This window comes from Kitasatospora sp. NPDC029312 (assembly GCF_055569215.1).
This window is the reverse complement of record NZ_JBVHXY010000013.1, coordinates 31,797-144,874: the sequence shown is the minus strand read 5'-3', so window position 1 is coordinate 144,874 and position 113,078 is coordinate 31,797. Positions and strand designations below refer to the sequence as shown.

The window sequence follows — 113,078 nt, the reverse complement described above, 5'->3', positions numbered from 1 at the left end:
GGGTGCCCTGGGCGGCGAGGTTCCCGTTGCCCTGGAGGGCGCCGATGGTCCCGCCGTTGCCGGTCACCGCGAGGCCGTTGTTCTGGTTGCTCGCACCCGAACCGGTGGCCGTCTGCTGGGTGTTGACCACGTTGCCGTGGACGGTGCCGATCACGTTGCCGGAGCCGACGTTGCTCACGACACTGCTGTTGGAGTGGTCGGCCGCGCCGGTACCGCTGTCGGCGTGCGCGGTGGCGGCGCCGACGCCGACGAGGAGGAAGGCCCCGAGGGCGGTCACGGCGGCGGCTGCGCGGATACGGGACACGATGGTCTCCCTGGAGTGGAACTGCGGAAGTGGCGCGCTTCGGAGTGGCCGCTCCGTGGCGCCGGTTGCCTGACGTCGCATGATCAGCATTCACCAGCGGCGTGGACGAACTCCACCGAACGGGTGGCTGTTCCCTCGATGGAGGGTCTGGTCGAATTCGGGGTTGACCGTGCGGTGCCGTCGGCCGGCTGTCGCGAGCCGCCCGTCGCGCGGCCTCGCGCCAAGAAAGAAATGGTCGCCGGATTGTCGCACTGGCACACTGAGGACCCATGTCTGAAGGTGCCCCGACCGAGCCCACCCCCGCCGAGGACCTGCGCACCACCGAGGTCGATCTCGGCGGCCTGGTGAACGTCCTCGCCACCCACCTGTACTCCACCCCGCTGGTCGCCCTGCGCGAGCTCGTCCAGAACGCCCACGACTCGCACACCCGCCGGCTCCTGGAGGACCCGCAGGGCGAACACCGCCCGATGATCAGGGTGCGCGCCGACGCCGTACGGCGGACCGTCGCCGTCGAGGACACCGGGGCCGGCCTCACCGAACCCGAGATCCACTCCTACCTCGCCACCGTCGGCACCGGCTACACCCGGATGCTGCGCGAACTGACCGGCAACCAGGAGCTGATCGGCGCCTTCGGCCTGGGCTTCCTGTCCGCCTTCTCGGTCGCCGACGAGGTCACCGTCACCACCACCTCGCACCGCGAGCCGGGGCTCGGACACCGCTACCGCAGCCGCGGCGGCGAGCAGTACCGGGTCGAGCGGATCGCCGCCCGGCCGAGGCCCGGCACCGTGGTCGAACTGGCCCTCAAGACCGAGCACGCCCACCTCGCCGACGAGCAGGCACTGCGCGAAGTCCTGGGCCGCTACTGCGTGCTGTTGCCCATCCCGGTCTACGTGGGCGAGGACACCGAGCCCGTCAACGCGGTCCGGGTGCCCTGGCGCCAGCCGGTCGACGGCGACCAGCACGCCGCCCGGATGCGCTTCGCCACCGCCTTCGGCCGCCGCTTCGAGCCGCTCACCGCCTTCCCCGTCCACCCCGTCGACGGCGCCGCCGACGCCGTCGGCCTGCTCTGGGTCCAGGACGGCGGCACCTACGGCAGCAGCGACAACCGCGACCTCGCCGTGTACCTGCGCGGCATGCTGCTCGCCGAGGACGCCCGCGACCTCCTGCCCAGCTGGGCCGGGTTCATCGGCGGCGTGGTCGAGTCCAACCGGCTCACCCCCACCGCCAGCCGCGAGGACCTCCAGCGCGACGAGCACTACCGCGCCCTGCAGAAGGTCCTCGCCGACGCCGTCGTCGACGGCCTGTACGAGACGGCCCGGCTGCGGCCCGCCGTCTGGCGGCGCATCCTCACCCGGCACGGCCAGGACCTGCTCGGCGCCGCGCTCTGCGACGAGCGGCTGTTCACCCTGCTCGCCGACGACGTCCCCGTGCCCACCTCGCAGGGCGACCTCACCGCGGGCGGCCTGCGCGCGGCCGGCGGAGGAGCGGTGCACGTCGCGCTCGGCAGCGGCGGCGGCTTCGAGGAGATGCTCTACCGGGCGATGCGGGTGCCGATCGCCCGCGGCGACCGCTACGCCGTCCTGCCGTTCCTGCGCCGCTACGCCCGGCTGCGCGGCTGCCGGCTGGTCGAGCTGGGCAGCGAGCAGGGCAACCGCGAGCTGTTCCGCGACCCGGAGCGCCCGCTGCCGCCGGAGGAGTCGGCCTGGCTGGCCGGCGCCCTCGCCGACCCGGGCGAGCAGCTCGTCCCGGCCCGCTTCGACCCGCCCGGCCTGCCGCTGGTCCTGGTGCCGGACCGCGAGGCCGAGCTGAAGGCCCGGATCGAGGACGACCAGGCCGACGCCCGGATCCCGTCCGCCGCGCTGCGGCTGGCCCGCGCGTTCACCGCCCGCACCGGCGGCGACGCCAAGGCGCGGCTCTACCTCAACCTGGCCTGCCCGGCCGTCCAGGACCTGCTCGCCGCCTACCGCGCCGGGCACACCGGCAGCGCCACCGCGGCCGGGCTGCTCCGCTCGCTCAAGGTGATCATGGCCTCCGCCTCGGCCGGCCCCGCCGAGGGGGACCTCGGCGCCGCGCTGGCCGGCATCGGCACCGCGGTCTCCGCGCTGACCGCCGCCGTCCCGACCGGCCTGCCGGCCGTCCCGGACAGCCCCGGGGCGCTGCCGGAGCAGGCGTGACGGCCCGGCCGACGGATTGTCAGTGGCACGCGGTAGACAACTCATGAGCACGACGCAGGGGGAGATCGCATGACGACCGACATCTGGGCCTGGGTGCACGACACCCACCGTCAGCTGGCCGAGGCCGGCCACGGGCGGCTGGCCGACGCCATCTACGAGCTCCCCGGCCACGCCAACGAGGGCCGCAACGACCAGCTCGACGCGGTCTACCCGGAGGCGGTGGCCTCCGCCCGGGCACTCGGCCTGCCCTGGGTCGAGGTGTACCTGCGGCACTGGCGGATGCAGAACCTGCTGAACAAGCGCCACCAGGGCGAGCAGGCCCTGCCCGAGGCGGTGGACCTGCTGGAGTTCGCCCACCGGGAGGAGACCGCGGGCTGCCCCCAGTCGGTGTGCGTGGTGCAGGACTTCGCGATCTGCCACGCCCGGGTCGACGGCCCCGGCTACGTGCCGCAGCGGCTGGAGGTGCTCGGCGAGACCCTGGCCAGGATCGAGCCCGCCCGCGCCTGCTTCGACTGCCTCTCCCGGGAGTACGCCGACGCGCTGGAGGACGACGGCCGCCCCGCCGAGGCGCTCAGCCACCTGGACACCGCGGCCGCCCGAATACAGGCGGCCGGCGAGCGGCTCTCGCTGCACTTCCACCACTCCCGGGCCGGCACCCTGCACCGCCTGGGCCGGCACGAGGAGGTGCTCGCCCTGATCGACACCGCCGAGCAGGCCGAGCGCGCCCGGGGCCGCGAGCTCGACGAGAGCGACCGGCTCTGGGGCGGCCTGCTGCGGGCCCGCGCGCTGGCCTCGCTCGGCCGGACGGAGGAGGCGCTCCCGCTGCTGCCCTCCCGCGACGCCGCCGAGCGCCACCCCGACCTGCGCCACGCCTGGACGGAGACGGTCGCCCTCCTGGTCGCGGCCGGCGCCTGGGAGAACGACGCCGAGCTCGGCGCCGTGCTGGCCGGCTGGGTCGGCTACCTGGACGGCACCGGCTCGCACCGCCCGTGCGTGGACCTGGCGCTCGCGGCCGGTCGGCTGGCCGTCGCCCGCGGCGCCCGTACGGTCGCCCTCACGCTCGCCGCGACCGGGGAGCGCAAGCTCACCAGCTTGCTCCGCACCGACGGCGTGGCCCAGGACGTCGCGGCCCTGCGCGCGGCCGCCGAAGCGCTCCCGGTGCCCGAGCTGCCGGTGCCGCCCGGCGAACTGACGGCGCACCTGGCCGAGACCGGGGTGCCCTACGAGACCGGCGCCGACCTGCTCTCCGTCGCCCTGGACCGGTACCGGGGCGAGCGGGCCGGCGCCACCGGGCTGGCCCTCCTGCTGGCCAACGTGCTGGGCGGCCTCGGCCACGCCCGGGCCGCCGCCGACCTGCTGTGGCGGCAACTGGACGCCGACCCGGGCCACCAGGAGCTGATCGGTACCCTCGGCCACGCCCTGATCCTGGCCACCGACGCCGAGGGGGTGCGCCGCCTCGGCGACCGGCTGGCCGCCACCAGCCCGGCCGACGCGCACTGGGTCCGCGCCCGCTGGGCCGCCGCCGAGGACCGCTGGCCCGAGGTGCTGGAGCAGTGCGAGGCGATCCTCGCGCTGGACGCGAGCCGGATCAACACCCGCCGGCTGGCCGCTGCCGCCGCCACCCGGCTGGGCGACCACGCCACCGCGCAGCGGCTCTACCAGGAGCTGCTGGAGCACGCCCTGCCGGCCGAGGAGGCCACCGAGGAGGAGCTGCACCGCACGGTCCAGGAGCCCGACCTCTGGCACCTGATCACCGCGGCCACCGCCAACCGGGACTGGGCCGTGGTCCGCGCCACCGGTGCGCGGCTCGGCATCGAGTTCGACGAGCCCGAGGGCCCGGTGGACGAGGAGTGGCAGCTCGTCACCGTCCGGGCCACCCGCACCAACGGCGCGACGGCCGACCTGCCCGCGGTCCGGACCGGCCCGGCCACCGCCCGGATCCTGCCGGTGCTGGGCGACGACGTGACCCTCAACCACGGCGACGTGGTGGTGTTCGCCCCGGCCCTTCTGGAAGAGCCGCCGGACGAGGGGGTTCCGGAGGCGGAGCGGGTGCGCTGGCGCCCGGTGTTCGAGCTGCTGACGCTGCTCGACCCGGCCGGCTACACCACCTACTGGATCGACGGGGCCTGGCCCGGCGACGAGGCCTGGGCCGCGCTGCGCGACGCCCTGCGGGAGGCCGGCCACGCGGTCTGGGCGTACAGCGGGGAGCAGTACCACGTCCACGACCCGGCGGACGAGGACGAGGAGGCGATGACGCTGCCCGGCGTCTACGCCGCGCTGGGGGTGCCGCCGACCGCTTCGGCCGCCGAGGCCGACGCCCTGATGCACCGGCTCACCGCAGGCTGGGAGCACCCGCTCGCCTGGCTCGACCTGGCCAAGGCGGCGGGCGCGGACCTCGGCCCGCACACGGAGATCATCGAGCGCTACGGGCTCTGAGCCGCTGGCCGCCCCGCTCCCCGCCCGTCAGGGCCCAGGCGCGGGTGCCTCCGCCCGCCCACCGCGCCGGGTAGGCGCTCGCGCCGCAGGCCACCGGACGTCTCGTACATGTGCGTCACGCTGTTCGATCAGGCAAGGTGTAACCCGAGATCGAAGAGGTGGCAGGCGGCCACCAGGGGCGAGGAGCGCAAGTGCCGAAGCGGGGCCGACCGGGTGCGGGCAAGCGGACGAGGGGAGGCCGGGCGGTACGTCAGACACGGCAGGCGCCGCCGCGGCCGGTGCACCCCGCGGACGCACCGCCCACCGAGGGCCTGCTCGGCCACCCCGCCCCGCCCGTCGAGCCCACCACCGTCGTCCCGCTCGTCCCGCCCGTCCCGGAGACCAAGGGCCTGCTGGCGCCGGAACCGGTCCCCGCACCTCCGGAGCCGGCCGCCGAACCGCCGGCGCCGGTGCCGGCCCCGGAGCCGGCACCTCGGTCCCCGGTCCGGGACGCCGAACCCGGGCTCGAGCCGCACCCCGAGCTCACCGTCGACCTGCGCCCCCGGGACGCCCGCCCCGGGGCGGGGCGCCCGCCCCGTCGCCGCTCCGTCGCCGAGGACACCCTCACCCCCGAGGAGTGGCGCGCGGCCGGCTACACCCCGCCCACCGGCATCCCGATCCCCGAGCTCACTCCCGGTGCCCCCGGCGAGGCGCCCTGGCCGGACCGGATGCGCACCCTGCTGCGGACCCCGATGTCCGAGCGCCCCGCCTTCGAACGGACCGCCCGCGAGCTGCACCCCTCGGCCGGCGCCGCCCGCAACGTCCCCCGCATCCTCGACCTCACCCTCCGCATCGGCGAGCTGATGCTGGCCAGCGGCGAGGCCGCCGAGGACGTCGAGGCGGCGATGCTCGGCATCGCCCACGCCTACCGGCTGGACCACTGCGAGCCGCAGGTGACCTTCACCCTGATCGGCATCTCCCACCAGCCCTCGCTGGTGGAGCCGCCGGTCACCGCCGACCGCGTGGTGCGCCGCCGCACCTCCGACTACACCCGGCTGAACGCGGTGTACGAGCTGGTCGCGGACATCACCGCGGAGAAGGTGACGGTCAACGACGCCTACCGTCGGCTGGCCCTGATCCGCCGCAACCGGCACCCGTACCCGGCCTGGCTGCTCGCCCTGACCACCGGGCTGCTGGCCGGCGCGGCGACCTTCCTGGTCGGCGGGCGGGCCGACGACAAGGCCTGGCTCGTGTTCGCCAGCGCCTTCATCGCGGCCGTCCTCGGCGACCGGCTGGCCTCCGCGCTGGCCCGGCGCCGGCTGCCGGAGTTCTACCAGTTCGTGGCGGCCGCGATGCCGGCCGCCGCCTCCGGGATCATCCTGTCCTTCAACGACTGGGGCCTGCGCGGCTCGGTCGTGATCACCGGTGGCCTGTTCGCCCTGCTGCCGGGGCGCGCCTTGGTCGCCGCCGTCCAGGACGGCCTGACCGGCTTCTACATCACCGCCGCGGCCCGTCTGCTGGAAGTGATCTACCTGGTCGCGGGCATCGTGATAGGCGTGATGGTGATCCTCTACCTGGGCGTCGGCTTCGAGGCGAAGCTGCGTCCGGACGAGAGCCTGGCGGGGGTCAGCTCCCCGCCGATCCAGATGGTCGCCGCGATGCTGCTCACGCTGGCCTTCGCGATGCTGCTGCAGACCGACCGCCGCACCCTCGCCCTGGTCACGGCGAACAGCGGCATCGGCTGGGCCAGCTACGGCGCACTGGTCTACAACGCGGGCGTCAACCCGATCGCGGCCACCGGCCTGGCGGCCGGCCTGGTCGGCCTCTTCGGCCAGTTGATGGCGCGCTACCGCAACGGTTCGGCGCTGCCGTACGTGACCGCCGCGATCGGCCCGCTGATGCCGGGTTCGGCGCTCTACCTCGGGATGCTCGCCTTCGCCCAGGGGCACTCCAGCACCGGTCTGGTGTCGGTGTTCCGGGCGGCGGCGATCGCGATGGCGCTGGCGGTCGGGGTGAACCTCGGTGGGGAGATCGCCCGGCTGTTCCTGAAGCTGCCGGTCGGCGCCGAGCTGCCGCCGCTCCCCCCGGTGGTGCCCCGCCGGGCGGCCAAGCGCACCCGGGGCTTCTGACCGCGCGTTGACCCGTGTTGGAGCGCTGTTGGGCTCCGGGCCATGTCACGGCAGGCAGGACGCAGGACCAGGAACGAAGGTAAGACCCATGACCACACTGCTGGACGGCTACCGCGAGCACATCGTCGACGCCCACAAGCAACCGCTGTTCCTGCTGCTGGTCGGTTTCATCGTCTCCTTCGTCTTCATCCGGTTCAGCGTCCGGATGATCCGCGCTCAGGTGCGCTGGTGGCCGGGCAACGTCACCCCGGGCGGGCTGCACATCCACCACATGGTGTTCGGCCTGGGCTTCCTGTTGGTCGGCGGCATCGGCGTGTTCGCCACCTACGGCGGGACTCCGTGGATCGACTGGTTCGGCCTCGTCTTCGGCATCGGCTGCGGTCTGGTGCTGGACGAGTTCGCGCTGATCCTGCACCTGAACGACGTGTACTGGAGCGAGCAGGGCCGCAAGTCGGTGGACGCGGTGATCTTCGGGATCCTGTTCACCGCCCTGCTCCTGATCGGGTACGTGCCGTTCGGCGCCCTGCCCGGGGAGGACACCAGGTGGGGCCTGATCACGGTGATCTCGGTGAACGCACTGGCCTCGGTGATCACTCTGCTGAAGGGCAAGGTGTGGACCGGTCTGCTCGGGATCATGGTCCCCGGCCTCTCCTGGATCGGCGCGATCCGGCTGGCCCGCCCGAGCAGCCCGTGGGCCCGCTGGCGGTACAAGCCGCACTCCCGGCGCCGGGCGCGCGCGCTCCGGCGTGAGCGCCTGCTGCACCGGCGTGCCGACCGGGCCCGCACCTGGCTCTTCGACCTGATCGCCGGGGCCCCCGACAAGGTGCCCGCCAACCACCCGGCCGCCCACCGGGTCGCCGAGCGGATGTCCGCCCGGGCCACCGCCCACCTCGACGCGCACGCCGCCCGCTCGCTGGCCCGCCGCCAGGCCCGCCTGGCCGACCGGCGTTCGGCCGCCGCCGGGGCGGCGCGTCCGGCCCCGGCGGCCCTGGCCCCGGCGGCCGAGGCCGTCCCCGGCAGCGGCCCGAGCCGCACCCGCGGGGCGCAGCAGCGCCGCCGTACGGTCCGGGCCGGGCGCAACCGGACGTACGCGCTCGGTACGGCGGGGCAGGAGCGGCGGCCCGAGCGCCACCCCCACCTGCGGCCGCGCACCCGCCGGATCCGGCGGTAGTCCGCGTCCCTGGTGCGCCGGTCAGCGGACGTGACGACCGATCAGATCATCCGATGGTCACCCGGCCGGCGGAGCGCGTTCGAGGCATGGAATCCGCCGGACTTGAGAACATGGTCCGCATATGACCGTTCTGTCACATGATGGGATGATCCGTCGGACCTTTCGCCGCCCGCGCCGCCGTCCGTACGCGCGCCGCTCGGCGTCCGCCGCCATCCCCTCCGGACCCGTGAGAAGGGATGTCCCGTGGCGCGCAGGCTCCTGCCGACCCTGCTGTTGTCCCTCACCGCCCTGCTCGGGCTGCTCCCCGCCGCCCAGGCCGCCCCCGCGGACCCCGAACCGCCGACCGGGCAGGCCCGGGACGCGACCGCCGGAGTGGACCCGTACCCGACCCCCGAGGAGATCGACCGGGCCCGCGCCGAGGCCGACGGCAAGGCCGCCTCGGTCGCCGCCCTGGAGGCCGCGCTCACCACCGCCCGGACCGAACTCGACCGGGCCGGGCGCGGCGCCGAACAGGCCGTCGAGGCCTACAACGGCGCGCAACTCACCCTCACCCGGGCCCGCGCCCGGGAGACCGCCGCCGCCCAGCGCGCGGCCGCCGCCGAGAACGCCCGCTCCGAGGCCGCCGAGGACGCGGCCCGGCTGGCCGCGGAGACGTACCGCCAGGGCGCGGGCGCCGAACTGTCCGCGCTCAACGCCCTGCTCGGCGCCAACGGCGCGCGCGAGGCAGGCGACCGCGCCGCCGTGGTCGGCGTGGTCAGCGCCCGTACCCGGCAGATCCTGGACGCCGCCACCTCCACGGCCGCCGCCGCCAAGGCCGCCTCCACCGCCGCCCGCACCGCCACCGTGGCCGCCGAGAAGGCCGCGACCGAGGTCGGCGCCGCCAAGGCACGGGCCGAGCAGCGGCTCGCCGCCCAGCAGGGCGAGGTGGCCGCCGCCACCCGGCGCCGCGAACACCTGCTCGCCGAACTGGCCGCCGCCCGGCACACCACCGTCGAGCTGGAACGCAGACGCCGCGACGCCCTCGACGCGATCGCCGCCCGCGAGGCGGAGGCGGCCGCCCGCGCCGCGGCCGAACAGGCCGCCCGCGAGGCCGAAGCGGCCGCCGCCGCTGCCGCCGCCACCCCGGCGGCCCCGCCGCAGACCCGCCCCTGGTCCGAGGAGGGCGCTGCCGCCGCCGTGGCCTTCGCCCGCTCCACGATCGGCCTGCCCTACGTCTGGGGCGGCGAGGGCCCGGACGGCTACGACTGCTCGGGGCTGACCATGATGGCCTGGCGCACCGGCGGCAGACAGCTCAACCACTTCGCCGCCGACCAGTACGCCCAGTCCACCCCGATCACCTACCGCGACCTGCGCCCCGGCGACCTGGTGTTCTGGACGGACACCGGCCGCGCCGCCGACATCCATCACGTCGGCCTCTACATCGGCGACGACCAGATGATCGAGGCCCCCAGGGTCGGCATGCCGGTCAAACAGGCCAGCCTCTGGATCATGGGCACCCCGGACTTCTACGCCCGCCCCTGAGCACCGTCCGGCGCCCCGGACCGGCGCCCGCCGCGGATGTCAGCGGCCGGCGCTAGCGTGGCCGTTCCGATCTCTCCTGAGGAGGCACCATGCGGCTGCGGAACGTGGAAGCGGGCGATGTCGAGGCGTACGTCCGGATGCGGTGCGACGCCGGGATGATGGCAGAGCTGGGCGGGCCGCTGCCGCGGGAGATGGTGGAGGCGCGGCTGCGCAAGGACCTCGACCTGGTGGCGGCGGGCCGTGCCTGGGCCAAGATGATCGTTCCGGACGGTGCCGCCGACGGCGAGGTGGCCGGCGCGGTCATGCTCTGGCAGGACGAGGAGGACGGCGCCGCCGTCTCCGAGATCGGCTGGATGGTGCTGCCCGAGTACCAGGGCCGCGGCTTCGCCAAGGCGGCGACGCGGGCGGTCCTGGACGCCGCCGCGGAGGACGGCCGCTGGGGCGAGGTGCAGGCCAACCCGGGGGTCACCAACGGTGCCTCCAACGGCATCTGCCGGGCTCTCGGCTTCCGGCTGCTCGGCGAGCGGGAGCTCGACTTCGCGGGTCGGATCCTGCGCACCAACCACTGGGTCGTCACACCGGGGGAGCACACCGGATCGGGCACGGAATAATTCGGATGCCGCTCCCGGGGCGCCGCCGTACGGTGGCCCAATGGGCAACAGCATCGATGACGCGGCCGTTGACACCGTGAACGGGCTCCAGGTCCGTGCCGTCTCCGTGGACGAGGTCGAGGCCTGGAACCGGGCGCTCAACTTCGGGTTCCTGCGCCCCCACGCGGGCGTCGCGCCGGATCTGCGCCGCAGGCAGTGGCAGCCCGGCCGGATGCTGGCCGGGCTCGACGGCGACCGCCAGGTCGCCACCTTCCGCAGCTTCGACGTGGAGCTGACCGTCCCGGGCGGAGCCGTCGTCCAGGCGGACGCGATCACCAACGTGACGGTCAGCTCGACGCACCGCCGCCGGGGCCTGCTCAGCGCGATGATGCGGCGGGACCTCGCCTCCGCCGCCGAGCGCGGCTGCGCGGTCGCCATCCTGATCGCCGCCGAGTACAACATCTACGGCCGGTTCGGCTTCGGCCCGGCCACCCGGGGCAGCGGCTGGCACATCGACCTGGGCCGGGCCCGCGGCCTGCGCGAGGGACTGCCGGGTGTGCCCGGCGGCCGGATCGACTTCGCGACCCTCCCGGAGCTGCGCGACCTCGGCGCCGCGCTGTACGACCGGTGGCGGCTCACCCAGCCCGGCGCGATCGCCCGGAACGACATCTGGTGGCAGCGCCACACCAACGAGATCCAGGTACCGGGCGACGACTTCAAGGAGCCGTTCACCGCCGTCCACCGGGACGCCGACGGCGAGGTCACCGGCCTGGTGGTCTACCGGGTCGACGACAAGTGGGACGGCTCCTACCCCGCCTGCACGCTCACGGTGGACGAGTTCCTCGCCCTCGACCTGCCCACGGCGGTCGAGTTGTGGCGACTGGTCCTGTCCGTCGACTGGGTGCGCAAGGTCGTGGTGGAGAACCTCTCCCCGGACGACCCGCTGCCGCTGCTCCTCCAGGACCCGCGCGCGGCCACCCCGCACGAGGAGAATTCCGACTTCATGTGGCTGCGGCTGCTGGACGTCGAGGCCGCCTTCAACGCCCGTACGTACGGTGCCCCCGGCCGGGTGGTGCTGGAGGTCGAGGACCGGCTCGGCTACGCCTCGGGCCGCTTCGCGATCGAGGTCGCCGAGGACGGCACCGGCCGCTGTACCCGGACCACCGACGACGCCGATCTCGCCCTCGCTGCCTCCGAGTTGGGGTCGCTCTACCTCGGCTCCGAGACGGCCCCGAGGCTGGCCGCGGCCGCCCTGCTCACCGAGCTGCGCCCGGGTGCGGCCGCCGCCGCGGACCTGCTGCTGCGCGCCCCGCTGCAGGCCTGGACGCCGACCGACTTCTGACCGCCCGGACGCCCCTGTGGCCGGCCCGCGCACCGCGGGCCGGCCACCGGCGTTTCCCGAGGCCCTCGGCCCCGGCGTTCCGGCCCCGACGGGCCCCGCCGCTGCAGGCCCCCCAATGCCTCCGGCTGCGGCGCTACTTGACGGCCGTCCTGCCGATCGTGGGCAGGATGAAGTCCTGGATCAGCCCCTTGGCGTCACGCACGATCGGCCGGAACACCCGGTAGCGCGAGAGGTTGATCACCCGGGCCGCCATGGGGGTGGACCGGCGGACGAACTCCCGTGTCCGCTCGGTGCCTTCCGTCCGGTCGAAGACCCAGTAGAGGACCACGACCATCAGGTTCAGCCAGAGTACGTCGGGCAGCAGCTCCACCAGTTCGGCGTCGAGCTTCGGTGCCAGGTCCGAGCCCTGGAGGACCTCGCGGAACAGCCCGACCGCCGTCGCCCGGGCCGGATGGGACTCGTCGGAGAACGGGCTCAGCGAACTGGTCGGGTCGGCCGCGGTCCGGAAGAACTGCGCGGCGAACTCGTGGTACGGGGCGGCCGTGTCCAGCCAGGACGTCAGCGCGATCTCCAACCGCTCGGCGAAGTCCCGGGTGTGGGCCATGCGGCGCCTGGCGTCGGCCGCGTGGTCGTAGGTCATCCGGTCGTAGAACCCCTGGATCAGGAATTCCTTCGCCGAGAAGTAGTAGTAGGCGTTGCCGACCGAGACGCCCGCCTCGCCGGCGATCGCGCGCATCGTGGTCTTCTCGTAGCCCCGCTCCTGGAACAGCCGCATGGCCGTCTCCAGGATCAGCGCCCGGGTCGCCTCGCTCTTGTCCGTCTTCGGCTGGGCCCGGCCGCCGGGCAGGGGCCCGGTCTCCGTGCCGGGTGCGGCCGAAGGTTCGGCCGCACCCTTCTCGCCGTCCGTTCGGTTCCTCGCTGCCAGGTCGTCCACGGGGACGAGCCTAGCGGGACACGACGTTCCACCCGGTGTCGGTGTTGTCGGTGTTCGCGGGACCGGAGGCCCCCTCCGCATCCGGTACCGCGAACACCGGCCCCGTGATTTCGAACGCGTTCAAAAACACAGGCGAAATGTATCCGGTTCGATTGAACATGTTCAACTCCATCTGTGTGGGAGGCTCGTCACATGACCACTTCGGGCCAGACCTCGATCCGGTACGGCGGAGCACCGGACGCGGCGAGCGTCGCGGAGCTGCACGCCGAGAGCCGGCGCACCACGTACCGGGGGATCGTCCCCGACGAGGCGCTCGGGGACGGGTTGGCAGCCCAGCGGCGCGAGCTGTGGGAGCTGCGCCTCCAGGCCGATTACGGTGAGCCGGAGAACACTCCGGTCCTCTTGATCGCCGAACAGATCGGCGCCATGGTCGGGTTCGTCTACTTGGTGCCCCAGCCCGACGGCCGGGTGCTGGTGGACAACCTGCACGTCCGCCCCGGCCGCACCGGTGGCGGCGTCGGCCGCGACCTGCTGGCCGCCGCCCGTGCCGAGGTCGCCGAACGGCACCCCGGAGCGGAGCTGTACCTGGAGGTGCTGAGCGGCAACACCCGTGCCGTCGCCTTCTACGAGCGCGAGGGCGGAGTGCGGATCGGGGCGCAGGAGGCCGTCTTCCCGGGCGGCTACCTGCTACCCGAGTACGTGTACGCCTGGCCGGCCGCGCCCGGTCCGGCCATCGCCCGGTTGTCGACCGGAGACCGGCCGTCGACGGAAAGGTCAGCCGCGAAGGTCAGCCGCGAAGGCCAGCCGGCGACCAAGGTTCAGTCGACGTCGTAGACCGTCACCGGCACGCCGCGCGCCGTCAGCCGGGCCGCCACCAGCGGCTCGACCTTCGCCCAGCGCCCGCCCGCCAGTCCGCAGCCGATCCGCGGCAGGTGGACGGAGGCGCCGAGTTCGAGCGCGCGCTCGCCGAGGGCGGCCAGCGCGGAGTCGATGGCCTCGTACCGCACCGGCGCTCCGGTGGAGCGTCCGGTCCGGATGCCGCGCTGGCCGACCATGTTGGCCACCCAGACGTACGGCTCGACCTGCACCAGTTGCAGGCCGCCGAGACCGAAGTCGTTCGTCGCCCGCTCCCGGTGCCAGCGCCGGAACGCCTTCTCGGGCTCGGGCCAGCGTCTGGAGAGCGCGAGCACGAAGCCCTTGCCCCAGCCGCCGAGATCGTTGCAGACGTGCGCGATCACCTTCACGCCCTTGCCCTGGGGCGTGGTGGCATCGCCTCGGACGTAGGTGATTTCCGCCATGCCTCGAAGTTAGACGGAGGCACTGACAGCCCGCTCGGAATTTTCCGGCGCCCGGTCCTTTCGCGCCCCGGCCGGCCGCTTCCGCGCCATCAGGTGGCGGCGCCCGGCCAGGGCGGTCAGCAGCGCGAGCGCGGCGGCGGAGGCCGGCAGGGCGTAGCCGGTGCCGGGGGCGGCGTGCTCGGCGACCGTTCCGGCGAGGGCCGCGCCGGCCGAGATGCCGACCACGATGCCGGACACGGCGACCGCCATCCCCTCGTTGAACTGCCGCTGCGGCAACAGCTCCTGGACCAGCGTCATGCCGGTCACCATGGTCGGCGCGGTGGCCGTGCCGGCCGCGAACAGCACCGCGCCGAGCACCCCGAGCCCCGCGCCGCCGAGCCCGGCCGCGAGCGGCAGCAGCAGGACGCCGGCCATCGCGGCCACCCCGGCGAGGAAGCGCACGCCGGGGGCCCGGCGTGGCGTCAGCAGCCCGAACAGCAGCCCGGCCACGCAGGAACCGCCCGCGACCAGGGCCAGCAGCCCGCCGGCCGCCGCCTTGTGGCCGAGCGCGTCGGCGTACGCCACGGTGGTGATCTCGGTCGCGCCGAAGACCATGCCGGTGGCCAGGAAGGTCAGCACCAGCACCCGCAGCCCGGGCGCCCGCAGCGGGGAACCGGGCGCCCGCTCCCGCGCGGTGTCCCGGGCGGGCGGCAGCGGCGGTTCGGTGCGGCGCTGGGCGGCGAACAGCAGGGCCCCGGCGGCGCCGAGGGTGCCGGCGGCGAGCAGCCCGGCCTCGGGGGCGAGCGTCGTGCAGAGCAGCATCGCGAGCACCGGCCCGGCCATGAAGCAGAGTTCGTCCAGCGCCTGTTCGAAGGAGTTGGCCAGGTGCCGGGCGGCCGGGTCGCCCCGGTACAGGTACGCCCAGCGGGCCCGGGCCATGCCGCCGAGATTGGGCGCGGCGGCGCCGGCCGCCCAGCAGAGGTACAGCGTCCAGTCGGGCGCGTCGAGCCGGACGCAGAGCAGCAGGGCGAGCAGGGGGACGACGTTGTACAGCGCGGCCGGCACGGCCACCCGCGCCTGCCCGTAGCGGTCCACCAGCCGTCCGAGCAGCGGCATTCCGATCGCGCCGGTGACCAGCCCGGCCGCCGAGACCGTCCCGGCCAGGGCGTAGGAGCCGCGCCGTTCGGCGAGCAGGACGACCAGCGAGACGCCGTTCATCGACAGCGCGATCCGTCCCAGCAGCCCGGCCAGGGTGAAGGCGGCGGCGCCGGGGGCGGAGAACAGCCGGCGGTAGGAGGCGGGGCGGGCGGGCGAGGGCAAGCGGGCTCCTGGGCAGGACGTCGGGGGTTGCCCCCACCTTGGCGGCGGGGGCGGCCGGGCGTCCAACACCTGTTTCGCCGCAGTCACAACAGGATGTTGTTAATCTGCCCTGCGTGCCCCGTGATCTGCACCCCCGTCTGCTCCGCGGCTTCCTCGCGACCGCCGAGACTCTGCACTTCGGCCGGGCCGCCGAGCGGCTGCACGTCGCCCAGCAGGCGCTCAGCCGGGACGTCCGCTCGCTGGAAGGGCTGCTCGGCGAGCCGCTGTTCACCCGCACCACCCGCAGTGTGGAACTCACCCCGGCGGGGCGGCGGTTGCTGCCCCGGGTGCGCCGGCTCCTCGCCCTGCACGACGAGATCCTCGCCGAGGCCGGAGCCGGGGCGGCAGCCCGGCCGCTGCTGCTCGACCTCAACAGCGATGTCACCGGCCCGGACCTGACCGCCGACCGGGTGCTCGAACGGGCCCGCGCCGCCTGGCCGGAGGGGGAACTGCTGGCCCGCTTCCACGGCGGCCTGGCCGCGGCCGCCGCCGAGCTGCTGGCGCACCGGCTGGACGCCTCGTTCGGCCGCTTCGCCGGGCTGCCGGCCCCGGTGCGCGGCCAACTCGCCCAACTGCCAGTGCGGTTGGAGCGGGTCTCGGTGATGATGGCGGACACCCACCCGCTGGCCGGCCGTCCGGTACTGCGGCTGGCCGAGCTCGCCGGGCACCCGGTCGACATCTGCGCGGGCAACCCGGCCACCACCGAGTGGACCGACCTCGGCGACCGGCTGCTGCGCGAGCACGGCCTGACCGCGGCCGCGCCGTACGTCCCGCCGGTGGGCTTGGACGAGACGGCCCGCTATCTGGCCCGGCACGGCGACCCGATGCTGACCACGGTCGGCGGCCCGCGGATCCCGGGCGCGGCCAACGTGCCGCTGGTGGATCCGGTGCCGCTGAGCCTGGTCAGCCTGGTGCACCGGCCCGGCGAACGCCATCCGGGGCTGCGGGCGCTGGCCGCCGCGACGGCCGAACTCGGCGCGGCCGAGGGCTGGTTGAGCCGCCCGCCGGGCAGCTGGCTGCCGTCGGCGGACGCCGCGCTCGTGCCGCGGTGAGAACACCGCCCCTGCCTCGGGGGGAGGGGCAGGGGCGGTGGCTCGGGGGCGGCGACAGGGGCCGGCGGGGCCGTGGTCGGCCGGGTCAGGCCGCCTTGACGGCCGAGATGTCGAAGTTCAGCTTGACCTTCTCGCCGATCAGTACGCCGCCGGTCTCCAGGGCCGCGTTGTAGGTCAGCCCGAAGTCGGTGCGGTCCACGATCGCCTTGCCCTCGAAGCCGATCCGCTCGGCGCCGTAGGCGTCGGTGGCGCTGCCGGTGTACTCCAGGTCCAGGACCACCGGGCGGGTGACGCCCTTGATCGTGAGCTCGCCCGTCATCCGGTAGGAGTCGTCGCCGAGCGGCTCGGCGGAGGTGCTGCGGAAGCGGATCTCCGGGTGGGTCTCCGCGGCGAAGAAGTCGCCGGTGCGCAGGTGCTCGTCGCGCTGGGCCTGGTTGGTGTCGACGCTGGCGACCTTGATCACCAGATCGGCCGAGGAGTTGGCCGGCGTGGCGCCGTCCAGGTGCAGCTTGCCGTCGTACTCGGTGAAGCGGCCCTTGACGTTGGTGACCATCGCGTGGCGGACCGAGAAGCCGATCTCGCTGTGCGTGGCGTCGACGGTCCAGTCGCCGCTGAGGTGCGACAGGTCGGGGCCGGCCGGGGTCTGGACGGCGACGGGGGTGGCGGTCTTGGTGCGGTTGAACAGGCCCATGGCTCCTCCTCGGGTTCGAAGCCATTTTGTTTAGGCTTCAACTTCTTGGCTTCAGCCTACGACGCCTTCGTTCAAATTTCAACCACACGCTCCGGTGCTTCCCCGGTTTCGCCCGAACGATCCGCCGACCCCGGTCCGACAGCCGCTGTCAGACCCCGCGGCTAGGCTGCGGACAACGGTTCCCCGCCCCCGAGAGGCCCCTCATGTTCGTCCTCCACGCGCTCTGGCGGACGGACGGGCGGCTGGCGCTCTGGGCCGAGGACGCCCGCGCCCACCCCGGCACCGCCGAACCCCAGCCCGACCGGCCCGCCCCGCACGCCCACCCCTACGCCTGCCCGGCCGGCGAGCTGGCCGGCGTGCTCGGCGGCATCGGGCCCGGCCTCGGCTGGCTCGCCGGCCAGGCCCCCGAACGCTGGGCCACCCTCCTCCTGCCCACCGTCGGCACCCATCCCGCCCCCTCGCCCGACCTGCCGGTCACCCCACCGCGCGGCGGCGCCCAGCTCATCCCCTGGCGGGTCCCGGCCCTGCTCTTCGACCCCGCGGCCGCCGCCCAACTGCTCGGCGAGGTGCACGACCCCCACTGGGCCGTCACCGGCACCGACCTGCCCGGCGGCGGCCGGGTCGAGGTGGTGTACGGCCCCTCGCTGCGCTGGCTCACCGGAGTGCACGACCTCGCCTGGCGCGCGGTCGGCCGGGGCCGGCTGCTGCCGCTGCCCGTCCCCGCCGACGGCCGCCCCCGGGCCCGCTGGCGGCCCGACCTCACCCCGGCCGGGCGCCGCGAGGCGGCCTCGCTGGCGGCGGGCTGCCCGCCCGTGCTCCTGGGGGAGTGGCCCACCGGCGCCGGCACCGGCGAGGCCCTGCTGGACGCCGCCCTCGGAGCCCTGGTGGACGCCGAGGCCCGCGCCGCACTGGCCGACCGGCCGTTCCCCGCCGGAGGCGCCTCCACCGTCGAACAGTGGCTGCACGCCCTCGGCACCCCCGCCGGCGAACTCGCCACCGACGTCTCCGCCGAGGAGGTCGCCGAACTGCGCCGCCGGATCGACGCCTGGTACGCGGCCGCCGAACCGGCCGAACCCGCGCTGCGGCTCTGTTTCCGCCTGCTCGAACCGCTCGGGCCCGACCCGGACGACCCCGACGGCCGTGCCTCCGACGACGCCTGGCAGCTCGAGTTCCTGCTCCAGGCCGTCGACGAACCCTCCCTGCTGGTCCGCGCCGCCGACCTCCACCAGGGCGGCGCCGCACACGCCGCGCTGGCTCGCACGACCACGGACGGCCGGGAACCCGCCGACGTCCTGGTCGCCGAACTCGCCCGCGCCGGCCACCGCTGGGCCGCCCTGGACGAGCTGCGCCACCGCTCCCGCCCGTCCGCGCTCGCGCTCGACCGGGCCGGCGCGCTCGACTTCCTGCGCACCGCCGCGCCCGCCCTCGCCGAGAGCGGCTTCGGCGTGCTGCTGCCCGCCTGGTGGCGCCGCCGCCCCCGGCTCGGGCTCGCCCTGCGGGCCGTCACCCCGCCCGCCCCCGGCACCCTCGCCGTCTCCAGCCAGGTGGACCGGGACGCCGTGGTCGCCTTCCGCTGGCAGGCCGCGCTCGGCCCGGACGGCACCCCGCTCACCGAACGGGAACTCGCCGAACTCGCCGCCGCCAAGCAGGGCTTGGTGCGCGTGCGGGGCACCTGGCTGGAGGCCGACCCGGCCCAGATCGCCGCCGCCCTCGCCTTCCTCAGCGAGCAGCGCGACGGCGTCCTGGCCGCCGCCGACCTGCTCCGGCTCGCCCTGGACCCGGAGGCGACCGTCGCCGGACTGCCGGTCACCGGCGTCCGCGTGGACGGCCCGCTCGGCGACCTGCTCGCCGGCCGCACCGCCGCCGACCCGGCCGACCCCGCGCCGCCACCCGACTTCCGCGCCGAACTGCGCCCCTACCAGCGGCGCGGCCTGGCCTGGCTGCGGACGATGTCCGGGCTCGGCCTCGGCGCCGTCCTGGCCGACGACATGGGCCTCGGCAAGACCGTGCAGACCCTCGCCCTGCTGGCCGCCGAACGGGCCGAGGGCGTGACCGGCCCCACCCTGCTGGTCTGCCCGATGTCCCTGGTCGGCAACTGGCAGCGCGAGGCCGAGCGCTTCGCCCCCGGCCTGCGCCGCCACGTCCACCACGGCACCGGCCGCCTCGACGCGGAGCGACTCGCCGCAGCCGTCCACGGCGTGGACCTGGTCATCACCACCTACGGCCTGGTCCAGCGCGACCTCGCCGCGCTGCGCGCGATCCGCTGGCGCCGGGTGGTCGCCGATGAGGCGCAGCACATCAAGAACAGCGGCACCGCGCAGTCCCGGGCGATCCGCGCGCTGCCCGTCACCCGCCACCGGATCGCCCTGACCGGCACCCCGGTGGAGAACCGGCTCGCCGAACTGCACGCCGTGCTGGACTTCGCCAACCCCGGCCTGCTCGGCCCGCCCGAGCGCTTCAAGGAGCGCTACGCGATCCCGGTCGAACTGCACCGCAGCCCCGAGCGCACCGCCGAACTGCGCCGCCGCACCGCTCCGTTCGTGCTGCGCCGGCTCAAGTCCGACCCGGCCGTGGCGGCCGACCTGCCCGCCAAGCAGGAGATGACCGTCTGGTGCAATCTCACCGCCGAGCAGGCCGGCCTCTACCAGGCCGTGGTGGCCGACCTGTTGCAGCGGGTCGAGGGCATCCGGGGCGTGGAGCGGCGTGGCACCGTGCTGGCCGCGATCGGCAAGCTCAAGCAGGTGTGCAACCACCCGGCCCAACTGCTCCACGACGGCTCACCGTTGGGTGAGCGCTCGGGCAAGGTGGCCCGGCTCGCAGAACTGCTCGAGGAGGCCCTGGCCGAGGGCGACCGGACCCTGGTCTTCACCCAGTACGCCGAGTTCGGCACCATGCTGCGCCCGTACCTGGAACGCCGACTCGGCCAGGAGGTGCTGTACCTGCACGGCGGCGTCCCCCGCGGCCGGCGCGAGGAGATCGTCCAGCGCTTCCAGTCCCCGGACGGCCCCGGGGTGTTCCTGCTCTCGCTGCGGGCCGGCGGCACCGGGCTCAACCTGACCGCCGCCAACCAGGTGGTCCACCTGGACCGTTGGTGGAACCCGGCGGTCGAGGAGCAGGCCACCGACCGCGCCTTCCGGATCGGCCAGCGCCGGGACGTCCAGGTCCGCCGCCTGGTCTGCGTCGGCACCGTCGAGGAGCGGATCGACGAACTCCTGGCCGCCAAGCGAGCCCTGGCCGACACGGTGGTGGGCGAGGGGGAGCACTGGCTGACCGAACTGCCGGTCGAGGCGCTGCGCGAACTGGTCGCCCTCACCCGCGAGGACGCCGTCGCCGAGGAGGAGACGTGACGGACCTGCCGAAGCCCCGACCGGTCAACGTCGCCGCCTACTGGCGCGGCGACTTCACCCTGCACCCCGACCCGCCGGACGACGAGCCCGACGAACCCTCTCTGCGCCGCCTCGGCCCCTCCGGCATCACCGTGCACGGCCGCGACCTCGCCACCCTGCTCGCCCCCGCCTACGACGCCTTCCGGAGCTGACCGGTAACGTCCGCAGGGTGACCGACACTTCCGACACCCGCCTCGCCGACTTCGAGAACCACCGGCGGATGGTCTTCGGCATCGCCTACCGGATGCTCGGCAGCGTCGCCGACGCCGAGGACCTCGTCCAGGACACCTGGCTGCGCTGGAGCCAGGTCACCGGCCCGGTCGCCAGCCCCGGCGGGTACCTCGCCCGCACGGTCACCAACCTCGCCCTCAACCGGCTCGATTCGGCCGCCGTCCGCCGCGAGTCCTACGTCGGCCCCTGGCTGCCCGAGCCGCTGGTCACCGAACCGGACGCGACCGGCGACGTGGAACGCGCCGAGACCGTCTCGCTCGCCCTGCTGGTGGTGCTGGAGAGCCTGTCCCCGCTGGAGCGGGCGGTCTTCGTCCTCAAGGAGGCCTTCGGCTTCTCCTACCAGGAGATCGCCGAGGCCCTGGACCGCACCGAGGCCGCCTGCCGCCAGATCGGCAGCCGGGCCCGCGCCCACGTGCGCGCCCGCCGCCCCCGCTACGACGCCCCGCCGGAGCTGCGCCGCCGCGCCACCGACGAGTTCCTCTCCGCCTGCGTCGGCGGCGACCTCAACCGGATGCTCGAACTGCTCGCCCCCGACGTCACCTCCTGGAGTGACGGCGGCGGCGTGATCAGCGCCGCGCTGCGGCCGGTCACCGGCGCCGAGAACGTCGCCCGCTTCGTCATCGGCCTGCTCCGCAAGCTGGGCGAGGGCGCGGGCACCCGCCCGGTGCTGGTCAACGGCGAGCCCGGCGTCCTCCTCACCGTGGACGGCGCGGTCGACTCCGTCTCGGTCTTCGACTTCACCGAAGGCCCCGACGGCCGGCCCCTGATCTGCGCCATCCGCGCCGTCCGCAACCCCGAGAAGCTCACCCACCTCGCTTGACCCTCGACCAGGTCGAGCCCGGAGAGTCATCGGCATGGAGAGCGAGCTGCACAGCATCGGCGAACTGGCCCGCGCCAGCGGCCTGGGCGTCGGCACCCTGCGCTACTACGACGGCGCCGAGGTGCTCACCCCCGCCTGGGTCGACCCCCACACCGGCTACCGCTGGTACCGGCCCGGCCAACTCGCCGACGCCCGGCTGCTGGCCCGGCTGCGCCGGGTCGGCCTGCCCCTGGCCGACATCCGCGCCGTCCTCGCCGCCGCCCCCGACAGCGGTGACGCCCGACGCGTCCTCGACGCGCACCTGCGGCGACTGGAGGACGGCCTGGCCGACGCCCGCCGCGAACTCTCCCTGATCCGCACGATGATCGACCAGAGGGAGCGACCCATGACCACCACCACCCGCCTCACCGTCCCCGCCGACGACCTCGCCGCCGCCCTGGACGCCGTCCGCTTCGCGGTCTCCGTCGACCCGGACCAGCCCTCCCTCGCCGGAGTCCTGTTCGAACCCGACGGCCCCGTCCTGCGCCTGGTCGCCACCGACCGCTACCGCCTGGCCCTCGGCGAAGTGCCCGCCACCGGCGCGCCCGACCAGCCGGCCGTCGGCACCATCGTCCCCACCGCCCTGATCGACGCCCTTCGCGCCCTGCTCCCCACCGCCCCGCCGGAGCTCCACCTCACCCTGACCGCCGGCCTCTTCCGCGCCGAGGCCGGCGACCACCGCATCGAAGGCGCCCCGCTGGACTTCGACTACCCCGACCACCGCGCCCTCACCCGCCTCACCCCGCAGCACCGGGTCACCCTCCCCACCGCCACCCTGCGGACCGCCGTCGAAACCGGCGCCACCCGCACCGTCCCCTCCGGCCCCCACGGCGCCGAATGCGCCGTCACCGTCCTGGCCCTCACCCAGGACGGCCGCCTCATCGTCACCACCGACCCGTCAGCCGAGGACTTCCAGGTCGCCGTCAACCGCGACTTCCTCCTCGACGCCCTCGACGCCATCGACGCCGGCCACCCGGAACAACTCCTGCTCGAACTCGGCGGCCCGATCGCCCCCCTCGCCATTCGCACCCCCGACCACGCAGGCACCTTCTCCGTCCTCATGCCGGTCCGCCTCCCGGCCACCACCACGGCCTGACACCCTCCCCTTGACGGGCGCGCGGGGCAAAACCCGCGCGCCCAAGCGACACCCCGACCCACCACCTCCCCGCTTGCGCGTGGCAACCATCCTGCTTGCAATTGCAAGCACCGTCCTGCACGCTGTCCCCATGGCCTCCCTGAACGTCGGCTCCCTCGGCGCGTACATCCGCGAGCAACGCCGCAACGCGCAATACTCGCTGCGCCAGCTGGCGGAGGCCGCCGGCGTGTCCAACCCGTACCTCAGCCAGATCGAGCGAGGGTTGCGCAAGCCGAGCGCGGAGATCCTGCAGCAGATCGCGAAGGCGCTGCGGATCTCGGCGGAGACGCTCTACGTCCAGGCCGGGATCCTGGAGGAGCGGCAGGGCGAGGGCCTGGAGTTGCGGGCCTCGATCCTGGCCGATCCGCTGATCAACGAGCAGCAGAAGCAGGCGCTGCTCGCGGTCTACGACGCCTTCCTCAAGGAGAACGCGACCTCGGCCCCGAGCTCCACGGCCGAGGTCGCAGCCACCCCGAACACCCACCGGGAGGACCGGTAACCATGCCGATCACGGACGACATCAAGAAGACCCTCACCGACCCGACCCCGCTGTACGCCCTGGCCGGCGCGGGGGACCTCGCCTACGAGAAGCTGCGCGAGGTGCCGAGCCGGGTCGAGGCGCTGGCGGCGGACCGCAAGGGCACCCAGGACAAGGCCACCGCCAAGCTGCAGGAGGCGCAGGAGCTGCTGGCCGGGGCGCCCGCCAAGGTCAGCGAGGCCGTCACCACCCTCCCCGCCGACCTGAAGGCGCTGCAGGAGCGGGCCCAGGGCTTCGCCCTCCAGCAGGTGGCCCGAGCCGTCGAGCTGGCGGTGAAGGCGAAGGAGACGTACGACGAGCTCGCCGAGCGCGGCAAGGTCGTGGTCGACAAGTCCCGCCCGCAGGGCGAACCCGCCGAGCTGCCCGCCCAGCCGACCGGAGCCGAGGCCCAGGCCTCCGCGCCCAAGAAGTCCCCCCGCGCCAAGAAGGACACCCCCGCCCCCAAGGACTGACCGGCAGCCCGTCGCCCCGGCACATCCCGGCACCCCGTCGGACCCCCGGGCCGACGGGGCACGTCCCGGGACGGCGGAACGTTGGCAGCATTGCAGACGGCCGCCGTGCCAGGATGGGCGACGGCGGGGGTGCGGCAGCCCGAGAGACGTAGGAGATCGCGATGACCGGAGTGTTCCAGATCCTGGCTTTTTCCTACCTGAACCCGTTCTGGTGGATGGCCGTGGCCATCCTGGGCTACAAGCTCTTCGCGCTGCTCGACGCCGCCACCCGCCGGGAGGACGCCTACCGCGCGGCGGACAAGAAGACCAAGGGCTTCTGGGTGGCCATCCTCGCCATCAGCTTCGGGTGGGACCTGCTCTTCGGGGCGAACTTCCTCGGCAGCATCGGCACCCTGGTGGGCCTGGTCGCCTCGATCGTCTACGTGGTGGACGTGCGCCCGGCGATCCGGGCCCTGACCGGCGGCAGCGGCCGGGGCGGCCAGAGCAACACCGGTCCGTACGGCCCCTGGTGAGCCGACCCGGCCGACCGGACCTCGCATCGCGGTCCGCACCGCAACTCCGGACCGCAGCCCGGGCAGGGAATCCCCCGCCCGGGCTGCGGTGTTCCGCGGGCTGCGGCGTGACCCGCATGCCCGCCCGCCACCTCTCAGGGTTCAGGGCTCAGCCGAGGATCAGCTGCACCGGATTGCGTTCCAGCAACAGCACCGCGACGTCGTCCGTCAGCGCTCCGCCGTTCAGCTCCTCCACCTCGGCGATCACGCTGTCCACCAGCCGGCCCCTGGTCAGCCCGGCGGACTGGTGGTCGGCGACCAGATCGGCCAGCCCGTCCTGGCCGAGACGGCGTGACCCGGCCCCGACCCGGCCCTCGATCAGGCCGTCGGTGTAGAGCAACAGCCGCCACCCGTACCGGAGTTCGAACTCGTGCGCGGGCCAGGCGGCCTCTCCGTCGTGGCAGGGCAGCAGGCCGAGCGCGGGCCCGGCGAGGTCGGCGGGCAGGGAGACCGGGGCGTGGTCGCGGCCGAGCAGCAGCGGCGCCGGATGCCCGGCGAGGTAGAGCCGGGCCCGCTCGGCGGCGCCGGGGGAGCCGGGGTCGCCGTCGGCGCCGGCCGGTTCGATGACGATCATGCAGAGCGTCGCGAAGATCTCGTCGCTGCGCCGCTCGTGCTCCAGCACGTGCTGGAGGGTGGTGAGCAGGGATTCGCCGGTGAGGCCCGCGAACACGAGGGTGCGCCACGCTATCCGGAGGGCGACACCGAGCGCGGCCTCGTCCGGGCCGTGGCCGCAGACGTCGCCGATCACGATGTGGACGGTGCCGTCGTCGGTGCGGACGGCGTCGTAGAAGTCGCCGCCGAGCAGGGCCCGGCGGCGGCCGGGCCGGTAGCGCCGGGTGAAGGACAGCCCGGCGCCGTCCAGCAGCGGGGTGGGCAGCAGGTGGCGCTGCAGCCGGGCGTTCTCCTGTCCGCGCAGCTCGGCCTCGACGAGGCGGCGCTGGGACTCGTCGGCCCGCTTGCGTTCGACGGCGTAGCGCAGCGCGCGGGCCAGCAGGGGGCCGTCCGTCTCGTGCTTGAGCAGGAAGTCCTGGGCGCCGGCGGCGACGGCGGCCGCGCCGAGTTCGGCTCCGGCGGCGTCGGTGAGCACCACGACGGGGATGTGCGGGGCGCGGCGGAGCAGCTCGTGCAGGCCTGCCAGGCCGTCCGAGGGGTCGGCGGGGTGCGGCAGGTCGGCCGGGGCGGCGAGGTCGAGCAGGACGCAGCCGAACTCGGCGCCGCGGGGGCGCCCGCGCCGGGAGGCGGGGGCGGCCTGGGCGAGCAGCTGGACGGCCTGGTCGAGGCCGCGGGCCCAGTGGATCTCGATCGAGGTGCCGCTGTCGGCGACCGCGGCCTTGATCAGTTGGGCGTCCGAGGCGTCGTCCTCGATGACCAGCAGCCGCAGCGGCGCGGCGGCGCCGTCGGCGGGGCCGTCGGCGGGCGTCGTTCTGTTCCGCTCGGTCGCGTGCGAGGGGCGCCGACCGCCGTGCGAGGTCCGGACCGCCTGCGACCGGGGGTGAGGTATCGGGGGAGCCGCCGTCGCCGGTCCGGTCGTCGCCGGGTGCTTACGGGCATGGCTGACGGGGGCGCCGTCATGGGCGCCCGGCAGGTCCGCGGCAGCAGGTGCCCGCCCGTCTCCCGTTGCGGGCATCGGTCGTTCCTCCCTTTCCCCGACTGCGTAACGGTCGGCGTCCGTCCGCGGTGCCCGCCTGGCACCTCGCGTCGGGGAACTTCTCGCGACCATAACGTGATCTCCGGGGATTTCTCTGGCCGACCGGCGCCGTTGTGGTTATTGCCACGCCGGTGGCGGTGTGGTGATCGGACTCGAACGACGGCTCGGATCCCCGCCCGGCAGCCGCCGGGCGGGGCCGGGGAAGGGGGCAGGAGATGGTGCCACGGATCACCCTGGTCGAGGGTGACATCACGGAGCAGCGGGTGGACGCGGTGGTGAACGCCGCGAACTCGTCCTTGCTGGGCGGGGGTGGGGTGGACGGCGCGATCCACCGCAAGGGCGGACCGCAGATCCTGGAGGAGTGCCGACGGCTGCGGGCCTCGCACTGGGGCAAGGGGCTGCCCACCGGGCGCGCGGTGGCGACCACGGCCGGCCGGCTGCCGGCCCGCTGGGTGGTGCACACCGTCGGGCCGGTGTATCTGGCGGAGGAGTACGAGGAACGGGCTGGGCTGTTGGCCTCCTGCTATCGCGAGTCGTTGCGCGTGGCGGCCGGGTTGGGCGCGCGCACGGTGGCCTTCCCGGCGGTGTCGGCCGGGATCTTCGGCTGGCCGCCGGCGGACGCGGCCCGGATCGCGCTCGGCACCGTCGCCCAGGTGCTGGACGGCGACGACGCGACTGCGGGCGCGGAACTGGCGGAGGTGCGGTTCGTGCTGTTCGGGTCGGAGATGTACGGGGTGTTCGAACAGGCCCTGGCGGAGCTGCTCGATCGGGACGGCTGACGGCTGGGCACGGTCGTGCAGCAGTGGGTGCCGAGCGGCGTGTGGTGTCGCCGCTCGGCGGCTTCCATCGTGGCCTGAGGGGGCGTCAACACGCCAGAGATATTCGATAACTCGTTCGAGTGAGGGCCGTGCATCGCTCGCCAGATCCGGTAGCCACCGCCCGCACGGCCTCGCCCACCGGCCTTCGGCACCGCGGCCGCCCGCTACGGCGCGAGCGCCGTCCAGGGCAGCGTGACCTCGCCCTGCCGCCACCGCCCGCGGGCGTCCACCAGCGGCCAGCTGCCCGCCAGCGCCGTGCAGGCCGCCACCCAGCGCTGCCGCGCCCCGAAGGCCCCGTACGGCGCGGCCGCCGCCCAGGCCCGGTCGAACTCGGTCAGGAAGGCGTGCACCGGCCGCCCCGGCACGTTGTGGTGGATCAGTGCCTTCGGTAGCCGTTCGGCCAGGTCGGAGGGTTGCTCCAGGCCGCCCAGCCGGGCCGCGAAGGTCACCGTGCGCGGCCCTTCCGGGCCGAGCGCGACCCAGACGTGCCGCCGCCCGATCTCGTCGCAGGTGCCCTCGACCAGCAGCCCGTCCGGGGCGAGCCGGGCGCACAGCCGCTCCCAGACCGCGGCCACCGCCGACTCCTCGTACTGCCGCAGCACGTTGGCCGCCCGGATCAGCTGGGCCGGGGCGGCGCCGTCCAGCGGCACCTCGAAGCCGCCGCGCCGGAAGGTGAGCAGCGGCGGCTCGGCGTACGGCAGTGCGGCCGCGACCCGTTCCGGCTCGATCTCGATCCCGACCACCCGGACGTCCGGCCGCACCGCGCGCAGCCGTCCGGCCAGTTCCACGGCCGTCCACGGCGCCGCGCCGTAGCCGAGGTCGACCGCCACCGGCGGCCGTTCGGCGGCGCGCAGGGCCCGGCCCAGGGTGTGCGCGATCCAGCGGTCCATCCGGCGCAGCCGGTTGGTGTTGGTGGTGCCCCGGGTGACGTTCCCCACCGGACGGCCGGTCCGCCCGCGGGCGGGCGCGGTGGTCGTGGGGTCGAAGGAGGCGGCCATGCCCAGAAGGGTAGTCGGACCGGCCGCCGCACCACCCCTGACCAGCGCGGCTGCCACCCGGCCCGGGGCGCCTGGCCGGTCCCTGTCAGCTCACCCGCCGGACTGGGAATGCCGGGCGACCGCCGTGTGGTTGGCACACTGGTGGTGATGTGTGCCCGGACGGGGCAGCGCACACCGGACATGCGGCGGCCCGTCCACGCGGACCGCCGAGACGGGCCGCACACGAGGAGGCTTCAGCCAGGTGATCCAGCACCCCGTCCGTTCGGTACGCCGTGCCCAGTCCGCCGGGCCCGCGCGCGCCCGGCTCCAGTCGCTCGTCCCGGGCCGCCGCCGCCCGCGCCGGATAGCCATGCTGAGCGTCCACACCTCGCCGCTGCACCAGCCCGGCACCGGGGACGCCGGCGGGATGAACGTCTACATCGTCGAGCTGGCGAAGCGCCTGGCCGAGCTGAACATCGAGGTCGAGGTGTTCACCCGGGCCATCTGCTCGGACGACGCGCCGACCGTCGAGCTGGCCCCGGGCGTGCTGGTCCGCCACGTCACCGCCGGGCCGTACGAGGGGCTGGTCAAGGAGGACCTGCCGGCCCAACTGTGCGCCTTCACCCACGGGGTGCTGCGCACCGAGGCGGGCCACCGCCCCGGCCACTACGACCTGGTGCACTCGCACTACTGGCTCTCCGGGCAGGTCGGCTGGCTGGCCGCCCAGCGCTGGGGGGTGCCGCTGGTGCACACCATGCACACCATGGCGAAGGTGAAGAACGCCGCGCTGGCCGAAGGCGACACGCCCGAGCCCGCGGCCCGGGTGATCGGCGAGACCCAGGTGGTCGAGGCGGCCGACCGGCTGATCGCCAACACCACCGAGGAGGCCGCCGAGCTGGCGCTGCACTACGGTGCCCGGCCGGACCAGCTGGCCGTCGTCCACCCCGGGGTGAACCTGGACGTCTTCCGTCCCGGCGGACCCCGGGCCGCGGCCGCCGCGCGGGCCCGGCTGGGCCTGCCGCAGGACGCCGCGGTGCTGCTGTTCGCCGGCCGGATCCAGCCGCTGAAGGCGCCGGACGTGCTGCTGCGGGCGGTGGCCGCGCTGCTGGAGGCCCGCCCGGAGCTGCGCGAGCGACTGGTGGTCCCGGTGGTCGGCGGGCCGTCCGGCACCGGGCTGGCCCGCCCGGAGAGCCTGCACAAGCTGGCCGCCCAGCTGGGCATCGGCGACGTAGTGCGCTTCCACCCGCCGGTCGGCCAGGCGCAGCTGGCGGAGTGGTACCGCGCGGCGACGGCCCTGGTGATGCCGTCCTACAGCGAGTCCTTCGGGCTGGTGGCGCTGGAGGCGCAGGCCTGCGGCACCCCGGTGGTGGCGGCGGCGGTCGGCGGCCTGCCGGTGGCGGTGCGGGACGGCGAGTCCGGCACCCTGGTGAACGGCCACGATCCGCTGGAGTGGGCCCGCGCGCTGGAGCCGTACGTGACGGACCGGGCGCTGGTGGCCGGGCGCGGTGCGGCGGCGGCCCGGCACGCGGCCGCCTTCGGCTGGGACACCGCCGCGGCGACCACCGCCGAGGTGTACGCGGGGAGCCTGGCCCGCCCGGCCGGCCGCCTCGCCGGAGCCCGCCGCCGAACCTGAGGGAGCGGGGCGGGCCCGTCCGGGCTGCCGGAAGGAGGTACCGCCGAGTAACGTCACCTCCATGGCAATCCGCACCAAGGACGAGGCCCTGACCCTCCTGCGCACCGCCCTGGACGACGCCGGGGTGGCCTGGGAGCCGGCCGCCACCGACCCGTACACCCTGGTGGCGACCCTCCCGGGCACCCGCAAGCTGAACACCACCTGCGCGCTGCGGATCGGCGACCACACCCTGTCGGTGAACGCCTTCGTGATCCGCCGCCCGGACGAGAACCACGAGGCCGTCTACCGCTGGCTGCTGGAGCGCAACACCCGCCTCTACGGCGTCGCCTACGCGATGGACGCGCTCGGCGACGTCTATCTGGCCGGCCGGCTGCCGCTGGAGGTGCTCACCCCGGACGCCGTCGACCGGCTGCTCGGCACGGTGCTGGAGAACGCCGACGAGCCCTTCAACACCCTGCTGGAGCTGGGCTTCGCCTCGGCGATCCGGCGCGAGTGGGAGTGGCGCACCAAGCGCGGGGAGTCCACCCGCAACCTGGCCGCCTTCGCCCACCTGGCCGGCCCGGCCGCCGACTGACCGCCGCCTGACCGACCGCCGAGGGGCCGACCGCCGACGGACCGGCCCCTCGGCGGACCGGCCCCCGACGGACCGGCCGCCGGTCGGCCGACCCCGGCCGGCCGCTCAGGCGCCCGTCGGAGCCTTCTCGGCCTCCGTCACGGGCGCCTCCACCGCGACGGCCGTAACGGCCCCGGTGCCGGCCGGGCCACCGGACCGCCTCCCCAGCACCGCGTACCCGGCCGCGGCGACGGTGCCGCACACCCCGCACGCGCCCCACAGCACCCCGCCGCCGGCGTGGTCCAGCACCACACCGCCCACGGCCGGGCCGAGGAACAGGGCGAGCGACCAGGAGAGCGAGTAGACGCCCTGGTAGCGGCCGCGCGCTTGGGGTGGGGACAGCTCGGCGACGAGACCCATCAGGGTCGGCGTGTAGCCGATCTCCCCGATCGTCCAGACCACCACGGTGACGGCGTAGAACCACGCCGACGCCCCGGCGAGGGCCGTCATGCCGAAGCCCCAGCCGATGAGCAGCGCGGCGGCCGCCAGCATGGCCGTTCGACTGCGGCCTTCGACCCACCGGGTGAGCGGGAGCTGCAGCAGCACGATCAGCAGCCCGTTCAGGCCGATGACCAGGCCGTACTGGGAGGACGTGATCCCCTGCTCGCCCATGTCCACCGGGAGCGTGGTGGAGGACTGCTGCATCACCAGGGCGAGCAGCAGGGTGAGCCCGACCACCGCCATGAAGCGGCTGTCGCGGATCACCGTGCCGAGGCCGACCGCCGGTTCGTCCGCCTGCGCCGCCGGGGTGTCGGGCTTGGTCTCCGGGATCCTGACGAAGATCACCACCGCGCAGAGCAGCGTGGAGAGCGCGTCCAGCAGGAACAGCGTGAGGTAGCCGTAGGTGGCGATCAGGCCGGCGACGGCCGAGGAGAGGCCGAAGCCCAGGTTGATCGCCCAGAAGTTGAGTGAGTAGGCGCGGACCCGGTCGGCGGCCGGGATGATGTCCGCGATGATCGCCGAGATGGCCGGGCGGGTGGCGTTGTTGCAGAAGCCCACCAGGAAGGCCACCACGGCGATCGCCACCTGGCCGTCCGTGAAGCCGAGGACGGCGGTGAACAGGGCCGTGCCGAGCTGGGCGGCGAGCAGGGTCGGCCGGCGGCCGATCCGGTCGGTCAGGATGCCGGCGACGATCGACGAGACCGCCGCGCCGAGCCCGAACAGGGAGGCGACCAGGCCCGCGTAGGAAGCCGAGTACCCCCGGTCGACGGTGAGGTAGAGCGACAGGAAGGTGACCACGAACGCGCCGAGCCGGTTGACCAGCGTCGAGACCCAGAGCCACCAGAACTCCCGGGGCAAGCCGCCCGCCGTCTCGCGGACCATTCTTCGGAACCGGGTGTCGGCGGCCTGGGCGACGAGCATGTGGGGGCTCCCGAGGGCAGGCGTCCGCTGAGCAGCGCGGGCAGGCCCCCGGTCAGCCGACGAGCGTAAGCGGCAGATAGCCGAGGCACACATTACACAGCCGCCCGAGGTCACCACCAGGGGTTTATCGGCCCTCCACTAAGCTGGGCGCCATGGCTGACACGACGTACCGACTCATCCTGCTCCGCCACGGCGAGAGCCAGTGGAACCAGAAGAACCTGTTCACCGGTTGGGTCGACGTCGACCTCAACGAGAAGGGTGAGAAGGAGGCCGCCCGTGGTGGCGAGCTCCTGGCCGCCGAGGGCCTGTTCCCCGACGTGGTGCACACCTCGCTGCTGCGCCGAGCCATCCGCACCTCGCAGATCGCCCTGGACAAGGCCGACCGCCACTGGATCCCGGTCAGCCGCAGCTGGCGCCTGAACGAGCGGCACTACGGCGCGCTGCAGGGCAAGGACAAGGCCCAGACGCTGGCCGAGTTCGGCGAGGAGCAGTTCCAGCTGTGGCGCCGCTCCTACGACACCCCGCCGCCGGTCCTGGCCGACGACTCGGAGTACTCGCAGGCCGGTGACGCCCGCTACGCCGAGATCCCGAGCGAGCTGCGTCCGCGCACGGAGTGCCTGAAGGACGTCGTCGAGCGGATGCTCCCGTACTGGTACGACGCCATCGTCCCGGACCTCGCCGCCGGCAAGACCGTCCTGGTCACCGCCCACGGCAACAGCCTGCGCGCGCTGGTCAAGCACCTCGACGGCATCTCCGACGCCGACATCGCCGGGCTGAACATCCCGACCGGCATCCCGCTGGTCTACGAGCTCGACGCCGACTTCAAGCCGGTCGTCGCCGGCGGCCGCTACCTCGACGCCGACGCCGCCGCCGCGGCCATCGAGGCGGTCAAGAACCAGGGCAAGAAGTAAGCCACTTGCCGAAACGGCCCCCCACCTGCGCGTTCGGCACTGGTGAGGGGCCGTGTTCATTTCCGGGCCGTCTGTGGGCCGTCAGCCTTTGTGATCTTGGGGCTTGAAGACCTCCTCGATCGCCTTCCGGGCCCGGTGCCGGCTGTCAGGCATGAGATGGGCATACACCCGGAGCGTCAGCCCCGGATCAGCGTGGCCCAGGTACTCGCTGACGGCCTTGATGCTCTCCCCGGCGTCCAGCAGGACCGACGCGAAGAAGTGCCGGAGCGCGTGCATGCCGTGCTCCCGGGCCGACGCGTAGGACTCGCCCTTGCCTGGCGTCGGGATGACCCCGGCGGCGGCCAGCGCAGGCTTCCAGTAGTCCTCGTTGAGCATGCCTCGCCAGACGATCCCGGCGGACGTGCTGGTGAAAATCAGGCTCTTCGTGACTGGCGGTCCGCCGACCTTCATCCACGGCAGCGTGATCTCCACCGGCGCGAACCGCTCCATGTGGGCCCTGAGCGCGTCGGCCACCGGTCGGGGGAGCGGCACGCTCCGCAGCGTCCCGCCCTTCGGCGGTGCGAACACCGGCTTGCTCCGGCTCAGCTTGAGCTGCTGGGTGACGTGCATCGTGCTGGCGTCGAAGTCCAGCGCGTCCACGGCCAGGCCCAGGATCTCGCCCTGCCGGAGCCCGCAGCCGGCGCCGACGTCGACCGTCGCTCGATACCGCTCGATCATGGCCTCCCGGACGGCGAAGACTCGCTCCGGTTCCCACGGGACGACCCGTCGGGAGCCGACGACCGGCGGGCGCACGGTCTGTGCGGCGCACGGGTTCCGGAGCAGGATGCCGTCGTCCACAGCCGCGCTCAGCACGGCCCGCACGTTGGAGAAGATGACCCGGGCGTACGACCCGGACATGCCGGAGGTCTCCAGCTCAGCGACGAACTCCCGGATGTGGCTGGGCTGGAACGACGTGAGCGGCCGGGCCCCGATCCTGGGGAAGGCGTGCCGTCGGAGCTGCGACTGCATCGAGGCCTGCGTGTTGGGGTCGCTGGTCTGGCTCCTCAGCCAGTGCTCGGCGAACTCCTGGAAGGTGGTCTTCGCCGTGGCCGGGTCGAGGTACTGGCCGCGCGACATGTCGGCTTCGATCCGGGCCAGCCACTCCTCCGCCTGGCGCTTCTGGCGGTCGGGGAAGCTCTTGCTCTTCTCGGTGCCGTCCGGGGCGACGTAGCGGGCGCGGTAGCGCTTGCCGGTGCCGTAGCGGTCGGTGCGGACGCGCCGCGGCTTGCCGTCGGGGCCGTTTTCGGTCTTGTACCAGCGGTCTTGGATGTGTCCGGCCATGGGGCCGCTCCTTGTGGTGGTGGGCGAGGGGTGCACGTGGGCTCAGGCGGCCTGTCGGGTCTGGTCGGTGACCCATTGGGCGACGGAGTCGGGGTGGTAGCGGAGGTGCCGGCCGACGCGGAAGGCGGGCGGGCCGGTGCGCTTGCGGCGCCACTGGTAGACGGTCTCGAGCGGGACGCCGAACATCGCGGCGATGTCCTCGGGGGTGAGGAATCGGGCGGGCAGGGCGGCCATGGCGGGTCCGGTGCCGGTCTGGGGGCGGGCGTTGGCCAAGGTGGTCTCCTGGGTGCGTTGTGTGGGGCACACGGCGGGCGTCGCGTACGCCCCTGGGGCCGGTTTTCGGGCTTGGAGCGGGTTGGGTGTGTGCCCCACACGGGTCACACGGGCAGGTCAGCGGGGTACACGCCGTGTGTGGGGCACACGGTGGTGTGTGGGCCTGTGTGGCCCTTCGCGTGTGGCCTTGTGTGGGGCGGTGGCGGGTGCGGTGGGTGATGGCGTCAGGGGTGTCAGGGCGGGTGACAGAGGTGCCAGGACCGCCAGAACGGGCCGTCGCGCGCTCTGCCGAGGGCGTCAGAGGCGTCAGGTCCGGCACCGGAGGGGGTGTCAGGGCCGTCAGGATGGGCGCCTGGCGGGGTGTCAGGACCGTCAGAAGTGGGTGTCAGAAGGGCGTGTCTCGCGCGCGCGTGCGCGTTGGTCTAGGGATTTGGCCGTCAGAGGCGTCAGACGATTTCTGACACCTGGGGCCTGACGGTCGAGGGTCGGTCCTTCGGTGACGCTGGGTGTCGGCTGCGAGCTTCCTCGCGCGTACGCGTGTGCGCGTGCTTGGGACGGCCGGAGTGGCGGAGCGGGTGGTGATGATGAGCGCGGAGAGTGACCTCCCACCCACCCCCCACCCGGCCGGAGAACGTTCTCCCGGGCCTCTGAGCGGGTGGGGGATGGCATTTCCCGGGTGGGGGGTGGGTGGGGGGAGATTGCGAGCAGTTACCGGGCGGCGGCCCGTTCGGCGGGGGGCTAGCGGCCGGGCGGTGGGGTGCGGACCCGGGGGTTGAGGCCTGTTTCGAGGGTTCTGGCCCAAGGGGTGCTATCTGCTAACGAGCTGGTCAGGGCCGGTTTGTGCCGCTAGCAGGGGTGCTAGCGCTAGCGGGGGGTGGTGCTAGCGGTAGCGGCGCCGCTAACGGTCCGGCGTCCTCCTGGAAGGGGCCATCCATGGCCTGAGGGGGCGGCTTCCTCGGCATGGTGGGGAGCGGGCCCGGGGGGTTGTGGTGGCCGGTGGGACGTCCAGCGCGGTGGCCGGCTGGGCGAAGCGGACGGTGGGCGTGCGGGGCATGCTGGCAGGCCTTCCTGGGCGGGGACGGATGGCGTCGGGGTCCTTTGCCCGGGTGCCGGATCGCGGGGATCGGGCACCCAGAGCAGTGGGCGCGGAGTTATCCGTCCATCCGTTCTGGCGGGTTGTCGTGGCAGCTCAGGGGCCGGGTCACACCCGTTCGGTCATCCGTTCCGGGGACGGATGCATCTGCCCTGGTACGGATGACCGGACGGGTGGCGCGGGTGGCGGTCGGGCGGGTCATGAGGGTCTCCGTTCGGGTTCGGGGGTGGTCCGGAAAGGCCGGAAAGGCCGTAAAGGGGTCTGAGCTGGGGTTTTGCGTGGCGGAAAGTGGTCCGGAATGGTCCGGAAAGGGTCCGGGAGGTCCGGGGCCGGGGGATCGCGGGCCACTTTCCGGACCATTGCGGACCACTTTCCGGCAGCTGTTTTCGCAGGTCAGAAGGCTTTCCGGCCTTTCCGGCCTTTCCGGACCGCCTGTCAGTCGGGCGGGGCGTAGAGGTAGACGGTCTGCTGGCGTCCGCCGGTGGAGAGTTGGGCGGCGGCGAAGCCGGGCAGCTGGCAGAGCCGGGAGGTGACGTCGGCGCGCTGGGTGGCGTTGAGCCGCTTCAACAGCACCTGCACCTGGGACTGCGTCATCCCGCCCGCCCCGGCGGCCTTCACGGCCTGGATGAGTTTGTCCAGGTGCGGGTCGCCGGTGCTGGCGGCGGCGGTGGGGCCGAGGATGTGGGCGGCGCTGGCGCGGGCGTACCGGACCAGGGCCCAGGCGGCGCGGAGGTGGTCTTCCCGGATGCGGTCGGTGTGGTCGAGGAGGGCGTAGACCATGGCGGCGCGCTTGGCGTAGGGGGCGGCCCGGGCGGTGAACTCCGCGATGGGGCCTTCGTCGCCCTCGTCCCCGCACAGGGCCGGGTAGACCTCCTCCCGCCACAGCTGGGCTGCCTGCTCGTCGAGTCGGACCTCGCCGACGCGGCGGGCGTCGGTGAGGACGGTCTTCCACGCGGTGGCGAGGTTGTTGATCAGCCCGTCGGGGGCGCCTTCGCCGTCGGGGTCGAGCAGGTTGCGGTGCACGAACACCGGCAGGAACCGGTTGTAGGTGCCGCCGGCCATCTCGGCGTCCTGCATCTTGGCCCGCAGTTCACGCGGGCTGATGTGGCCGACGACGGCGATGTGCGGCGCGGTGGCGTGCAACGCGTCCCGGTTCATCACGCCCAGGTCTTCGCCGTTCCAGGCCTGGCGCAGGATGCCGCTGAGCGACGATCCCTCGCGGCGGCCCCGGGCCATGGTGACGCCGTACTCCGACTCCACGACCCACAGGCGCTTGTCGGTGACGCCGGGGTCCTTGTCGCCGTCGCCGTCGCGGACCATCTCGATCAGGCCCTCGCCGGAGGACAGGCCGGAGCGCGTGTTGCAGGAGATGAAGTCCGGGACGGCGGCCTTGAACAGCCGCTTGGCGGTGTTCGTGGCGGCGCCCTTGCGGCCCGCGGCTGTGGCGCCGACGGTGAGGGCCCAGATCAGGGCGGGGTGGCGGTCATTGCCGATCCACATGAACGGGCCCGGGCCGATCGCGGCCCCGCCGGCCGACAGGAGGTTCACCAGGACGCCGACCGGGTCGGCCTCGGTGGTCGGGTCGAGGTCGCGGACGGTGTCGCCGACCCAGCCGCAGAACACCTCCGGGTCCGGCACCGGGCCCGGCCGCGAGGGACGGTCGATCCCGGGCGCCGGGTCGTACATCGGGTTCGGTCGGGTCTGTGGTCGGCCGTCGCTGGTGGTGGCGAGGTGGAGTTCGACGGGCATCAGGCGCTCTCCGCGAGGGGCTGGGTGTCGGGCAGGTCGACCTGTCGGCCGGTGGGGTGGCGGTGGCGGTGCCAGCCAGGGCGGCCGGGGATGGCCACCGGCGGCCACCCGGCGGAGGCGTTCACGGGGCGGTGGGCGGCTTCGGCGGCGCGGGTGCGTTGCTCGGCCAGCTCCAGTGCGCTGGGGTGGCTGGACCATGCCCGCACTGTTCGCACCAGTTCCTTCCAGGAGGCTTCGTCCTCGGCCACCCACGCGGCGCGGGCCTGCTCGCCGAGCACCATCTCCGTGCGCAGACTGGCGTTGAGGTGGAGCGGGAGCTGTTCGGCCTGCTGTCGCCAGGCTTCGGCGGCGGTGATGAGCGCGGCCTCGCGGCGTGGGTCGCCCGGCGGGAGGGCGGCGAAGGCGGGGGAGCCGTAGTCGGGGATGCCGACGGGCTGTCCCCACCGGTCGAGCACCACGGCCGGGCTGATCCTGCGGAGCGCGCTCACGAACCGGTCGGCGGCCCATCGGGCGGTGGAGCGGTGCGCATCCCGGATCGGCGCGGGGAGCGCGATCGGGTCGGGCAGCAGCACCGTTTCAGCGACGTCCAGGTCCGCTTCAAGGACACCGGCGGGCGTTTCAGCGGCACCGGCGGCAGGGGTGTTCACCGGGCGCTCACCGGCGCTCACGGCGACGTGTTCACCGCTCACGGACGGGCCCGTTTCAGGTCCGCCGGTGGCCGTTTCAAGGGCACGGGCCGGGGCTTCAACCGCGCCGGTGAACACTTCACCGGCAGGGTGAACGGAGCGGTGAGCACCCGACTGAACGGCGCTCACGGCAGGGCGTTCACCGCTCACGGCGGCGCCGGTTTCAGCACTGGCGGTCGGCTTTTCAGGTCCGGGTGGTGGAGGTTCCTGGGGGCGGGAGTCGGCCCCGTCGTGGCTGGTCACAGCTGCTCCTGCAAGGGTCGGGAGTCGGGCTGGAAGTCGGGGCGCTCACCGGTGAACGGCTGGGATGTTCACCGGTGAGCGAGTCGGGTAACGGTCGGCCTGTGAAGCCTGGTCAGGGGACGACCGATGCCTGGGGGTAAAGGGCGGGAACGCTTCCCGTGAGCGCGGGAACGGTCGGCGGGTAGCGCCGGGAACGGTTCCGTGAGCGGCGGTGAACAGTCGGGTGTTCACCGCCCCGTGCGTGCCCCTGAAAGTCGGCCGACCGGGGTTGAAACGGGGGCGGCCGACTGGTCGGGTGAGCGGGTCGTGAGCGCCCGTGAGCGTCGGTGAGCGCTCACCCGAGCCGGTGTCAGGCGGCGGCGAGTCGGCGGGTGTTCACCAGCGGCGTGGCGGTGGTGAAGACGTGGTCCAGGCCGAGGAGGTAGGCGCCGGTGAGCGGGGCGTGCTCCAGGCGCTTGAGGTGCAGGACCGGGGCGGCGGCCGGCGGGCAGCCGTCCACCTTCGGCATCACCAACAGCTGCTCGTCCGCCCGCACCACGTCGTTCGCGATGCCGCCGTGGCGGACTAGGCGCATACCGGGAACGTCCTGGAGGGCGGCGTAGAGGTCTTCGACCAGCAGCAGGCGAGTGGCCTCGTTCTGCGTCGGCGCCATGGTCGGGTCCGGCAGCGCGAGCCGCACCCGGACACCGGCGGCGGCGCGCTCGGCCAGCAGGGCGACCAGGTCCGGAACGGCGTCCGTGAGGAACAATCCGCAGGACAGCGCCAGGTCGATCCGGTCGCTGGCGCCGCGCAGCAGCGTGGCCCACAGACCGGCCGGGGCGGCGCCCCGGGTCGGGTACCAGGCCAGCAGCTCGTCCCGGGGCTGGGCGCTGGTCTTTCGGCGACTGCCGAGGGTCGGCCAGACCGCGTACGGGTCGACGTGCAGCAGCTTGGCCACCGCGTGGGCGTGGCGGGCGTGCGGGCTGCGGCCAGGCTCGTTCAGCCACCGCTCCACCGTGCGCGGGTCCATGCCCACCTCGCGGGCCAGGCCCTCGATCGTCATCTTCGAGGCCACCAGAGCGGCCCGCAGCCGCGCGTTGCCCGCCGTGTTCGTCGCCAGGGTGCTCACGCCGCCACCGCCTTGCGGCCGGCCGGGGCCACCAGGGACAGCGCCGGAGCGGCAGGCGGCTGCGGGGCGGTCATGCCGAACGTGCGGGCCACGGCCTCGGCCACCAGCTTGGTGTACGCGTGGAACGACCGGCGCGGGTGCGACAGCGCGGCGCGGGCCAGCTCCGCGTACTCCTCGATCTGGGACGCATTGGAGTCCACGATCGCGAACCGCAGGGCCTCGGCCAGCGCGTCGGAGCGCTGGAGGTCCGACGCGGTGAGCATCATCGCCGGATGGAAGGCCAACAGGCCCACCATGTCGAAGAACCGCAGCGACACCGACACCCGCACCGACAGGCGCGGCTCGATCTCGCCCGAGTCCGCCTCGCCGAACAGCGAGACGTTCTCCTCCACCCCGTCGAGGGTCAGGGACGGCTGAGTGGTGAGCGAAGCGTGCATGATGGAACTCCCTTCACCGGGGCACGAAGCGGCGTACTGACTTGGCGGTTGGGGCGCCGCTTCGCTGCGTTTGGGCAGGTCGGAGAAGCGCTAAGGCCACTCCGGTGCTGCTTAGGGGGGCTTTCGCTTCTTCGCGATACCCAAGGTAGGCAGGACCTTGCTGTGCGTCAAGCCCCTCTAGCGGTAGGCTTGCTTCGCCCCCCTAAGCGGTGGAAGGGATCACGATGCACGAGGAGCTTGAGCGGGTGGCCAACGTGGCCGTCCCGATCGAACGGGCCAAGGCGGCGATTGCCCTGATGGCCGACTACCAGAATCGGGTGGTCGAGCTGTCCCGCGTCCGCCGGGAGGCCATCGAGGAGGCGTCGGCGGCAGGCATGTCGCAGACCGAAATCGCTGCCCTGCTTGGCGTAAGCCGTGGGCGTGTCGGGCAGCTCGCGTCCGCCGGCCCCGCGCCCGAGCGAGCGTTCTTTGGGCTAGGGCCGATGATCGTCGCGGTCGGAGGTAAGTACGAGGCGGGGAAGTCCCTGGAGGAGAACCCAAGCCAGGTTGTGACCAGGGAAGATCTGAACAACTACGAGCACCTGCGGGGGATGTTCACGGGCCTCAAGCTCGATTCCGCCTACGAGGTCATCCCGCCGTCGGGCATCGTGAACCTGAACCGCGAGCACTTGGTCGTGATCTGCGGGCCGCGGCTGTCCCCGATCGTGGCCCAGGTGCTCGAAGGTGACGACAACCTGCGGTTTCGCAAGGACTCGGCCTGGCACCTGGTGGACCTGCACACCGAGACCGAGTACCGCTCCCCGCTCGACGTGGACGGCACGGCCGGCGATGTCGGCTACCTCGCTCGGCTTCCCCGCCTCGACGGCAAGGGGACCTTCCTGTACATCGCGGGCATCCACGCGATCGGCGCGAACGGCGTCGTGCACTACCTGGAGAACCACCTCGGTGAGCTCTACCGGGAGGTTCGGGCGAAGCGTTTCTCCACGCTCATCTCTTGCCGTTACGACCCGGAGACTCTGGAAGTTCTGGAGAGCAGCAGGGTCACTCCGATCTACCGACACGAAGGCTGACAGATGCGCGTCTCCATCGCCACCGCTCCGGGCGGCGCAAACCCCAACGAAGACTGGGTGGCGGCCACGCCCACGCTCGCCGTGGTCCTGGACGGCCTGAGCACGGCCGGGCTCGACACCGGCTGTCGTCACGGAGTCCCCTGGTACGTCGCCCAGTTGGGTGGTCACCTGATGGCCGCGTTGGCAGAGTCCGGCCGGCCGCTGGCCGACGGGCTAGAGCAGGCCCTCGACCAGGTGGCCGCGCTTCACCCCGGGTGCGACCTCGGCAACCCCGGTACGCCATCGGCAACAGTCTCGATCCTGCGGGCCGGGGCCGAGCACTTCGACTACCTGGTCCTCGCCGACTCACCGATCGTCTTCGAGCGGGCCGACGGCTACCAGATGGTCACCGACCTGCGGGTTGACACCGTGGTGCCCGAACTCCGCGCGGAGACGGAACGGTTCCCCACCGGGACACCCGAGCACACGGAGGCCGTCCGCAGGATGGTCGTGGCCCAGCGACTCACCCGGAACACCATTGACGGCTACTGGGTGGCTACCTCCAACGGCGAAGCCGCACGCCATGCGATCACGGGCGTGGTGCCGCTGGCCGACGTCCGGGCGGCGGCCGTCCTGTCCGACGGGGCCTCGCGACTCGTCACCGAGTACCGAGCTGCATCGTGGGCAGACGTATTCGTGACGCTCCGAGAGGCTGGCGCGGACGGGCTGATTTCGGAGGTTCGGAAGGTTGAAGCCACTGACCCGGATGGGCTTCGCTGGCCGCGCTTCAAGTCCGGCGACGATGCTGTCGTGGCCTTCTGTCAGTTGCCCTGAATGAGATTCCTTCGGGTCGACGCGCCATGGCGCGTGAAATTTCCCATGTGATCTGTGCCACTAAGCTTTTTAGTGACAAAGTCGGGCATTTAGTGGGAAAGATTTCAATGCATTCTCCATGGTACCCATTCTCTTGTCATGGCTTGTCGGGGGCGTGTGGTATGAGTCCCAGAGAATCCCAGGTCGCGGGCAGGGTTGGCGTTGGCTTGGCGCCATCGAAGTCATGATGAGTTACCGCTCAGATTCACGGCGGACAAATCTCCTTCCTGATGTGCGTGCGGTTGCGCCGCCTGGGTGGTGACTGGCCATCATGGGGGCTCAAGCAAAAGCCCGCGCACGCCGCTCAGGGGGTCCAAGCCAAGAGCGACGCGTGCGGGCTGCTGACGCCGTGGAGGCATCCCTATGAGTTTGACCCCTGCCCCGCATCCCCTGTCAACTGTCGACGGGCTTCCGTGGGCTGTCGCCGTCATTGTGGTCGTCATCGTTCTCGCGGTGCCGGCCGGGTATCTGCACCAGGCGCTTGTCGACAGCGCTGCGCTCGCTGCGATGCTCCTGGGCGGCAAGCGCGCCGCCCAGGTGGGGCGACGCTAGCTTCTGGGCCGTCTGTGGGCCGTCCGGCGTCGATCAAGGATGGCCAGCGATGACAACTGCCGACCCCTCAAGCCCAGCTCAGAGCCCCTTGATCAGGCCCGCAAAATCGACAGGCCAGACCCAGGGCAAGAAGTAGGACGAGAGCGAGGGCCGGAATTAGGCCCGACAGCCCGAGGCCCCGCTCCCGGTCCCACCGGGGGTGGGGCCCTCGTCGTTCAACCGGCCGACCGATCAACCGGATACCCGGCCAACCCGCTGATGTGCAGGGGGAGTTGGGCTCGGCAAAGTGGTTCAGACCATTGACGGGTGGCGGCGCCGGCTCCTACCGTGAGGGCACCGGGATGGCGCAGGCATGCCAAGGATTTCCCCAGGTCACGGCCGCCGCACCCCCACGCGCGCGCGTCTGCGCCCCGGTGCACTCTCCATCCACCCCCACGGAGGAGCACCATGCGCACACGTCATCTGGTCGGAGCGGCCGTCGCCGCGCTGGCGATCCCGCTCACCCTGGCCTTCCCCGCCCAGTCCCACGGCTACATCACGACGCCGCCCAGCCGGGCCGCGCTCTGCGACGCGGACGCGGGCGCCGTGCCGTGGGACTGCGGTGACATCCAGTGGGAGCCGCAGAGCGTCGAGGGCCCGAAGGGCTTCCCGGCCGCCGGGCCCTCCGACGGCACCATCTGCGCCGGCGGCAACGCCCGCTTCGCCGAGCTGGACGACCCGCACGGCGGCGCCTGGCCGACCACGGCGGTGACGGCGGGCCAGCGGCTCACCTTCACCTGGAAGTTCACCGCCCGGCACGCGACCACCGACTTCAAGTACTACCTGACCAAGCCGGGCTACGACGCCGGCCAGCCGGTCACCCGGGCCAACCTGGACCTGACGCCCTTCCTCACCGTCCCGTACAACGGCCGGCAGGTGCCCGGCACGCTCAGCCACACCGCGACCCTCCCCAGCGGGCGCACCGGCCACCAGGTGGTCGTCGCGGTCTGGACGATCGCCGACACCGGGAACGCCTTCTCCTCCTGCAGCGACGTCCGCTTCTGACCTCGGCAGTCGGGCCCGGGCCGGACCGGCCGGGACCGCCCGGGACCCGGCCGGAAGCACCGGAAACGACGGGGTGCACGGCCGCCGAGCGGCCGTGCACCCCGGGACGCCTCGGCGGCGGCCGTCTCAGTGGCCGCCGCAGCAGCCGCCGTCCGCGCCGCCGCACTGGCAGGGCGCGCCGGACTGGCAGCCGCAGCCGCAGCCCGGGCCGCAGCCGCAGCCGGCCGCGAGGACGGGCAGCAGCTTCGGGGCGGGCGGCTCGACGGGGTCATGGGCGGTTGCCGGTCGGCTCGGGTTGGCCTTCATCGAGCTCTTCCCTCCTCTGACGGGCGCACTCCTGTGCCCCCAACGTCGAGTGAAGCCGCCGATCGGAGGGAGCGTCAACGGGCGCGCGGTGGTGGGACGCACGGAGGCGCGTGCGCCAACACCACCCTCGCCGCAGGTTTACTCACTACCGGAAAGGAGCGCGGTCACCCCGCCCCGACCGTCAACCGTCAGCTCCCTCGCCGGTCATCCCGCCTCGACGGTCTCCGCCGCTCCGTTGGCGGCCACGAACTCGGCCACGTGCTCGCCCGTCACCAGGTACACCACGCGCTTGGCGATCGACACCGCGTGGTCCGCGAAGCGCTCGTAGTACCGGCCGACCAGGGTGAGGTCGACGGCGGTCTCGATGCCGTGGTGCCAGCGCTCGTCGATCAGGTGCGACAGCAGCTCGCGGTGCAGGCTGTCGATGGCGTCGTCGTCCTGCTCCAGCTCCAGGGCCTTGTCGACGTCCTTGGTGGCGATCACCAGACCCGCCTTGGCCACCAGCCGCTGGGCGAGCTGACCCATCTCCAGGACGGTGGACTGCAGGTCCGAGGGCACGGCCGTCTCGGGGTAGCGCATCCGCGCGACCTTGGCGACGTGCCGGGCGAGGTCCCCGCAGCGCTCCAGGTCGGCGCTCATCCGCAGCGAGGTGACCACGATGCGCAGGTCCGTGGCGACGGGCTGCTGCCGGGCGAGCAGATCGATGGCGCGGTTCTCGAGCTCGTGGTGGAGCTCGTTGACCTTCTCGTCGGCGGCGATCACGCTCTCCGCCAGCGCCAGGTCCGCGTCGAGGAGGGCGGTGGTGGCCCGTCCCATGGCCGAGCCGACCAGCCGGGCCATTTCGATCAGGCCGTCGCCGATCGAGTCCAGTTCCTCGTGGTACGCGTCGCGCATGTTCTCTCCTCAGTAGCTGTGTCGGTGGCGGTGCCGACCGGTCAGCCCGTCCGACCGTCGTTCCGGCCTCCGGGTGACCGCTGCTGGTGGCGCGAATGGTACGCGCACACCTGAGACGGTGGCCGTTGACGGGCGCGCCGTTCTCTCCCACACGGGCTGCACGGCCAACTGTGTGCCGTTCGGGCGACGGGGTACGGCCGGTGTGGTGAATCAGCAGCTACGTGAAGGTGAATTCTCGGCAACGCGCGGTCGATGCCTTGATCCAGCCCTTGGGAAGTGCCCTGGCCGTGCGCTTACGCTGACCACATGGACGTGAACGTGGCCGCTGCCGCCGCCTGTGCCATAGCCGGGCTCGGCGTCGGCCTCACCGCCTCCATCGCCTTCCGCTGGAGCGAGCGCGAGCAGGCCAAGGGCAGGCAACCCGGCGGCAGGCATTACGGCCGGTACCAGGCACTGGGCACCGGCACCCCGGAACCCCTGCTCCCGCCGGGGGTCGACACCGTACTCTCCGTGCTCCGCTCCTGCGCGATCGTGCTGGGCGAGGGCGACGAGGTGGTCAAGGCCAGCTCGGCCGCCTACGCGATGGGCCTGGTGCGCGGCGGCGCGGTCGCCGTCGACCCGATGCTCGCGCTGGCCCGCGCCACCCGCCGGGACGGCGAGATCCGGCAGGTCGAGCTGGAGGTGCCCCGCCCCGGCGCGGCCCGCGCCGCCGAGCCGCTCGCGGTGTCGGTCCGGGTCGCCCCGCTGGGCTCCCGACTGGTGCTGGTGCTGGTCGAGGACCAGACCGAGCGCCGCCGGGTGGAGGCCGTCCGCCGGGACTTCGTCGCCAACGTCAGCCATGAGCTCAAGACCCCGGTGGGCGCCCTGTCACTGCTCTCCGAGGCGGTCGCCGACGCGGCCGACGACCCGGAGGCGGTGCAGCGCTTCGCCGGCCGGATGCAGGTCGAGGCGACCCGCCTGGCCAGCCTGGTGCAGGAGATCATCGACCTCTCCCGGGTCCAGGACGACCGGCTGATGGTCGACCCGGAGCCGGTCGCGGTGGACGAGCTGATCGCCGAGGCGATCGACCGCTGCCGCCAGCAGGCCGCCGCCAAGCAGATCCTGATCGCGGCCGGCGGCATCGCCGGGCTCTACCTGCACGGCAACCGGGGGCAGCTCGCCGCCGCGCTCGGGAACCTGGTGGAGAACGCCGTCAACTACAGCCCGCCCCGCACCCGGGTGGCGATCGCCACCCGGCGGATCTCGAGCGCCGCGGCGCTCGGCGAGGCGGACGGCGAGCTGATCGAGGTCTCGGTGACCGACCAGGGCATCGGCATCTCCGAGAAGGACCGCGAGCGGGTCTTCGAACGCTTCTACCGGGTCGACCCGGCCCGCTCCCGGCAGACCGGCGGCACCGGCCTCGGCCTGTCCATCGTCAAGCACGTCGCCGCCTCGCACGGCGGCACGGTCTCGGTGTGGAGCGTCGAGGGCCAGGGCTCCACCTTCACCCTCCGCCTGCCCGCCGGACAGGCGCCCGCCGACGACCGGCCCGGCGACGACCCGCTCACCGACGACCGGCTCACCGGCGCCGACGACCGGCCCACCGACGACCGGCCCGACGCCGAGGAGCCCACCGCCGAGCGCGGCGACGCCGAGCCCGGCGACGACGAGCGCGGCGCCGGCACCGCCCCACGAACCCTCACCACGGACCGTCCGCACGGCACGGCCCGTCCGCTCCCCGCCGGGGAGCGGAAAGAACCCCTGACAACCCCAACCAAGCTTGCCCCGGAGGCCCGATCGTGACCCGAGTACTGGTGGTCGAGGACGAGGAGTCGTTCAGCGACGCCCTCTCGTACATGCTCCGCAAGGAGGGCTTCGAGGTGGCCGTCGCCGCCACCGGCCCCGACGCCCTGGAGCAGTTCGAACGCAACGGCGCGGACCTCGTCCTGCTCGACCTGATGCTGCCGGGTCTTCCGGGCACCGAGGTCTGCCGCCAGCTCCGGGTGCGCTCCAACGTCCCGGTGATCATGGTGACCGCCAAGGACAGCGAGATCGACAAGGTCGTCGGTCTGGAGATAGGCGCTGACGACTACGTCACCAAGCCGTACTCCACCCGGGAGCTGGTCGCCCGGATCCGCGCGGTGCTGCGCCGCCGCGGCGAGGACGGCGGCGCGGGCGAGAACGGCGGCGGCCCGGGCGCCCTGGAGGCGGGCCCGGTCCGGATGGACGTGGACCGGCACGTGGTGACCGTGGACGGCGCCAAGGTCGACCTGCCGCTCAAGGAGTTCGACCTGCTGGAGATGCTGCTGCGCAACGCGGGCCGGGTGCTCACCCGCATGCAGCTGATCGACCGGGTCTGGGGCGCGGACTACGTCGGCGACACCAAGACCCTGGACGTCCACGTGAAGCGCCTGCGGGCCAAGATCGAGCCCGACCCGGGCGCGCCGCGCTACCTCGTCACCGTCCGCGGCCTCGGCTACAAGTTCGAGCCGTAAGCCGCAGCCCGCGCACGGCAAGCCGCAAGCCGTAGCCCGCACACCGCGAGCCGCGGACCGCGGACCGCAGGACCTCCGCCACGCGGAAGGCCCCCACCAGCCGGTGGGGGCCTTCCGCGTAGCAGGCCTCCCGCGTGCCCCGAACGGGCGCGCGGGAGGCGGTGCCTCGCGTCAGTGAGCGGCGGCCGGCGCGGTCGCCGGCGCGGTGGCGGTACCGGACGGCGTGGTCGCGGCGGTGGGAGCGCCGGCCGCTGGGGTGCCGGGGGCGACCGAGGTGGTCGCGCCCGCGGTGGCCGCCGGGGTGGTCGCGCCAGGGGAGGCCGGGGTGGCGCTCCTGGAGGGCGTGGCCGACGGGGTCGGGCCGAAGCCGTTGTACAGGCCGCGGCCGTCGGGGCCCGTGTCCGGGCTGACGCCGGCCTCGGCGTCGACCTTCTGGCCGTCCTTGAAGGTGAAGGTGGTGGTGGCGAAGCCGCCGATGTGGACGGAGGCCGCGGGGACGGAGGCGGACGGGTTGCCCTGGCCGCCGACCACCACCGAGCCACCGGCCGGGACGACGATGCTGGACAGCGGCGCGCCGGCGGCGTCCGCGAAGGTGGCACTGCTGGTGCCGACGGTGATCGACTGCAGCTCGGCCGGGGTGGCACCCGTGTTGGAGATGTTGACGACCACGTTGGCGGGGCCCGTGTAGTCGGCCGAGGTACCCATCCCGGTGACGAGCACGATGTTGTTCAGCCGGAGGTTCGTCCCGACGGTCGCCGCCGCGTTGTCGGGCTTGATCTGCAGGGTGTCCGGTGTGTTGCCGGCCGCGCAGGAGGACAGCGAGGCGATGGCGATGGCGGCGATGGCGGCGATGCTGCCGCGTCGAAGGCTGCGGCTCACGGCGGCGGCTTCTCCTATAGGTCACGTGTCGACAGGTCAGGCCTCAGATTATCGACCTCACTTATGCGCTCCTCACGGGGTGGTCCCTGTGTCGCACTCCCGGGGCTCCCGGCGGGTCGTCCGGCGCTACGGGCGCCGCGTTCCGGGGCCCCTGGGGCGGCGCTCCTACGCCGTTCGGGGTGCGCTCCGAGCCCGTTCGGGTGCGTTTCGAGGACGCGATCCGGGTGCGTTCCGAGGACGCTCCCGGAGCCGCGCCGCCGAGGCGGGCTTCGAGGACAAGCTTCGACCAAGATCGAATAACGATCTGATCACGACCCGTAAAGGGGTGAAAGCTCAAGATCCAATCACGGTTGCGGGGGTGTTGCGCAAGGGTTTCGTCAGGTGCCGGAACCGCCTCCGACCTGCGGGAAGCTCCCGTCGAACACCGGTCGCAGCACGTCATGGGGGTGCTTGTCAAGCCCCGAGACCCGCCCTGACCTGCGAAAACGCCCTTCGGGTGCGCCGCGAGGCGTGTTATTCTGGAAAGCCACGGAAGGGGTCCTGTCACATGACGTTCAAGGTTGGCGACACGGTGGTCTACCCCCATCACGGGGCCGCGCTGATCGAGGCCATCGAAATTCGCCAGATCAAAGGTGTGGACAAGACCTACCTGGTGCTCAAGGTGCAGCAGGGAGACCTGACGCTCCGGGTGCCCGCCGAGAACGCGGAGTTCGTCGGCGTGCGCGATGTAGTCGGCCAGGAGGGTCTGGACCGGGTCTTCGAGGTGCTGCGCGCACCCTACACCGAAGAGCCGACCAACTGGTCCCGTCGCTACAAGGCGAACCTGGAGAAGCTCGCCTCGGGTGACGTTATCAAGGTCGCCGAGGTTGTGCGCGACCTCTGGCGTCGCGAGCGCGAGCGCGGTCTCTCGGCCGGCGAGAAGCGGATGCTCGCGAAGGCGCGCCAGATCCTCGTCAGCGAGCTCGCGCTGGCGGAGAACACCAACGAGGACAAGGCGGAGACGCTGCTCGACGAGGTCCTCGCCTCGTAGTGCAGTCGGGCTGCCGCCCAACCGCTCACAGCGCCCGGTGCCGGCGCGCCGCTCCCAGGACGGAACGTCCAGGGGTGGTGCAGTGGCACTCCGGGCGCTGAGGCGTGTCCGGACGACGTCTCCCGCCCGAGCCCGTCCAGGCCTGCAAGACCGTTTCTGCGGAGCTGTGCGGCAGGCAGTGGACCGTGACTCTTCGGAAGGGGTCCGTGCGCCCGCCGGGCACGCCAAGGCCATACCCACTTCGCCGAAGGAGTGAAACCTGAACGCCTCAGCAGCAGTCGCAGCAGCAGTGGTGCCCGCCGCGGGACGCGGTGAGCGGCTGGGGCCCGGCGCCCCGAAGGCCCTGCGGGAACTGGGCGGCGTCCCGCTCCTGGTGCACGCCGTACGGGCATTGGCGCGCAGCCGGGCGGTCGGCCTGGTCGTGGTCGCCGCGCCCGCCGACGGGGTGGCCGACGTGGTGGCCCTGCTGGACAGCCACGGCCTGGACGGCAAGGACATCCGGGTGGTGGCCGGCGGCGCGACCCGCCAGGAGTCGGTCCGGCTCGGCCTGGCCGCGATCCCGGAGGACGTGGAGATCGTCCTGGTGCACGACGCGGCCCGTCCGCTGGTCCCGGTGGAGGTGGTGGACGCCGTCGCGGCCGCCGTCCGGGCCGGGGCGTGCGCCGTCGTGCCGGCGGTGCCGCTGGCCGACACCGTGAAACGGGTCGAGCCCAGCCCGGGGCGCCCCGAGCCGGTCGTCGACACGCCCGAGCGGGCCACCCTGCGCGCGGTGCAGACCCCGCAGGGCTTCGACCGGGCCACCCTGGTGGAGGTGCACGCCAAGGCGCTGGCCGAGGAGGCCGCGGGCGGCGCCGACGCCCCGGCGGTCACGGACGACGCCGGCCTGGTGGAGCGCTACGGCGGCCGGGTCGTCGTGGTGCCCGGCCACGAGGAGGCGTTCAAGGTCACCCGCCCGTTGGACCTCGTGCTCGCCGAGGCCGTACTCGCCCGCCGGAGGGCCGCCGATGACTACTGAGCCGTTGATCCCCCGGGTGGGGATCGGCACCGACGTGCACGCCTTCGAGGCCGGCCGCCCGCTCTGGGTGGCCGGACTGGAGTGGCCGGACGCGGAGTTCGGGCTGTCCGGGCACTCGGACGCGGACGTCGCCGCGCACGCCGCCTGCGACGCGCTGTTCTCGGCCGCCGGAATCGGCGACCTGGGCGCCCACTTCGGCACCGACCGCCCCGAGTGGGCCGGTGCCTCCGGGGTGAAGCTGCTCGGCGAGGCGGCCCGGCTGGTCCGCGAGGCGGGCTTCGAGATCGGCAACGTGTCGGTCCAGGTGATCGGCGTCCGGCCGAAGATCGGCAAGCGGCGGGCCGAGGCCCAGGGCGTGCTGTCCGAGGCGGTCGGCGCGCCGGTGTCGGTCTCCGGCACCACCACCGACGGCCTGGGGCTGACCGGCCGGGCCGAGGGACTGGCCGCGATCGCCACCGCCCTGGTGTACGAACGGCGTTGAGCCGGCCGCGTCGAGCCGGGCGGCGGGCGGCGGGCCGGAAATAGACGCTGCCTGACGGGTGTTCACCGGGTGCCGTGGGGGCCCGAATCGGTAGGGTGCGACCCGGGCCCGCGTGGAGCTCGCCCCCGGGCCGTACCGCCGCCGATGAGAAGAGGTTTCCGATGGGAGTCGAACTTTCCGACAAGGCCAAGGCGTTGATCGACGGCAAGAGCTTCGCCGTGCTGTCCACGATCCAGCCGGACGGCAGCCCGCAGTCCTCGGTGGTCTGGGTCAAGCGGGACGGTGACGACATCCTGTTCTCCACCGTCGAGGGCCGTCGCAAGCACCTCAACCTGGTGAAGGACCCGCGCGTCTCGCTCCTGATCAACCCGCCGGAGAGCCCCTACGAGTACCTGGAGGCGCGCGGTTCGGTGACGATGACCACCGAGGGCGGCAAGAAGCTGATCGACGAGCTGGCCGCCAAGTACCGCGGGGTGGACAGCTACACCTGGGACGGCCCGGACGACGTCCGGGTGGTCGTCCGGCTCTCTCCGCGCAAGGTGGTCGGCGGCATCTGACGGCTGCGGACCGGCAGCTGACCGGCACCCGGTCGGCGTCCGGCCGGTCTGACCGCCCGGGCCGCTCCCTCCGGTCCGACCGCTCCGGCCGGTGGTCGAGACCGGCCTTTTCCCCGGGGGATGCGGCCCGCATTCCCGGGGAATGTCGCGGGGCACTCTCCGCCGCCCACTACGCTTGACGCTGTGAGCATTCGTCTGTACGACACCAGCACCCGCCAGGTACGCGACTTCGTCCCGCTTGTACCGGGTTGTGTCTCGATCTACCTGTGCGGCGCTACCGTCCAGTCGGCGCCTCACATCGGACACATCCGGTCCGGGCTCAACTTCGACATCATGCAGCGGTGGTTCGCCTACCGCGGCTACCAGGTGACCTTCGCCCGCAACGTCACCGACATCGACGACAAGATCATCGCCAAGGAGCGCGAGCTCGGTACGCCGTGGTGGCAGATCGCCTACGAGAACGAGCGCGCCTTCAACGACGGTTACGACGCGCTCGGGTGCCTGCCGCCCACCGTCGAGCCGCGGGCCACCGGGCACATCCCCGAGATGATCGAGATGATGCGGGGGCTCATCGAGAAGGGTCACGCCTACGCGGCCGACGGCAACGTCTACTTCGACGTGAAGTCGTACCCCGCCTACCTGGCGCTCTCCAACCAGAAGCTGGACGACCTGCGCCAGCCCGAGGGCGAGGGCGAGACGGGCAAGCGCGACCAGCGCGACTTCGCGATGTGGAAGGCCGCCAAGCCGGGCGAGCCGAGCTGGGAGACCCCGTGGGGCCGCGGCCGGCCCGGCTGGCACCTGGAGTGCTCGGCGATGGCCCACAAGTACCTGGGCCCGGCCTTCGACATCCACGGCGGCGGGTTGGACCTGATCTTCCCGCACCACGAGAACGAGATCGCCCAGTCCAAGGCCTACGGCGACGACTTCGCCAACTTCTGGGCGCACAACGCGTGGGTCACCATGGCCGGTGAGAAAATGAGCAAGTCGCTGGGCAACTCGGTGCTGGTCTCCGAGATGGTCCGGCGCTGGCGGCCGATCGTGCTCCGCTACTACCTCGCCGCCCCCCACTACCGCTCGATGATCGAGTACAGCGAGGAGTCGCTGCGCGAGGCCGAGGCCGGCTTCGGCCGGATCGAGGGCTTCATCCAGCGTGCCGTCGAGCGCTGCGGCAGCGTCGACGCGGCGCCCGAGGTGCCGCCGGCCTTCGCCGAGGCGATGGACGATGACTTCGGGGTCCCGCAGGCGCTGGCCGTCGTGCACACCGCCGTCCGCCAGGGCAACAGCGCCCTGAACGCGGACGACAAGGAGAGCGTGGTGGCGCGACTGGCCGAGGTCCGTGCGATGCTCGGAGTACTGGGTCTCGACCCGCTCGACCCGCAGTGGGCCGGGGCGGAGCGCGGCGACGACCTCCACGGCGTGGTCGACTCGCTGGTCCGCCTGGTCCTCGACCAGCGGCAGGCGGCGCGCGAGCGCAAGGACTTCGCCACCGCGGATGCCATCCGCGACCAGCTCGGCCTGGCCGGGCTGGCGATCGAGGACACCCCGTCCGGCCCGCGCTGGACGATCAACAGCCAGTAACCCCATCCGACGATCGGGGTGATGGGTGGGCCGTACCGGACCGGTGCGGCCCTCCCGCATGACGTAGCGCATGCCGTCGGCCGCCGCCGCACCGAGCGGGGCGGCCGGGCATGCCGGACAGACAGGAAGTACAGCCATGGCCGGCAACAGCCAGCGCAGGAACCGCCGCAACCCCGGATCGAAGAAGGGCGCGTCTGTCGGGACCGGCGGGCACAGCCGGAGGGCGCTCCAGGGCAAGGGCCCGACCCCGCCCGGCGAGGAGCGCAAGGGTCACCCCAAGCAGCGCGCGGCCAACGCCGCGCTCAAGCGCGAGCGGGACGCCAAGGCCCGGGCCGGCATGCGCCGGGCCGGTGCCGGCGGTCGCGGCGGCCGCGGCGGCGCGGGCAGCGCCGAGCTGGTCTTCGGCCGCAACTCCGTGGTCGAGGCGCTGCAGGGCGGCGTGCCGGCCAGCGCGCTGTACGTCCAGCAGTTCATCGACAGCGACGACCGGGTCCGGGAGGCCTTCCAGGCCGCCAACGACCGCGGCATCCCGCTGATGGAGGCCCCGCGCCCGCAGCTGGACCAGATGACCGGCGGGCTCAACCACCAGGGCCTGGTGCTGCAGGTGCCGCCGTACGAGTACGCGCACCCCGAGGACCTGCTGGCGGACGCCGCCGAGGCCGGGCAGGCCCCGCTGATCATCGCCCTGGACGGGGTCACCGACTCGCGCAACCTGGGTGCCGTGGTCCGTTCCGCCGCCGCCTTCGGCGCGCACGGCGTGGTCATCCCCGAGCGCCGCGCGGCCGGCATGACCGCCGGCGCCTGGAAGACCTCCTCCGGCGCCGCGGCCCGGCTGCCCGTCGCCCGCGCCACCAACATGACCCGCGCCCTGGAGGCCTACCAGAAGGCCGGTCTGATGGTGGTCGGCCTGGCCGCCGACGGCGAGGCCGAGATCGGCGACCTGGAGCTGCTCACCGGCCCGGTCGTGATCGTCGCGGGCAGCGAGGGCAAGGGCCTGTCCCGGCTCGTCTCGGAGACCTGCGACATGCGGGTGCGGATCCCGATGTCCGGGCTGACCGAGTCGCTGAACGCCGGTGTCGCGGCGGGCATCGTGCTGTACGAGGCCGCCCGGCTGCGTGCCAAGCGCTGAGCACAGCGGGACCTCCGGCCGCAGGTGATGTGCTGATTTCCCCGCGATCGGAGTGAAAAGCGATCGGGCCCGACCGGGTCCGATCGCTTTTTTCATGATCACTTCAAGTATGTGCCGGACATCCACCCGGGAGAGTGTCCTAAGCGGCTGTCACCCGGTTAGACGGGCGTGGACGTGGACACCAGAACACCTCGGCGCCCCCTGTTCGGCGGCGGCAGCACCGGGATGGACGCGGGCCCCGGGCTCGACACCGTCAAGGTGCCGTCGGATCCGGCGCGACTCAGCAGCACCCAGGCGAGCTTCCGCCTCCGGCTCGGCAGCCCCGTGCCGCCGCTGATCGAGGCCCCGGCCGGACTGCTGTCCACCGGCGCCGCGTTCGGCGACCCGTACGCCAACCAGGGCCTGATCCGCCGTCCGCTGGTCACCCCGCAGGTCGTCGTGCCCGCCTCGGCCGTCCCGGCGATGGCCGGAGTCGGGGCCGGGACCGGCGGGGCGCCGCGCCGCAAGGGCCGGGTCACCGCCGTCACCTGGACCGGCCAGGCGCCCCCCGGGGACCTCGCGGCCACCCGGCTGCTCGAGGCGGTCCGCCAGAACGGCTCCCCGGGCGGCGGCGGCCGGGACGCCGCGGACACCCAGGTGCTCCCCGCCTACGCGGGCGCCCGGACCGTCCCGCGCCAGCCGCGTGAGGGCACCGGCAGCGCCACCGACGCGGGCCTCGGCCCGGTCGGCGAGCCGCACGGCTGGACCCCGAGCGGCGAACTGCCCGAGGTCTCGGCCGCCGACGCCGGCGGCAAGCAGCCCTGGTACCCCGGCCGCCGGGTCGACCTCGGCCTGGTGCTGCTGCCGCTGCGCGCCGTGCTCGGCTCGCTCTCGGTCTACGCCGGGTTCAGCAAGCTCTGCGACCCGGTGTACTTCGACGGCGGCGAGCGCGGCTCGATGGTGCGCTGGCTCTCCTCGCTGCACCCGTGGAAGGTCGCCGAACCGCTGCTCGCCTTCGCGATGGCGCACCCGGTGGGCTCCGGCCTGGTGGTGTCGTTCACCGAGATCGTGGTCGGCGTGCTGACCATCCTGGGCCTGTGGCAGCGGCTCGCGGCCGGGGCGGCGATGCTGCTCTCCGCGGCGCTGCTGTTCACCGTCAGCTGGCGGGCCGTGCCGGTCTACGACACCCCCGACCTCATCTTCCTCGCGGCCTGGAGCCCCCTGCTGATCGCCGGGGCGCCGTTCGCCTCACTGGACGGGCGGCTCAACCTGGAGGCCTGGCGCCGCTTCGGCGCGGGCTCCCCCAGCGCGCTGCGCCGCCGGGTGCTGCGCCGCGGCGCGGTGGTCACCACGATCGTGGTCGGCCTGACCCTGCTGCTCGGCTCGATGCTGGGCGCCGCCGTCCGGACCGGCGCCCGGGCACACCAGGCGCCGCCCCGCCCGACCAACGACTACGGCACCCCGGTCTGGCCGTCCGGCAGCCCGTCCGGCGCCCCGGGCGGCCAGGGCGCGTCCTCGCCCTCGCCCGCCCCGCGCCCGGCCACCCCGACGCCCAGCGCGACCTCCAGCACCCCCGCCAAGCCGACCGGCGCCACGCCGAGCGGCAAGCACTCCGGCAAGGCGGAGACCGGGGCCGGCTCCTCCCCGGCGCCGTCCGCCCCGTCCGCCGTTCCCGGCGGCGGCTCCGCACCGGCCCAGCGCAGCACCCCGCCGGCCGGCGGCTCGGGTACGGCGCCCAAGCCGAGCCCGAGCAACGGCTCCGGGCTGCTCGGCGGGGTCCTGGGCAGCGGCCCGCTGACCGACCTGTCCGGCGCCGGCGGGTCCGAGGGCGGGCGCTCGTCCCGGCCGGGAATGCCTACCGCGACCTGAGGCCCGGGGGGCGCCTCTAACCCCCCGGTGTGACGACGGCCGGGTGCTCCGTGGGGAGCACCCGGCCGTCGTGCTGCGCTGCCGTCAGTGAAGAGGGCGGCGGGGAGCCGGAGCCCGCCCGGCGGGTGGCGACTGGGCGCGTGGCGCCGACTCGGCAGGGTGAGTCGATTCGGCGGCGTCAGCCGACTCTGGGCGTGATTCGACTCGGCGGTCGTCAGAGGGAGCTGTCGCGGTGCGCCGCGAGCTCCTTGGCCGCCTCGGTGAGGTCCTTGGCCGTGTCGATGGCACGCCAGTACACGCCCTGCGGCAGCTGGTAGCCCGCCAGCCGCTTGCCACGGGCGAGTTGGGGGAAGGTCGCGCGCTCGTGGTCGCCCACGTCCGGCAGCAGCTCGGCGAACTCCGGGCTGAACACGTACACGCCGGCGTTGATCAGGAACGGCGAGGGCGGGGCCTCGATGAAGTCCAGCACGTTGCCGAACTGGTCCGTCTCCACCGCGCCCCACGGGATCCTCGGCCGGGCCAGCGCGAGTGTCGCGACGGCGTCCCGCTCGTGGTGGAAGGCGGCCATGTCGGTCAGGCTGAAGCGGGTCCAGATGTCGCCGTTGGTGGCGTACCAGGGCTCGTCCGGGCGCGGCAGCGCCTTGGCCGCGTACTTCAGGCCGCCACCGCGCCCGAGCGGCTCGGCCTCGACCACGGTACGGACCCGCAGCGGCAGGTCCGCCGTGTCGAGCCACTCCTCCAGCACGTCGGCGAGGTGCCCGCAGGACACCACCACGTCGGTCACGCCCTCGGCGGCCAGCCAGGCCAGCTGGTGGCCGAGGATCGGCGTGCCCGTCCCCGGGATCTCGACCAGCGGCTTCGGGCGGTCGTCGGTGTAGGGGCGCAGCCGGGAGCCCTGGCCGCCGGCCAGGATCACGGCCTGAGTGACGGCGGCCTGGCTGACAGGCGTCAGGACGGGCGCTGCGGGGGGCGTCGTGGTGGGCCGGGTCGGGTGGGGCTGCGCGGACGCGCGGGCGGCGGTGGGGCCGGAGTCAGCGGTCATGGCTGAACGATAAGGCCGCCCCGCCGAGGCTGTCCGCCGGTCGTCAGCTGCTGGTTCCCACGGCGAAGGAGCCGTCGCAGACCGGGCGGGCGAAGGACCGGGCCCGCTGGATGTCGCCCTGGTACTTGCGCACCGCGGCCTTGCCCAACTCGGTGGCCAGCGAGGTGCAGTACGGCGTGAGCGAGGGCTGCTCGCGCATCGAGCGCTCCAGCAGGTCCAGCGCGGCGGACGGGTTCTTGGCGCGCAGTTCGTCCAGCAGTGCCACCCGCAGGGCCTCCTGCGGGGCCAGCCCGTCGGTCTTGGTGGCGGCGGTCGCGGAGCGCCCGATCCCGGCGCCGTCACCGCTGGACGCCGCCACCACCTGCTGGTCGAGCCCGGTCGGTGGCGCCCAGGGGACGCGGGTCACGGCGAGGGTGCCGGTGGTCACCAGGACGACCGGCAGGGTCAGGGCGACGGTCTGGCCGATACGGCGTACAAGCTGCTTCACCCTCAGGAGAGTAGCGGTGGGTGCGGGCCCTATTGCCCTCCGTTACACCATCGAGTGACGCACTGCCCCGGTATGTCCCTGCACCGTGTTGACGCGTGGGTGTGCGTGTGGGTGTACGGACGGAGCCCGCCGGACCGGGAAAGGTCCGGCGGGCTCCGTCGCGTACGTCAGCCGCGGGCGCTCAGGCGCTCAGGTGCTCGGACGCCCAGGTGCCCCAGGTGCCGAGTACTCAGACCCTCAGACGCTCAGACGCTCAGTCGCTCGCCGGTGCTGGTGGCGAAGACGTGGGTCTCCTCGGCGATCGGCACGACGTGGACGGTCTCGCCGCGGGACGGGATCTGACGGCCGGGCACGCGGACGACCAGGTCCTTGTCCACACCGCCGAGCTGGGTGGTGCCGTAGACGAAGCCGTCCGAGCCGAGCTCCTCGACCACGTTCACCGTCACCGCGACGCCCTCGATGCCGCCGGCCGGGACGATCTGGAAGTGCTCGGGGCGCACGCCGACGATCACCGTCTTGTCGGTGCCGGCGCCGGCCAGGTTCTCGCGCGAGATGCTGACGACCGAGCCGCCGAACTTCACCCCGCCGTCGACCAGCGGCACCTCGATCAGGTTCATGGCCGGCGAGCCGATGAAGCCGGCCACGAAGAGGTTGGCGGGCTTGTCGTACATGTTGCGCGGGGTGTCGACCTGCTGCAGCAGACCGTCCTTGAGCACCGCGACCCGGTCGCCCATGGTGAGCGCCTCGGTCTGGTCGTGGGTGACGTACACGGTGGTGATGCCCAGGCGGCGCTGCAGGCCGGCGATCTGGGTACGGGTCGAGACCCGGAGCTTGGCGTCCAGGTTCGACAGCGGCTCGTCCATCAGGAAGACCTGCGGCTGGCGGACGATCGCCCGGCCCATCGCGACGCGCTGGCGCTGACCGCCGGACAGCGCCTTCGGCTTGCGGTCCAGGTACTCGGTGAGGTCGAGGATCTTCGCCGCCTCCTCGACCTTGGTGCGGATGTCCGCCTTGTTCACGCCGGCGATCTTGAGCGCGAAGCCCATGTTCTCGGCGACGGTCATGTGCGGGTACAGCGCGTAGTTCTGGAACACCATGGCGATGTCCCGGTCCTTCGGCGGCAGGTGGGTGACGTCCCGGTCACCGATCCGGATGGCGCCGCTGTTGACGTCCTCCAGACCGGCCAGCATGCGCAGGCTGGTCGACTTGCCGCAGCCCGACGGGCCGACCAGGACGAGGAACTCGCCGTCCGCGATCTCCAGGTCCAGCGCGTCCACCGAGGGCTTGGTCGCCCCGGGATACGTGCGGGTCGCCTGGTCGTACGTGACAGAAGCCATGGTTGTGCTCTCCTTCACCGGCAGGAACGTGCCGGACGATCCGAGTAAAGGGGGGGTGTTCGTCTCCGTCGGCCCGTCAATGGTCTGAACCACACCACGAGCCGACTCCCGGCGACGCTACCTGCGCCCCCGCCGCTTGTCAGCCCCCTCCGACCCCTTTTCCGCATCGGTTCCATCACGCCCACCCACCCCGCCAACCCCCGGATATCCCCCCACCCCGCCACCCCGGCCCGGTAGACTGCCCCCGGTGCCGCCGTGACCCATCGCGGACGGCCACCGTGCCTCCTTAGCTCAGCTGGCCAGAGCACCGCTCTTGTAAAGCGGGGGTCGTCGGTTCGAACCCGACAGGGGGCTCGTGTAGGAAGCAATGCGATCGGCGCCCGAAGGGCCGGTTCACCGGAGTGATCCGGGCGAGCGGGTCCTTCGCTGCTGTTCGGGTGCTCTTCAGAGAGGGGCGCACCCTCGAACCCGTCGGGGCCGAAGACGGCGGTAGGCCCGGCGCTCCCCTCGTAGCGCCGGGCCTTCGCCGTGCCGTCGCCGCTGTGGGCAGCCGGGCAATGGGGTGCCTGTTCGGGCCCCTTGTTCAGTGAGCGGAAGCCGCGTTCTTGGCCAGGGTTTTGGTCAACGCCACGCCGGCGGTTCCGGTGTTGCTCTGGTTGTTGTCGTAGGTCGTCACCACGATGCTGCCGACTCGGGCGGCGACCAGTGTGCTGCCTCCGGTCCAGTCCGGTGAGGTGATGACCGCCTGGAGCGCGTCGTCCCCGACACCGGGCAGGCTCTGCATGGTGACGGTCGCGGTGTAGTTCTGGCCGTTCTGGGCGACGGTGAACGTGTGGCACGCGGTGAGGGATTTCTTCAGGTTGGCCATGACCGTTTGCGCGTCGTTGCCTCGGTAGGCGTCCAACTCCTGGGCGAACATGTCCTGCGATTCGTCCACGTAGTCGTTCTGGGCGAAGGACGCGGCGCTGATCCCCGCGGCGTTGATCCATCCCGTTCCGTTGAGCATGTCGCACGCCTTGGAGGCGGGGATGGCGGAGGGCGAAATCGGCGGGTTGAAGCCGTCGCCGGTGGTCTTGGTGCCGCTGGGGTCGAGCTTGAGCGTCTGCGGGAGCGCGGTGGCCGGCAGGAGCGCGGCGTTCAGCTTGTTCCCGTTGGGAAGGCCGTCGGTGGCCGCGGCGGGGCCGGGGGTCGGTGCGGCGGACGATGCGATGCCGGCGGACGCGGAGGGGGCCGCCGGGGCGGCTGAGGAGTGCGCGCCGCCCGGGGAGCAGGCGGTGAGGCCGAGCACCGCGGTGGCGCTGCAGGCGATCAGGGTGGCCCGGCGGAGTGGCTGAGACATGGAGGGGTGTGCACCTTTCGGGCAGGGGACTGTGTGAGCGGCGCGCCAATCAGAGCATGACGTGTGAACCGCGTCAACACATGAAAGATCCGTGAGGCAGGTTGTAGGATCGTGTTCAGTCGTAGCGTCACGGGGAGGGCACTCAGTGCCGGAGCACAGGACAGACGTCACTGCCGCCGGGATCGCGCGGTTGGCCGGTGTCGGCCGCGCCGCGGTCAGCAACTGGCGGCGCCGGCACGCGGACTTCCCCAAGCCCGTCGGCGGCACCGACACCAGCCCGGTCTTCGACCTGGCTGACGTCGAGCAGTGGCTGCGCGACCAGGGCAAGCTCGCCCAGATCCCCCTGCGGGAACGGGTCTGGCAGCAGATCGAACGGGATCCGGACGGGGCGGCGACCGCGCTGCGGCTGGTCGGTGCCGTGCTCCTGCTGCGCGAGCAGTCCACCCGCGACCAGTCCACCCGCTGGCAGGAACTGATCACTGCCGGCGACCGCCGTCTGACCCGCGAGCTGCCTGAAGAGCTCGCCGAGGCGCTCCGCGTCCGCCTGGGCGAGAACCACCCGGTACCCGTGCCGGGCGGACCCGAGCTGACAGGGCGTCTGACGCTGCTGCGTGGGGGCGTAGAGCTCGCGAACGAACTCGGCGCACGCCAGGCGTACGAGTTCCTGATGGGGCGCCACTTGGAGGCGGGGCCGCGCCAGTACACTCTGACCCCCGCACCGCTCTCGGAGCTGATGGCCGAGCTCGCCGGCCCGGCCGAGCTGGTGCTGGACCCCGCCTGCGGCTTCGGCGGCCTGCTCGGCGCAGCCGGTCCCACCACCACGGTGATCGGTCAGGAAGCCGATCCGGACCTCGCCGCGCTGACAGCGGTACGCCTTGCCCTGCACACGGACCGGGAGGCGCGGATCCGGGTGGGCGACAGCCTGCGCTCCGACGCACACACCGGCGTGCGCGCGGACGCCGTGCTGTGCCACCCGCCGTTCAACGAGCGCTCCTGGGGACATGAGGAGCTCGCCTACGACATCCGCTGGGAGTACGGGCTGCCGCCGCGGACCGAGTCCGAGCTGGCCTGGGTGCAACACGCCCTCGCCCATGTGCGCGAGAACGGCTGCGCCGTGCTGCTGATGCCGCCCGCCGCGGCGTCCCGCCGGTCGGGCCGGCGGATCCGGGCGGACCTGCTGCGGCGCGGCGCGCTCCGGGCGGTCGTCGCGCTGCCTGCGGGCGTGGCCCCGCCGTACGGGATCCCCCTGCACCTGTGGGTGCTGCGCCGCCCCGCGGCGGACGCGCCGCAACCGCAGCGACTGCTACTGGTGAACGCAGCCGAGCAGTCGGAGGGCGGTGAAAAGCTGCCCTGGCAGGAACTGCGCAACACGGTGCTGGAGGACTGGTACGCCTTCGACCGCGACGGCGCAGCACCGGAGCGACCCGGCGTCAGCCGCACCGTCCCGTTGGTCGACCTGCTGGATGACGACGTGGACGTGACCCCGGCCCGGCACCTGCCGATTCGGGCGGCGGGCACCGGAGAGGCCGCGCTGAGCGAGGTCCGCGAACGCCTGGTCGGTGCCCTGCGTCGCACCGCGGAACTGGCGCCGGTGGTGGGCGTCCAGGGTGCGCCCGCGCACTGGCCGATGACCAGCCTCGGCGAACTGGCCAGGACGGGAGCCCTGTTGATGCGGACGGGCGGTGCCGGAGCCGGCACCGGCGGCCCGCCGGTCCTGAGCGAGCACGACATCGTGTCGGGCGGCGCCCCCTCCGGCGTGCTGCCCGAGGGCGAGGACGAGGAACCGGTGCTCATCCGGGCCGGGGACGTGGTGATCCCCGTGCTCGGCCGGGGCACCGCGACCCGCGTGATCGACGAAGCCACTGCCGGTGCCGCGCTGGGCCGCAACGTCTACCTGCTGCGACCCGACCCCACCACCCTGGACTCGTGGTTCCTCGCCGGCTTCCTGCGCAGCAGTGCGAACAACCGGCAGGCCAGCAGCTTCACCACGTCCGCAACCCGGCTCGATGTGCGCCGGCTTCAGGTGCCCCGGCTGCCGCTGGCCGACCAGCAGCGGTACGGCGAGCGGTTCCGCGCGGTCGATGCCTTCGAGGAGGCGACACGCCTGGCCGCCAGACTGGGCGAACTGCTCGTCCAGGGGCTGTACGACGGGCTGACGGACGGGAGCATCAGCCCGTCCTGATGGGCGGACGGCCGCCCGGCGAACGGGTCGGTAGGCTGACCCCGGCAATCACCGATCAACCGCCGCCGAGCAGGAGCTGGCCCATGTACGGCCCCGTCCCCACTGCGCCGCCGCTTCGACGTGGCGCGCGCGTGTGGAGGGTGCTCCTCCGGGTGGTTCTCACCGCCGTGCCGGTGCTGACCATCGGCATGCTGGGCTGGATGTCGATGCTGTACCTCGCGCTCGTGCACCGCCGCAAACGCGACTGGCTGATGCTCGTCGCGGTGGCGGCGGCGTCTGTCGGCGGGGTGGCGCTGATCGGGCCGTCCGAGCAGAACGGCTGGCAGGCCATCACCGGAGTGGTGCTCCTGCTCGGGACCATGGTCTTCGTCCCGGCGTACTTCCTCGCCGTCGACTTGCGGCCGCAGCCTTCGGATGGGGTGGTTCCTCGCCAGGGGACCCCCGTGGCGCCGCCGGCGGTGCAGCCGGGCTACCCACAAGCGGGCCTGCCGCGCCAGGACCGCATCGGGCAGGTCAGGGCCGGGCTCGACGAACTGAGCGCCTACCTCGAGCAGCAGGAGCGCTCATGAAGGGTCGGCTCGTCGCCGGGCGATACGAGCTGGCGAGGCTCATAGGGCAGGGCGGCATGGGCCAGGTATGGACGGCACACGACAACGTCCTGGACCGGCGGGTGGCGGTCAAGCTGCTCCGGACCGACCGGATGCCCGAAGCGGCGGAGTTCGACGGAGTCCGGCGGCGCTTCGCCCGGGAGTGCCGGGTCACCGCCCAGGTCGATCACCCCGGACTGGTCACCGTGCACGATGCCGCCAGCGATGGCGACGACCTCTACCTGGCCATGCAGTACGTCCACGGCGCGGACCTGGCCGACCACTTGGCCGAGCACGATCCCTACCCCTGGCCGTGGGCGGTCGCCGTGGCAGCGCAGCTCTGCCCGGTGCTGACCGCCGTGCACGCGGTGCGGGCCGTGCACCGCGACCTCAAGCCGCGCAATGTCATGGTCCGCCCCGACGGCACCGTCGTCGTGCTCGACCTCGGTGTCGCCGCCGTCCTGGACTCCGATACTACGCGGCTCACCCTTACCGGCTCTCCCATCGGCAGCCCCGCGTACATGGCGCCCGAGCAGGCCATGGGAGGCGAGGTCGGCCCGAGCGCCGACCTCTACTCACTCGGCGTGATCCTTCACGAACTGCTCAGCGGCACGGTCCCCTTCGCCGGTGCCTCCGCGCTGGGCGTGCTGCACCGGCACCTCCACGAGCCGCCCCTGCCGCTGCGCCGGCTTCGGCCAGAGGTGCCGGAACCGCTGGAGACCCTGGTCCTGTGGCTGCTCGCGAAGGACCCGCGGGACCGTCCGGCCGATGCGGCGGAGGTCTACCGCGCGCTGGCACCCCTGCTACCCGGGCCTGCCTCGAACCGGCCTGACGGGCCTGGGGTCCCGATGGACCCGACCCGGCCGTTCCGGCTGCCCTACGCGCCCTGGCACGACGGGCAGCCGCCGTGTCAGTCACCGCACTTGCCGACCGTGCCCGCCGCAGACCCGCACCCGGGCCCTCCCGCACCCGTCGGCGGGACGGCCGACATCGCCGCCGCCGTCAAGGAGGCCAAGGGGTTGCTGGATGTGGGTCGGATCACCCACGCCGTGAGCGTGCTCGGCGGAGCGCTGTCCGGCGCCGCGGAGGCCCGTGGCCGGAACTCTCCCGTCGTCCACATGCTTCGGAAGCACTACGCCGCGACACTGCTGGAGGACGGCCAGTTCCGCGCCGCACTAGCGGAGTTTCGGCTGTTGATCGAGCAGCGCTCCGCCGAGGCCGGCCCGACTGACCCGCAGGCTCTACGCTTCCGCGTCGAGGCGGCGCAGTGCTTGGAACACCTCGGCGACCACGTCTCGGCACTCGCGGAGTACCGGTCTCTGCTTCCCCAGCTGGACCGGCTCGCCGACGACGATCCGGCGTTCGCACTGGAGGTCCGCAGCCGCACAGCACACCTGCTCTTCGCGACCGGTGACCACACCGGCGCCCGCACGGCCCAGCTCCGACTGCTCCTCGACACCGAGCGGCTCTATGGCCCGCACCACCCGCTCGCCGCTGAAACCCGGCGCATCCTCGACGAATGGGACTTGCGGGACGACAGGAGAGACCGCCGTCCGTAGCCACCACGCGATGAGGAGGCCACGAAACCACGCGTTCTCGGGTTCTGTCCGCGAGCCATGCGTGAGCGGACGGCGCGGCACAAGACCCGGCGAGACCGGACAAGCCTTGACCTACCCTCCCGGGGAGACCACGACAGGACGGTGACCAGCACCATGGCCAACCAGTACGAGCGGATCGCTGCCGACATCCGGCATCAGATCGAGACGGGTGAGCTGGGCCCAGGTGAGCGACTGCCTGCCGAAACGGCACTCGCCAGCCGGTACCGGGTGAGCGTGCCGACAGTCCGGCAGGGCGTCGGGGTGCTCGCGGCCGAGGGGCTGGTCGAGAAGCGGCACGGTCGAGGCACCTTCGTGCGCCGGCAACCGACCCCGGCCAAGCGGGACAACCTTCGTCACCAGTGGGAGAAGGACCGCGCCCGCGAGTGTCACGCGGAGCGACGGAAGACCGGAGCCACCGAGCACGACACCGGACTCACCGTGAACGACCTCGTGTTCGACGCCAAGTACCAGCAGATCCCGGCAGACGCGGACCTTGCTGCTGCGTTCGGTGTTGCTGACGGCACGATGCTCCTGAAGCGCACCTACCGCACCCGACACAACGAGGAGCACGCGCCGTTCAACGTGTCCCGCTCGTACCTGCGGCTGGATCTGATCTCCGGGAACCCGGACCTGCTCCGAGAGGAGCATGAGCCGTGGCCGGGTGGGACGCAGAACCAGCTGTTCACCGTCGGCATCGAGCTGGACCGCATCGTGGAGACCTTCCGCGCCCGGCCGCCGACACCGGAGGAGACGGAGGAACTCGGCCTGCCGGCGGGTGTGTCGGTGATCCTTCTTCGGAAGACTTGCATCGACACGACGGACCGCGTGGTGGAGGTTGCCGATGTAGTGCTGCCCGGCGACCGCACCGAGATGGTCTACACGACCCAGCTGAGCAGGTGGTGAGCATGACCAATCTCGTAACCGTGATCACGGCCGTCTATGGACCGAGCGCCGAGTACCTGGCGGACGCCTACAAGTCGCTCCTTGACCAGGAACTTCCGGACGGCTGGGACTGGCAGTGGGTGATCCAGCAGGACGGCGAGACGGACGACGTGGCCCCGCACGTCCCGGACGACGCCCGCATCAGCTTCGGCCAGGGCCGCCACGGGCGGGCGGGCATGGCGCGGACCATGGGGCTTTCACGCGCCACAGGGCAGTTCCTGAAGGTGCTCGACGCCGACGACCAGCTTCCCGCGGGCACGCTGGCCCGTGACCTCGCCGTTCTGACCAGCCGGCCGGACGTGGCGTGGACGACCTCTCGTGTGCTCGACCTGATGCCGGACGGCAGCACGGTGGGCTTCGATCAGGATCCGCCGGCCGGGCCGATCGAACGCGGCCAGGTATTGGCGCACTGGACAGCCCATGACTACCGCGCCCAGGTGCACCCCGCAACGCTGTGCGTGCGGCGGGACCTGCTTCTGGCGCTCGGCGGATGGATGGCGCTTCCGGCGTCCGAGGACACTGGCCTCCTGATGGCGCTCAACGCGGTCAGCCGAGGGTGGTTCATCGAGGAAACAGGGCTTCTCTACCGAAAGTGGCCGGGGCAGAGCACCCACCAGGCCGCGCACAACCACGAAACCGAGCGTACGGCCCGCATGTCGGTGATTCAGGCCCGGGCGGAATCCCTCCTTGCGCTGGAGGCATGGCGGCTGGACACAGCCTGACCGTCCCTGCGCTCTCGGTCGCAAGCCCCGGTGACGGACTCGTTGCCGGGGCCCTTGCGTGTTTGCCCCCGGAGAGCCGGCGCGAGGGCGGAGCTGACCGGGCGGAGGCTGAGTTGCGCAAAGGGCCAAGCGGGCCACGACGTGCCGACCCAGGCGGGCGTTGGTGGGATGGGGATGGATAGCAGGGGAGTTGGGGTGAGGGGTCCTTGTAAAGCGGGGGTCGTCGGTTCGACCCGACAGGGGCTCGCGGCATGAAGGGTCAGTTCGCCGGGGAGATCCCGGGCGGGCTGGCCCTTCGGTGTTGGTGGGGGCGGGTGGGTTGCGGGGTGGGGTGGGTCAGTCGGGTGGGAGGGTGAGGGTGGCGAGGGCGCCGCCGGTGGGGTGGTTGGTGAAGGTGAGGGCGGCGCCGATGACGCGGGTGTGGCCGGTGGCGATGGTGAGGCCGAGGCCGTGGCCGCGGCCGCGTTCCGGGGCGTTGGTGCGGAAGCGCTGGGGGCCGTGGCGGAGGAGGTCGTCGGGGTAGCCGGGGCCGTGGTCGCGGACGGTGATGCGGCGTCCGTCGACGCGGAGTTCGATCGGGCCGGCGCCGTGGCGGTGGGCGTTGAGGATCAGGTTGCCGAGGATGCGGTCCAGGCGGCGCAGGTCGGTGCGGACCTGCCGGCCGTCGGTGATCTCCACGGTGACGTCGAGGCCGGTGAGGGTGACGGTGCGGCGCACCGCGCGTTCCAGCGGGACGGCGGAGAGGTCGGGGGATTCGGCGTCGGCGTCCAGCCGGGAGACCTCCAGGAGGTCCTCGACCAGGCCGCGCAGGGCCTGGACCCGGTTCTGCACGAGCTGGGTGGGGCGGCCGGGCGGGAGCAGCTCGGCGGCGGTGACCAGGCCGGTGAGCGGGGTGCGCAGTTCGTGGGCGACGTCGGCGGTGAAGCGCTGCTCGTCCTCCAGCCGGCGGTGCAGGGTGCGGGACATCAGGTCGACGGCGGCGGCGAGGTCGGCCACCTCGTCCCGGCCGTCGACGAGTTCGCCGATCCGGGTGTCCGTGCCGCCGGCCGCGATGCCGCGGGCGGCGGTGGCCGCGGTGCGCAGCCGGCGGCTGATCCGGTCCGCGACCAGGACGCCGGCGAGCACGGTGGTGAAGACCGCGGCGACGACGGTGATCAGGATGATCCGGTCCAGGTCCGCGATCGCCTGGCGGTCCTGGGTGAAGTCGACCCGGGCGGACAGCACCCCGCTCTGGACCGGGGCGGCCGCCCACATGGACTCGCCCCGCGGGTCGGCGGCGAGCAGCGAGCCCTGCCGGCCGCTCGCGGCGAGGTCGTGCAGCCGGGTGGGCAGGGCCGGGTCGTCCAGGGCGGCGCCGCGGCCGGAGACCTCGCCGCTGCGGCGGTAGTCGGCGAGCGCCGAGTCGAGGGCGGTGAGCGCGGAGGAGCGGGCCTGATCGACGTGTTGACGAATCATCGCCTGGTGGACCAGCAGGCCGACGGCCACCGCGACCAGGACGGAGATGGCGGCGACGGCGGTGGCGATCTGGCGGCGCAGGGTCATGCCGGGCGCCGCAGCTTGTAGCCGAAGCCGCGGACGGTCTCGATCCGGCCGGAGCCGATCTTGGCACGGAGCCGCTGCACGTGGACGTCCACCACCCGGGTGTCGGCGCCCCACTCGTAGTCCCAGACGCGTTCGAGCAGGGTGGAGCGCTCCAGCACGACGCCGGGCGCGGCGGTGAACTCCAGCAGCAGCCGCAGTTCGGTGGGGGTGAGCGGGACGAGCCGGCCGTCCACCCGCACCTCCATGCTGTCGGTGTCCACCTGGAGGCCGTCGAAGCTTCGGACGGCGGTGGGGCCGGCGGTGGGGCCGGCGGGGATGCTGCCAGGATCGTCGGGGGCGGGGGAGTCGGGGAAGGCCGGGCGGCCGGGCGCCGGGACGTCGTCGGAGTGACCGGGGTCGGCGGCCGTCGGCACCACCCGGATCCGGCGCAGGACGGTGCGGATCCGGGCGACCAGGACGGCGCTCTCGAAGGGCTTGACCACGTAGTCGTCCGCGCCCGCCTCGAGCCCGGACACCACGTCCACCGGGTCGGTGCGGGCGGACATCATCAGGATCGGCAGCTGGCTCTCCTCGCGGATCCGGCGGCAGAGGCCGACTCCGTCGAGCAGCGGGAGCATCACGTCCAGCAGGACCAGGTCGGGGCGGACGGCGTGGAACGCCTCCAGCCCGTCCAGGCCGTCGGCGGCGGTGGTGACCGGGAAGCCGTAGCGCTCCAGGGCCATCCGGGTCGCCTCCCGGATCACCTCGTCGTCCTCGACGAGCAGGATGTGGGGTTGGGCGGGGCTGGCTGCGGGGGTCATCGCTTCGCTTCCGGGGTCACGGTGGGGACGGCGGGCAAGGCGGTGGGGGCGGAGGGCTGCGGGGTCGGCCGGGCGGTGCGCGGGGGCTGGGCGGCCCCACCGGAGCCGGCCGCACCGGAGCCGGTCGGGCCCGCGCCGGCCGCGCCGGAGCCTGCCGACGGCCGTTTCGCGCCGGGCTCGACGGGGACGGGGGCGGGGGCCGGAGTGGCGACGGCGGACGGCGGACCGTTGTCCGCGTCGCCGGGCGGCAGCAGTCCGGTGCCGTCCACCCGCCGCTCCAGCAGGCCGAGCCGGACGCCGTCCCACTGGTAGTGGCTGCTGGTCCGGGTGGAGACGGTGGTCGGCTCGTACAGCCACAGGTCGGAGCCGACGGTCGCGGCGCTGAAGCCCCGCTGGACCTCCGCCCGCAGGATCGGCAGGACGCGGTCGTCGGCGAGGGCGTAGACGTGCAGCACGACCGGCCCGGTGGTGGTGACGGCGGTGATCAGCGAGCGCCGCCCGTCGCCGGTGAGGTCGCGGAACTCGGGGGCGCGCACCTCGCACTCGGCGCAGGAGTCGAGCGCGCGCCGCTCCTCCGCGCTCAGTCCGGGGTCCTTGGCGAGGACGGTGCGGACGTCGACCGCGGTGAGGTCGCGCCCGGGGACGGTCAGGTCGGGGAGGGGCTGAGGCGGCGCCTGGGTGGCGGAGCCGGCCGCGGGCGTGGTCGGGGGCGGGGAGGCGGCCAGGGCGGGCCAGAGCGGCTCGGCCACCGGCGGCGGGGTGACGGGCTTGAACGGGCCGTGGTCCCGCAGACCGCCCGGTGTGGACCGGTCCAGGGCCAGGGCGGCGAGGGCGACCAGCAGGGCCAGAACGGTGACGGCCGCCAGCGGTACGGCGCGGCGGCGCAGCGGCGTCCGATGCGGCGGGGCCGGGCGCGGCGGGGTGGGGTGCAGCGGCGTTGGGCGGAGGGAGGTCGGTACTGCCACGGTCGGTGCTCGTCCTCCTGGTCTGCGGCTGTGCGGGGGTTCGCCCCGCGTGGCCGTCGTGGTCGGTACCCCGACGCCTCGGCGGTAGGTCGTCCGGGCGGCGCCCGGGGTTCCACCCGGGCCGGGCCGCGAGCCGGTCGGCAGCGCGCCGCGAACCCGCCGCCAACACGTCGGCAGCGCGCCGCGAACCCGCCGCGAACACGTCGGCGGCGCGCCGCGACCGGACCCCGGAGCGGCCGGGGACCCGGGCGCGTCCTGTGGATCCTCGCCGGGCCCGCGCGGATCCACAAGACGCGCCCGGGCTAGGCCGGGTCCGCCAGCGCGATGATGTTGTCCGTCCAGTGGCCGTCCGCGCCGATCCGCCCGCCGCAGGTGATCAGCCGGAGCGCGGGCGCGGCGGTGTCGCCGTAGACGGTGTCGGTGGGGAAGTGGTCCTTGGCGGCCTGGAGCAGGGTGCGGACCTTGAAGTCCACGGTGCCGCCGTCCGCGCGGCGGATGCGGACCAGCTCGCCCGGGTGCAGTTCCGGCAGCCGCTGGAAGACCGCCGGGCCGTGCGTGGTGTCGAGGTGCCCGATCAGGACGGCGGGGCCGGTCTCGCCGGGGGTGGGGCCGTTGCGGTACCAGCCGACCTCGTCGGCGTGGTCGGCGGACGGCACCTCGACCGTGCCGTCGGCGTTCAGGCCGAGGCCGGTGACCGGGGCGTCCACGCCGATGGACGGGATCAGCAGCCGGGTGGGCGGCGAGGCCGCCAGCGGTCGGCGGGTGGCCGCGGGTGCGCCGGCGGGTGTGGTCGGCGCGTCGGGCGCGGTGGCCGTCGGCGGGAGCGGAGCGGTGTCGTGGCCGGAGGCCTCGATCCGCACCACCGGGGTGTCCCGGCCGGACAGTGCCAGCGAAGTGCCGAGCACCAGGCAGAGCAGGCCGGCCGTACCGAATACGGTGCGCCGCAGAACGCTCGGGCCCGGCCGGGCGGCACGCCGCCGCCCGTGACGGTCGGCGCGTCGGCGGTGGCCGGCGGGGGCACCTTGGTGGCCGGGGCCCCGTCGGTCGGTCCCGGCCGCCGAGGGCGCCCCGGCGCCGCCTCCCCGCCGGGCCCGAGGCGGGGGAGGGGCGCCGGGTTGCCCGGCGGGCTCGGGACCGGGGTCAGCCGCGCGCACCGGAGCGGCGGCGAAGGACGGCGAAGCCCAGCGCGGCGGCGCCAACGGCGGCCACGCCGCCGCCGCCCGCCAGCATCAGTCCGTCGTTGCCGCCGGCGGCGGAGCCGTCGCCGGCCTGGGCGGCGCCCTTCGGCACCTCGCGGACCTGCGGCTGGGCGGCGCCGGGGGCGCGCTCCGGAGTGGGAGTGGCGGTGCCCACAGGCGCGGCGGCCTTCGGCGTGGGGGTGGCGGTCCTGCCGGAGCCGGCCGGAGCGGCGGGGGCCGGGGCTCCGTTGGACGGGGTGGGGGAGGCGGTCGGCGTGGCGGCGGCGGCCTTCGGGCTCCCGTCGGCCCAGGCCTGGCCGCCGGTGACGGCGGTCAGCAGCGCGGCGCCGGTCAGCGTGCAGACCGCCAGCATGCGGCGGGCGGGCGAGCGGTCGGTGCGGGTCCTGCTCATACGGTGGTTCTCCTTCGTCTCTCTCGCGGGTGCGGCTGTCGCGCGGGCGCCTCCGGCCGGTACGGCCCTCGCACGGACGCCACGGGCCGGGGACGGCCGGTGCGTCGCCAGTGACGGTAGGGGCGCCGTGTCGCGGTCCCCGCCCGGCCGCGTCACGGTCGCCCATCGGCTGGGTAACGGGCCCAGCCGCACCTGAACCACCCGCCGAACCACCCGCTGAAACACGCGCTGAAACACGCGCCGAGCCGGCCGCCGGACCCCGCGCCGATCACGCGCCGGCCCGCACGCGGACGACATCCCCGACCACCCGGATCCGACCACCCTGAGCACTCCGGCCCACCCGTCCGTACCTCCCGGTGGGGGAAAAATCGAGAGAAAGGTGGCGGTGATGAGCATCCTCGCCAACCTCCTTCCGGCGATGCGGAGTTCGCGCAAGCGGGCCGGTACCGGCAAGGAGACCAGAAACACCAAGTCGACCGGTCACGGCCGCCGTCGGAACCGCAAGAACACGCGGCACTGACGACTGACGCACCGGTCATGGTCCCGGGCTAGGACAGGCACGTGTGGTCGCTGCGACGGCTGACGGCCGTCGACACGGGCGGCGGCGACGACCGGGCGGACCCGGTCGTCCCACCGGCCCCGGCCGTGTCGCTGCGGCGGACCTTCGTCCGGTTCTGGCCCTACACCCGCGGCGGGCGGCGCTGGCTGGCCCCGCTGCTGGGGTTGGTTCTGCTCGGCCCGGTGGTGGACGCGGCCGCGATCTGGCTCTTCAAGATCGTCGTCGACGACGTACTGGTGCCGCGCAGGCTCGGCCTGTTCCTGCCGGTGGCGCTCGGCTACGCCGTGCTGACCCTGGTGGCCGGGAGCCTGCGCTTCGCCGACGAGGCGACGTCGGCCTGGGTCAGCGAGCGCTTTCTGCTCGCCCTGCGCACGGACGTGTTCCGGCACCTGCAGGGCCTACCGCTGGGTTTCTTCGAGCGGCGGCGGCTCGGCGACGTACTGTCGCGGCTGACCGCGGATGTCGAGGCGGTCGAGACCTTCCTGCTCTCGGGCGTCCTCGACGCGGTCGCGTACGTCGCCGAGTTGGCCGTCTTCCTGGTAGTGCTGTTCTACCTGCGCTGGGACCTCGCGCTCACCGCACTGGTGGTCGCGCCGCTGTTCTGGATCACCGCCCGGCACTTCTCCACGAGGGTGAAGGCTGCGTCCCGGGAACGGCGACGCCGCAGCGGTTCGGTCAGCGCGCTCGCCGAGGAGACGCTCGGCAACATCGCGCTGGTGCAGGCGTACAACCGGCAGGACTGGGAGCAGGAGCGCTTCCTCCGGGAGAGCCTGGCCCGGTTCCGGGCGACCATGGCGGCGACCCGGCTGCGCGCCCTGTTCGCACCGGTCGTGGAGCTGCTGGAGCTGGTCGGGGCGCTGATCGTGCTCGGCCTCGGCGCCTGGGAACTCGTCCACGACCGACTGACGCTCGGCGAACTCCTCGTCTTCGTCGCACTGCTCAGCCGTCTTTACAGCCCGATCCGGGGCATCTCCCAGCTCAGCAACGGCTTCTACTCGGCCTCGGCTGCCGCCGAGCGGATCATCGAACTGCTCGACCAGCAGCCGCAGGTGACCGATCCCCCGGCACCGCTGCGCCCCGCCCGGATGCGCGGCGCGGTGGTCTTCGACCGGGTGTGGTTCCGCTACCCGGACACCACCCGGGTGGCGCTGTACGACGTCTCCTTCCGCGCCGAGCCGGGCGAGACGGTGGCGCTGGTCGGCGAGAGCGGGGCGGGCAAGTCGACCATCGCCAAACTGCTGCTGCGCTTCTACGACCCGGAGCGGGGAGCCGTCCGGCTGGACGGCGTCGACCTGCGCGAACTGGCGCTGACCGACCTGCGCGAGCACATCGCGGTGCTGCTCCAGGAGACACTGGTGATCCACGGCACCGTCCGGGAGAACATCGCCTACGGCCGACCCGGGGCGACCGACGAGCAGATCAGGGCCGCCGCCCGGGCCGCCGACGCCGACGAGTTCATCAGCCGACTGCCGGAGGGCTACGACACGGTGGTGGGCCAGCACGGCCGGCTGCTGTCCGGCGGGCAGCGTCAGCGGATCGCGATCGCCCGGGCGATGATCCGGGACGCACCGGTGCTGCTGCTCGACGAGCCGACCACCGGGCTGGACCCGGAGTCCGGGCGGCGGATCCTCGAGCCGCTGGGGCGGCTGATGAACGGACGGACCACGATCATCATCTCGCACAACCTGCTCACCGTACGGAACGCGGACCGGATCGTGCTGCTGCGCGAGGGCCGCGTCACCGCCTGTGGCAGCCACCGGGACTTGGTCGCCCGCGACGACGGCTACGCCCGGCTCGACCGGGCCGCCGGCCTGACGAGGGCCGCCGGATGAGCACGGAGACCACCCGACGAGTGCCGAGCCCGATGAGCAAGCGGGGCCGCCCGATGAGTACGGAGGCCACCCGATGAGTGCGAGGGAGCCACTGCCCGCCGGAACGCCGATCGCGCCCGGCTACCAGGTGCTGTCCCACCTGTGCCGCACCGGCTGGCTGGACGTCTACGACGCCTGGAGCGAGGAACGGGACTGCCGCTGCGTGATCAAGGTGCTCCGGCCCGACCGCCGCCGCGACCGTGGACTGCGTGAGCGATTGCTCAGGGAGGGGCGTTGGCTGACCGAGTTCACTCACCCGCACCTGGTGCGCGGCTACGGCACCGGCGAACGCCCGCAGCCGTACGCGGTGCTGGAGACCCTCACCGGCGAGACCCTCGCCCATCTGATCGACCGGCGACCGCGCCGCCCGGCCGCCGCCGACCTGACCCTGCTCGGGCTGCAACTCTGCTCGGCCGTCAGCTACTTGCACGGGCGGGGCCTGCTGCACCTGGACCTCAAGCCCTCCAACGTGGTGATCGACTGCCGCCGAGCCAAGGTGCTGGACCTGAGCATCGCCCGCCCACCGGGCCCGGGCAGCCCGGGCGTCGGCACGGTCGGCTACCTCGCCCCGGAACAGGCCTCCGGCGGGCCGCTCACGGCGGCTGCCGACGTCTGGGGCATCGGGATCACCCTCTACGAGGCCGCCACCGGCGAACTGCCCTTCGTCGAGGAGCCGTTGAGTCGGAGCGCATCGCCGGCTCCTCCGGTGTCCCGGCGCCGTCGCCTGCCCCGCCCGCTTGCCGAGGCGATCGACGCCGGTCTGCGCCTCGACCCGCCGGCCCGGCCATCGATTGACGAACTGACCGACACGCTCGATGAGTTGCTTCCTCGGCGCCGCCGCTCAACGCCGCCGCTCGAGGGCTGAGTACGAACCGGTCGCCCGGCGCGTCACCGCGGACGACTCCCTACTTCCCCGGCCTCGGCTGCCCCGCCTACCGCAGCTGACGCAGGGTCCACGCCGCGCCCGGCACTTCGGAGAGCGCGCGGGTGTGGCCGGTGAACAGCTCGGCCGCGCGGCGGTACGAGAGGCGGGCGCGGCCGGTGTGCGGGCAGCGGTCGGCGGCAGGGGTGCCGGTCGGGGCGCGGCGGTCGGTGAGGAAGAGCGGTCCGCCGGCGCGGCCGGCGATCAGCAGCGGGAGCAGCCGGGCGGTGCCGGACCCCCAGCGGACCTGGGTGCGGCCGGCCCCGGCGCGGGTGCGGCGTTGAGGCAGGTCGAGTTGGTCGGCGTCCAGGGCCAGCACGGTCTCGATGGCGGTGCCCGACTCGTGCAACAGGTGCCACAGCGTCTGCTCGCGCAGCGGCGCACGCAGGGCGAACAGGGCGCGCAGCTGCTCGGCCGTCAACGGGGAGGGGGCATCGGCCGGTTCGGGCAGCGGCACGAGTCGTAGTCCGGTGGTCGGATCGCCGTCGATCCAACCTCGGGCGCGCCACCAGGCGACGGCCGTGCGCAGGGTGGCGAGTTCGCGTGTGAGGGTGCGCGGGTCGGTGCCGGTGCCGCGCAGGGTGACGGCGGCGCGCAGGCGTTCGGCGGCGTCGGGGTGGTCGAGCAGTGCGAGCGGGAGGACGGGTGGCCTGGCGCGGCGCCGGTCCGGGCCGGTGGGCGCGGGCCGGTCGGCGAGTGCCCAGGCCCAAGTGTTCAGCGCGATCCGGTAGATCCGCCGGGAGCCCTCGGCGAGCCCGGAGGCGGCGAGGTAGCGCTCGACGGCGAGGCCGTACTCGACCGGGGGAAGCTCTGCCACGGCCTTACCCTTCTTCCGCAGTAAACGCCCGCCTCCCGGGCGCTCCCAGGAAATCGATAAGCGCAGTAAATGGCAGGTGAGGGCCCATTTCCTGACTAATTTACTGCGACGAAGACGCTGCCGCACGAAATTGATGGCCAAAGGCTCAAGTTTTTTCGGGAAAGCCCTTGATCCGCGTCCCCGGGCGCTCCCAGACTGCTGCTCATGGCAGTGGACACAGAACGGATCCCGGCCCGCCCCCGGCGGTGGGGAGACCGGCTCGCCGTGCTGGGCGAGCGCGAATTCACCCGGTTCTTCCTCGGCTACACGACCTCCCTCCTCGGCTCCGCGATGGCCCCGGTCGCGGTGGCTTTCGCGGTGCTCGACCGGGGTGGCAGCGGCACCGACCTCGGTTGGGTGATGTCCGCCCGGATCCTCCCCGTGGTGCTGGTGCTGCTGGCCGGCGGGGTGATCACCGACCGCTTCGGCAGCCGCCGTCTGATGCTGGGCTCGGACGTCCTGCGCGGCCTCGTGCAGGCGCTGTTCGCCGGGCTGTTGGCGGCCGGGCACGCGCCGGTCTGGGCGATGGTCGCCCTGGTCGCCGTCTGGGGCGTCGGCGAAGGCCTGTTCATGCCCGCGTTCGGCGCGCTCGCGCCCGATCTGGTGCGCCGCACGGAGCTGCTGGCGGACGGGAACACCCTGCTGGGGCTGTCCCGTTCGGTGTCCACGGTGGCCGGGCCCGCGCTGGCCGGCCTGATCACGGCGGGGTGGGGCCCGGCGGCGGTGCTGCTGATCGACGCGGTGACGTACGGCGTCGGCGCCCTCGCGCTGGCGGGGCTCCGGCTGCCCGACCGGCCGACGGCGGGCGGCGGGGAGTCGGTGCTCCGGGAACTGCGGGGCGGGTGGTCGGCGTTCACGGCCCGCCCGTGGCTGTGGATCACCACCGCGCAGATGGGCCTGTTCAACCTGCTGGTCTGGGCGCCGTTCCTGGTGCTCGGCCCGCTCACCGCGCAGCGGGAGCTCGGCGGCGCCCGGGCCTGGGGCCTGGTGATGGGCGTGTACGGCGCGGGCGCGGTGCTGGGCGGGCTGCTGATGCTGGGCCGCCGCCCCGGGCGTCCGCTGGCGGTGGCCACCGCGGCCGGCCTCGCTTGGGCGCTGCCCTCCGCCGCGCTGGCGGCGGGGGCTCCGCTGCTCTGGGTGGTCGCCGGGGCGTTGGTGGCGGGGACGGGCTCGGCGGTGTGCGGGACCTTGTTCGCCACCACGACGCAGCGCTGGGTCCCCGCGGAGCTGTTGGGCCGGTTGTCCTCCTTCGGATCGCTCGGCGCCTTCGTCCTCGGCCCGCTCGGCTTGGCGGCGGCCGGTCCGCTGGCTGCCCGGTTCGGCGTCGGGCGGGTGCTGCTCGTCGGGGTCGTCTGGCAAGTTGCTTCGGGGGCCGTAGTGTTGGGCGTACCGGCCGTACGGAAACGGCGCTGGGAGGAGGGCCCGGACGACTGACGCACCCCTCGGACGGCTTCGGGGCGCACCCCCGGCCACCGGTGCGGCCCACCGCGCACCGCATCCGGCCGGCCCCGGAGCGCAGCCGGTCGCTCCGCCCACGCGTGCGTGCCTCCGCGGCGGGCGGGGTGGCCGGGTCGGTCGTACCGTGGACGTGGGGGTACGGAGGAGGTTCGACCATGCCCGGTTCGCTCACCATCAGCCATCACGAGAACGCCGTCACCATCGACCACACGGACGCGGAGCGCCTGGCGACCGTCCTGGCCGAGCTGGCGTACCTGCTGGAGATCCCGGGGCCCAACCGGGTCAACGAGGCCCAGCTGACGGTGCTGTGCGAGGGCCGCCGCCCGGACCGCGACGAGCTGTCGCACTGGGCGCGGGCGCTGTCCAACGAGTTGAAGGGACGGCTCTGACCGACGCTGTCCACCGCTCCGAGGGGACGGCTCCGGCTGCGGACTTCCCCGGCCGGGACGATCCCGTCGATGCCCCGGCCGCCCCGCCGTACGATGGCGCGCGGGGCGGGCCGGTGCGGCACGCCCTCCGGTCGGCGGGTCGGCCGACGGCCGGCCCGGGGGAGGGTGGGGGTCCGAGCGTGCCGCAGTCATGGTCGTTGTCCTGGCTGACCGTGCCGACCCCGCTGCCGAGCGGCCCGATGCACATCGCGGTGACGCCGCTGGGCGTGGCGGCGGCCGGCTACGGCGGACGGGACGACGAGACGCCGCCGTGCACCGACCGGGAGAAGAGCGCCGCCGTCACCGAACGGATCGGCGCCTACCTGGCCGGCCGCACCCGCGAGTTGGGTCTGCCGATCGACTGGAGCCTCAGCTCCGGCCCGCACCGCGCCGTGCTGCAGACGCTCTGGCGCGAGGTGCCGTACGGGCGGACCATCACCTACGGCGAACTGGCCGCGCGCAGCGGTGTGTTCGAGGACGTCACGGAACCGGGCCTGGCCGCCCGCACGGTCGGGCAGATGATGGCGGCGAACCCCGTCGCGCTGCTGGTGCCCTGCCATCGGGTGGTGGCGGCGGACGGGATCGGCGGTTTCGGCGGCGGTCGGGTGGGGATCGAGGTGAAGCGTTGGCTGCTGACCCTGGAGGGGGCGCTGGAGCCGACGCTGGACTGGAACGGCCCGCTGTAGCCGTAGCCGTAGCCGTAGCCGTACGGATGGCTGCGGCCGCGTGGCGGTGGGCGGCTGTGCCGAATTGCCGCACGGACGGGCCGCTCGATGGGGGAAGATGGTGCGCGGCATGCCGATCGACTCGAGTGCATTGTCGGACCGATCGAACTGCTCGAACCGATCGACCTGACGGAACTGGTCGAGTTGGCCCCGATCGCCCGGTATATCGATCAGGTGATCCAGTCGTACTATTTGTTCGGTTATTTGGAACCACTCGAATGAGTGATTGCGGTCCACTGCCGAACGGGCCCACCATGAAGCCGCAACATGAAGTCGCAACATGAACGTGCAAGGCGACACTTCATCGGGCTTGTGAAGGGCTCCCCATATGTCGACCGAAACCAATGCCGGTATTCCTGCGCCGGGTGTGCGGCCGGAGATCCGGCAGCAGCAGGCACTGAGCACGGCGGGCGCACGGAACCTCGCCACGACCACCAAGTCCGCGCCGCAGATGCAGGGCATCAGTCCGCGCTGGCTGCTCAGGATGCTGCCCTGGGTCGAGGTGTCCGGCGGTACCTACCGGGTCAACCGCCGGCTGCGCCACAAGGTCGGCCGAGGCCGGGTGAGCTTCGTCAAGACCGGTTCCGAGGTGCGGATCGTGCCGCAGACCCTGACCGAAGTGCCGGTGCTGCGCGGTTTCCAGGACGACGCGGTACTGGAGGAGTTGGCCGGGCGCTTCACCCAGCGCCAGTTCGACGCGGGGGACGTCCTGGTCTCGGCCGGTTCGCCGATCAGCGAGGTCTTCCTGATCGCGCACGGCAAGCTCGACCGGCTCGGCATCGGCAAGTACGGCGAGGAGACGGTGGTCGGCGCCCTCGCCGACGGCGACCACCTGGGCGACGAGGCGCTCCAGGAGGAGGGCGACACCTGGCCGTACACCGTCCGCGCCGTCACCTCCGGCACCGTGATGGTGCTCCCCTGGCCGTCCTTCCAGGAGCTGCACGACCGCTCGGATGCGCTCCAGCTGCAGGTCATGGAGTACCTGAACGGCTTCCAGCAGGCGCAGAACAAGCACGGTGAGGCCGCGATCGACCTCTCCGCCGGCCACCACGGCGAGTACGACCTGCCCGGCGCGTTCGTGGACTACGAGCTCAAGCCGCGCGAGTACGAGCTCAGCGTCGCGCAGACCGTCCTCAAGGTGCACACGCGCGTCGCCGACCTCTACAACCAGCCGATGAACCAGACCGAGCACCAGCTCCGGCTGACCATCGAGGCCCTGCGCGAACGCCAGGAGCACGAGATGATCAACAACCCGGAGTTCGGCCTCCTGGAGAACGCCGAGTACGACCACCGGATCCAGACGCACTCGGGGCCGCCCACCCCGGACGACATGGACGAGCTGCTCAGCCGCCGCCGCAGCACCAAGATGTTCCTGGCCCACCCCAAGGCCATCGCCGCCTTCGGCCGGGAGTGCAACAAGCGCGGCCTCTACCCGGGCACCGTCGAGGTCGAGGGCAAGCACGTCAACGCCTGGCGCGGGGTGCCGATCTTCCCGTGCAACAAGATCCCGATCGTCGGCAACACCAGCTCGATCATCGCGATGCGCGTCGGCGAGCACAACCAGGGCGTCATCGGCCTGCACCAGACCGGAATTCCGGACGAATACCAGCCGGGCCTTTCGGTGCGTTTCATGGGAATCGACGAGAAGGCCATCATTTCCTACCTGGTGACCGCCTACTACTCGGCCGCGATCCTGGTGCCGGACGCGGTCGGCGTGCTGGAGAACGTCGACATCGCCCAGCGCTGACCACCGGCTCCCGTCCCACCGAGTCCGATACCGCGCCATCCGCGCCGCCCGTCCGGGGAACACCGCCCGGGCCGGGCGGCGCGCCGCGACGCGTACGGCACAGCAGGCCAATCCACGACAGGCGTCCAACAGGGGGAGAGAACACATGACGAGCTCCACGCTGGAGCGGGACCACAAGGAGGGCCACGAGGCGGCGGACATCCTCGCCCGTGCCCGTGGGCTGGTCGACCCGGTCCTGCGGGCCGCCGTCGACTCGCTGCCCGGGATGATGCGCAAGGTCGCCGGCTACCACTTCGGCTGGTGGGAGGCGGACGGCACACCCGCCGAGGCCTCCCCGGGCAAGGCGATCCGCCCGGCCATGGTCCTCGCGGCCACCCAGGCCCTCGGCGGCACGCCCGGTGCGGCCGTCGCCGCAGCCGCCTCGGTGGAGCTGGTGCACAACTTCACCCTGCTCCACGACGACGTCATCGACCGGGACGACACCCGGCGCCACCGGCCCACCGCCTGGCGGGTGTTCGGCACCACCGAGGCCATCCTGGCCGGCGACGCCATGCACTCCCTCGCGCTGCGCCTGCTCGCCGAGGACGCCCACCCGGCCGCCCGGGGCTCGATCCGCCGGCTCGCCGACTGCGTGGTCGAACTCTGCGAGGGCCAGCAGATCGACTGCGCCTTCGAATCGCGCAACGACGTCTCGCTCGCCGAATGCCTGGCGATGGCCGAGGCCAAGACCGGCGCGCTGCTCGGTGCCGCCTGCGCGATGGGCGCGCTGTACGGCGGCGGGTCGGAGGAAGCCGCGCAGGCGATGGACGGCTTCGGCCGCGAGATCGGCCTGGCCTTCCAGCTGATCGATGATCTGATCGGCATCTGGGGGGACCCGGCGGTCACGGGCAAGCCGGTCGGCGCGGACCTGGTCGCCCGCAAGAAGTCACTGCCGGTGGTCAGGGCGCTGGGTTCCGGCACCCCCGAGGGCGACCGACTCGCCGAACTGTACGCGCTCGAACGTCCGCTGACGCCCGAGGAGTTGGCGCAGTGCGCGGCCGCCGTCGACGGGGCGGGCGGGCGCGGCTGGGCACAGGGCGAGTCCTGCGAGCGGATGGCGGCGGCGATGGTTCAGCTGGCCGTGGCCGTACCGCAGCCGTCCGCAGCCGACGAACTGCTGGCACTCGCCGAGCTGGTGACCCGCCGCACCCACTGAGTGCGGCCGCGCCCCCCCAGCTACGGTCGGCCGCCACTCTGGCGGGAGATCACTGCCTGCTCTCCGGAGTGGGAAGTCGGACCGGCCGACTTCCCACTCCAGCCCGCGCTCACCCGAAGGCGGCCAACAGTCGCCGCTCCTGCGCCGGTTCGATGCCTTGCCGCACCGCCGACCCCGGCGCCTGCTTGCGCCCCTCGGCGTCGGTGTCACCCGCCGGCCCGCGCTCGCGCAGCCACTCCCAGGTGTCCCGCGCGGTCTCGGCGAACGGGCGGCAGTGCAGCCCGGCCGCCCGGGCACGGCTGCTGTCGACCTGCCAGATGTACCTCCACTCCGGTAGGTCCGGCGCCCAGAAGGGGAGTTCGAGCCAGGGGGTGACCTGGTCCGGCCCCTCGGCGAGCAGCCGGTCGTCCGCGACCCAGACCAGCTCGGTGCCCGCCGCACCCGCGATCTCCCGGCAGGTCTCCAGCCACTCTCCGAAGGTCAGCCGGCCGGGCGGCGCCGTGGTGAGGAAGCGGCCGGTCGTTCCGGCCTCCAACCGGTCGAGCCCGAAGGCGGCGAAGTCCCGGACGTCGATCACCTGCATGCTCCGCCCGGGGTCGCCCGGGGCGAGCACCCGCCCGCCGCGCGCCATCCGCTCCAGCCACCAGGGCAGTCGGCCGCCGCGCTCGTACGGTCCGATCAGCAGCCCGCTGCTGAGGATCAGCGAGCGCTCGGCCCCGAATCCCGCCAGCACCGCGCGCTCGCAGCCGGCCTTCAGCTCACGGCCGGAGGACTGCTCGGGCGGGGCGTCGGCAGGGCATGGGAGGAGCGCGGAGTCCTCGTCGATCACCTGGGTGGCCCAGTCGGCGTAAGCGTGCACCGAGGAGACGAAGGTGTAGTGGGTGGCTCGTTCGCGCAGCAGCCGAGCGCTGAGCCCGGCCTGGGCGGGCTGCTGGGCCGAGGTGTCGACCACGGCGTCCCAGCTGCGGCCCTCGACCAGCCGGGCGACGTCCTCGGCGCTGTCGCGGTCGCCCCGGACGGACTCCACTCCGGGCAGATCGTCGGCGCTGCGCCCGCGGTTGAAGGTGGTGACGTGGTGGCCGCGGGCGAGGGCCTCGACGGCGTAGGCCCGTCCGAGGAAGGACGAGCCCCCGAGCAAGAGGATCTTCATACCGGCCAGCCTCTCCCGACCACCCCGCCCGTACGCTCCGATTCGCGCTGGGCAGAGCGGCGGCAGAGCGGCGGGTGGAGCGGCGGGCGGACTGCGCCGACCCCAGTGCGGCGCGGAGCACCCGACATGCCGCCCCACCCTGCCGCACCTAGCATCCCAGATGTGCCGATTCGCCCCTGTTCGGCACGGAAGGCACCGGACCGCCCCGGACGGCACTGGGAGAACGACAGCATGTCAACCCGGCAGGCCCCAGGCCGTCCGACCACCCTGACCGCCCTCGCCATCCCGACCGCCCCCGGACCGAACGGACGAAGGACCCCCGATGAACCAGCCCGAGCTGGAGGCACTGGCCGCCGACGCGTACGTCTACGGCTACCCGCTCGTCGCCGGCCTCACCATGGTCGAGCGCTTCGCCAAGGGCGGCCTGGGCACCCTCCCGGCGGCGCCGTTCAACCACTTCAGCCATGCGACCCGGCTGGCAGGCCCGGGCGACCGGTTCGTCTCCGTCAACAACGACACCATCTACTCGATCGCCCAACTCGACCTCTCCGAAGGCCCCTTGGTGCTACACGTCCCGGACACCGGCGGTGCCTACCACGTGCTCCAGTTCATCAGTGCCTGGACGGAGAACGTCGCCTACCTCGGGAGCCGCGCCACCGGCACCGACGCGCAGACCTGGCTGATCGTCCCGCCCGCCTGGCACGGCGCGCCGCCGGACCCGAGCCGGGTGATCGAGATGCCCACCACCGTCGGCACCATCGTCGGCCGCTTCGCCTGCGCCGGCCCCGGCGACCTGCCACGGGTCAAGGCGCTCCAGGCCGGTCTCCTCCTCGAACCGCTGGAGCCCGGCGGCCTGGTCGCCGGACTGCCCGAGCCGGACCCGGACGTCCCGGAGCGGCTCGCCTTCTTCGAACGCCTGCGGGTGTGGATGCAGGCGTTTCCGCCCGCCACCCCCGACATCGAGTACCAGCGCCGCTTCGCCCCGCTCGGCCTGCTGGACGACGGCGGCTCGCCCTACCGCGCGGCCGCCCCGGAGTGGACCCTCGCACTCGCCAAGGGCCTGGCCGCCGGACGGGAACGGGTCGAGGACGCCACCCGCCCGCCCGAGGACCACCCGCCCGGCGAATGGCGCTCCGCGCTCCACCTCTTCGACTACAACCTCGACCACCTCGGCCCCGGCACCGTCGACGACCCTGAGTGGCGAATCCCGGACCGCCGCGCCGCCTACCTCAGCCGCGCCGCCGCCGCCCGCGCCGGTCTCTGGGGCAACCACGCCTACGAGGCCTCGTACGCGATGACCTACGAGGACTCCGACGGCCGCCCGCTCACCGGCGCCCACAGCTACACCCTGCGCTTCGAACAGCCCCCGCCCGCCGAGGCCTTCTGGTCCGTCACGATGTACTCCGTCCCGGACTACTACCTGGTCGAGAACCCCATCAACCGCTACTCCATCGGCAGCCGCACCCCCGGCCTCGTCTACGGCGACGACGGCTCCCTGACCCTCACCCTCCAGCACGACCCGCCCGACGACCCCACAGCCACCGCCAACTGGCTCCCCACCCCGCACGGCGAATTCCGCCCCATCATCCGCATCTACCAGCCGAAGCCGACCGTCCTGGACGGCACCTACCAGATCCCCCCGATCCACCGCACCTGACACCGGCCACCCGTTCCGGGATGCCTGCCCCCGGCCGTGGCCGCTCCCGCCCGGCATTGCCCGGGCCCGGTCTTCGACCTCGACGGGACTCGGCTGGTCGGTGATGTGGATCCGCTCGTCCTCGCCCAGGCGCCGGACCCTGACCGACACGGCGGCGGGCGCCTGCTCGGCCCGAGCGGGCGCCCTGCGGTCGAGGGCGGTTGCCACTCGGCCCCGTCTAGTGCCCCGCCGCCGCAGACGACGGCGGCGCCGCGGTGCCGGTCGGGTGTGGGGACGCGGTGCCCGTCGGGGGTGTCGTCGGTGTGGGTGTACCGGTCGGTGGTCCGGAGTGGGATGGCTCCGAGGACGGCGAGCCGGCCCCAGAGGGCGACGGTGAGGGTGCGCCCGTTCCGCTCGGCGACGCGGTGGCCGATGCCGACGCCGTGGCCGACGCCGTGCCCGAGGGCGTGGCCGAAGCGCTGCGGCCGGGTGTCGAGGAGGGCTCCGCCGAGGAGGAGTCTGATCCGCCGCGGTTCTGCGGTCCGCCCTCCAGGGTGACCACCGCTTGGGAGGGTGGCAGGGCGATGCGGGCGGTCCAGGGGGTGGTGGGTGCGAGGTCCTGGTCCACGGTGACGATCACGGTGATCCGCTGTCCCGGTGCCAGCGTTCCCGCGTCGCGGCTGAGCCGGAGCCAGCCGGCGTCCGTCACGGCGCGCCAACGGATTTCTGTGGCACCGGAGTTGGTGAGGGTGAGTACCGTGCGGTTGCCGTACTCGGCGGCCCCGACGGTGAGCTGTCCGGTGGTGTCGGCGGGGCCGCCTCCCCCGGCGGTGGCCCGTTCCACCGTGGGGGCCGGGGCGGCGACCAGGGTGGGGCTGCTGAGCGGGGTCGCGCCCCGGCTCGGGACGGGGACCAGCGGCCCCTGGAAGGTGAGCCGCGGAAACCCAGGCAGCAACGTTTCTGCACCGCCCGACCCGCCGGCTCCCGCCCCCGCCAGCTCCAGCCCCGGCGTTCCCACACCTCCGGCCGCACCGGCCGGGGCCCCCGCCGCCCACGGCTGCGGTGGCCGCTGTCCGGCCTCCCGCCCGGCCTCGTCCACCCGGACCGCTGAGACCGAAGCCGCCGACCCCGACCCGCCGCCGCCCCGGTGCCCGGCCCAGAGCGCGACCACCGGCGCCGCCAGCACCGCTGCGAGCACCCCGGTGGTCACCACCCGCCGCCGCACCGCCAACCCGCGGCCCGCGTCCGGCGCCCGGTGCCGGGGAAAGCCGCTGTGGTCGAACCGCAGCCCGGGCTCGGCGACCACCGCGCCGCGCCGCTCCGGTGCACCGGCCGACGGCAGGTACGCCACCCCGCCCGCCGAGCCACCCGCCGTACCCGAAGCCCCCGCCACACCCGAAGCCTTCGCCGGGCCCGACGCTCCCGCCGACCCAGCCGCCGCCGAGCCCGGCGCCGTCAGCAGCGGCAGCCCCGACAACCCCGCCCCGCCCCCCGCGTTTCCCTCCGCCGCCTCCCCGGCGGCCACCCGCTCCGCCGTCCCCCGGCAGGTCGGGCAGTCCACGACGTGCTGCACCAGTTCCCGCCGTAGCGCCGGCCCGAGCACCCAGTCCCGCCAGGACTCCGCCCCGGCCCCGCCGAGCCGGTCCAGTTCGGGGCAGCTGCCCACCCCGAGCACCAGCAGTGCCGCCCTGGTCCGGGCCACCTCGGCCTCGGCGGTGGCGAGCAGTTCGCGGGTCCGGTCGAACGGCAGGCCCAGCACCGCCGCCACTTCCAGCGGGGTCAGCCGGTGCCGGACGGACAGTTCCAGCGCTTCGCGCTGCTCCGGATCCGTGCCGGCCGCCTCCGGCCAGGCGAGCGAGGCCAGCTCGCGCCGACGCCGGGCCGCTTCGTTCTCGGTCGGTTCGGCAGGTTCGGCGGGTTCGGTGGGTTCCGCCACGGCTTCCCGGGCGGTCCCGTCGGCCAGTCGCCGCAGGCAGCAGTAGCGCGCCAGGGAGAACAGCCAGGCCCGGACGAGTCCGGGCTCGGTCAGTCGGCCGCCGTGCCGCCGGGCCAGCTCGCCGACCTCGCGCAGGGCGTCGGCGGCGGCGTCGTGTTCGCACAGGACCGAGAGGCAGTAGGTGAACAGGCCGTCCACCTGGCGGTCGTACTCCGCCGCCACCGCGGCGGCCCGCGATCCGGGCCCGGCCCCAACAGCCCCTACACTTCGCGTCGTCACCCGTCCGACGGTAGGGACATCGGGCCGTCGGACCCCGCTGTTCGCCGCCTATGTACTTCTTTCGGGTAACAGCATCGCCCATCTGTGTGGGTCCGCCGCCGAGAACCGGTCGGTACTGAGCGGACCGCGCGCTCCCCGGACGGCCGCCGTCCCCGTAACCGGACGGCCGCCGTCCCCGTAGCCGACCGGCCGCCGTGATAACGGACCGGCACTGTCCGACCCAGGCGCTACCGTGGGCCGCATGCCTCCGCGTTCCAAGACCACCGCCAAGCCGCGCCCGGCCTACCGCTGCACCGAGTGCGGCAACCAGCTGCCCAAGTGGGTCGGCCGCTGCCCGGAGTGCAACGCCTGGGGCACGGTCGAGGAGTACGGCGCGGTGCCGCTCCGCACCACCGCCGCCGGCCCGGTCAGCGCGCCCGCCCGTCCGATCGCCCAGGTGGACGGCCAGGTCGCGACGGCCCGTTCGACGGGCGTGCCGGAGCTGGACCGGGTGCTCGGCGGTGGTCTGGTCCCCGGCGCGGTGGTCCTGCTGGCCGGCGAGCCCGGCGTCGGCAAGTCCACCCTGCTGCTGGACGTCGCCGCGAAGGCGGCCTCCGCCCAGCACCGCACGCTCTACGTCACCGGTGAGGAGTCGGCCGGCCAGGTGCGGCTGCGCGCCGACCGGATCAACGCGCTCTCCGAGCACCTCTACCTCGCCGCCGAGTCCGACCTCGGCGCGGTGCTCGGGCACATCGAGGCGGTCAGTCCCGGCCTGCTGATCCTGGACTCGGTGCAGACCATCGCCTCGGCCGAGCTGGACGGCGCCCCCGGCGGTCCGGCCCAGGTCCGCGAGGTGGCGAACGCGCTGATCCGGGCGTCCAAGGAGCGCGGCATGGCCACCCTGCTGGTCGGCCACGTCACCAAGGACGGCCAGATCGCCGGCCCGCGCCTGCTGGAGCACCTGGTGGACGTGGTGCTCAGCTTCGAGGGCGACCGGCACGCCCGGCTGCGGCTCATCCGCGGGGTCAAGAACCGGTACGGCGCCACCGACGAGGTGGGCTGCTTCGAGCTGCACGACGAGGGCATCGTCGGCCTGGCCGATCCCTCCGGCCTCTTCCTGACCAGGCGTGACAAGCCCGTCCCCGGCACCTGCCTCACCGTCACCCTGGAGGGCAAGCGCCCGCTGGTGGCCGAGGTGCAGGCGCTGATGGTGGATTCGCAGATCCCCTCCCCGCGCCGGACCACCTCGGGCCTGGAGTCGCCCCGGATCGCGATGATCCTGGCCGTGGTCGAGCGGCACGGCGGGGTGAAGCTCGGCAAGCAGGACATCTACACCGCGACGGTCGGCGGGGTGAAGCTCAGCGAGCCGTCCGCGGACCTCGCGGTCGCGCTCGCGGTGGCCAGTTCCTCCACCGACACCCCGCTGCCGAGCAACCTGGTGGCGATCGGCGAGGTCGGCCTGGCGGGCGAGGTACGGCGGGTGACGGGTGTGCAGCGCCGGCTCGCGGAGGCGCACCGGCTGGGCTTCACCCACGCGCTGGTGCCGCCGGATCCGGGCAAGGTGCCGCTGGGCATGAAGGTGGTCGAGGTGGCGGACATCGGCGAGGCGCTGCGGGCCATCCCGGGCCGCCGCCGGGCGGCCGCCAAGCCGCGCGGCGAGGGGCGTGGTGAGGCCCCGTCGGCGCCGCCGGCCCCGCGCGCGGCCCGGGTCCCGGCCTCCGCGGAGGAGCTGATGGCAGGCTGGGAGCCGCTGGACTCCGACGAACTGCGCTGACCCAAGCCCTGCCGAAGCCGCACGCAGTTAGACTTTCCCCAGTCTCATTGGCCAGAAGGCAGTACCGGAGCGGTACTGAGCGACACAGCAACAGACCGCGGACCGGCGCACGGCGTGAGGCGCGCGGCACGGGTCGACCGGAGGAGTCACGTGGCAGCCAGCGACCGGGGGGCGGACAAGGCCTCCCGCGAGGAGGCCCTGCTGCGGGCTTCCCTCACCGCCATCGCGCCCGGTACCGCGCTTCGTGACGGCCTGGAGCGGGTCCTGCGGGCCAACACCGGCGGCCTGATCGTGCTGGGTTTCGACAAGACCGTCGAGTCCCTGTGCACCGGCGGTTTCGTCCTGGACGTCGAGTTCAGCGCCACCCGGCTGCGCGAGCTGTGCAAGCTCGACGGCGCGGTGGTGCTCGACAAGGACATCACCAAGATCGTCCGGGCCGGTGTCCACCTGATGCCGGACTCGACCATCCCCACCGACGAGACCGGCACCCGCCACCGCACCGCCGAGCGGGTCAACCGGCAGACCGGCTACCCGGTGGTCGCGGTCTCGCACTCGATGCGGCTGATCGCCATGTACGTCAACGGCACCCGCCGGGTGCTGGAGGACTCGACCACCGTCCTGTCCCGCGCCAACCAGGCGCTGGCCACCCTGGAGCGCTACAAGCTGCGCCTGGACGAGGTGGCCGGCACGCTCTCCGCGCTGGAGATCGAGGACCTGGTGACGGTCCGGGACGTCACGGCCGTGGCGCAGCGCCTGGAGATGGTCCGGTTGATCGCCACCGAGATCGCCGGCTACGTGCTGGAGCTCGGCATCGACGGCCGGCTGCTCTCGCTCCAGCTGGACGAGCTGATCGCGGGCGTGGAGCCGGAGCGCGAGCTGGTCGCCCGGGACTACTTCCCCGAGCGGGCCGCCAAGAAGGGCCGGACGGTCACCGAGGTGCTGGCCGACCTGGAGGCGCTGACCCACGCCGAGCTGCTGGACCTGCAGACCGTCGCCAAGGCGCTCGGCTACTCCGGCTCGCCGGAGTCCCTGGACTCCGCCGTCTCCCCGCGCGGCTACCGCCTGCTGGCGAAGATCCCGCGCCTGCCCAACACGGTGATAGAGCGCCTGGTCGAGCACTTCGGCGGTCTGCAGAAGCTCCTCGCCGCCAGCATCGACGATCTGCAGACGGTGGAGGGCGTCGGCGAGACCCGTGCCCGCTCGGTCCGCGAAGGACTGTCCCGCCTGGCCGAATCGTCCATCCTGGAGCGCTACGTCTGACCGACGCGCGATCGGTGCACGGCCCCCGGAGAAACGCTTCCGCGGGGGCCGTTCGGCGTTTCCGCACCTCCTCGGCCGGGGCGCGGCCACGGCCGGGAAGCGCCGGAGCCCCGGCCGCGCCTGCGGTCGGGGCTCCGGGCCAAGGTGACGCCCGCTCAGCCGTCCAGTCGGATCGAGGTCCGTGCGGACACCTTGTCGCCCGAGAGACCGGTGAGCTCGGCGAGCACGACGTAGGTCCCGTTCGCCGGCGCCGTCTGGTCGGCCGTCGCGCACTGCGGCTTGCTGCGGCTGCGGTCCCAGGTGAAGGTCTCGGTCTGGCTGCCGTTCGCCGGGATCTGCACCCAGATGCTGCCCTTGTCGGGCGGGCAGTCGCCGGAGGACCAGACCCGGTCGTTGTTGTTGCCGCTGACCGTGATCACCGAGGCGGTACGGCCCAGGTCCACCCGGCAGTTGGTGCCGGAGGAGTTCTTGACCGTCAGGGCCAGCTTCGGCTTGTCCTTGGGCTGGTACGGGTTCTGGCTGGGGTTCAGCTCCAGGGCCACCTGGGAGGAGGCGCACACCGGGAGCGCCATCACCTCGGGCGTGTTCACCGCCGGAGCGCCACCACCGGCGCCGCCGGAGCCGCCGGACGTCCCGCCGCCGCTGGCGCCCCCCGAGCTCCCCGCGCCGGCCGAACCACCGCCGGAACCGGAACCGCCCGAGCCGCCCGCGGGCACCGGGTTGGCGCCGCCGGAGCCGCCGCTGAGGCCGACATCGCTGCCGCCCCCGCTCACCGGGCCGCCGGTGCCACCCGTGCCCCCGGTGCCGCCGCCCGGGCGCGCCGCAGGACCGCTCGGCGAGGCGCCGGGCGTGATCGTCTGCGCGGGGGTCTGGCTCTGGGTCGGCGCGGCCTGGGCGGACTTGCCCGGCGATCCGTCGTCACCGCCCCCGCCCTGATCGGTCATCAGCCAGGCGATCAGGGCGATGACCGCCGCGACGGCGGCGAGCACGACGACGCGCCGACGCCAGTAGATCGAGGCCGGCAGCGGTCCCACGGGTTGACGCAGAGAGGGCACGACCAAACTCTACGAGACTGTGTGTGCCGATTGACCCACCAACACCGCGCAGTCGCCCCTTCCTTCACATGATCCGCCGTTTGAGCCGTTCGAGGGAGCTCCGGAAGCCGGTTCTCCGGGTGCTTCCGGCGGCTTCCGGGCCTTCGGGCTCTCGGGGTCGCGGAAGCAGCATCCGGAACCGGCATCGGGAACCCCCGTCCCGGACCAGCGTCCGGAATCAACTCCTCTCCTCCGGCCGCCTCCCCCGGCGTGGGAGGATCGAAGGGCCATGACTGCCATCACCGCCACTGAGCCGACCACTGCGACCGCCCTCGCGACCACCGCCGGTACCGTCCCCGCCCCGCGGCTGCCGATGCCCCTACCGCTGCTGCACTCGACCGTCATCGACTGGTACGAGGCCAGCAAGCGCGACCTGCCCTGGCGGACGCCCGAGGCGACGCCGTGGGCGGTCATGGTGAGCGAGTTCATGCTCCAGCAGACCCCGGTGAAGCGGGTGCTGCCCGCCTGGCAGGCCTGGATGACCCGCTGGCCCACCCCGGCCGACCTCGCCGCCGAGCCGTCCGGCGAAGCGGTCCGGATGTGGGGCCGGCTGGGCTACCCCCGCCGTGCGCTGCGGCTGCACGCGGCCGCCGTGGCGATCACCGAGGAGCACGGCGGTGAGGTCCCGGACGACCACGCCACCCTGCTGTCGCTGCCCGGCGTGGGGGAGTACACCGCGGCCGCGGTCGCCTCCTTCGCCTTCCGCCAGCGGCACGTGGTGCTGGACACCAACGTCCGCCGGGTCTTCGCCCGGGCGGTGACCGGCGTCGAGTACCCGGCCCAGGCCACCACCGCGGCCGAGCGCCGCACCGCGACCGCCCTGCTGCCCGACGACCCCGGGACGGCCGCCACCTGGGCGGTCGGCGTGATGGAACTGGGCGCGCTGGTCTGCACCGCCCGCGGCCCGGAGTGCGGGGACTGCCCGCTGTTCAGCGGCTGCGCCTGGCAGCGGGCCGGCCGCCCGGCGTACGAGGGCCCGGCCCGGCGCGGCCAGTCCTACGAGGGGACGGACCGCCAGGTGCGCGGCAAGCTCCTCGCCGTCCTGCGCGAGGCCCACGGCTCCGTCCCGCAGGCCCGCCTGGACGCCGTCTGGCCGGACGCCGTCCAGCGGGCCAGGGCCCTGGACGGCCTGGTCGCGGACGGCCTGGTCGAGCCGGTCGAACAGGGCGTCTACCGCCTCCCGCAGTGATCCGACGGCGCTCCCGGGGGCGGGTTCTCCCGCCGTGACGTGACGGCGCCCCCGGGAGGAGGGCCTCCCGGGGGCGCCGTACGGACGCGGGGCCGTCAGACGGCCGCCGCCTCCAGCGAGGACTCGGTCGGCTTCTCGCCCTTGCCGGTGCCGCGCAGCGGTACCTCGCGCAGGAACACCGCCGCGGCGATGGCGACCACGGCCACCCCGGCACCCCACAGGAAGACGGTGTGCAGGCCGTTGGACACCGCGTGGTGGTAGGCGTCCTGGATGTAGTCGGGCATCTTGCGCAGCTCGGCCGGGCTGGTCTGACCCGGGTCCTTCGCGCCACCGGGAGGCAGCGGCTTGCCGGCCAGCCGCTCCTTCATGGTGTCGGTCACCCGGTTGTTGAACAGCGCGCCGAACAGCGCGACACCGAAGGAACCGCCGATGGTGCGGAACAGGGTGGCGGTGGAGCTGGCCACGCCCATGTCCTTGAGCTCGACGCTGTTCTGCGCGACCAGCATGGTGATCTGCATCAGGAAGCCCATGCCGGCGCCCAGCACGACCATCCAGCAGGCGGAGGTGAAACTGCTGGTCTCGGTGCCCATGGTGGAGAGCAGGATCAGGCCGCCGGTCATCACGATGGTGCCGATGATCGGGAAGATCCGGTACTTGCCGGTCTTGGTGACGGCCTGGCCGACCACCAGCGAGACGACCAGCATGCCGAACATCATCGGCATCAGCAGCAGGCCGGAGTTGGTCGCCGAGGCGCCCTGGACGATCTGCTGGTAGAGCGGCAGGAACACGGTCGAGCCGAACATCACGAAGCCGACGATGAAGCCGATGATCGAGACCAGGGTGAAGTTCAGGTTCTTGAACAGGCTCAGCGGCAGCATCGGCTCCTCGACCCGCTGCTCCACGTAGCAGAAGGCGATCAGCGAAGCGGCGGCGAGCGCGGCCAGGCCGAGGATCTCCTTGGAGCCCCAGGCGTACTGCTGGCCGCCCCAGGTGGTGATCAGCACGAGCGAGGTGATGCCGGTGGTGAGCAGGATCGCGCCCAGGTAGTCGATCCGGGCGTTGTTGCGGACCTTCGGCAGCTTCAGGGTGACGACGACGACGGCGAGGGCGATCACGCCGAGCGGCAGGTTGATGTAGAAGGTCCAGTGCCAGCTCAGGTGGTCGGTGATGAAGCCGCCGACCAGCGGGCCGCCGATGGTGGCCAGGGCCATCACCGCGGCGAACATGCCCTGGTACTTGCCGCGGTCGCGGGGCGGGACGAGCGCACCCATGATCGACATGACGCCGACCATCAGACCGCCGGCGCCCAGGCCCTGCAGGGCACGGAAGCCGATCAGCTCGTTCATGTTCTGCGACAGGCCGGACAGCGCCGATCCCACCAGGAAGATCACGATCGAGGTGAGGAAGGTGCCCTTGCGGCCGTAGAGGTCGCCGAGCTTGCCCCAGATCGGGGTGGAGGCGGCGGTGGCCAGGGTGTACGCGGTGACCACCCAGGACAGGTGCTCGGCGCCGCCGAGGTCACCGACGATGGTCGGCATCGCGGTGCCGACGATCAGGTTGTCGAGCATGGCCAGCAGCATCGTGACGACCAAGCCGACCATGACGAGGCGGATCTCGCGGGGTGACCGCGGCTGTTCCTCCTCGGCCGTCTTGTCCTCCGGTACCGGGCCGGCGGTCTGGGACTGTGACATGGGGTGGGTCTCCCGGAGGTGGTTCGGACGAGCGTCGCGCCGTGCGGCGGTTCACTTACTTGTCGCCCGGCTAGTTTATCGATCGTCGGCACGGTAGGTTGTTTCCTAGCCGGTCGTCAAGCCAGTTTTAAGACCGACCGCCTGGGCAGGGAGAATGAGCCCGGGGCGGACGCCACCCTGGGGTCCGCAGCAGTCACCGACGCAGTCATGAGGCAGGCCATGGGCACTCCGCACAGCCCCCGCAGCGACACCCGGGCTCGCATCATCGAGGTGTCGTTGGAGCTCTTCTCCGAGCATGGCTACGAGCAGACCTCGCTGCGGGAGATCGCCGACCGGCTGGGCGTCACCAAGGCCGCGCTCTACTACCACTTCAAGACCAAGGACGACATCGTCCTCGGCATCGTCGAGCGGATGGCCGCGCCGATCGACGAGACCATCGAGTGGGGCCGCAAGCAGACCTGGAGCCCGGAGGTCCGCGACGAGCTGATCCGCCGCTTCGCGGACGGGATGGCCGAGCGGGCGCCGCTGCTGCGCTTCTTCCACGAGAACCAGCCCGCCCTGCGCGAGTCCCCGGCCGGGCTCGCCTTCCGGGACCGCATGGTCACCATGGTGCAGCTGGTGCACGGGCCGGCCGCGGACTTCCCGGACCGCCTGCGGGCCGCGATGGCCCTGTTCACCGTGCACTCGGCCCTGTTCCTGCTCAAGCAGGACACCTCGGACTGCGCCCACGCCCGGAACGTCTGGGGCGAGAAGCTGCCGACGGCCGACCTCGACGAGGCGATCAGTGCGGCCAGGGAAGTCTCGCTGGAGATCGGCGCCCGGATCAGCCACCCCGTCCGCACCACCGGCTGAGCCCGACGACAGGGCCCCGAGGACGGGGACACGGCCGGCGTGTGGACCAGCGCGTGGACCAGGGCGTGCGGAGCCGGGCGGTGCTGGACGGGTGCTGAACGGGGCGGGGTTTAGAAGGCCGTGACGCCGTGTGCGGACAGGTAGGCGACCGGGTCGATCACCGCGCCGTAGCGGTTGCTGGTGCGGATCTCGAAGTGCAGGTGCGGCCCGGTCGAGTTGCCGGTGTTGCCGGACAGCCCGACCCGCTCGCCCGCCGACACGTGCGCGCCCGCCTGGACCGAGAGCGCGGACAGGTGGGCGTACTGGGCGAAGTGCCCGTCGGCGAGCCGCAGGACGACCTCCTTGCCGTAGGCGCCGTCCCAGCGGGCCGAGACCACCGTCGCGTCGCCGACCGCCAGTACCGGGGTGCCCGGGCGGACCGCGAAGTCGACGCCGGTGTGGTACCCGGCGGCGTACTCGGAGTTGGCCACCCCGTACGGGTTGCTGGTCGGTGCGTTCGGCACCGGCGCCGACCAGTCCGGCGCGGGGGCGGGTGCCGGCGCGGGCTCCGACCCCGATCCCGGCTCCGGAGAAGGCGCGGGCGAAGGCGCGGGCGCGGGTGCCGTGGCCGGCGGCTCGGCCGACTGCAGGTTGGGCGCCACCGCCACGAACGCCTGCGCCGAGGCGGCGTCCTCCGGCAGCCGGTACGGGCTGGGTCCGGCCACCTGGACCACGCCCGGGTCGGGCACCGCCGCCTGAGTGGCCGTGAAGGCGGAGCTGCCCGGGGTGGTCGGCCGCACGGTCTGCGCCGAGGCACTGCTCGGCGCCGCCGCCAGCAGCACGCCGGCCAGCAGCACCGCGGCCGCCCCGACGGAGGCGACGGCGTGGTCGCGCTCGGCCCGCTGCCGACTGCCCGGCAGGGTGGTGTGCCGGGGCACGGCGAGCGCGCGCAGTGGCGGCGCAGCATGGCTGCGGAGGGCGTGGGCGAGTCGGGGCTGCCAGACGGCCGCCTGGGCCGCCGTTCGGGCGGCGAGCCGGCGCAGGGCCGGCCTTACGGGCGGAACGGTGGACATCGCCTGGTGTACCTCACGGTCGTGCGGGATCAGCACCGGAGCGCCCGGTTGGGGCGCGTGCTGAGCGGGGGACCACTCAGCTTTAACCGGCACCGAGCGCACGCCCAAACCGGGCGTCGTACTACGGCAGGTAGTTCTCGCCGAGCCGGAGGCCGGGCTGCGCGCGACCAATGATCATGGGCCCGCCACGCCCAGTGCCGGGCCCCGTCCGTCCCGGCCGCGCGCTGGATCGGCCTACTAGAGCCGGTCGTACTACGCCGGGCCGCTGTGACCAGCACCACCCGCGCCCCGGGCTCCCCAGTGTTCCCGCCGTCGACGACGGCCGCCGCACACGCGTCCGGCCCGCCCCCGCGTAGTGCGGGGACGGGCCGGACGTGGAGTGTGGTTCAGAGCCGTGCGGTCACCCGCCGATCGTCAGGACGATCAGTTGTCGACCGGGCGGACCCGGATCCAGGTCTCCAGGTAGTTCGCGGACTCGTTCTCGACCTCGATGCTGGTGCCGGTCTTGGGCACGTCGACACCGCTGTACGGGTTGTCCTTGGACCACCAGGACTTCAGATCGGAGAACTCGTCGACGCCCTTGGACTTCGGGATGACGGTCTCGGCGTCGGCCTTGTGCAGGGTCAGCGCCGGGACGCGGCGCGAACCGAAGGTCGAGTCGAAGCCCTGCATGCGCGGACGCATCAGGGTGCCGTCGGCCCACTTCATCGGGGTCGGGTGCGAGTCGACCGGCAGGACGAGGCCGTGGCCCGGGTGGGCGCTGACGTTGTTGTCGGTCTGCGAGCCGTCCCAGTACCAGATCAGCAGGCCGGGCTGGTACGCGTAGTGCTCGACCCAGTTCGGCTTGCTGGCGGAGCCGAAGTTGTACGGGCCGGTCTTCAGCGTCTGGTCGAAGGACACGTACTGCTTGTTCTCCGCGATGTAGTACTGCGCGTAGTCCTTGGTGTACGAGCCGCCGAAGCGGGTGAAGCCGGCGGCGGTCCAGCCGTTGTCGCCGTTCTCCACGTCGTCGCTGAACACGGTCGCGCCGTCGGCGGTCACCGCGACGTTGTCCACCGCGAAGCCGCGGTAGTGCAGGCCGCCGTCGGTGGTGTTGTGGTAGCGGAACCGGATCTTCTGGCCGGCGTAGGCGTCCAGGTTGAAGGACAGGTCGCCCCAGGCGGCGGCGAGGCCGTTGACGGCCGGGCGGCCGTTCTCCTTCGGGAGCGCGGTGCCGTTCCAGGTGCCGTCCACGACGGTCCAGGTCTTGCCGCCGTCGGTGGAGACTTCACCGAAGGCGTAGTCGAAGTCCGGCTCCAGCTCGTACCAGGCCTTGGCGTTGATGCTGGCCTTGGTCTTGCCGGTGAGGTCGATGTCCCGGGTCAGCGTGACGTTGAGGTTGTCGGCGCTGCCGCTCCACCACTCGTTGCCGCCCGCGAACGGCTTGTTGACGTCGGTGGTGATGCTCTTCTTCGGCAGCTCGACGAGGAGCGCCTGCGGCAGGTCGGTGTTGTACTCCACCGGGCCGATGTGGTGCGTCGACTCGGTGCCGGCCTTGGCGTGGTCGACCTTCAGCCAGCCGAGCTGGTACTTGCTCCAGGCGTCGAGGTCGTTCGGCATGTCGCCGATGCTGTCCTTGCCCTCGCCGAGCCAGGAACCGGAGGACATCAGCGACCAGAAGCCGACCGAGTTGTCGATGCCCTTGCCGGCGGTGTCGTAGAGGTCCGGCAGACCGAGGTCGTGGCCGTACTCGTGGGCGAAGACGCCGAGGCCGCCGTTCTCCGGCTGCATGGTGTAGTCGCCGATCCAGAGGCCGGAGTTGCCGACCTGGACGCCGCCGAGCTTGTTGCCGTCGGGGCCGGCCTGGCCCGTCAGGTTGCCGTAGACGTACGAGCGGTGCGCCCACAGGGCCTTGCTGCCCTGCTTGCCGCCGCCGGCCGACTTGTCCTCACCGGCGTGCACGATCTGGAAGTGGTCGATGTACCCGTCGGGCTGGTTGAAGTTCCCGTCGTGGTGCGAGCCGTAGCGGTCCCACTGGTCGTACTGAGCCAGGGTCGCCTTGATCTGCTCGGGGCTCTGACCCTTCGCCAGCTGGTCCTTGTACCAGATGTCCACGGCGTCGCGGATCAGGTCCTGGGCGCTGGCGCAGACGTTGGAGCCGCAGTAGTCGGAGCCGTACCGGGCCTCGTTCCACGGCACCCGGACCCAGTCCGAGACCACGCCGTCGACCGAGTAGCGGCCCGAGGACTGCTTCTCGTAGAAGGTCTTCAGCGAGGGCTTGTCCTTGGAGAAGTACAGGTCCTGGTAGTGCTGCTGGTTGTAGTCGGCCTGCCAGGCGGTCGAGTTGTTCGTCGCGCGGTCCGGCGCGGCGATCTCGTTGTGCTTCGGGCCGGGCTCACCGCCGTACTTGACCTTGCCGTCGGCGGTCTTGGTGGTGTCGTCGACCTGGTCGCCGAAGTCGACGAGGATCGTGAAGATCTTGTCCGTGCGCTCGCGGGCGAGCTCCACGTACTTGTCCTTGCCGAGCTTCACGCTGGTGCTGCCGTTGTGCTGCTCGACCTGGGCGGTGCCGTCGAGGAGCTGCTCGGTGGCGGCCTTGTGCTCGGCCTCCACCTTGGCGGTCAGCGGGCCCGGGATGTTGTGCTCCGTGTTGACGGCCTGGACGGCGTCGGCCGGGTCCTTCGGCACGGGGGCCGAGCCGGCCGCCACGGCGGCGCTCGGGAACAGGCCCGCCCCGAGCGTGACTATGACCGCCGCAGCCGTCGCGACCGCAGCGGTTCTCCTGGTGTTCTTCAAGGTTGTGACGTCCTCCCCGACCGGGGCCAGCTCTTGGCCAAGGCCCGGCAAACCAAAATGAAAGACAGGTGGACGTCATTTGATCCAAGCGTGCACAGAAAAGATAGACCTTGACCGTGACATGGGCACGGCGCTATCCTCCCCGGCTTCACATCAGCTGACAAAGAGTCAACCGTATGTTGGTTAAAGCTTACTGAGAAATGGGGCGTACTCGCACCAACCGGTCGGGAAGCCGCCCGTCCGGACCGCACCCGCGTGGTGGCCGCCCGCCCCCGAACGCACCGAGCCCCCGGCGCGGACGCCGGGGGCTCGGTGGCTGTGAAGTTGTCTGTTAAATGTTGGTCACTTCGTCAGGTCCGGACCGGACGAGGCGACCGCAGCCGGGGTGTCCGCGACGGCCGACTTCTCTTCACCGCGGAAGGTGAACTTGGCCTCCTTGCCCTCACCCTCGACGTCGACGACGACGATGTGGCCGGCACGCAGCTCGCCGAAGAGGATCTTCTCGGAGAGGTGGTCCTCGATCTCGCGCTGGATGGTGCGGCGCAGCGGACGGGCGCCCAGGATCGGGTCGTAGCCGCGCTTGGCCAGCAGCTTCTTGGCCTCGACGCTGAGCTCCAGGCCCATGTCCTTGTCCTTGAGCCGCTCGTCCACCTTGTCGATCATGAGGTCGACGATCTGGATGATGTCGTCCTCGGACAGCTGGTGGAACACCACGATGTCGTCGACGCGGTTCAGGAACTCGGGGCGGAAGTGCTGCTTGAGCTCCTCGCCGACCTTCGCCTTCATCCGCTCGTACCCGGTCTGGGTGTCACCCGTGGCCGCGAAGCCCAGGTTGAAGCCCTTGGAGATGTCCCGGGTGCCGAGGTTGGTCGTCATGATGATGACGGTGTTCTTGAAGTCGACCACGCGGCCCTGGGAGTCGGTCAGGCGACCGTCCTCCAGGATCTGCAGCAGCGAGTTGAAGATGTCCGGGTGGGCCTTCTCGACCTCGTCGAAGAGGACCACGGAGAACGGCTTGCGGCGGACCTTCTCGGTCAGCTGGCCGCCCTCCTCGTAGCCCACGTACCCGGGCGGGGAGCCGAACAGCCGCGAGACGGTGTGCTTCTCGGAGAACTCGGACATGTCGAGCGCGATCAGCGCGTCCTCGTCGCCGAACAGGAACTCCGCCAGCGTCTTGGACAGCTCGGTCTTACCGACGCCGGACGGGCCGGCGAAGATGAACGAACCGCCGGGGCGCTTCGGGTCCTTGAGGCCCGCACGGGTGCGCCGGATGGCCTGGGAGAGCGCCTTGATGGCGTCCTTCTGGCCGATGACGCGCTTGTGCAGCTCGTCCTCCATGCGCAGCAGCCGGGAGGTCTCCTCCTCGGTCAGCTTGAAGACCGGGATGCCGGTGGCGGTGGCCAGGACCTCGGCGATGAGCTCCTCGTTGACCTCCGCGACGACATCCATGTCGCCGGCCTTCCACTCCTTCTCGCGCTTGGCCTTGGCCTGCAGGAGCTGCTTCTCGTCGTCGCGCAGGGACGCGGCCTTCTCGAAGTCCTGCGCGTCGATCGCGCTCTCCTTCTCGCGGCGCACGTCGGCGATCTTCTCGTCGAACTCGCGCAGGTCCGGCGGCGCGGTCATCCGGCGGATGCGCATCCGGGAGCCGGCCTCGTCGATCAGGTCGATCGCCTTGTCCGGCAGGAAGCGGTCCGAGATGTACCGGTCGGCCAGGGTGGCGGCGGCGACCAGGGCGGCGTCCGTGATGGAGACCCGGTGGTGGGCCTCGTAGCGGTCGCGCAGACCCTTGAGGATCTCGATGGTGTGCGGCAGCGAGGGCTCCGCGACCTGGATCGGCTGGAAGCGGCGCTCCAGCGCGGCGTCCTTCTCCAGGTGCTTGCGGTACTCGTCCAGGGTGGTGGCACCGATGGTCTGCAGCTCGCCGCGGGCCAGCATCGGCTTGAGGATGCTGGCGGCGTCGATGGCGCCCTCGGCGGCGCCCGCGCCGACCAGGGTGTGCAGCTCGTCGATGAACAGGATGATGTCGCCGCGGGTGCGGATCTCCTTGAGCACCTTCTTCAGGCGCTCCTCGAAGTCACCGCGGTAGCGCGAGCCGGCCACCAGGGCGCCCAGGTCCAGCGTGTAGAGCTGCTTGTCCTTGAGCGTCTCCGGGACCTCGCCCTTGACGATCGCCTGCGCCAGGCCCTCGACCACGGCGGTCTTGCCGACGCCGGGCTCACCGATCAGGACGGGGTTGTTCTTGGTGCGGCGGGACAGCACCTGCATGACCCGCTCGATCTCCTTCTCGCGCCCGATGACCGGGTCGAGCTTGGCCTCGCGGGCCGCCTGGGTCAGGTTGCGGCCGAACTGGTCCAGGACCAGCGAGGTCGACGGGGTGCCCTCGGCGGGCCCGCCGGCCGTGGCCGACTCCTTGCCGCCACCGGTCTGGTAGCCCGACAGCAGCTGGATGACCTGCTGGCGCACCCGGTTGAGGTCGGCGCCCAGCTTCACCAGGACCTGGGCGGCGACGCCCTCGCCCTCGCGGATCAGGCCGAGCAGGATGTGCTCGGTGCCGATGTAGTTGTGGCCGAGCTGCAGGGCCTCCCGGAGCGACAGCTCCAGGACCTTCTTCGCCCGGGGGGTGAAGGGAATGTGACCGGACGGGGCCTGCTGGCCCTGGCCGATGATCTCCTCGACCTGCTGGCGAACGGCCTCAAGAGAAATCCCGAGGCTCTCCAGGGCCTTGGCGGCGACGCCCTCGCCCTCGTGGATCAGACCCAGGAGGATGTGCTCGGTGCCGATGTAGTTGTGGTTGAGCATCCGGGCTTCTTCCTGAGCCAGGACGACAACCCGCCGCGCGCGGTCGGTGAACCTCTCGAACATCGTTTATCGCTCCTCAGAGCGGTCGGGCAGTTCGGGGTCCGTCCCCGCCCTGTCCTTCCGCATGCTAGTCCCGCTCAGCGGCGCGGCCCACGGATTCACTCCCCGGTAGAGGAGCGAGATGCTGCGCGACCAGCCGACACCAATCCCAACCTGATGCTGGGAATCGGTGTTCCCACAGGTGGGCCGGATGCACCGGAATCCGCTACGCCATCGGCGAACAAGAGCCGCCGGGGCGGAGCCGGACCCTCTCCGGCCGGTCGCACTTACTGCCCCTGGACGGGTCCAACAACCCGCCCACCTGCATTCATACCCGGTATCGGGGCGGTTCTCGCGCAGTTTCCGCGGTGGCGGTGTTCGCCTGGCGAGAAGTCCGGCCGCGGTGACGGTGGTTCAACGGCGGTCGGGACCGCCGGTACGGCGTCCCGGTGGTGTCCGCGTTACCGCTTCGCTCCTACAGCGTTGCACAACTCGTGATTGTTCCGCCGCCCGAGCCCGGGCCCGGGATCGCAGCCCCGGAAGCCCCGGGCCCTGTGGCACGGCGGCCGTCCGAGCGCGCGCCGCGGGGCGCGGAGGAGCCTCCTCCGCGCCCCGCGCGTGTGTCGTCGGCGCCGTGTGCGGCCACCGGGGCCCGCACCCGCTCCGCCGGGCCGGCGGCGACGGGCTCAGGACGCGTTGGCCTTGTCGTAGGCCTCGCGGACCGTGCTCGGCACCCGGCCGCGGTCGTTGACCTCCATGCCCTGCTCCTTGGCCCACGCGCGGATCTTCGCGGTGTCCGGAGCGCTGCCGGACGGACGCGCCGCGGTGCCGCGGCCCGGGCGCCGGGAGCCGGCGAGGCGGCCGCTCTGCTTGCGGCCCTTCTCCACGTAAGGCGCCAGCAGACCGCGCAACTTGTCCGCATTGGCGCTCTTCAGATCGATCTCGTAGGCAACGCCGTCCAGCGCGAACGTCACCGTCTCGTCCGCCGAACCGCCCTCGAGATCGTCTTCAAGAATGACCTGCACCCTCTGTGCCACGGGCTTCCCTTTCCGCTAAACGACCCATTGCCTAAGGAAAGGAAAGCGCCTTTCTCCGGAAAACACAAACCCTTGACCGGCACGGAGCCGCTCAGAGGTGCAGCAGCATGCGCGAGTTGCCCAGTGTGTTGGGCTTCACCCGCTCCAGGTCAAGGAACTCCGCGACACCTTCATCGTACGAGCGGAGGAGTTCTTCATAGACATCCGTAGCGATCGCCGCTGGGTCTGTCGTACCATCATCGGTTTCCTGGAGCTCTCCGATCTCGACGAAACCGTGTTTCGCGAAGAACGGCACCTCGAACGTCAAGCAGAAAATCCGACGGACGCCGAGCCAGCGGGCCGTCTGCACCAGCTTCTCCAACAGCAGGTGCCCGATCCCGAAGCCCCGGCAGGCCGGATCGACCGCGAGCGTACGGACCTCCGCGAGGTCCTCCCACATGACGTGCAGCGCGCCGCAGGCCACCACCGTGCCGTCGTCGTCGCGTTCCGCGACCCAGAACTCCTGGACGGATTCGAACAGCGTGACGGTGGGCTTGTCGAGCAGAATGCCGTCGGGCGAGTAGGCGTCGATGAGCCTGCGCACGGCCCGTACGTCAGTGGTCCGCGCGCGGCGGATGGTGACCTCCATGGCGGGACGTTATCGCGTCGCCCCCGGTGCGGTCTCCCCGGTATCCGGTCCGGCGCTATCCGGCGGGTCCTCCGCGGAATCCGTGCCGGGCGGATCGGACGGGAACAGAGCCGCCACCCGCAACGCGTCCCGCAGCGCCTCGCGTTGCTCGGGCGACATCAGGCCGAAGAAGTGGACCAGGGCCGCCGCGGGATTGTCACTCGTCGCCCAGGCGTCGTTCATCAGGGCCGCCGTGTACGCCTCGCGCGAGGAGACCGGTTCATATCGATAGGCCCGGCCGGCCCGCTCGCGGCGCAGCCAGCCCTTTCTGTGCAGCTTGTCCAGGACGGTCATCACCGTGGTGTAGGCGATTTCGCGTTCCGACTGCAGATCCAGGAGAACCTCGCGAACCGTCACCGGTCGGTTCCACCGCCACACCCGGGTCATGATGGCGTTCTCAAGTTCGCCGAGTTGCCGGACCATAGTGCCGCCAGGATAGGGAGTGAATGGGGCGAGTCCCGTGAAGTGCGCCGAACCGGCGCGCCGCCACCCCCGGAATCGGGAATGGCGGCGCACGGGTCCTTCAGGGGCGGCTGACGGCGTCAGTCGCGGGTTCGTCCGCGGGGAAAGACCCCGGGAGGCCCCGCAGGGTCCCGGGACGGGCCGCGCTCCGGGGTGGTCCCGGGCCCGGGCTCCCGGAGAGCTCGGGAAGGGCTCAGTCGATGTCTTCCTTGGCCTTCTGGGCCCCGCCCTGGCTGCGGAAGATGGCCCGCACCAGGAATCCGAAGCCGATCGCCATGACCAGCGGCGGCACGATCGCGCTGACGTAATCCATCAGGTCACTCCTCCTCGGTCTTCTCCGCCGTCGCGGCGGATGCCTTGGGCTCCGGCTTCACCAGCGGGAAGAGCACGGTCTCCCGGATGTTCTTGCCGGTCAGCAGCATGATCAGGCGGTCCACGCCGAGGCCGAGGCCACCGGTCGGGGGCATCGCGTACTCCAGGGCGCGCAGGAAGTCCTCGTCCACCTGCATCGCCTCGACGTCGCCGCCGGCCGCCAGCAGGGACTGGGCGGTGAGGCGGGCGCGCTGCTCGACCGGGTCGATCAGCTCGGAGTAGGCGGTGCCGATCTCGGTGCCGAAGATCACCAGGTCCCACTTCTCGGCCACGCCCGCCACGCTGCGGTGCCGGCGGGTCAGCGGGGACACCTCGGTGGGGTAGTCCTTGATGAAGGTCGGCCGGACGGCGTTCTCCTCCAGCAGGCGCTCGACCATCTCCAGCACGATCTGGCCGTGGCCCCAGTTCTTCTCGAACGGGATGCCGTGGTCGGCGGCCAGCTTGCGCAGCTCCTCGACACCGGTCTCCGGGGTGACCTCGACGCCCAGGCGGGCGGAGATGCCCGGGTAGACGCTGACCTCCTCCCACGGCTCGGCCAGGTCGATCTCGTGCTCCACGCCGTGCGGGTCCAGGCCCTTGATCACCGTGGTGCCCAGGGCGTCCCGGGCGGCGTTGATGATCGTCTCGCGGATCAGCTCGGCCTGGGTGTTGTAGTCGCCGTAGGCCTCGTACGACTCCAGCGAGGTGAACTCCGGGTTGTGGGTGGAGTCGGCGCCCTCGTTGCGGAAGTTGCGGTTGATCTCGAAGACCTTCTCGGCGCCGCCGACCACCAGCCGCTTGAGGTAGAGCTCCGGCGCGATGCGCATGTAGAGGTCGATGTCGTACGCGTTGATGTGGGTCTTGAACGGACGGGCGTTGGCGCCGCCGTGCACCGGCTGCAGCATCGGGGTCTCGACCTCGATGTAGCCGCGGTCCTCGTAGGTGCGGCGGATCGAGCGGACGACCTTGCTGCGCAGGTGCAGGATCTCGCGGGCCTCGGGGTTCACGATCAGGTCGACGTACCGCTGGCGGACCCGGGCCTCCGGGTCGGTCAGACCCTTGTGCTTGTCCGGCAGCGGGCGCAGGCACTTGGCGGTGAGCTCCCAGCGGTCCACCATCACCGACAGCTCGCCGCGCCGGGAGGTGATCACCTCGCCCTCGACGCCGACCTGGTCACCGAGGTCGATGTCGGCCTTCCAGGCCGCCAGCCGCTCGGCGCCCAGCTTGTCCAGGGAGAGCATCACCTGGAGATCGCCGCTGCCGTCGCGCAGGGTGGCGAAGCAGAGCTTGCCGCCGGTGCGGGAGAGGATCACCCGGCCGGTGATGCCGGCGCGCTCGCCGGTCGCGGTGTCGGGCTCCAGGTCCGGGTGCTTGGCGCGCAGGTCGGCGATGGTGCTGGTACGGGGGAATCCGACCGGGTACGGGTCGACACCGGCCTCCCGGAGCCGGTCCAGCTTCTCGCGCCGGACGCGCATCTGCTCGGGAAGGTCGTCGGTCGCGGGAATGACGCTCTGATCGCTCACCCCACAAGGGTAGCCAGCCGTACACCGTGCTCCGCGCCGGGATGACGCGTGACGACGGGGACGACGGGATGACGCGTGACGACGGGATGACGCGCGAGGGGGGCCCGCCGCTTCGGCGGGCTCCCCTCCGGGGTGCGGGTGGTTCAGCCGGTGCCGGTGCGGAGTTCGATCTCTTCCGGGGCCTCGTCGGCCGGCGGGGCGGGGTGCGCCGGGGGCTTGGGGCGGCGGCCGAAGAGTTCGGCCGGGGTGGGCATCCGGTGCGGGCGGGGCGGGGTCTTCGCGGCGGCGGGCTGCTCCGGGCGGGAGTCGGTGCTGCTCATCGTGGTCCGTCCTCCTACAGGGGTGGGGTGACTGCTCGGTGGTGCGGCGGGGTTCGGTACGGCCACCAGGTGGCGCGGTTGCCCGGCGGTGAGGGCGAGCCGTTCGCGGACGGCGGCCTCGGCCAGCGCGTGGCAGCGGCCGGCCAGCCGGGAGCGGCGGGCCCGCTCGCCGTGGCCGCAGGGTTGGCGGGTCAGCCCGCGCAGCGCGGTGAGGTCCTCGGGACCGGGCAGGTAGCCGTCGGCCACGGCCTCCTCCAGGCGTTCCAGGTAGCCGGAGGCGCTGCCGGGCAGGGCGGAGCGGTAGCGGTAGAGGTCGGCGAGCAGGAAGGTGCGCAGTCGGCCGCCTTCCTGGACGGCCTCGTCGATCGCCTCGGTCAGGCGCAGGGCGTCCTGGACGTCCTCCGCCCACACGTCGGCGCCCGGCCCGGCGAACGCCGTCCGGTCGGGCCCCTGGAGGTGGACGGGGACGGCGGGGTGTAGGGCTTGGGCGAGGGCTCGGCGCAGCACGCGGACTTCGTCGGCGCTGAAGGCCATGCCGCCGCGCGATCCGTGTGGCGTAGGCATGGGTTGACACTACGTGACGAATATCCGATTTGTCGGTAATGTCGCGCGGAATTCCCCACGGTCGGCCCGCTGGAAGGACCCGTGTCCCGGACCGGGGTCAGGTCGGCCGGTTGCGCTCGTAGACCAGTCGCAGGCCGATCAGGGTCAGCCAGGGTTCGTGTACGTCGATGGTGGTGGCCTCGCCGAGGACCAGGGGGGCGAGGCCGCCGGTGGCGATCACCTGGACGTCGTCCGGGTCCTTGGCGAGCTCCCGGGCCATCCGGTCGACCAGGCCGTCGACCTGGCCGGCGAAGCCGTAGAGGATGCCGGACTGCATGCCCTCGACGGTGTTCTTGCCGATCACGTTGCGCGGGCGGGCCAGCTCGATCTTGCGCAGCTGGGCGCCGCGGACGCCGAGCGCCTCGACCGAGATCTCGATGCCGGGGGCGATCGCCCCGCCGACGTAGTCGCCCCGGGCGTTGACCGCGTCGAAGGTGGTCGCGGTGCCGAAGTCGACCACGATGCACGGGCCGCCGTACAGGTGGTTGGCGGCCAGCGCGTTGACGATCCGGTCCGCGCCGACCTCCTTGGGGTTGTCCATCAGGACGTGCACCCCGGTCTTCACCCCCGGCTCCACGATCACCGCGGGGACGTCGCCGTAGTAGCGGCGGGTCACCTCGCGGAGCTCGTGGAGCACGGCGGGTACGGAGGAGCAGATCGCCAGGCCCTCCACCGTGGCCTCCTTGACCGCGGTGTGGTTGCCCATCAGTCCCTGGAGCAGCACCGCCAGTTCGTCGGCCGTGCGGCGCGGATCGGTGGAGATCCGCCAGTGTTCCACCACTTCCTCGCCGTCGAACAGGCCGAGTGTGGTCTGGGTGTTGCCGACGTCGATGGTGAGGAGCATGGGGCGCTTTCTACGAGTCGGGACGGGACTGCTCTCGGCCTGACGGTCAGGCGCGCAGGTCCAGGCCGATGTCCAGGATCGGCGAGGAGTGGGTCAGCGCGCCCACGGCCAGGTAGTCGACACCAGTCTGGGCGACCTCCCGCGCGGTGGCCAGGGTCAGTCCGCCGGAGGCCTCCAGCTTCGCCCGGCCCGCCACCAGCGCGACGGCCTCCTTCAGCTGCTCGACGGTGAAGTTGTCCAGCAGGATCAGGTCGGCCCCGGCCTCCAGCACCGGCGCGATCTGTTCCACGGTGTCGACCTCGACCTCGACCGGAAGCTCCGGGTACGCGGCCCGGACGGCCCGAAACGCCTCGGCCACGCCGCCGGCCGCGACCACGTGGTTGTCCTTCACCAGGGCGGCGTCGGACAGCGCCATCCGGTGGTTGGCGCCGCCGCCGCAGCGCACCGCGAACTTCTCCAGCGCGCGCAGGCCCGGCGTGGTCTTGCGGGTGTCGCGGACCACCGCGCCGGTGCCCTCCAGGGCGTCCGCCCAGGCGCGGGTCGCGGTGGCGATGCCGGACAGGTGGCAGAGCAGGTTGAGCGCGCTGCGCTCGGCGGTCAGCAGGTCGCGGGTGCGGGAGCGGACCGAGAGCAGCACCTGGCCGGCCTCGACCCGGTCGCCGTCCTCGACGTGCCGCTCGACCTCGAAGTCCTCCTCGCAGACCAGCGAGACGACCGCCTCGGCGACCCGCAGGCCCGCCACCACGCCCGCCTGGCGGGCGGTGAAGTCGGCGGTGGCGACGGCGTCGGCGGGCACGGTCGCCACCGAGGTGACGTCCTCGCCGCCGGCCAGGTCCTCGGCCAGCGCCAGGGTGGCGACGTCCTCGACCTCGATCGGGTCCAGTCCGGCCCGCTCCAGCAGCTCGGCCAGCTGCGGGTCCAGTCCGGTCTCGTAGCCCTCGCCGTCCCCGCAGGCGCAGCCGTCGCCGCAGCCGCCACCCTGCTCGCCCGCCGTCGGCGAGGAGGGGCCCAGGTCGGCCAGGGGGAGTTCCTCGTGGGGGTGGGTCATGGTTCTACTGCTCCTCAGGGGTGCTGACGGGACCGCCGGTGGCGGCGAGGGTGGTGATCAGGTGGCGCCGCCAGTGGGCGTCGTCGCGCTCGGGGAAGTCCTCGCGCCAGTGGCAGCCGCGGGTCTCCTCGCGTTGCGCGGCGGCCGCGACCAGGGCGGTGGAGACCAGTAGCAGGTTGGCGGCCTCCCAGGTCTCCACCCGCGGGTCGGCGGGCTTCTCCTCGGCCACGTGCGCGCGGGCCTGCTCGGAGAGCAGGGCCAGCCCGGCCGCCGTGTCGGCCATCGAGTCGGCCGAGCGCAGCACGCCCGCGCCGCGCGACATCAGCCGCTGGATCTCGGCCCGTGCCTCGGAGGGCGGCAACGGCACGGGCTGTGCGGCCCGGGCGGCGGCGACGTCCACCGTGCGCTCGGGCAGCTCGCCGGCGCGGTGGCGCCCGGCCAGGTCCGCGGCGATCCGCTCGGCGAAGACCAGGCCCTCCAGCAGCGAGTTGGAGGCCAGCCGGTTGGCGCCGTGCACCCCGGTGCAGGCGACCTCGCCGCAGGCGTACAGGCCCGGGACGCTCGTGCGGCCGTGCCGGTCGGTGCGGACGCCGCCGGAGGCGTAGTGCGCGGCCGGGGCGACCGGGATGGGCTCGGTGACCGGGTCGATGCCGTGCGCGCGGCAGGAGGCGAGGATGGTCGGGAAGCGGTGCTCCCACATCTCGGCGCCGAAGTGCCGGCCGTCCAGGAACATGTGCTCGGCGCCCTGTTCCAGCATGCGCTGGGTGATCGCCTTGGCGACGATGTCGCGCGGGGCGAGTTCGGCCAGCTCGTGCTGCCCCACCATGAAGCGGACGCCGTCCGCGTCCACCAGGTGGGCGCCCTCCCCGCGGACGGCCTCGGAGACCAGCGGCTGCTGGCCCTCGGCGTCGGGGCCGAGCCAGAGCACGGTCGGGTGGAACTGGACGAACTCCAGGTCGGTGACGGCGGCGCCGGCCCGCAGCGCGAGCGCCACGCCGTCGCCGGTGGAGACCGCCGGGTTGGTGGTGGCGGAGAACACCTGGCCCATGCCGCCGGTGGCGAGCACCACCGCGCGGGCCCGGACGGCGCCGACGCCGTCCCGCTGGCCCTCGCCCATCACGTGCAGGGTCAGGCCGGCGGCGTGGCCCTCGGCGTCGGTCAGCAGGTCGAGGACGAGGGCGTGTTCGATGAGCTCGATGCCCGGGTCGCTGCGGACGGCGGCGACCAGGGCGCGCGATATCTCGGCGCCGGTGGCGTCCCCGCCCGCGTGCGCGATCCGGCGGCGGTGGTGGCCGCCCTCGCGGGTGAGCAGGATCTCCCCGGCCCCGTCGCGGTCGAACAGGGCGCCGGTCGCGATCAGTCGGCGGACGGCGTCCGGGCCCTCGGTGACCAGGGTGCGGACGGCGTCCTCGTCGCAGAGGCCGGCGCCGGCCACCAGGGTGTCGTCCAGGTGCTGGGCGGGGGTGTCGCCCTCACCCAGGGCGGCGGCGATGCCGCCCTGGGCCCAGCGGGTCGAGCCCTCGTCCAGCATCGCCTTAGTGACCACCATGGCCCGCAGGCCGGCCTTGCGGACGTTGAGGGCGACGGTGAGTCCGGCGACCCCGGAGCCGACCACGACCACGTCGGCGGTGGCGGTCCAGCCGGGGGCCGGGGCGGTGAGGCGGTGCGTGACGGACATGGCTCTGTGGCTCCTTCAGCGCGTGGCCGCGGCGGCCGCGCCGTTGTCGCCACCGTACGCCCTGTCACCGCGCAGCAGTCCGGTGCCCTCCTGGGCCTCGGCCGGGTCACCGCCCAGGCCGGTGATCCGGTTCTGCCCGTCCACGAAGACGACCTTCGGCTCGTAGCCCTTGGCCTCGGCCGTGTCCATCTGCCCGTAGGCGATGAGTATGACGAGGTCGCCGGGGTGGACGAGGCGGGCGGCGGCGCCGTTGATGCCGATCACGCCGGTGCCGCGCGGGCCGGCGATGGTGTACGTCTCCAGGCGGGCGCCGTTGTTGATGTCGACGATGTGGACCAGCTCGCCGGGGAGCAGGTCGGCGGCGTCGAGCAGGTCCTCGTCCACCGTGACGGAGCCGACGTAGTGGAGGTCGGCCTGGGTCACGGTGGCCCGGTGGATCTTGGACTTGAGCATGGTGCGGAGCATGGGGTCACGCCTCCTGGGGGTGCCACCCGGCCGGCGGGCCGGGAGAGAGTGCATGCCTGAACGGGGATTGCTGACCGGTTGCCTGGTCTACCGGACGATGATGCGGACGTTGTCGATCAGGCGGGTGGAGCCCACCTTCGCGGCGACGGCCAGCACCGCCTCGCCCTGGAAGTCTTCCGCCGCCTCGGTGAAGGAGTGCGGGTCGATCAGGGCGAGGTAGTCGAGGGTGACGCCTTCGGCGCCGTCGAGGACGGCCGAGGCGGCCTCGCGCACGGCCTGCGGGCCCTGGGCGGCGGCGTCCCGGCCGGCGAACAGGGCCCGGGAGAGGGCGAGCGCGTGACCGCGCTCCTCCTCGGAGAGGTAGCGGTTGCGCGAGGACAGGGCGAGGCCGTCCTCCTCGCGGACGGTCGGCACGCCGACGATCTCCACGTCGAAGTCCAGGTCGGCGACCATCCGCTGGATGACCGCGAGCTGCTGGGCGTCCTTCTCGCCGAAGAAGGCGAAGTCCGGGTCGGTGATGTGCAGCAGCTTGGCCACCACGGTCAGCACGCCGTCGAAGTGGCCGGGCCGGGAGGCGCCCTCGAAGCGCTCGCCCATCGGGCCGGCTGTCAGGCGCACCTGCGGCTCGCCGTTCGGGTAGACCTCCTCGACGGAGGGCGCGAACACCACGTCGGCGCCGTTCTCCTCGGCCAGCTTCACGTCGGCGTCGAGGGTGCGCGGGTAGCGGTCCAGGTCCTCGGACGGGCCGAACTGCAGCGGGTTGACGAAGACCGTCACGGCGACCCGGCCCTCCCGGCCGACCTGCTTGCGGGCGGCCCGGATCAGCGCCGCGTGGCCCTCGTGGAGGGCGCCCATGGTCATCACGACGGCGTTGTCCACCGGCTGCTCGTCCGGCCAGAACGCGGCCTCGAAGTCGTCCACGGTGTGCGTGACGACCGCCCGGTGGACCTTCGGCGTCCGCTGGGGCTTGTTCGGCTGCTTACCGCGTGCCATCTACCGCTTCTCCTCGTTCAGTACGTCCAGCAGCGCCGCCGCCGACGTTTCGTCGATCGTCCCGTTGGCGAGCGCCCGCTGCGCGGTGGCGCGGGCCATCGCCCGGTAGGCCGCCGGGATGTCCGGGGACACCGTACTGAGCTGCGCCAGGTGGCGCCGTACGGTCCCCGCGTCGCCCCGGGCGACCGGGCCGGTCAGGGCCGCGTCGCCCGAGCGCAGGCTGTTGTCCAGGGCGGCCCCGAGCAGCGGGCCCAGCATCCGGCCGGGCTCGGCGACGCCGGCCGTGCGCAGCAGGTCCATCGCCTGGGTGACCAGGGTGACCAGGTGGTTCGCGCCGTGGGCGAGGGCCGTGTGGTAGAGCGGGCGGACCTCCTCGGGCACCCACTCGGGCTCGCCGCCCATCTCCACCACCAGCGCCTCGGCGACCGGCCGCAGCTCCTCGGGGGAGGTCACGCCGAACGGGCAGCCGGCCAGCCGGGCCAGGTCCACGGAGGTGCCGGTGAAGGTCATCGCGGGGTGCAGGGCCAGCGGCAGCGCCCCGGCCCGGGTCGCGGGCTCCAGGATGCCGACGCCGTGCGCACCGGAGGTGTGCACGAGCAGCTGGCCGGGGCGGACGGCGCCGGTGGATGCGAGGCCGGCCACCAGGTCGGCCAGCGCGTCGTCCGGGACGGTCAGCAGGACGAGGTCGGCGGCGGCCATGACCTGCGGCGGGGTGACGATCCGCACGCCCGGCAGCAGCGCGTCGGCCCGGCGGCGGGAGGCGGCGGACACCCCGGAGGCGGCGACCACGGTGTGCCCGGCGAGCTGCAGCGCGGCTCCCAGCGCGGGGCCGACCCGGCCGGTGCCGACCACGCCCACGGCCAGCCGGGCCGGCCGGTTGCCCGGGTCGCCGGGATCACCGAAAGCCTGGTCGCCGAGACCGTCGGCGAGCGGGGCGAACTCGCTGAAGTCGGACGAACTCATGTCCACCCTTGTCCTGAATGGCCGTTCCGGTCCACCTGCGGGTACCGGACGTACCGCCCCAGTGTACGGGCGGGTCAGTCCGCCGCCCCGGCCCGGATCAGCCCGGCCTCGTAGGCCAGCACCACGGCCTGCACCCGGTCGCGCAGCCCGAGCTTGGCCAGGATCCGGCCGACATGGGTCTTCACGGTGGCCTCGGAGAGCACCAGCCGGGCCGCGATCTCGCCGTTCGACAGGCCCTGGGCGACCAGCAGGAACACCTCCCGCTCGCGCTCGGTCAGCGGGCCGAGGACGTCCGAGCCGGGCGCGCTCTGCGGCGTCGGCAGCACCTCCGCGAAGCGGTCGATCATCCGGCGGGTGGTGGTCGGGGCGACCACCGCGTCCCCGCCGTGCACCGCGCGGATCGCGGCCACCAGCTCGGTCGGCGGGACGTCCTTGAGCAGGAAGCCGCTGGCACCGGCCTTGAGCGCGGCGAAGGCGTACTCGTCCAGGTCGAAGGTGGTGAGGATGAGCACGTGCGGGGCGTCCGGCAGCGGGCTGCCGTCCTCGGCCAGGCAGATCCGGCGGGTCGCCTGCACACCGTCCAGGCGTGGCATCCGCACGTCCATCAGGATCACGTCCACCGGCGTGTGCCGCAGCCGCTCCAGGGCCTGCGCGCCGTCGCCCGCCTCGGCGGCGATCTCGATGTCACCCTGCGACTGGAGGATCATCCGGAAGCCGGTGCGCAGCAGCTCCTGGTCGTCGACGAGCATCACGCGGATGGTCAAGGTGGCTCCTAAGGGGGGCGGGGTCAGTGTGCGGCCTTGAGCGGGAGGACGGCTCGGATCCGGAAGCCGCCGCCGGGGCGGGGGCCCACGTCGAGGCTGCCGCTGACCATGCCGACCCGCTCGCGCATGCCGATCAGGCCGTGGCCCAGACCGTCCGCGCCGCCGGTGGCCAGCTGTTCGTCGGTGCTGCCGCGCCCGTCGTCCTCCACCAGGACGGCCAGTTCGCGTTCGCCGAAGTCGACCGCGACCCGGGCGTGCACGTCGGGGCCGCCGTGCTTGCGGACGTTGGTGAGCGCCTCCTGGACGATCCGGTAGACCGTCAGCTCGACGCCGCGCGGCAGCTCGCGCGGGTGCCCGGAGGTCGCGTAGTCCACCCGCAGCCCGGCCGTGCGCACCTGCTCCAGCAACTCGGGCAGTTCCTCGACGCCGGGCTGCGGGACGTACTCCTCGGTGGTGTCGGCGGTGCGCAGCACGCCCAGCAGGCGGCGCATCTCGACCAGCGCCTGCCGGCCGGTGGAGGCGATCGTGCCGAGCGCCTCCTTCGCCTGCTGCGGGGAGTTGTCGAGGACGTACGCCGCGCCGTCGGCCTGGACGATCATCACCGACACGTTGTGCGCGACCACGTCGTGCAGCTCGCGGGCGATCCGGGCGCGCTCGGCGGCGACCGCCACCTTGGCCTGGGCGTCCCGTTCGCGTTCCAACCGGGCCGCGCGGTCCTCCAGCTCGGTCAGGTAGGCGCGGCGCACCCGGGTCAGCCGGCCCCAGGCCCAGCAGAGGATGAACGGGGTGCTCATCAGCACGGTGATCAGCACCGCCTCGCCGATGGAGTACGGGCGGGTGTGCGCCTCGCCGGCGCGCAGCTCCGTCTTCATCGGGTTCATCCGCCAGAACACCAGCGGTCCGGCGGCCAGCCCGGCGGCCAGGGCCAGCCGGGAGGTCCACTTCTGGCCGAAGGCGGCGCCGGTGTAGGCGAAGACCAGGTAGGCGATGGCGGAGCCGCCCGGGTCGACGTCGGCGACCACCTGGCCGAGGGCGACTCCGGTGGCGCCGGCGACGGTGACGTCGGGGAAGCGCCGGCGGAAGACCATCAGCAGCGGCAGCAGCACCGCGATCAGGAGACCGGCGTCGAGGCGCGCGCCGGAGCCGGAGTCGCTGTTCGGCAGGAGGCCGATCAGGAGCACGATCGACGCCCAGGCGGCGTCGACCACCATCGGGTGACGGCGGAGCCAGGCGTTGAGTCGATGCACGTCTCAAGCCTAGGCAGTCGCACGAGGTGCCCAGGTCCGCCGGTAGGGCGATCCGACCTACTCCCTAGGTCGGAGAAGCCCCGGCTGCGGTTGGGAGGGGTCGCCCGCGGCCGGGTAGCGTCCCGCCCCATGACGTGGATGCGTTGGGCGCCCGCCGTGGAACGGGCGCTGTACGACCCGGTCGGCGGCTTCTACCGCAGGCCGGAGGGCCCGGCGGGGCACTTCCGCACCTCGGTGCACGCCTCGCCGGGGTTCGCCCGTGCGGTGGCCCGGCTGCTGCTGGAGGTTGACGAGGCCCTCGGCCGTCCGGAGGAGCTGGCCCTGGTGGACGTCGGGGCCGGGCGCGGGGAACTGCTGACCGGCGTCCTGGCCGAACTGCCCGGCGAGGTGCTGGCCCGGCTGCGCCCGTACGGGGTGGAGGTCGCGCCGCGCCCGGCCGGACTGCCGTCCACAGCCCTGTGGACGGACGCGCCGCCGCGGGGCGTGACCGGGCTGCTGTTCGCCAACGAGTGGCTGGACAACGTGCCGCTGGACGTCGGGGAGGTCGACGAGGAGGGGGTGCTGCGCTACCGGGAGGTGGACACCGCCACCGGTGACCAGCGCCTCGGCGAACCGGTCTCGGCGGCGGACGCGGCCTGGGCCGAGCGCTGGTGGCCGGTCGGCGGGCCGGGCGACGTGGTGGAGTTCGGCGGCCCCCGGGACGCCGCCTGGGCGCGGGCGGTGGCCGGACTGGACCGCGGACTGGCCGTCGCCGTGGACTACGGGCACACCGCCGGGCGGCGGCCGCCGTTCGGGACGTACGCCGGTTTCCGGGACGGCCGCGAGGTCGCACCGGTCCCGGACGGCTCCTGCGACGTCACCGCGCACGTCGCGCTGGACGCGATCGCCGTGCCCGGTCTCCACAGCCTGTGGACGACCCAGCGCGAGGCCCTGCGCGCACTCGGGGTGAGGGGGGGGGGGGGGGGGGTCTCGCTTTCCTCCCCCCCCCCCCCGGCCCCCCCCCCCGTACCCGCCCAGTCGGGG

Annotated in this window: 100 protein-coding genes and 1 tRNA gene (1 of these 101 only partly in view); 53 read left to right on the top strand and 48 right to left on the bottom strand. The window is 73.1% G+C overall.

What is annotated here, in order from left to right; genetic code table 11:
* Window positions 1-304, bottom strand: the 5' portion of a protein-coding gene (locus ACZ4WV_RS13990; RefSeq protein ID WP_465746175.1) for a hypothetical protein. 11 nt of this gene lie to the left of the window's left edge; the window shows 304 of its 315 coding nt (coding positions 1-304); its start codon is at window positions 302-304; the stop codon falls past the left edge of the window.
* 269 nt (window positions 305-573) lie between these two features.
* Between ACZ4WV_RS13990 and ACZ4WV_RS13985 the strand changes: the two genes are divergently transcribed.
* The 7 genes from ACZ4WV_RS13985 (at window position 574) to ACZ4WV_RS13955 (ending at window position 11,646) form a co-directional block, all read left to right on the top strand.
* A complete protein-coding gene (locus ACZ4WV_RS13985) occupies window positions 574-2,478 on the top strand; it encodes an ATP-binding protein (RefSeq protein WP_465746173.1) in 1,905 nt (634 codons plus the stop codon).
* Between the two features lie 69 nt (window positions 2,479-2,547).
* Window positions 2,548-4,914, top strand: coding sequence for a hypothetical protein (locus ACZ4WV_RS13980; protein ID WP_465746171.1), 2,367 nt, complete (start codon window positions 2,548-2,550; stop codon window positions 4,912-4,914).
* Window positions 4,915-5,192: 278 nt separating this feature from the next.
* On the top strand, window positions 5,193-7,022 hold the full coding sequence (locus ACZ4WV_RS13975) for a threonine/serine exporter family protein (protein ID WP_465746169.1): 1,830 nt from the start codon (window positions 5,193-5,195) through the stop codon (window positions 7,020-7,022).
* An 88-nt stretch (window positions 7,023-7,110) separates the two neighbouring features.
* On the top strand, window positions 7,111-8,193 hold the full coding sequence (locus tag ACZ4WV_RS13970) for a hypothetical protein (RefSeq protein ID WP_465746164.1): 1,083 nt from the start codon (window positions 7,111-7,113) through the stop codon (window positions 8,191-8,193).
* Window positions 8,194-8,436: 243 nt separating this feature from the next.
* Entirely contained in the window at window positions 8,437-9,714 is a 1,278-nt protein-coding gene (locus ACZ4WV_RS13965) for a C40 family peptidase (protein ID WP_465746162.1), read from the top strand.
* Window positions 9,715-9,803: 89 nt separating this feature from the next.
* On the top strand, window positions 9,804-10,325 hold the full coding sequence (locus ACZ4WV_RS13960; RefSeq protein WP_465746160.1) for a GNAT family N-acetyltransferase: 522 nt from the start codon (window positions 9,804-9,806) through the stop codon (window positions 10,323-10,325).
* A 40-nt stretch (window positions 10,326-10,365) separates the two neighbouring features.
* Window positions 10,366-11,646, top strand: a complete 1,281-nt coding sequence (locus tag ACZ4WV_RS13955; protein ID WP_465746158.1) for a GNAT family N-acetyltransferase — start codon at window positions 10,366-10,368, stop codon at window positions 11,644-11,646.
* Window positions 11,647-11,779: 133 nt separating this feature from the next.
* Here ACZ4WV_RS13955 and ACZ4WV_RS13950 read toward each other — a convergent pair whose 3' ends face one another.
* Both ACZ4WV_RS13950 and ACZ4WV_RS13945 read right to left on the bottom strand, forming a co-directional pair.
* Window positions 11,780-12,571 carry a TetR/AcrR family transcriptional regulator gene (locus ACZ4WV_RS13950; protein WP_465746238.1) on the bottom strand — a complete coding sequence of 264 codons (792 nt, stop codon included), beginning with the start codon at window positions 12,569-12,571 and terminating at the stop codon, window positions 11,780-11,782.
* Window positions 12,572-12,590: 19 nt separating this feature from the next.
* A complete protein-coding gene (locus ACZ4WV_RS13945; protein WP_465746156.1) occupies window positions 12,591-12,740 on the bottom strand; it encodes a hypothetical protein in 150 nt (49 codons plus the stop codon).
* Window positions 12,741-12,772: 32 nt separating this feature from the next.
* Here ACZ4WV_RS13945 and ACZ4WV_RS13940 point away from each other — a divergent pair, with 32 nt between their 5' ends.
* The gene (locus ACZ4WV_RS13940; protein ID WP_465746154.1) at window positions 12,773-13,414 is read left to right on the top strand and encodes a GNAT family N-acetyltransferase; all 642 of its coding nucleotides are present in this window, start codon (window positions 12,773-12,775) and stop codon (window positions 13,412-13,414) included.
* Here the strand turns inward: ACZ4WV_RS13940 and ACZ4WV_RS13935 are convergent.
* Both ACZ4WV_RS13935 and ACZ4WV_RS13930 read right to left on the bottom strand, forming a co-directional pair.
* On the bottom strand, window positions 13,399-13,878 hold the full coding sequence (locus tag ACZ4WV_RS13935) for a macro domain-containing protein (RefSeq protein WP_465746152.1): 480 nt from the start codon (window positions 13,876-13,878) through the stop codon (window positions 13,399-13,401). The genes ACZ4WV_RS13940 and ACZ4WV_RS13935 overlap by 16 nt on opposite strands.
* Window positions 13,879-13,887: 9 nt before the next feature.
* Complete coding sequence (locus ACZ4WV_RS13930) at window positions 13,888-15,177, bottom strand: MFS transporter (protein WP_465746150.1); 1,290 nt, start codon at window positions 15,175-15,177, stop codon at window positions 13,888-13,890.
* A 113-nt stretch (window positions 15,178-15,290) separates the two neighbouring features.
* Between ACZ4WV_RS13930 and ACZ4WV_RS13925 the strand changes: the two genes are divergently transcribed.
* Window positions 15,291-16,268, top strand: a complete 978-nt coding sequence (locus ACZ4WV_RS13925) for a LysR family transcriptional regulator (RefSeq protein WP_465746148.1) — start codon at window positions 15,291-15,293, stop codon at window positions 16,266-16,268.
* Between the two features lie 85 nt (window positions 16,269-16,353).
* On the opposite strand, the gene ACZ4WV_RS13920 is transcribed toward ACZ4WV_RS13925, so the two are convergent.
* Window positions 16,354-16,959: a YceI family protein gene (locus ACZ4WV_RS13920; protein ID WP_465746146.1), complete on the bottom strand. Its 606-nt coding sequence runs from the start codon at window positions 16,957-16,959 to the stop codon at window positions 16,354-16,356.
* Window positions 16,960-17,162: 203 nt separating this feature from the next.
* Between ACZ4WV_RS13920 and ACZ4WV_RS13915 the strand changes: the two genes are divergently transcribed.
* The 7 genes from ACZ4WV_RS13915 (at window position 17,163) to ACZ4WV_RS13885 (ending at window position 24,072) form a co-directional block, all read left to right on the top strand.
* On the top strand, window positions 17,163-20,306 hold the full coding sequence (locus ACZ4WV_RS13915; RefSeq protein WP_465746144.1) for a DEAD/DEAH box helicase: 3,144 nt from the start codon (window positions 17,163-17,165) through the stop codon (window positions 20,304-20,306).
* The gene (locus ACZ4WV_RS13910; protein ID WP_465746141.1) at window positions 20,303-20,497 is read left to right on the top strand and encodes a hypothetical protein; all 195 of its coding nucleotides are present in this window, start codon (window positions 20,303-20,305) and stop codon (window positions 20,495-20,497) included. The genes ACZ4WV_RS13915 and ACZ4WV_RS13910 overlap by 4 nt, the downstream gene beginning before the upstream one ends.
* Window positions 20,498-20,514: 17 nt before the next feature.
* Entirely contained in the window at window positions 20,515-21,396 is an 882-nt protein-coding gene (locus tag ACZ4WV_RS13905; protein ID WP_465746139.1) for an RNA polymerase sigma-70 factor, read from the top strand.
* 34 nt (window positions 21,397-21,430) lie between these two features.
* Entirely contained in the window at window positions 21,431-22,531 is a 1,101-nt protein-coding gene (locus tag ACZ4WV_RS13900) for a DNA polymerase III subunit beta family protein (protein WP_465746137.1), read from the top strand.
* A 130-nt stretch (window positions 22,532-22,661) separates the two neighbouring features.
* Entirely contained in the window at window positions 22,662-23,069 is a 408-nt protein-coding gene (locus ACZ4WV_RS13895) for a helix-turn-helix domain-containing protein (protein WP_465746135.1), read from the top strand.
* 2 nt (window positions 23,070-23,071) lie between these two features.
* Entirely contained in the window at window positions 23,072-23,560 is a 489-nt protein-coding gene (locus ACZ4WV_RS13890; protein WP_465746133.1) for a hypothetical protein, read from the top strand.
* A gap of 215 nt (window positions 23,561-23,775) precedes the next feature.
* Complete coding sequence (locus ACZ4WV_RS13885) at window positions 23,776-24,072, top strand: DUF2516 family protein (RefSeq protein ID WP_465746236.1); 297 nt, start codon at window positions 23,776-23,778, stop codon at window positions 24,070-24,072.
* A gap of 148 nt (window positions 24,073-24,220) precedes the next feature.
* On the opposite strand, the gene ACZ4WV_RS13880 is transcribed toward ACZ4WV_RS13885, so the two are convergent.
* Window positions 24,221-25,738, bottom strand: coding sequence for a PP2C family protein-serine/threonine phosphatase (locus ACZ4WV_RS13880; RefSeq protein WP_465746131.1), 1,518 nt, complete (start codon window positions 25,736-25,738; stop codon window positions 24,221-24,223).
* A 236-nt stretch (window positions 25,739-25,974) separates the two neighbouring features.
* Between ACZ4WV_RS13880 and ACZ4WV_RS13875 the strand changes: the two genes are divergently transcribed.
* The gene (locus ACZ4WV_RS13875) at window positions 25,975-26,538 is read left to right on the top strand and encodes an O-acetyl-ADP-ribose deacetylase (RefSeq protein ID WP_465746129.1); all 564 of its coding nucleotides are present in this window, start codon (window positions 25,975-25,977) and stop codon (window positions 26,536-26,538) included.
* Window positions 26,539-26,741: 203 nt separating this feature from the next.
* Here ACZ4WV_RS13875 and ACZ4WV_RS13870 read toward each other — a convergent pair whose 3' ends face one another.
* Entirely contained in the window at window positions 26,742-27,575 is an 834-nt protein-coding gene (locus tag ACZ4WV_RS13870; protein ID WP_465746127.1) for a methyltransferase domain-containing protein, read from the bottom strand.
* Window positions 27,576-27,816: 241 nt separating this feature from the next.
* On the opposite strand from ACZ4WV_RS13870, the gene mshA reads away from it, so the two are divergent.
* Window positions 27,817-29,187 carry a D-inositol-3-phosphate glycosyltransferase gene (gene mshA / locus ACZ4WV_RS13865; protein WP_465746125.1) on the top strand — a complete coding sequence of 457 codons (1,371 nt, stop codon included), beginning with the start codon at window positions 27,817-27,819 and terminating at the stop codon, window positions 29,185-29,187.
* A 61-nt stretch (window positions 29,188-29,248) separates the two neighbouring features.
* On the top strand, window positions 29,249-29,761 hold the full coding sequence (locus ACZ4WV_RS13860; RefSeq protein WP_465746123.1) for a type III secretion system chaperone family protein: 513 nt from the start codon (window positions 29,249-29,251) through the stop codon (window positions 29,759-29,761).
* A 105-nt stretch (window positions 29,762-29,866) separates the two neighbouring features.
* On the opposite strand, the gene ACZ4WV_RS13855 is transcribed toward ACZ4WV_RS13860, so the two are convergent.
* On the bottom strand, window positions 29,867-31,162 hold the full coding sequence (locus ACZ4WV_RS13855) for an MDR family MFS transporter (RefSeq protein WP_465746121.1): 1,296 nt from the start codon (window positions 31,160-31,162) through the stop codon (window positions 29,867-29,869).
* A 152-nt stretch (window positions 31,163-31,314) separates the two neighbouring features.
* Here ACZ4WV_RS13855 and ACZ4WV_RS13850 point away from each other — a divergent pair, with 152 nt between their 5' ends.
* Window positions 31,315-32,073, top strand: coding sequence for a phosphoglyceromutase (locus tag ACZ4WV_RS13850; RefSeq protein ID WP_465746119.1), 759 nt, complete (start codon window positions 31,315-31,317; stop codon window positions 32,071-32,073).
* Between the two features lie 81 nt (window positions 32,074-32,154).
* Here ACZ4WV_RS13850 and ACZ4WV_RS13845 read toward each other — a convergent pair whose 3' ends face one another.
* The 6 genes from ACZ4WV_RS13845 to ACZ4WV_RS13820 form a co-directional block, all read right to left on the bottom strand.
* A complete protein-coding gene (locus tag ACZ4WV_RS13845) occupies window positions 32,155-33,393 on the bottom strand; it encodes a tyrosine-type recombinase/integrase (protein WP_465746117.1) in 1,239 nt (412 codons plus the stop codon).
* Window positions 33,394-33,435: 42 nt separating this feature from the next.
* A complete protein-coding gene (locus ACZ4WV_RS13840; RefSeq protein ID WP_465746234.1) occupies window positions 33,436-33,627 on the bottom strand; it encodes a helix-turn-helix transcriptional regulator in 192 nt (63 codons plus the stop codon).
* A gap of 1,567 nt (window positions 33,628-35,194) precedes the next feature.
* Complete coding sequence (locus ACZ4WV_RS13835) at window positions 35,195-36,508, bottom strand: DUF3987 domain-containing protein (protein WP_465746115.1); 1,314 nt, start codon at window positions 36,506-36,508, stop codon at window positions 35,195-35,197.
* Window positions 36,508-37,155: a hypothetical protein gene (locus tag ACZ4WV_RS13830; protein ID WP_465746113.1), complete on the bottom strand. Its 648-nt coding sequence runs from the start codon at window positions 37,153-37,155 to the stop codon at window positions 36,508-36,510. The genes ACZ4WV_RS13835 and ACZ4WV_RS13830 overlap by 1 nt, the downstream gene beginning before the upstream one ends.
* Window positions 37,156-37,786: 631 nt before the next feature.
* Window positions 37,787-38,545: a helix-turn-helix domain-containing protein gene (locus tag ACZ4WV_RS13825; RefSeq protein WP_465746111.1), complete on the bottom strand. Its 759-nt coding sequence runs from the start codon at window positions 38,543-38,545 to the stop codon at window positions 37,787-37,789.
* Window positions 38,542-38,982: a hypothetical protein gene (locus tag ACZ4WV_RS13820; protein WP_465746109.1), complete on the bottom strand. Its 441-nt coding sequence runs from the start codon at window positions 38,980-38,982 to the stop codon at window positions 38,542-38,544. Before ACZ4WV_RS13820 ends, ACZ4WV_RS13825 begins: the two co-directional genes overlap by 4 nt.
* A 224-nt stretch (window positions 38,983-39,206) precedes the next feature.
* Between ACZ4WV_RS13820 and ACZ4WV_RS13815 the strand changes: the two genes are divergently transcribed.
* From ACZ4WV_RS13815 to ACZ4WV_RS13805, 3 genes are all read left to right on the top strand, one after another.
* Window positions 39,207-40,052, top strand: coding sequence for a sigma-70 RNA polymerase sigma factor region 4 domain-containing protein (locus ACZ4WV_RS13815; RefSeq protein WP_465746107.1), 846 nt, complete (start codon window positions 39,207-39,209; stop codon window positions 40,050-40,052).
* Window positions 40,053-40,055: 3 nt separating this feature from the next.
* Window positions 40,056-40,865: a protein phosphatase 2C domain-containing protein gene (locus tag ACZ4WV_RS13810; RefSeq protein WP_465746105.1), complete on the top strand. Its 810-nt coding sequence runs from the start codon at window positions 40,056-40,058 to the stop codon at window positions 40,863-40,865.
* A 1,038-nt stretch (window positions 40,866-41,903) separates the two neighbouring features.
* Window positions 41,904-42,500: a lytic polysaccharide monooxygenase auxiliary activity family 9 protein gene (locus ACZ4WV_RS13805; RefSeq protein WP_465746103.1), complete on the top strand. Its 597-nt coding sequence runs from the start codon at window positions 41,904-41,906 to the stop codon at window positions 42,498-42,500.
* A 126-nt stretch (window positions 42,501-42,626) separates the two neighbouring features.
* On the opposite strand, the gene ACZ4WV_RS13800 is transcribed toward ACZ4WV_RS13805, so the two are convergent.
* On the bottom strand, window positions 42,627-42,806 hold the full coding sequence (locus tag ACZ4WV_RS13800) for a hypothetical protein (protein WP_350750019.1): 180 nt from the start codon (window positions 42,804-42,806) through the stop codon (window positions 42,627-42,629).
* 204 nt (window positions 42,807-43,010) lie between these two features.
* Window positions 43,011-43,700 carry a phosphate signaling complex protein PhoU gene (phoU, locus tag ACZ4WV_RS13795; protein ID WP_465746100.1) on the bottom strand — a complete coding sequence of 230 codons (690 nt, stop codon included), beginning with the start codon at window positions 43,698-43,700 and terminating at the stop codon, window positions 43,011-43,013.
* 306 nt (window positions 43,701-44,006) lie between these two features.
* On the opposite strand from phoU, the gene ACZ4WV_RS13790 reads away from it, so the two are divergent.
* Together ACZ4WV_RS13790 and phoP are read left to right on the top strand one after the other, a co-directional pair.
* Window positions 44,007-45,482, top strand: coding sequence for a sensor histidine kinase (locus ACZ4WV_RS13790; RefSeq protein WP_465746098.1), 1,476 nt, complete (start codon window positions 44,007-44,009; stop codon window positions 45,480-45,482).
* The gene (gene phoP, locus ACZ4WV_RS13785; RefSeq protein WP_030061050.1) at window positions 45,479-46,174 is read left to right on the top strand and encodes a two-component system response regulator PhoP; all 696 of its coding nucleotides are present in this window, start codon (window positions 45,479-45,481) and stop codon (window positions 46,172-46,174) included. Before ACZ4WV_RS13790 ends, phoP begins: the two co-directional genes overlap by 4 nt.
* A 171-nt stretch (window positions 46,175-46,345) precedes the next feature.
* On the opposite strand, the gene ACZ4WV_RS13780 is transcribed toward phoP, so the two are convergent.
* Complete coding sequence (locus ACZ4WV_RS13780; RefSeq protein WP_465746096.1) at window positions 46,346-47,053, bottom strand: DUF461 domain-containing protein; 708 nt, start codon at window positions 47,051-47,053, stop codon at window positions 46,346-46,348.
* A gap of 547 nt (window positions 47,054-47,600) precedes the next feature.
* Between ACZ4WV_RS13780 and ACZ4WV_RS13775 the strand changes: the two genes are divergently transcribed.
* The 7 genes from ACZ4WV_RS13775 (at window position 47,601) to ACZ4WV_RS13745 (ending at window position 54,691) form a co-directional block, all read left to right on the top strand.
* Window positions 47,601-48,083, top strand: a complete 483-nt coding sequence (locus ACZ4WV_RS13775) for a CarD family transcriptional regulator (RefSeq protein WP_030244332.1) — start codon at window positions 47,601-47,603, stop codon at window positions 48,081-48,083.
* A gap of 259 nt (window positions 48,084-48,342) precedes the next feature.
* A complete protein-coding gene (gene ispD, locus ACZ4WV_RS13770) occupies window positions 48,343-49,098 on the top strand; it encodes a 2-C-methyl-D-erythritol 4-phosphate cytidylyltransferase (RefSeq protein ID WP_465746232.1) in 756 nt (251 codons plus the stop codon).
* Window positions 49,088-49,579 carry a 2-C-methyl-D-erythritol 2,4-cyclodiphosphate synthase gene (ispF, locus tag ACZ4WV_RS13765; protein ID WP_465746094.1) on the top strand — a complete coding sequence of 164 codons (492 nt, stop codon included), beginning with the start codon at window positions 49,088-49,090 and terminating at the stop codon, window positions 49,577-49,579. Before ispD ends, ispF begins: the two co-directional genes overlap by 11 nt.
* Before the next feature lie 161 nt (window positions 49,580-49,740).
* Window positions 49,741-50,136 carry a PPOX class F420-dependent oxidoreductase gene (locus tag ACZ4WV_RS13760; protein ID WP_465746092.1) on the top strand — a complete coding sequence of 132 codons (396 nt, stop codon included), beginning with the start codon at window positions 49,741-49,743 and terminating at the stop codon, window positions 50,134-50,136.
* Window positions 50,137-50,319: 183 nt separating this feature from the next.
* Window positions 50,320-51,714 (top strand): cysteine--tRNA ligase, encoded by a 1,395-nt coding sequence (gene cysS, locus ACZ4WV_RS13755; protein WP_465746090.1) that lies wholly within the window; start codon window positions 50,320-50,322, stop codon window positions 51,712-51,714.
* A gap of 136 nt (window positions 51,715-51,850) precedes the next feature.
* On the top strand, window positions 51,851-52,843 hold the full coding sequence (gene rlmB, locus ACZ4WV_RS13750) for a 23S rRNA (guanosine(2251)-2'-O)-methyltransferase RlmB (protein ID WP_465746088.1): 993 nt from the start codon (window positions 51,851-51,853) through the stop codon (window positions 52,841-52,843).
* A 174-nt stretch (window positions 52,844-53,017) separates the two neighbouring features.
* A complete protein-coding gene (locus ACZ4WV_RS13745; protein ID WP_465746086.1) occupies window positions 53,018-54,691 on the top strand; it encodes a DoxX family membrane protein in 1,674 nt (557 codons plus the stop codon).
* A 214-nt stretch (window positions 54,692-54,905) separates the two neighbouring features.
* Here ACZ4WV_RS13745 and ACZ4WV_RS13740 read toward each other — a convergent pair whose 3' ends face one another.
* The 3 genes from ACZ4WV_RS13740 to ACZ4WV_RS13730 all read right to left on the bottom strand — a co-directional run bounded on the left by ACZ4WV_RS13740 (window position 54,906) and on the right by ACZ4WV_RS13730 (window position 57,557).
* On the bottom strand, window positions 54,906-55,733 hold the full coding sequence (locus ACZ4WV_RS13740; RefSeq protein ID WP_465746084.1) for a nucleotidyltransferase family protein: 828 nt from the start codon (window positions 55,731-55,733) through the stop codon (window positions 54,906-54,908).
* A 43-nt stretch (window positions 55,734-55,776) separates the two neighbouring features.
* Window positions 55,777-56,220: a hypothetical protein gene (locus ACZ4WV_RS13735; RefSeq protein WP_465746082.1), complete on the bottom strand. Its 444-nt coding sequence runs from the start codon at window positions 56,218-56,220 to the stop codon at window positions 55,777-55,779.
* A 245-nt stretch (window positions 56,221-56,465) separates the two neighbouring features.
* On the bottom strand, window positions 56,466-57,557 hold the full coding sequence (locus ACZ4WV_RS13730; protein WP_465746080.1) for an ABC transporter ATP-binding protein: 1,092 nt from the start codon (window positions 57,555-57,557) through the stop codon (window positions 56,466-56,468).
* Window positions 57,558-57,837: 280 nt separating this feature from the next.
* Here ACZ4WV_RS13730 and ACZ4WV_RS13725 point away from each other — a divergent pair.
* A tRNA-Thr gene (locus tag ACZ4WV_RS13725) sits at window positions 57,838-57,911 on the top strand.
* Window positions 57,912-58,140: 229 nt separating this feature from the next.
* Here the strand turns inward: ACZ4WV_RS13725 and ACZ4WV_RS13720 are convergent.
* Window positions 58,141-58,896: a hypothetical protein gene (locus ACZ4WV_RS13720; RefSeq protein WP_465746078.1), complete on the bottom strand. Its 756-nt coding sequence runs from the start codon at window positions 58,894-58,896 to the stop codon at window positions 58,141-58,143.
* 145 nt (window positions 58,897-59,041) lie between these two features.
* On the opposite strand from ACZ4WV_RS13720, the gene ACZ4WV_RS13715 reads away from it, so the two are divergent.
* From ACZ4WV_RS13715 to ACZ4WV_RS13695, 5 genes are all read left to right on the top strand, one after another.
* Window positions 59,042-61,078 carry an N-6 DNA methylase gene (locus ACZ4WV_RS13715; protein ID WP_465746076.1) on the top strand — a complete coding sequence of 679 codons (2,037 nt, stop codon included), beginning with the start codon at window positions 59,042-59,044 and terminating at the stop codon, window positions 61,076-61,078.
* 152 nt (window positions 61,079-61,230) lie between these two features.
* On the top strand, window positions 61,231-61,647 hold the full coding sequence (locus tag ACZ4WV_RS13710; RefSeq protein ID WP_465746074.1) for a hypothetical protein: 417 nt from the start codon (window positions 61,231-61,233) through the stop codon (window positions 61,645-61,647).
* Complete coding sequence (locus ACZ4WV_RS13705) at window positions 61,644-63,224, top strand: serine/threonine-protein kinase (RefSeq protein WP_465746072.1); 1,581 nt, start codon at window positions 61,644-61,646, stop codon at window positions 63,222-63,224. The genes ACZ4WV_RS13710 and ACZ4WV_RS13705 overlap by 4 nt, the downstream gene beginning before the upstream one ends.
* 153 nt (window positions 63,225-63,377) lie before the next feature.
* Window positions 63,378-64,166, top strand: a complete 789-nt coding sequence (locus ACZ4WV_RS13700; RefSeq protein WP_465746230.1) for a GntR family transcriptional regulator — start codon at window positions 63,378-63,380, stop codon at window positions 64,164-64,166.
* Between the two features lie 2 nt (window positions 64,167-64,168).
* Window positions 64,169-64,927: a glycosyltransferase family 2 protein gene (locus ACZ4WV_RS13695; protein WP_465746070.1), complete on the top strand. Its 759-nt coding sequence runs from the start codon at window positions 64,169-64,171 to the stop codon at window positions 64,925-64,927.
* A gap of 336 nt (window positions 64,928-65,263) precedes the next feature.
* Here the strand turns inward: ACZ4WV_RS13695 and ACZ4WV_RS13690 are convergent, their stop codons facing one another.
* From ACZ4WV_RS13690 to ACZ4WV_RS13670, 5 genes are all read right to left on the bottom strand, one after another.
* On the bottom strand, window positions 65,264-66,469 hold the full coding sequence (locus ACZ4WV_RS13690; protein ID WP_465746068.1) for a sensor histidine kinase: 1,206 nt from the start codon (window positions 66,467-66,469) through the stop codon (window positions 65,264-65,266).
* Window positions 66,466-67,269 carry a response regulator gene (locus tag ACZ4WV_RS13685; protein ID WP_465746066.1) on the bottom strand — a complete coding sequence of 268 codons (804 nt, stop codon included), beginning with the start codon at window positions 67,267-67,269 and terminating at the stop codon, window positions 66,466-66,468. The genes ACZ4WV_RS13690 and ACZ4WV_RS13685 overlap by 4 nt, the downstream gene beginning before the upstream one ends.
* Complete coding sequence (locus tag ACZ4WV_RS13680; protein WP_465746064.1) at window positions 67,266-68,234, bottom strand: hypothetical protein; 969 nt, start codon at window positions 68,232-68,234, stop codon at window positions 67,266-67,268. Before ACZ4WV_RS13680 ends, ACZ4WV_RS13685 begins: the two co-directional genes overlap by 4 nt.
* A gap of 302 nt (window positions 68,235-68,536) precedes the next feature.
* Window positions 68,537-69,139, bottom strand: a complete 603-nt coding sequence (locus tag ACZ4WV_RS13675; protein ID WP_465746062.1) for a class F sortase — start codon at window positions 69,137-69,139, stop codon at window positions 68,537-68,539.
* A gap of 235 nt (window positions 69,140-69,374) precedes the next feature.
* Window positions 69,375-69,824 (bottom strand): hypothetical protein, encoded by a 450-nt coding sequence (locus ACZ4WV_RS13670; RefSeq protein WP_465746060.1) that lies wholly within the window; start codon window positions 69,822-69,824, stop codon window positions 69,375-69,377.
* Between the two features lie 388 nt (window positions 69,825-70,212).
* Here ACZ4WV_RS13670 and ACZ4WV_RS13665 point away from each other — a divergent pair, with 388 nt between their 5' ends.
* The 3 genes from ACZ4WV_RS13665 to ACZ4WV_RS13655 all read left to right on the top strand — a co-directional run bounded on the left by ACZ4WV_RS13665 (window position 70,213) and on the right by ACZ4WV_RS13655 (window position 73,119).
* On the top strand, window positions 70,213-70,344 hold the full coding sequence (locus ACZ4WV_RS13665; protein ID WP_465746058.1) for a hypothetical protein: 132 nt from the start codon (window positions 70,213-70,215) through the stop codon (window positions 70,342-70,344).
* A 41-nt stretch (window positions 70,345-70,385) separates the two neighbouring features.
* On the top strand, window positions 70,386-72,215 hold the full coding sequence (locus ACZ4WV_RS13660; RefSeq protein ID WP_465746056.1) for an ABC transporter ATP-binding protein: 1,830 nt from the start codon (window positions 70,386-70,388) through the stop codon (window positions 72,213-72,215).
* 73 nt (window positions 72,216-72,288) lie between these two features.
* A complete protein-coding gene (locus ACZ4WV_RS13655; RefSeq protein ID WP_465746054.1) occupies window positions 72,289-73,119 on the top strand; it encodes a serine/threonine-protein kinase in 831 nt (276 codons plus the stop codon).
* A gap of 67 nt (window positions 73,120-73,186) precedes the next feature.
* On the opposite strand, the gene ACZ4WV_RS13650 is transcribed toward ACZ4WV_RS13655, so the two are convergent.
* Window positions 73,187-73,993, bottom strand: a complete 807-nt coding sequence (locus ACZ4WV_RS13650) for a hypothetical protein (RefSeq protein WP_465746052.1) — start codon at window positions 73,991-73,993, stop codon at window positions 73,187-73,189.
* 204 nt (window positions 73,994-74,197) lie between these two features.
* Between ACZ4WV_RS13650 and ACZ4WV_RS13645 the strand changes: the two genes are divergently transcribed.
* The 6 genes from ACZ4WV_RS13645 to ACZ4WV_RS13620 all read left to right on the top strand — a co-directional run bounded on the left by ACZ4WV_RS13645 (window position 74,198) and on the right by ACZ4WV_RS13620 (window position 79,585).
* Window positions 74,198-75,466, top strand: a complete 1,269-nt coding sequence (locus ACZ4WV_RS13645) for an MFS transporter (protein WP_465746050.1) — start codon at window positions 74,198-74,200, stop codon at window positions 75,464-75,466.
* Between the two features lie 179 nt (window positions 75,467-75,645).
* On the top strand, window positions 75,646-75,879 hold the full coding sequence (locus ACZ4WV_RS13640) for a hypothetical protein (protein ID WP_465746048.1): 234 nt from the start codon (window positions 75,646-75,648) through the stop codon (window positions 75,877-75,879).
* Window positions 75,880-76,076: 197 nt separating this feature from the next.
* Complete coding sequence (locus tag ACZ4WV_RS13635; protein ID WP_465746046.1) at window positions 76,077-76,604, top strand: methylated-DNA--[protein]-cysteine S-methyltransferase; 528 nt, start codon at window positions 76,077-76,079, stop codon at window positions 76,602-76,604.
* Between the two features lie 87 nt (window positions 76,605-76,691).
* Complete coding sequence (locus ACZ4WV_RS13630; RefSeq protein ID WP_465746044.1) at window positions 76,692-76,865, top strand: hypothetical protein; 174 nt, start codon at window positions 76,692-76,694, stop codon at window positions 76,863-76,865.
* 106 nt (window positions 76,866-76,971) lie between these two features.
* Complete coding sequence (locus tag ACZ4WV_RS13625; protein ID WP_465746042.1) at window positions 76,972-78,390, top strand: family 2B encapsulin nanocompartment shell protein; 1,419 nt, start codon at window positions 76,972-76,974, stop codon at window positions 78,388-78,390.
* Window positions 78,391-78,535: 145 nt separating this feature from the next.
* The gene (locus ACZ4WV_RS13620) at window positions 78,536-79,585 is read left to right on the top strand and encodes a family 2 encapsulin nanocompartment cargo protein polyprenyl transferase (protein WP_465746040.1); all 1,050 of its coding nucleotides are present in this window, start codon (window positions 78,536-78,538) and stop codon (window positions 79,583-79,585) included.
* Window positions 79,586-79,694: 109 nt separating this feature from the next.
* Here ACZ4WV_RS13620 and ACZ4WV_RS13615 read toward each other — a convergent pair whose 3' ends face one another.
* Window positions 79,695-80,735, bottom strand: coding sequence for an NAD-dependent epimerase/dehydratase family protein (locus tag ACZ4WV_RS13615; protein WP_465746038.1), 1,041 nt, complete (start codon window positions 80,733-80,735; stop codon window positions 79,695-79,697).
* A 322-nt stretch (window positions 80,736-81,057) separates the two neighbouring features.
* Between ACZ4WV_RS13615 and ACZ4WV_RS13610 the strand changes: the two genes are divergently transcribed.
* Window positions 81,058-82,392 carry a DUF1254 domain-containing protein gene (locus ACZ4WV_RS13610; RefSeq protein ID WP_465746036.1) on the top strand — a complete coding sequence of 445 codons (1,335 nt, stop codon included), beginning with the start codon at window positions 81,058-81,060 and terminating at the stop codon, window positions 82,390-82,392.
* A 217-nt stretch (window positions 82,393-82,609) separates the two neighbouring features.
* Here ACZ4WV_RS13610 and ACZ4WV_RS13605 read toward each other — a convergent pair whose 3' ends face one another.
* Complete coding sequence (locus ACZ4WV_RS13605) at window positions 82,610-84,586, bottom strand: BACON domain-containing protein (RefSeq protein WP_465746034.1); 1,977 nt, start codon at window positions 84,584-84,586, stop codon at window positions 82,610-82,612.
* A gap of 241 nt (window positions 84,587-84,827) precedes the next feature.
* Between ACZ4WV_RS13605 and radA the strand changes: the two genes are divergently transcribed.
* Window positions 84,828-86,339: a DNA repair protein RadA gene (gene radA, locus ACZ4WV_RS13600; RefSeq protein ID WP_465746032.1), complete on the top strand. Its 1,512-nt coding sequence runs from the start codon at window positions 84,828-84,830 to the stop codon at window positions 86,337-86,339.
* Between the two features lie 201 nt (window positions 86,340-86,540).
* On the top strand, window positions 86,541-87,599 hold the full coding sequence (gene disA, locus ACZ4WV_RS13595) for a DNA integrity scanning diadenylate cyclase DisA (protein ID WP_188306273.1): 1,059 nt from the start codon (window positions 86,541-86,543) through the stop codon (window positions 87,597-87,599).
* A gap of 155 nt (window positions 87,600-87,754) precedes the next feature.
* Here the strand turns inward: disA and ACZ4WV_RS13590 are convergent, their stop codons facing one another.
* Window positions 87,755-88,654, bottom strand: a complete 900-nt coding sequence (locus ACZ4WV_RS13590; protein ID WP_465746030.1) for a hypothetical protein — start codon at window positions 88,652-88,654, stop codon at window positions 87,755-87,757.
* A 268-nt stretch (window positions 88,655-88,922) separates the two neighbouring features.
* Between ACZ4WV_RS13590 and ACZ4WV_RS13585 the strand changes: the two genes are divergently transcribed.
* Window positions 88,923-89,882, top strand: a complete 960-nt coding sequence (locus ACZ4WV_RS13585; protein ID WP_465746028.1) for an HhH-GPD family protein — start codon at window positions 88,923-88,925, stop codon at window positions 89,880-89,882.
* A gap of 95 nt (window positions 89,883-89,977) precedes the next feature.
* Here ACZ4WV_RS13585 and ACZ4WV_RS13580 read toward each other — a convergent pair whose 3' ends face one another.
* Complete coding sequence (locus tag ACZ4WV_RS13580) at window positions 89,978-91,573, bottom strand: MDR family MFS transporter (protein WP_465746026.1); 1,596 nt, start codon at window positions 91,571-91,573, stop codon at window positions 89,978-89,980.
* 207 nt (window positions 91,574-91,780) lie between these two features.
* On the opposite strand from ACZ4WV_RS13580, the gene ACZ4WV_RS13575 reads away from it, so the two are divergent.
* Window positions 91,781-92,425: a TetR/AcrR family transcriptional regulator gene (locus ACZ4WV_RS13575; protein WP_465746024.1), complete on the top strand. Its 645-nt coding sequence runs from the start codon at window positions 91,781-91,783 to the stop codon at window positions 92,423-92,425.
* A gap of 110 nt (window positions 92,426-92,535) precedes the next feature.
* On the opposite strand, the gene ACZ4WV_RS13570 is transcribed toward ACZ4WV_RS13575, so the two are convergent.
* The 16 genes from ACZ4WV_RS13570 to ACZ4WV_RS13495 form a co-directional block, all read right to left on the bottom strand.
* Window positions 92,536-93,477, bottom strand: coding sequence for a M23 family metallopeptidase (locus ACZ4WV_RS13570; RefSeq protein WP_465746022.1), 942 nt, complete (start codon window positions 93,475-93,477; stop codon window positions 92,536-92,538).
* Between the two features lie 423 nt (window positions 93,478-93,900).
* A complete protein-coding gene (locus ACZ4WV_RS13565) occupies window positions 93,901-96,252 on the bottom strand; it encodes an immune inhibitor A domain-containing protein (protein ID WP_465746020.1) in 2,352 nt (783 codons plus the stop codon).
* Between the two features lie 342 nt (window positions 96,253-96,594).
* On the bottom strand, window positions 96,595-99,114 hold the full coding sequence (locus ACZ4WV_RS13560) for an ATP-dependent Clp protease ATP-binding subunit (protein WP_030231988.1): 2,520 nt from the start codon (window positions 99,112-99,114) through the stop codon (window positions 96,595-96,597).
* A gap of 662 nt (window positions 99,115-99,776) precedes the next feature.
* A complete protein-coding gene (locus ACZ4WV_RS13555; RefSeq protein WP_350743397.1) occupies window positions 99,777-100,127 on the bottom strand; it encodes a histone-like nucleoid-structuring protein Lsr2 in 351 nt (116 codons plus the stop codon).
* A 91-nt stretch (window positions 100,128-100,218) separates the two neighbouring features.
* Window positions 100,219-100,755 carry an amino-acid N-acetyltransferase gene (locus ACZ4WV_RS13550; RefSeq protein ID WP_465746017.1) on the bottom strand — a complete coding sequence of 179 codons (537 nt, stop codon included), beginning with the start codon at window positions 100,753-100,755 and terminating at the stop codon, window positions 100,219-100,221.
* A 9-nt stretch (window positions 100,756-100,764) separates the two neighbouring features.
* Window positions 100,765-101,217, bottom strand: coding sequence for a BlaI/MecI/CopY family transcriptional regulator (locus tag ACZ4WV_RS13545; RefSeq protein ID WP_465746015.1), 453 nt, complete (start codon window positions 101,215-101,217; stop codon window positions 100,765-100,767).
* Window positions 101,218-101,573: 356 nt separating this feature from the next.
* Window positions 101,574-103,277: a bifunctional lysylphosphatidylglycerol synthetase/lysine--tRNA ligase LysX gene (gene lysX, locus ACZ4WV_RS13540; protein ID WP_465746228.1), complete on the bottom strand. Its 1,704-nt coding sequence runs from the start codon at window positions 103,275-103,277 to the stop codon at window positions 101,574-101,576.
* Entirely contained in the window at window positions 103,274-104,014 is a 741-nt protein-coding gene (locus ACZ4WV_RS13535) for a hypothetical protein (protein WP_465746013.1), read from the bottom strand. Before ACZ4WV_RS13535 ends, lysX begins: the two co-directional genes overlap by 4 nt.
* A gap of 97 nt (window positions 104,015-104,111) precedes the next feature.
* Window positions 104,112-104,897 (bottom strand): type III pantothenate kinase, encoded by a 786-nt coding sequence (locus tag ACZ4WV_RS13530; protein WP_465746011.1) that lies wholly within the window; start codon window positions 104,895-104,897, stop codon window positions 104,112-104,114.
* Between the two features lie 46 nt (window positions 104,898-104,943).
* The gene (gene nadC, locus ACZ4WV_RS13525) at window positions 104,944-105,945 is read right to left on the bottom strand and encodes a carboxylating nicotinate-nucleotide diphosphorylase (protein WP_465746009.1); all 1,002 of its coding nucleotides are present in this window, start codon (window positions 105,943-105,945) and stop codon (window positions 104,944-104,946) included.
* A 4-nt stretch (window positions 105,946-105,949) separates the two neighbouring features.
* The gene (locus ACZ4WV_RS13520) at window positions 105,950-107,623 is read right to left on the bottom strand and encodes an L-aspartate oxidase (protein WP_465746007.1); all 1,674 of its coding nucleotides are present in this window, start codon (window positions 107,621-107,623) and stop codon (window positions 105,950-105,952) included.
* Between the two features lie 15 nt (window positions 107,624-107,638).
* Complete coding sequence (gene panD, locus ACZ4WV_RS13515; RefSeq protein WP_465746005.1) at window positions 107,639-108,088, bottom strand: aspartate 1-decarboxylase; 450 nt, start codon at window positions 108,086-108,088, stop codon at window positions 107,639-107,641.
* Window positions 108,089-108,175: 87 nt separating this feature from the next.
* Entirely contained in the window at window positions 108,176-109,081 is a 906-nt protein-coding gene (gene panC / locus ACZ4WV_RS13510) for a pantoate--beta-alanine ligase (RefSeq protein WP_465746003.1), read from the bottom strand.
* Window positions 109,082-110,044 carry a Rossmann-like and DUF2520 domain-containing protein gene (locus ACZ4WV_RS13505; protein ID WP_465746001.1) on the bottom strand — a complete coding sequence of 321 codons (963 nt, stop codon included), beginning with the start codon at window positions 110,042-110,044 and terminating at the stop codon, window positions 109,082-109,084. It lies immediately after the preceding gene.
* 74 nt (window positions 110,045-110,118) lie between these two features.
* A complete protein-coding gene (locus tag ACZ4WV_RS13500) occupies window positions 110,119-110,808 on the bottom strand; it encodes a response regulator (protein ID WP_465745999.1) in 690 nt (229 codons plus the stop codon).
* Window positions 110,809-110,831: 23 nt separating this feature from the next.
* Window positions 110,832-112,055 (bottom strand): sensor histidine kinase, encoded by a 1,224-nt coding sequence (locus ACZ4WV_RS13495; protein ID WP_465745997.1) that lies wholly within the window; start codon window positions 112,053-112,055, stop codon window positions 110,832-110,834.
* A 129-nt stretch (window positions 112,056-112,184) separates the two neighbouring features.
* Between ACZ4WV_RS13495 and ACZ4WV_RS13490 the strand changes: the two genes are divergently transcribed.
* Window positions 112,185-113,078: SAM-dependent methyltransferase (locus ACZ4WV_RS13490; protein WP_465745995.1), on the top strand; the 894-nt coding region annotated here is incomplete at its 3' end.

Bases quoted from the DNA above. Each gene is read 5' to 3' on its own strand.
- ACZ4WV_RS13620 (WP_465746040.1), top strand. From the start codon at position 78,536: ATGACGAGCTCCACGCTGGAGCGGGACCACAAGGAGGGCCACGAGGCG.
- ACZ4WV_RS13870 (WP_465746127.1), bottom strand. From the start codon at position 27,575: ATGGCCGCCTCCTTCGACCCCACGACCACCGCGCCCGCCCGCGGGCGG.
- ACZ4WV_RS13740 (WP_465746084.1), bottom strand. From the start codon at position 55,733: ATGACCGCTGACTCCGGCCCCACCGCCGCCCGCGCGTCCGCGCAGCCC.
- ACZ4WV_RS13850 (WP_465746119.1), top strand. From the start codon at position 31,315: ATGGCTGACACGACGTACCGACTCATCCTGCTCCGCCACGGCGAGAGC.
- ACZ4WV_RS13685 (WP_465746066.1), bottom strand. From the start codon at position 67,269: ATGACCCCCGCAGCCAGCCCCGCCCAACCCCACATCCTGCTCGTCGAG.
- ACZ4WV_RS13630 (WP_465746044.1), top strand. From the start codon at position 76,692: ATGGGGGAAGATGGTGCGCGGCATGCCGATCGACTCGAGTGCATTGTC.
- ACZ4WV_RS13845 (WP_465746117.1), bottom strand. From the start codon at position 33,393: ATGGCCGGACACATCCAAGACCGCTGGTACAAGACCGAAAACGGCCCC.
- ACZ4WV_RS13720 (WP_465746078.1), bottom strand. From the start codon at position 58,896: ATGTCTCAGCCACTCCGCCGGGCCACCCTGATCGCCTGCAGCGCCACC.
- ACZ4WV_RS13535 (WP_465746013.1), bottom strand. From the start codon at position 104,014: ATGCCTACGCCACACGGATCGCGCGGCGGCATGGCCTTCAGCGCCGAC.
- ACZ4WV_RS13530 (WP_465746011.1), bottom strand. From the start codon at position 104,897: ATGCTCCTCACCATCGACGTCGGCAACACCCAGACCACACTCGGCCTG.
- ACZ4WV_RS13625 (WP_465746042.1), top strand. From the start codon at position 76,972: ATGTCGACCGAAACCAATGCCGGTATTCCTGCGCCGGGTGTGCGGCCG.
- ACZ4WV_RS13820 (WP_465746109.1), bottom strand. From the start codon at position 38,982: ATGCACGCTTCGCTCACCACTCAGCCGTCCCTGACCCTCGACGGGGTG.
- ACZ4WV_RS13800 (WP_350750019.1), bottom strand. From the start codon at position 42,806: ATGAAGGCCAACCCGAGCCGACCGGCAACCGCCCATGACCCCGTCGAG.
- ACZ4WV_RS13890 (WP_465746133.1), top strand. From the start codon at position 23,072: ATGCCGATCACGGACGACATCAAGAAGACCCTCACCGACCCGACCCCG.
- ACZ4WV_RS13840 (WP_465746234.1), bottom strand. From the start codon at position 33,627: ATGGCCGCCCTGCCCGCCCGATTCCTCACCCCCGAGGACATCGCCGCG.
- ACZ4WV_RS13615 (WP_465746038.1), bottom strand. From the start codon at position 80,735: ATGAAGATCCTCTTGCTCGGGGGCTCGTCCTTCCTCGGACGGGCCTAC.
- ACZ4WV_RS13940 (WP_465746154.1), top strand. From the start codon at position 12,773: ATGACCACTTCGGGCCAGACCTCGATCCGGTACGGCGGAGCACCGGAC.
- ACZ4WV_RS13955 (WP_465746158.1), top strand. From the start codon at position 10,366: ATGGGCAACAGCATCGATGACGCGGCCGTTGACACCGTGAACGGGCTC.
- ACZ4WV_RS13585 (WP_465746028.1), top strand. From the start codon at position 88,923: ATGACTGCCATCACCGCCACTGAGCCGACCACTGCGACCGCCCTCGCG.
- ACZ4WV_RS13835 (WP_465746115.1), bottom strand. From the start codon at position 36,508: ATGCCCGTCGAACTCCACCTCGCCACCACCAGCGACGGCCGACCACAG.
- ACZ4WV_RS13705 (WP_465746072.1), top strand. From the start codon at position 61,644: ATGAAGGGTCGGCTCGTCGCCGGGCGATACGAGCTGGCGAGGCTCATA.
- ACZ4WV_RS13900 (WP_465746137.1), top strand. From the start codon at position 21,431: ATGGAGAGCGAGCTGCACAGCATCGGCGAACTGGCCCGCGCCAGCGGC.
- ACZ4WV_RS13545 (WP_465746015.1), bottom strand. From the start codon at position 101,217: ATGGTCCGGCAACTCGGCGAACTTGAGAACGCCATCATGACCCGGGTG.
- nadC (WP_465746009.1), bottom strand. From the start codon at position 105,945: ATGACCCACCCCCACGAGGAACTCCCCCTGGCCGACCTGGGCCCCTCC.
- ACZ4WV_RS13985 (WP_465746173.1), top strand. From the start codon at position 574: ATGTCTGAAGGTGCCCCGACCGAGCCCACCCCCGCCGAGGACCTGCGC.
- ACZ4WV_RS13810 (WP_465746105.1), top strand. From the start codon at position 40,056: ATGCGCGTCTCCATCGCCACCGCTCCGGGCGGCGCAAACCCCAACGAA.
- ACZ4WV_RS13610 (WP_465746036.1), top strand. From the start codon at position 81,058: ATGAACCAGCCCGAGCTGGAGGCACTGGCCGCCGACGCGTACGTCTAC.
- ACZ4WV_RS13815 (WP_465746107.1), top strand. From the start codon at position 39,207: ATGCACGAGGAGCTTGAGCGGGTGGCCAACGTGGCCGTCCCGATCGAA.
- ACZ4WV_RS13645 (WP_465746050.1), top strand. From the start codon at position 74,198: ATGGCAGTGGACACAGAACGGATCCCGGCCCGCCCCCGGCGGTGGGGA.
- ACZ4WV_RS13920 (WP_465746146.1), bottom strand. From the start codon at position 16,959: ATGGGCCTGTTCAACCGCACCAAGACCGCCACCCCCGTCGCCGTCCAG.
- ACZ4WV_RS13665 (WP_465746058.1), top strand. From the start codon at position 70,213: ATGAGCATCCTCGCCAACCTCCTTCCGGCGATGCGGAGTTCGCGCAAG.
- ACZ4WV_RS13570 (WP_465746022.1), bottom strand. From the start codon at position 93,477: ATGTCCACCGTTCCGCCCGTAAGGCCGGCCCTGCGCCGGCTCGCCGCC.
- ACZ4WV_RS13730 (WP_465746080.1), bottom strand. From the start codon at position 57,557: ATGGCTTCTGTCACGTACGACCAGGCGACCCGCACGTATCCCGGGGCG.
- ACZ4WV_RS13505 (WP_465746001.1), bottom strand. From the start codon at position 110,044: ATGAGTTCGTCCGACTTCAGCGAGTTCGCCCCGCTCGCCGACGGTCTC.
- ACZ4WV_RS13805 (WP_465746103.1), top strand. From the start codon at position 41,904: ATGCGCACACGTCATCTGGTCGGAGCGGCCGTCGCCGCGCTGGCGATC.
- ACZ4WV_RS13895 (WP_465746135.1), top strand. From the start codon at position 22,662: ATGGCCTCCCTGAACGTCGGCTCCCTCGGCGCGTACATCCGCGAGCAA.
- ACZ4WV_RS13875 (WP_465746129.1), top strand. From the start codon at position 25,975: ATGGTGCCACGGATCACCCTGGTCGAGGGTGACATCACGGAGCAGCGG.
- ACZ4WV_RS13550 (WP_465746017.1), bottom strand. From the start codon at position 100,755: ATGGAGGTCACCATCCGCCGCGCGCGGACCACTGACGTACGGGCCGTG.
- ACZ4WV_RS13860 (WP_465746123.1), top strand. From the start codon at position 29,249: ATGGCAATCCGCACCAAGGACGAGGCCCTGACCCTCCTGCGCACCGCC.
- radA (WP_465746032.1), top strand. From the start codon at position 84,828: ATGCCTCCGCGTTCCAAGACCACCGCCAAGCCGCGCCCGGCCTACCGC.
- ACZ4WV_RS13575 (WP_465746024.1), top strand. From the start codon at position 91,781: ATGAGGCAGGCCATGGGCACTCCGCACAGCCCCCGCAGCGACACCCGG.
- phoU (WP_465746100.1), bottom strand. From the start codon at position 43,700: ATGCGCGACGCGTACCACGAGGAACTGGACTCGATCGGCGACGGCCTG.
- ACZ4WV_RS13790 (WP_465746098.1), top strand. From the start codon at position 44,007: ATGGACGTGAACGTGGCCGCTGCCGCCGCCTGTGCCATAGCCGGGCTC.
- ACZ4WV_RS13980 (WP_465746171.1), top strand. From the start codon at position 2,548: ATGACGACCGACATCTGGGCCTGGGTGCACGACACCCACCGTCAGCTG.
- ACZ4WV_RS13640 (WP_465746048.1), top strand. From the start codon at position 75,646: ATGCCCGGTTCGCTCACCATCAGCCATCACGAGAACGCCGTCACCATC.
- ACZ4WV_RS13560 (WP_030231988.1), bottom strand. From the start codon at position 99,114: ATGTTCGAGAGGTTCACCGACCGCGCGCGGCGGGTTGTCGTCCTGGCT.
- ACZ4WV_RS13970 (WP_465746164.1), top strand. From the start codon at position 7,111: ATGACCACACTGCTGGACGGCTACCGCGAGCACATCGTCGACGCCCAC.
- ACZ4WV_RS13655 (WP_465746054.1), top strand. From the start codon at position 72,289: ATGAGTGCGAGGGAGCCACTGCCCGCCGGAACGCCGATCGCGCCCGGC.
- ACZ4WV_RS13915 (WP_465746144.1), top strand. From the start codon at position 17,163: ATGTTCGTCCTCCACGCGCTCTGGCGGACGGACGGGCGGCTGGCGCTC.
- ACZ4WV_RS13670 (WP_465746060.1), bottom strand. From the start codon at position 69,824: ATGAGCAGGACCCGCACCGACCGCTCGCCCGCCCGCCGCATGCTGGCG.
- ACZ4WV_RS13880 (WP_465746131.1), bottom strand. From the start codon at position 25,738: ATGCCCGCAACGGGAGACGGGCGGGCACCTGCTGCCGCGGACCTGCCG.
- ispF (WP_465746094.1), top strand. From the start codon at position 49,088: ATGACTACTGAGCCGTTGATCCCCCGGGTGGGGATCGGCACCGACGTG.
- ACZ4WV_RS13520 (WP_465746007.1), bottom strand. From the start codon at position 107,623: ATGTCCGTCACGCACCGCCTCACCGCCCCGGCCCCCGGCTGGACCGCC.
- ACZ4WV_RS13960 (WP_465746160.1), top strand. From the start codon at position 9,804: ATGCGGCTGCGGAACGTGGAAGCGGGCGATGTCGAGGCGTACGTCCGG.
- ACZ4WV_RS13700 (WP_465746230.1), top strand. From the start codon at position 63,378: ATGGCCAACCAGTACGAGCGGATCGCTGCCGACATCCGGCATCAGATC.
- ACZ4WV_RS13885 (WP_465746236.1), top strand. From the start codon at position 23,776: ATGGCCGTGGCCATCCTGGGCTACAAGCTCTTCGCGCTGCTCGACGCC.
- ACZ4WV_RS13690 (WP_465746068.1), bottom strand. From the start codon at position 66,469: ATGACCCTGCGCCGCCAGATCGCCACCGCCGTCGCCGCCATCTCCGTC.
- ACZ4WV_RS13775 (WP_030244332.1), top strand. From the start codon at position 47,601: ATGACGTTCAAGGTTGGCGACACGGTGGTCTACCCCCATCACGGGGCC.
- ACZ4WV_RS13695 (WP_465746070.1), top strand. From the start codon at position 64,169: ATGACCAATCTCGTAACCGTGATCACGGCCGTCTATGGACCGAGCGCC.
- panC (WP_465746003.1), bottom strand. From the start codon at position 109,081: ATGGCACGCGGTAAGCAGCCGAACAAGCCCCAGCGGACGCCGAAGGTC.
- ACZ4WV_RS13580 (WP_465746026.1), bottom strand. From the start codon at position 91,573: ATGTCACAGTCCCAGACCGCCGGCCCGGTACCGGAGGACAAGACGGCC.
- rlmB (WP_465746088.1), top strand. From the start codon at position 51,851: ATGGCCGGCAACAGCCAGCGCAGGAACCGCCGCAACCCCGGATCGAAG.
- ACZ4WV_RS13760 (WP_465746092.1), top strand. From the start codon at position 49,741: ATGGGAGTCGAACTTTCCGACAAGGCCAAGGCGTTGATCGACGGCAAG.
- ACZ4WV_RS13945 (WP_465746156.1), bottom strand. From the start codon at position 12,740: ATGTTCAATCGAACCGGATACATTTCGCCTGTGTTTTTGAACGCGTTC.
- panD (WP_465746005.1), bottom strand. From the start codon at position 108,088: ATGCTCCGCACCATGCTCAAGTCCAAGATCCACCGGGCCACCGTGACC.
- ACZ4WV_RS13855 (WP_465746121.1), bottom strand. From the start codon at position 31,162: ATGCTCGTCGCCCAGGCCGCCGACACCCGGTTCCGAAGAATGGTCCGC.
- ACZ4WV_RS13935 (WP_465746152.1), bottom strand. From the start codon at position 13,878: ATGGCGGAAATCACCTACGTCCGAGGCGATGCCACCACGCCCCAGGGC.